At 71.7% G+C, this 112,361-nt stretch carries 106 protein-coding genes, 3 tRNA genes and 2 pseudogenes (2 of these 111 running past the window's edge); 68 read left to right on the top strand and 43 right to left on the bottom strand.

The features are described 5' to 3' along the window. From AC3RKB_RS02200 to AC3RKB_RS02190, 3 genes are all read right to left on the bottom strand, one after another. Window positions 1-605: the 5' end (the start) of a glycosyltransferase family 39 protein gene (locus tag AC3RKB_RS02200; RefSeq protein ID WP_491434340.1), read on the bottom strand. 886 nt of this gene lie to the left of the window's left edge; 605 of the gene's 1,491 nt are visible here — the first part of the coding sequence; the start codon lies at window positions 603-605; the stop codon falls past the left edge of the window. 229 nt (window positions 606-834) lie between these two features. Further along, window positions 835-3,003 (bottom strand): glycosyl hydrolase 53 family protein, encoded by a 2,169-nt coding sequence (locus tag AC3RKB_RS02195; protein ID WP_491434339.1) that lies wholly within the window; start codon window positions 3,001-3,003, stop codon window positions 835-837. 172 nt (window positions 3,004-3,175) lie between these two features. Beyond that, a complete protein-coding gene (locus AC3RKB_RS02190) occupies window positions 3,176-5,254 on the bottom strand; it encodes a beta-galactosidase (RefSeq protein WP_491434338.1) in 2,079 nt (692 codons plus the stop codon). Between the two features lie 207 nt (window positions 5,255-5,461). Here AC3RKB_RS02190 and AC3RKB_RS02185 point away from each other — a divergent pair, with 207 nt between their 5' ends. The 6 genes from AC3RKB_RS02185 to AC3RKB_RS02160 all read left to right on the top strand — a co-directional run bounded on the left by AC3RKB_RS02185 (window position 5,462) and on the right by AC3RKB_RS02160 (window position 12,942). After that, on the top strand, window positions 5,462-6,769 hold the full coding sequence (locus tag AC3RKB_RS02185) for an ABC transporter substrate-binding protein (protein ID WP_491434337.1): 1,308 nt from the start codon (window positions 5,462-5,464) through the stop codon (window positions 6,767-6,769). A 123-nt stretch (window positions 6,770-6,892) separates the two neighbouring features. Next, window positions 6,893-7,837, top strand: coding sequence for a carbohydrate ABC transporter permease (locus AC3RKB_RS02180; RefSeq protein WP_491434336.1), 945 nt, complete (start codon window positions 6,893-6,895; stop codon window positions 7,835-7,837). Window positions 7,838-7,993: 156 nt separating this feature from the next. Beyond that, on the top strand, window positions 7,994-8,821 hold the full coding sequence (locus tag AC3RKB_RS02175; RefSeq protein WP_491436733.1) for a carbohydrate ABC transporter permease: 828 nt from the start codon (window positions 7,994-7,996) through the stop codon (window positions 8,819-8,821). A gap of 29 nt (window positions 8,822-8,850) precedes the next feature. Then, complete coding sequence (locus tag AC3RKB_RS02170; RefSeq protein WP_491434335.1) at window positions 8,851-9,870, top strand: LacI family DNA-binding transcriptional regulator; 1,020 nt, start codon at window positions 8,851-8,853, stop codon at window positions 9,868-9,870. Window positions 9,871-9,949: 79 nt separating this feature from the next. Further along, window positions 9,950-11,443, top strand: coding sequence for a DUF2868 domain-containing protein (locus tag AC3RKB_RS02165; RefSeq protein ID WP_491434334.1), 1,494 nt, complete (start codon window positions 9,950-9,952; stop codon window positions 11,441-11,443). After that, window positions 11,440-12,942: a DUF3482 domain-containing protein gene (locus AC3RKB_RS02160; protein ID WP_491434333.1), complete on the top strand. Its 1,503-nt coding sequence runs from the start codon at window positions 11,440-11,442 to the stop codon at window positions 12,940-12,942. Before AC3RKB_RS02165 ends, AC3RKB_RS02160 begins: the two co-directional genes overlap by 4 nt. Here AC3RKB_RS02160 and AC3RKB_RS02155 read toward each other — a convergent pair. From AC3RKB_RS02155 to AC3RKB_RS02140, 4 genes are all read right to left on the bottom strand, one after another. Beyond that, window positions 12,888-14,075 (bottom strand): amidohydrolase family protein, encoded by a 1,188-nt coding sequence (locus AC3RKB_RS02155; RefSeq protein WP_491434332.1) that lies wholly within the window; start codon window positions 14,073-14,075, stop codon window positions 12,888-12,890. The genes AC3RKB_RS02160 and AC3RKB_RS02155 overlap by 55 nt on opposite strands. A 62-nt stretch (window positions 14,076-14,137) precedes the next feature. Then, window positions 14,138-15,187: a DUF389 domain-containing protein gene (locus AC3RKB_RS02150; protein WP_491434331.1), complete on the bottom strand. Its 1,050-nt coding sequence runs from the start codon at window positions 15,185-15,187 to the stop codon at window positions 14,138-14,140. A 175-nt stretch (window positions 15,188-15,362) separates the two neighbouring features. Then, window positions 15,363-17,693, bottom strand: a complete 2,331-nt coding sequence (locus AC3RKB_RS02145) for an immune inhibitor A domain-containing protein (protein ID WP_491434330.1) — start codon at window positions 17,691-17,693, stop codon at window positions 15,363-15,365. Between the two features lie 213 nt (window positions 17,694-17,906). After that, entirely contained in the window at window positions 17,907-18,782 is an 876-nt protein-coding gene (locus AC3RKB_RS02140) for an SDR family oxidoreductase (protein WP_491434329.1), read from the bottom strand. 110 nt (window positions 18,783-18,892) lie between these two features. On the opposite strand from AC3RKB_RS02140, the gene AC3RKB_RS02135 reads away from it, so the two are divergent. Beyond that, complete coding sequence (locus tag AC3RKB_RS02135; protein WP_491434328.1) at window positions 18,893-19,345, top strand: winged helix-turn-helix transcriptional regulator; 453 nt, start codon at window positions 18,893-18,895, stop codon at window positions 19,343-19,345. Here AC3RKB_RS02135 and AC3RKB_RS02130 read toward each other — a convergent pair. Beyond that, a complete protein-coding gene (locus AC3RKB_RS02130) occupies window positions 19,314-19,922 on the bottom strand; it encodes a DUF4232 domain-containing protein (RefSeq protein WP_491434327.1) in 609 nt (202 codons plus the stop codon). The genes AC3RKB_RS02135 and AC3RKB_RS02130 overlap by 32 nt on opposite strands. A 35-nt stretch (window positions 19,923-19,957) precedes the next feature. Beyond that, window positions 19,958-20,392 carry a hypothetical protein gene (locus AC3RKB_RS02125; RefSeq protein ID WP_491434326.1) on the bottom strand — a complete coding sequence of 145 codons (435 nt, stop codon included), beginning with the start codon at window positions 20,390-20,392 and terminating at the stop codon, window positions 19,958-19,960. Between the two features lie 145 nt (window positions 20,393-20,537). On the opposite strand from AC3RKB_RS02125, the gene AC3RKB_RS02120 reads away from it, so the two are divergent. Then, window positions 20,538-21,233, top strand: a complete 696-nt coding sequence (locus AC3RKB_RS02120; protein ID WP_491434325.1) for a nucleoside/nucleotide kinase family protein — start codon at window positions 20,538-20,540, stop codon at window positions 21,231-21,233. 73 nt (window positions 21,234-21,306) lie between these two features. Here AC3RKB_RS02120 and AC3RKB_RS02115 read toward each other — a convergent pair whose 3' ends face one another. Next, a complete protein-coding gene (locus tag AC3RKB_RS02115; RefSeq protein WP_491434324.1) occupies window positions 21,307-22,125 on the bottom strand; it encodes an MOSC domain-containing protein in 819 nt (272 codons plus the stop codon). A gap of 114 nt (window positions 22,126-22,239) precedes the next feature. On the opposite strand from AC3RKB_RS02115, the gene AC3RKB_RS02110 reads away from it, so the two are divergent. The 5 genes from AC3RKB_RS02110 (at window position 22,240) to AC3RKB_RS02090 (ending at window position 28,714) form a co-directional block, all read left to right on the top strand. Beyond that, window positions 22,240-22,713 (top strand): GyrI-like domain-containing protein, encoded by a 474-nt coding sequence (locus AC3RKB_RS02110; RefSeq protein ID WP_491434323.1) that lies wholly within the window; start codon window positions 22,240-22,242, stop codon window positions 22,711-22,713. A 69-nt stretch (window positions 22,714-22,782) separates the two neighbouring features. Further along, a complete protein-coding gene (locus AC3RKB_RS02105) occupies window positions 22,783-25,857 on the top strand; it encodes a DEAD/DEAH box helicase (RefSeq protein ID WP_491434322.1) in 3,075 nt (1,024 codons plus the stop codon). A 64-nt stretch (window positions 25,858-25,921) separates the two neighbouring features. Further along, entirely contained in the window at window positions 25,922-26,464 is a 543-nt protein-coding gene (locus tag AC3RKB_RS02100; RefSeq protein WP_491434321.1) for a GNAT family N-acetyltransferase, read from the top strand. Between the two features lie 70 nt (window positions 26,465-26,534). Next, the gene (locus tag AC3RKB_RS02095) at window positions 26,535-28,211 is read left to right on the top strand and encodes an acyl-CoA dehydrogenase family protein (protein ID WP_491434320.1); all 1,677 of its coding nucleotides are present in this window, start codon (window positions 26,535-26,537) and stop codon (window positions 28,209-28,211) included. Between the two features lie 35 nt (window positions 28,212-28,246). After that, window positions 28,247-28,714: a methyltransferase family protein gene (locus tag AC3RKB_RS02090; RefSeq protein ID WP_491434319.1), complete on the top strand. Its 468-nt coding sequence runs from the start codon at window positions 28,247-28,249 to the stop codon at window positions 28,712-28,714. A 61-nt stretch (window positions 28,715-28,775) separates the two neighbouring features. Here the strand turns inward: AC3RKB_RS02090 and AC3RKB_RS02085 are convergent, their stop codons facing one another. The 5 genes from AC3RKB_RS02085 to AC3RKB_RS02065 all read right to left on the bottom strand — a co-directional run bounded on the left by AC3RKB_RS02085 (window position 28,776) and on the right by AC3RKB_RS02065 (window position 36,063). Continuing rightward, window positions 28,776-30,173: a maltokinase N-terminal cap-like domain-containing protein gene (locus AC3RKB_RS02085; RefSeq protein WP_491434318.1), complete on the bottom strand. Its 1,398-nt coding sequence runs from the start codon at window positions 30,171-30,173 to the stop codon at window positions 28,776-28,778. A gap of 89 nt (window positions 30,174-30,262) precedes the next feature. Continuing rightward, window positions 30,263-31,615, bottom strand: coding sequence for an MFS transporter (locus AC3RKB_RS02080; RefSeq protein WP_491434317.1), 1,353 nt, complete (start codon window positions 31,613-31,615; stop codon window positions 30,263-30,265). Window positions 31,616-31,760: 145 nt separating this feature from the next. Then, on the bottom strand, window positions 31,761-33,917 hold the full coding sequence (locus AC3RKB_RS02075; protein WP_491434316.1) for an ABC transporter ATP-binding protein: 2,157 nt from the start codon (window positions 33,915-33,917) through the stop codon (window positions 31,761-31,763). Continuing rightward, window positions 33,914-35,647, bottom strand: coding sequence for an ABC transporter ATP-binding protein (locus AC3RKB_RS02070; protein WP_491434315.1), 1,734 nt, complete (start codon window positions 35,645-35,647; stop codon window positions 33,914-33,916). The genes AC3RKB_RS02075 and AC3RKB_RS02070 overlap by 4 nt, the downstream gene beginning before the upstream one ends. 242 nt (window positions 35,648-35,889) lie before the next feature. Next, complete coding sequence (locus AC3RKB_RS02065) at window positions 35,890-36,063, bottom strand: CsbD family protein (protein ID WP_491434314.1); 174 nt, start codon at window positions 36,061-36,063, stop codon at window positions 35,890-35,892. Between the two features lie 224 nt (window positions 36,064-36,287). Between AC3RKB_RS02065 and AC3RKB_RS02060 the strand changes: the two genes are divergently transcribed. After that, window positions 36,288-36,671: a YciI family protein gene (locus tag AC3RKB_RS02060; protein ID WP_491434313.1), complete on the top strand. Its 384-nt coding sequence runs from the start codon at window positions 36,288-36,290 to the stop codon at window positions 36,669-36,671. Continuing rightward, entirely contained in the window at window positions 36,668-37,927 is a 1,260-nt protein-coding gene (locus tag AC3RKB_RS02055) for an RNA polymerase sigma factor (RefSeq protein ID WP_491434312.1), read from the top strand. Before AC3RKB_RS02060 ends, AC3RKB_RS02055 begins: the two co-directional genes overlap by 4 nt. Here the strand turns inward: AC3RKB_RS02055 and AC3RKB_RS02050 are convergent. Further along, window positions 37,897-39,402, bottom strand: coding sequence for a DHA2 family efflux MFS transporter permease subunit (locus tag AC3RKB_RS02050; RefSeq protein ID WP_491434311.1), 1,506 nt, complete (start codon window positions 39,400-39,402; stop codon window positions 37,897-37,899). The genes AC3RKB_RS02055 and AC3RKB_RS02050 overlap by 31 nt on opposite strands. A 69-nt stretch (window positions 39,403-39,471) precedes the next feature. On the opposite strand from AC3RKB_RS02050, the gene AC3RKB_RS02045 reads away from it, so the two are divergent. Continuing rightward, a complete protein-coding gene (locus AC3RKB_RS02045) occupies window positions 39,472-40,083 on the top strand; it encodes a TetR/AcrR family transcriptional regulator (protein WP_491434310.1) in 612 nt (203 codons plus the stop codon). Between the two features lie 93 nt (window positions 40,084-40,176). Here the strand turns inward: AC3RKB_RS02045 and AC3RKB_RS02040 are convergent, their stop codons facing one another. Beyond that, window positions 40,177-40,884, bottom strand: coding sequence for a DUF998 domain-containing protein (locus AC3RKB_RS02040; protein ID WP_491434309.1), 708 nt, complete (start codon window positions 40,882-40,884; stop codon window positions 40,177-40,179). Window positions 40,885-41,068: 184 nt separating this feature from the next. Between AC3RKB_RS02040 and AC3RKB_RS02035 the strand changes: the two genes are divergently transcribed. Together AC3RKB_RS02035 and AC3RKB_RS02030 are read left to right on the top strand one after the other, a co-directional pair. Then, window positions 41,069-41,422 carry a YciI family protein gene (locus tag AC3RKB_RS02035; protein ID WP_491434308.1) on the top strand — a complete coding sequence of 118 codons (354 nt, stop codon included), beginning with the start codon at window positions 41,069-41,071 and terminating at the stop codon, window positions 41,420-41,422. A 43-nt stretch (window positions 41,423-41,465) separates the two neighbouring features. After that, window positions 41,466-42,743, top strand: a complete 1,278-nt coding sequence (locus tag AC3RKB_RS02030) for an RNA polymerase sigma factor (protein ID WP_491434307.1) — start codon at window positions 41,466-41,468, stop codon at window positions 42,741-42,743. A 318-nt stretch (window positions 42,744-43,061) separates the two neighbouring features. On the opposite strand, the gene AC3RKB_RS02025 is transcribed toward AC3RKB_RS02030, so the two are convergent. After that, complete coding sequence (locus AC3RKB_RS02025) at window positions 43,062-44,084, bottom strand: TerC family protein (protein WP_491434306.1); 1,023 nt, start codon at window positions 44,082-44,084, stop codon at window positions 43,062-43,064. 309 nt (window positions 44,085-44,393) lie between these two features. Between AC3RKB_RS02025 and AC3RKB_RS02020 the strand changes: the two genes are divergently transcribed. After that, the gene (locus AC3RKB_RS02020) at window positions 44,394-44,876 is read left to right on the top strand and encodes a hypothetical protein (RefSeq protein WP_491434305.1); all 483 of its coding nucleotides are present in this window, start codon (window positions 44,394-44,396) and stop codon (window positions 44,874-44,876) included. Between the two features lie 31 nt (window positions 44,877-44,907). Here AC3RKB_RS02020 and AC3RKB_RS02015 read toward each other — a convergent pair whose 3' ends face one another. Further along, window positions 44,908-45,441 (bottom strand): GNAT family N-acetyltransferase, encoded by a 534-nt coding sequence (locus tag AC3RKB_RS02015; protein ID WP_491434304.1) that lies wholly within the window; start codon window positions 45,439-45,441, stop codon window positions 44,908-44,910. Between the two features lie 41 nt (window positions 45,442-45,482). Between AC3RKB_RS02015 and AC3RKB_RS02010 the strand changes: the two genes are divergently transcribed. Genes AC3RKB_RS02010 through AC3RKB_RS02000 form a run of 3 tightly spaced genes read left to right on the top strand, consistent with a single transcriptional unit; the run spans window position 45,483 to window position 48,604 of the window. After that, window positions 45,483-46,514, top strand: coding sequence for a permease (locus AC3RKB_RS02010; protein ID WP_491434303.1), 1,032 nt, complete (start codon window positions 45,483-45,485; stop codon window positions 46,512-46,514). Next, window positions 46,507-47,235 carry a TIGR03943 family putative permease subunit gene (locus AC3RKB_RS02005; protein WP_491434302.1) on the top strand — a complete coding sequence of 243 codons (729 nt, stop codon included), beginning with the start codon at window positions 46,507-46,509 and terminating at the stop codon, window positions 47,233-47,235. Before AC3RKB_RS02010 ends, AC3RKB_RS02005 begins: the two co-directional genes overlap by 8 nt. After that, window positions 47,225-48,604, top strand: coding sequence for a hypothetical protein (locus AC3RKB_RS02000; RefSeq protein WP_491434301.1), 1,380 nt, complete (start codon window positions 47,225-47,227; stop codon window positions 48,602-48,604). Before AC3RKB_RS02005 ends, AC3RKB_RS02000 begins: the two co-directional genes overlap by 11 nt. Before the next feature lie 12 nt (window positions 48,605-48,616). Here the strand turns inward: AC3RKB_RS02000 and AC3RKB_RS01995 are convergent, their stop codons facing one another. Further along, on the bottom strand, window positions 48,617-48,973 hold the full coding sequence (locus AC3RKB_RS01995; RefSeq protein WP_491434300.1) for a DUF2510 domain-containing protein: 357 nt from the start codon (window positions 48,971-48,973) through the stop codon (window positions 48,617-48,619). Continuing rightward, window positions 48,970-49,788, bottom strand: a complete 819-nt coding sequence (locus tag AC3RKB_RS01990; RefSeq protein ID WP_491434299.1) for a sulfite exporter TauE/SafE family protein — start codon at window positions 49,786-49,788, stop codon at window positions 48,970-48,972. The genes AC3RKB_RS01995 and AC3RKB_RS01990 overlap by 4 nt, the downstream gene beginning before the upstream one ends. Before the next feature lie 327 nt (window positions 49,789-50,115). Between AC3RKB_RS01990 and AC3RKB_RS01985 the strand changes: the two genes are divergently transcribed. Both AC3RKB_RS01985 and AC3RKB_RS01980 read left to right on the top strand, forming a co-directional pair. After that, a complete protein-coding gene (locus AC3RKB_RS01985) occupies window positions 50,116-50,319 on the top strand; it encodes a cold-shock protein (protein WP_092668238.1) in 204 nt (67 codons plus the stop codon). A gap of 217 nt (window positions 50,320-50,536) precedes the next feature. Next, window positions 50,537-50,926 (top strand): TFIIB-type zinc ribbon-containing protein, encoded by a 390-nt coding sequence (locus tag AC3RKB_RS01980; protein WP_491434298.1) that lies wholly within the window; start codon window positions 50,537-50,539, stop codon window positions 50,924-50,926. 89 nt (window positions 50,927-51,015) lie between these two features. On the opposite strand, the gene AC3RKB_RS01975 is transcribed toward AC3RKB_RS01980, so the two are convergent. Together AC3RKB_RS01975 and AC3RKB_RS01970 are read right to left on the bottom strand one after the other, a co-directional pair. Then, entirely contained in the window at window positions 51,016-51,336 is a 321-nt protein-coding gene (locus tag AC3RKB_RS01975; RefSeq protein WP_491434297.1) for a DUF7882 family protein, read from the bottom strand. A gap of 121 nt (window positions 51,337-51,457) precedes the next feature. Then, the gene (locus AC3RKB_RS01970) at window positions 51,458-51,913 is read right to left on the bottom strand and encodes a VOC family protein (protein ID WP_491434296.1); all 456 of its coding nucleotides are present in this window, start codon (window positions 51,911-51,913) and stop codon (window positions 51,458-51,460) included. A 211-nt stretch (window positions 51,914-52,124) separates the two neighbouring features. On the opposite strand from AC3RKB_RS01970, the gene AC3RKB_RS01965 reads away from it, so the two are divergent. The 8 genes from AC3RKB_RS01965 to AC3RKB_RS01930 all read left to right on the top strand — a co-directional run bounded on the left by AC3RKB_RS01965 (window position 52,125) and on the right by AC3RKB_RS01930 (window position 58,286). After that, on the top strand, window positions 52,125-52,472 hold the full coding sequence (locus AC3RKB_RS01965; RefSeq protein WP_491434295.1) for an ArsR/SmtB family transcription factor: 348 nt from the start codon (window positions 52,125-52,127) through the stop codon (window positions 52,470-52,472). Continuing rightward, window positions 52,469-52,954, top strand: a complete 486-nt coding sequence (locus tag AC3RKB_RS01960) for an SRPBCC family protein (protein WP_491434294.1) — start codon at window positions 52,469-52,471, stop codon at window positions 52,952-52,954. The genes AC3RKB_RS01965 and AC3RKB_RS01960 overlap by 4 nt, the downstream gene beginning before the upstream one ends. 36 nt (window positions 52,955-52,990) lie before the next feature. Further along, window positions 52,991-53,443 carry a VOC family protein gene (locus AC3RKB_RS01955; protein ID WP_491434293.1) on the top strand — a complete coding sequence of 151 codons (453 nt, stop codon included), beginning with the start codon at window positions 52,991-52,993 and terminating at the stop codon, window positions 53,441-53,443. 97 nt (window positions 53,444-53,540) lie between these two features. After that, window positions 53,541-54,062: a metallophosphoesterase family protein gene (locus AC3RKB_RS01950; RefSeq protein WP_491434292.1), complete on the top strand. Its 522-nt coding sequence runs from the start codon at window positions 53,541-53,543 to the stop codon at window positions 54,060-54,062. 66 nt (window positions 54,063-54,128) lie between these two features. Beyond that, complete coding sequence (locus tag AC3RKB_RS01945; RefSeq protein ID WP_491434291.1) at window positions 54,129-55,016, top strand: PhzF family phenazine biosynthesis protein; 888 nt, start codon at window positions 54,129-54,131, stop codon at window positions 55,014-55,016. A 129-nt stretch (window positions 55,017-55,145) separates the two neighbouring features. Continuing rightward, window positions 55,146-56,135, top strand: a complete 990-nt coding sequence (locus AC3RKB_RS01940) for an aldo/keto reductase (protein WP_491434290.1) — start codon at window positions 55,146-55,148, stop codon at window positions 56,133-56,135. Window positions 56,136-56,226: 91 nt separating this feature from the next. Beyond that, window positions 56,227-57,147, top strand: coding sequence for an AEC family transporter (locus AC3RKB_RS01935; RefSeq protein ID WP_491434288.1), 921 nt, complete (start codon window positions 56,227-56,229; stop codon window positions 57,145-57,147). Between the two features lie 365 nt (window positions 57,148-57,512). Then, entirely contained in the window at window positions 57,513-58,286 is a 774-nt protein-coding gene (locus AC3RKB_RS01930) for a DUF1353 domain-containing protein (protein WP_491434287.1), read from the top strand. Window positions 58,287-58,462: 176 nt separating this feature from the next. Here AC3RKB_RS01930 and AC3RKB_RS01925 read toward each other — a convergent pair whose 3' ends face one another. Continuing rightward, a complete protein-coding gene (locus AC3RKB_RS01925) occupies window positions 58,463-58,828 on the bottom strand; it encodes a hypothetical protein (protein WP_491434285.1) in 366 nt (121 codons plus the stop codon). A 117-nt stretch (window positions 58,829-58,945) separates the two neighbouring features. Between AC3RKB_RS01925 and AC3RKB_RS01920 the strand changes: the two genes are divergently transcribed. After that, entirely contained in the window at window positions 58,946-61,585 is a 2,640-nt protein-coding gene (locus AC3RKB_RS01920; protein ID WP_491434284.1) for a DEAD/DEAH box helicase, read from the top strand. A gap of 3 nt (window positions 61,586-61,588) precedes the next feature. Here AC3RKB_RS01920 and AC3RKB_RS01915 read toward each other — a convergent pair whose 3' ends face one another. Next, entirely contained in the window at window positions 61,589-62,536 is a 948-nt protein-coding gene (locus tag AC3RKB_RS01915; RefSeq protein ID WP_491434283.1) for an EamA family transporter, read from the bottom strand. A gap of 240 nt (window positions 62,537-62,776) precedes the next feature. Here AC3RKB_RS01915 and AC3RKB_RS01910 point away from each other — a divergent pair, with 240 nt between their 5' ends. The 4 genes from AC3RKB_RS01910 to AC3RKB_RS01895 all read left to right on the top strand — a co-directional run bounded on the left by AC3RKB_RS01910 (window position 62,777) and on the right by AC3RKB_RS01895 (window position 67,051). Further along, entirely contained in the window at window positions 62,777-64,780 is a 2,004-nt protein-coding gene (locus tag AC3RKB_RS01910; RefSeq protein WP_491434282.1) for a bifunctional metallophosphatase/5'-nucleotidase, read from the top strand. Between the two features lie 81 nt (window positions 64,781-64,861). Beyond that, entirely contained in the window at window positions 64,862-65,482 is a 621-nt protein-coding gene (locus AC3RKB_RS01905) for a hypothetical protein (RefSeq protein ID WP_491434281.1), read from the top strand. Window positions 65,483-65,586: 104 nt separating this feature from the next. Beyond that, window positions 65,587-66,330, top strand: a complete 744-nt coding sequence (locus AC3RKB_RS01900; RefSeq protein WP_491434280.1) for a YcnI family copper-binding membrane protein — start codon at window positions 65,587-65,589, stop codon at window positions 66,328-66,330. 1 nt (window position 66,331) lies between these two features. After that, window positions 66,332-67,051 carry a copper resistance CopC family protein gene (locus AC3RKB_RS01895; RefSeq protein ID WP_491434279.1) on the top strand — a complete coding sequence of 240 codons (720 nt, stop codon included), beginning with the start codon at window positions 66,332-66,334 and terminating at the stop codon, window positions 67,049-67,051. A 30-nt stretch (window positions 67,052-67,081) separates the two neighbouring features. On the opposite strand, the gene AC3RKB_RS01890 is transcribed toward AC3RKB_RS01895, so the two are convergent. Beyond that, window positions 67,082-67,783, bottom strand: a complete 702-nt coding sequence (locus AC3RKB_RS01890) for an SDR family NAD(P)-dependent oxidoreductase (protein ID WP_491434278.1) — start codon at window positions 67,781-67,783, stop codon at window positions 67,082-67,084. Window positions 67,784-67,935: 152 nt separating this feature from the next. Here AC3RKB_RS01890 and recQ point away from each other — a divergent pair, with 152 nt between their 5' ends. The 4 genes from recQ (at window position 67,936) to AC3RKB_RS01870 (ending at window position 73,244) form a co-directional block, all read left to right on the top strand. Beyond that, entirely contained in the window at window positions 67,936-69,954 is a 2,019-nt protein-coding gene (gene recQ, locus AC3RKB_RS01885; protein ID WP_491434277.1) for a DNA helicase RecQ, read from the top strand. A 113-nt stretch (window positions 69,955-70,067) separates the two neighbouring features. Continuing rightward, window positions 70,068-70,478, top strand: a complete 411-nt coding sequence (locus AC3RKB_RS01880; protein ID WP_491434276.1) for a hypothetical protein — start codon at window positions 70,068-70,070, stop codon at window positions 70,476-70,478. Window positions 70,479-70,488: 10 nt separating this feature from the next. Next, complete coding sequence (locus tag AC3RKB_RS01875; protein ID WP_491434275.1) at window positions 70,489-70,920, top strand: DUF7144 family membrane protein; 432 nt, start codon at window positions 70,489-70,491, stop codon at window positions 70,918-70,920. Window positions 70,921-71,114: 194 nt separating this feature from the next. After that, window positions 71,115-73,244 (top strand): acyl-CoA dehydrogenase family protein, encoded by a 2,130-nt coding sequence (locus AC3RKB_RS01870; protein WP_491434274.1) that lies wholly within the window; start codon window positions 71,115-71,117, stop codon window positions 73,242-73,244. Here AC3RKB_RS01870 and AC3RKB_RS01865 read toward each other — a convergent pair. Next, the gene (locus AC3RKB_RS01865; RefSeq protein ID WP_491434273.1) at window positions 73,234-74,250 is read right to left on the bottom strand and encodes a malate dehydrogenase; all 1,017 of its coding nucleotides are present in this window, start codon (window positions 74,248-74,250) and stop codon (window positions 73,234-73,236) included. The two genes, AC3RKB_RS01870 and AC3RKB_RS01865, sit on opposite strands and share 11 nt — an antisense overlap. Window positions 74,251-74,294: 44 nt before the next feature. Continuing rightward, window positions 74,295-74,792, bottom strand: a complete 498-nt coding sequence (locus tag AC3RKB_RS01860) for a DUF427 domain-containing protein (protein ID WP_491434272.1) — start codon at window positions 74,790-74,792, stop codon at window positions 74,295-74,297. Window positions 74,793-74,933: 141 nt separating this feature from the next. Here AC3RKB_RS01860 and pip point away from each other — a divergent pair. Both pip and ypfJ read left to right on the top strand, forming a co-directional pair. Further along, a pseudogene (pip, locus tag AC3RKB_RS01855) lies at window positions 74,934-75,884 on the top strand (prolyl aminopeptidase); the annotation flags it as partial. A gap of 551 nt (window positions 75,885-76,435) precedes the next feature. Beyond that, complete coding sequence (gene ypfJ / locus AC3RKB_RS01850; RefSeq protein WP_491434271.1) at window positions 76,436-77,317, top strand: KPN_02809 family neutral zinc metallopeptidase; 882 nt, start codon at window positions 76,436-76,438, stop codon at window positions 77,315-77,317. A gap of 40 nt (window positions 77,318-77,357) precedes the next feature. On the opposite strand, the gene AC3RKB_RS01845 is transcribed toward ypfJ, so the two are convergent. After that, a complete protein-coding gene (locus AC3RKB_RS01845) occupies window positions 77,358-78,977 on the bottom strand; it encodes a LuxR C-terminal-related transcriptional regulator (RefSeq protein ID WP_491434270.1) in 1,620 nt (539 codons plus the stop codon). A gap of 154 nt (window positions 78,978-79,131) precedes the next feature. Between AC3RKB_RS01845 and AC3RKB_RS01840 the strand changes: the two genes are divergently transcribed. Then, a complete protein-coding gene (locus AC3RKB_RS01840) occupies window positions 79,132-79,527 on the top strand; it encodes a hypothetical protein (RefSeq protein ID WP_491434269.1) in 396 nt (131 codons plus the stop codon). Window positions 79,528-79,541: 14 nt separating this feature from the next. Here the strand turns inward: AC3RKB_RS01840 and AC3RKB_RS01835 are convergent, their stop codons facing one another. The 3 genes from AC3RKB_RS01835 to AC3RKB_RS01825 form a co-directional block, all read right to left on the bottom strand. Continuing rightward, a complete protein-coding gene (locus AC3RKB_RS01835; protein ID WP_491434268.1) occupies window positions 79,542-80,243 on the bottom strand; it encodes an alpha/beta fold hydrolase in 702 nt (233 codons plus the stop codon). 10 nt (window positions 80,244-80,253) lie between these two features. Continuing rightward, window positions 80,254-81,252, bottom strand: a complete 999-nt coding sequence (locus AC3RKB_RS01830; protein ID WP_491434267.1) for an EamA family transporter — start codon at window positions 81,250-81,252, stop codon at window positions 80,254-80,256. 130 nt (window positions 81,253-81,382) lie between these two features. Then, on the bottom strand, window positions 81,383-82,834 hold the full coding sequence (locus tag AC3RKB_RS01825) for an MFS transporter (RefSeq protein ID WP_491434266.1): 1,452 nt from the start codon (window positions 82,832-82,834) through the stop codon (window positions 81,383-81,385). 207 nt (window positions 82,835-83,041) lie between these two features. Here AC3RKB_RS01825 and AC3RKB_RS01820 point away from each other — a divergent pair, with 207 nt between their 5' ends. The 3 genes from AC3RKB_RS01820 (at window position 83,042) to AC3RKB_RS01810 (ending at window position 86,297) form a co-directional block, all read left to right on the top strand. After that, window positions 83,042-84,100 carry an alcohol dehydrogenase catalytic domain-containing protein gene (locus AC3RKB_RS01820; protein ID WP_491434265.1) on the top strand — a complete coding sequence of 353 codons (1,059 nt, stop codon included), beginning with the start codon at window positions 83,042-83,044 and terminating at the stop codon, window positions 84,098-84,100. A gap of 199 nt (window positions 84,101-84,299) precedes the next feature. Then, a complete protein-coding gene (locus tag AC3RKB_RS01815) occupies window positions 84,300-85,262 on the top strand; it encodes a helix-turn-helix transcriptional regulator (RefSeq protein ID WP_491434264.1) in 963 nt (320 codons plus the stop codon). Between the two features lie 72 nt (window positions 85,263-85,334). Further along, a complete protein-coding gene (locus AC3RKB_RS01810; protein WP_491434263.1) occupies window positions 85,335-86,297 on the top strand; it encodes a helix-turn-helix transcriptional regulator in 963 nt (320 codons plus the stop codon). A 21-nt stretch (window positions 86,298-86,318) separates the two neighbouring features. Here AC3RKB_RS01810 and AC3RKB_RS01805 read toward each other — a convergent pair whose 3' ends face one another. Further along, complete coding sequence (locus AC3RKB_RS01805; RefSeq protein WP_491434262.1) at window positions 86,319-86,840, bottom strand: AAA family ATPase; 522 nt, start codon at window positions 86,838-86,840, stop codon at window positions 86,319-86,321. 109 nt (window positions 86,841-86,949) lie between these two features. On the opposite strand from AC3RKB_RS01805, the gene AC3RKB_RS01800 reads away from it, so the two are divergent. Further along, window positions 86,950-88,251, top strand: coding sequence for a serine hydrolase domain-containing protein (locus AC3RKB_RS01800; protein ID WP_491434261.1), 1,302 nt, complete (start codon window positions 86,950-86,952; stop codon window positions 88,249-88,251). 32 nt (window positions 88,252-88,283) lie between these two features. Here the strand turns inward: AC3RKB_RS01800 and AC3RKB_RS01795 are convergent, their stop codons facing one another. Together AC3RKB_RS01795 and AC3RKB_RS01790 are read right to left on the bottom strand one after the other, a co-directional pair. Then, window positions 88,284-89,072, bottom strand: a complete 789-nt coding sequence (locus tag AC3RKB_RS01795; protein ID WP_491434260.1) for a PspA/IM30 family protein — start codon at window positions 89,070-89,072, stop codon at window positions 88,284-88,286. Window positions 89,073-89,109: 37 nt separating this feature from the next. Continuing rightward, the gene (locus tag AC3RKB_RS01790) at window positions 89,110-89,712 is read right to left on the bottom strand and encodes a hypothetical protein (RefSeq protein WP_491434258.1); all 603 of its coding nucleotides are present in this window, start codon (window positions 89,710-89,712) and stop codon (window positions 89,110-89,112) included. A 274-nt stretch (window positions 89,713-89,986) separates the two neighbouring features. Between AC3RKB_RS01790 and AC3RKB_RS01785 the strand changes: the two genes are divergently transcribed. Both AC3RKB_RS01785 and AC3RKB_RS01780 read left to right on the top strand, forming a co-directional pair. Next, the gene (locus tag AC3RKB_RS01785) at window positions 89,987-90,658 is read left to right on the top strand and encodes a hypothetical protein (protein WP_491434257.1); all 672 of its coding nucleotides are present in this window, start codon (window positions 89,987-89,989) and stop codon (window positions 90,656-90,658) included. Beyond that, window positions 90,655-91,269 carry a hypothetical protein gene (locus AC3RKB_RS01780; RefSeq protein ID WP_491434256.1) on the top strand — a complete coding sequence of 205 codons (615 nt, stop codon included), beginning with the start codon at window positions 90,655-90,657 and terminating at the stop codon, window positions 91,267-91,269. Before AC3RKB_RS01785 ends, AC3RKB_RS01780 begins: the two co-directional genes overlap by 4 nt. Here AC3RKB_RS01780 and AC3RKB_RS01775 read toward each other — a convergent pair. Both AC3RKB_RS01775 and AC3RKB_RS01770 read right to left on the bottom strand, forming a co-directional pair. Beyond that, the gene (locus AC3RKB_RS01775) at window positions 91,172-91,651 is read right to left on the bottom strand and encodes a hypothetical protein (protein WP_491436732.1); all 480 of its coding nucleotides are present in this window, start codon (window positions 91,649-91,651) and stop codon (window positions 91,172-91,174) included. The genes AC3RKB_RS01780 and AC3RKB_RS01775 overlap by 98 nt on opposite strands. 393 nt (window positions 91,652-92,044) lie before the next feature. Further along, window positions 92,045-92,395: a hypothetical protein gene (locus AC3RKB_RS01770; RefSeq protein WP_491434254.1), complete on the bottom strand. Its 351-nt coding sequence runs from the start codon at window positions 92,393-92,395 to the stop codon at window positions 92,045-92,047. Window positions 92,396-92,548: 153 nt separating this feature from the next. Here AC3RKB_RS01770 and AC3RKB_RS01765 point away from each other — a divergent pair, with 153 nt between their 5' ends. From AC3RKB_RS01765 to AC3RKB_RS01755, 3 genes are read left to right on the top strand one after another with little or no spacing between them, the layout of a single operon-like run. Continuing rightward, on the top strand, window positions 92,549-94,828 hold the full coding sequence (locus tag AC3RKB_RS01765) for a hypothetical protein (protein WP_491434253.1): 2,280 nt from the start codon (window positions 92,549-92,551) through the stop codon (window positions 94,826-94,828). Next, a complete protein-coding gene (locus tag AC3RKB_RS01760) occupies window positions 94,825-95,886 on the top strand; it encodes a hypothetical protein (protein ID WP_491434252.1) in 1,062 nt (353 codons plus the stop codon). Before AC3RKB_RS01765 ends, AC3RKB_RS01760 begins: the two co-directional genes overlap by 4 nt. 52 nt (window positions 95,887-95,938) lie before the next feature. Continuing rightward, window positions 95,939-97,402 (top strand): NYN domain-containing protein, encoded by a 1,464-nt coding sequence (locus AC3RKB_RS01755; protein WP_491434251.1) that lies wholly within the window; start codon window positions 95,939-95,941, stop codon window positions 97,400-97,402. Between the two features lie 301 nt (window positions 97,403-97,703). On the opposite strand, the gene AC3RKB_RS01750 is transcribed toward AC3RKB_RS01755, so the two are convergent. Further along, entirely contained in the window at window positions 97,704-98,111 is a 408-nt protein-coding gene (locus AC3RKB_RS01750; protein WP_491434250.1) for a hypothetical protein, read from the bottom strand. Between the two features lie 408 nt (window positions 98,112-98,519). Further along, a complete protein-coding gene (locus tag AC3RKB_RS01745; RefSeq protein ID WP_491434248.1) occupies window positions 98,520-98,954 on the bottom strand; it encodes a hypothetical protein in 435 nt (144 codons plus the stop codon). 74 nt (window positions 98,955-99,028) lie between these two features. On the opposite strand from AC3RKB_RS01745, the pseudogene AC3RKB_RS01740 reads away from it, so the two are divergent. The 4 genes and pseudogenes from AC3RKB_RS01740 to AC3RKB_RS01725 all read left to right on the top strand — a co-directional run. Further along, window positions 99,029-99,388, top strand: a pseudogene (locus AC3RKB_RS01740) (DUF2252 family protein); the annotation flags it as partial. A 19-nt stretch (window positions 99,389-99,407) separates the two neighbouring features. Next, window positions 99,408-99,743: a DUF2252 family protein gene (locus AC3RKB_RS01735; protein ID WP_491434246.1), complete on the top strand. Its 336-nt coding sequence runs from the start codon at window positions 99,408-99,410 to the stop codon at window positions 99,741-99,743. A gap of 164 nt (window positions 99,744-99,907) precedes the next feature. Further along, entirely contained in the window at window positions 99,908-100,114 is a 207-nt protein-coding gene (locus tag AC3RKB_RS01730) for a DUF2252 family protein (protein WP_491434245.1), read from the top strand. Further along, window positions 100,071-100,496, top strand: coding sequence for a DUF2252 family protein (locus AC3RKB_RS01725; protein WP_491436731.1), 426 nt, complete (start codon window positions 100,071-100,073; stop codon window positions 100,494-100,496). The genes AC3RKB_RS01730 and AC3RKB_RS01725 overlap by 44 nt, the downstream gene beginning before the upstream one ends. A gap of 242 nt (window positions 100,497-100,738) precedes the next feature. On the opposite strand, the gene AC3RKB_RS01720 is transcribed toward AC3RKB_RS01725, so the two are convergent. The 3 genes from AC3RKB_RS01720 to AC3RKB_RS01710 form a co-directional block, all read right to left on the bottom strand. Continuing rightward, a tRNA-Phe gene (locus tag AC3RKB_RS01720) sits at window positions 100,739-100,811 on the bottom strand. Between the two features lie 86 nt (window positions 100,812-100,897). Then, a tRNA-Asp gene (locus tag AC3RKB_RS01715) sits at window positions 100,898-100,971 on the bottom strand. 38 nt (window positions 100,972-101,009) lie between these two features. After that, window positions 101,010-101,082 (bottom strand) — tRNA-Glu (locus tag AC3RKB_RS01710). Window positions 101,083-101,305: 223 nt separating this feature from the next. On the opposite strand from AC3RKB_RS01710, the gene AC3RKB_RS01705 reads away from it, so the two are divergent. Then, window positions 101,306-102,652 carry a peptidoglycan DD-metalloendopeptidase family protein gene (locus AC3RKB_RS01705; RefSeq protein WP_491434244.1) on the top strand — a complete coding sequence of 449 codons (1,347 nt, stop codon included), beginning with the start codon at window positions 101,306-101,308 and terminating at the stop codon, window positions 102,650-102,652. 73 nt (window positions 102,653-102,725) lie between these two features. On the opposite strand, the gene ppa is transcribed toward AC3RKB_RS01705, so the two are convergent. After that, the gene (gene ppa, locus AC3RKB_RS01700) at window positions 102,726-103,211 is read right to left on the bottom strand and encodes an inorganic diphosphatase (RefSeq protein ID WP_491434243.1); all 486 of its coding nucleotides are present in this window, start codon (window positions 103,209-103,211) and stop codon (window positions 102,726-102,728) included. Between the two features lie 63 nt (window positions 103,212-103,274). On the opposite strand from ppa, the gene tilS reads away from it, so the two are divergent. The 10 genes from tilS to AC3RKB_RS01650 all read left to right on the top strand — a co-directional run. Further along, window positions 103,275-104,321, top strand: a complete 1,047-nt coding sequence (gene tilS / locus AC3RKB_RS01695; protein ID WP_491434242.1) for a tRNA lysidine(34) synthetase TilS — start codon at window positions 103,275-103,277, stop codon at window positions 104,319-104,321. A 296-nt stretch (window positions 104,322-104,617) separates the two neighbouring features. Next, window positions 104,618-105,169 carry a hypoxanthine phosphoribosyltransferase gene (gene hpt, locus AC3RKB_RS01690; protein WP_491434241.1) on the top strand — a complete coding sequence of 184 codons (552 nt, stop codon included), beginning with the start codon at window positions 104,618-104,620 and terminating at the stop codon, window positions 105,167-105,169. Window positions 105,170-105,203: 34 nt separating this feature from the next. Next, a complete protein-coding gene (locus AC3RKB_RS01685) occupies window positions 105,204-106,901 on the top strand; it encodes an MFS transporter (protein WP_491434240.1) in 1,698 nt (565 codons plus the stop codon). Between the two features lie 102 nt (window positions 106,902-107,003). After that, a complete protein-coding gene (ftsH, locus tag AC3RKB_RS01680; RefSeq protein WP_491434239.1) occupies window positions 107,004-109,019 on the top strand; it encodes an ATP-dependent zinc metalloprotease FtsH in 2,016 nt (671 codons plus the stop codon). Between the two features lie 36 nt (window positions 109,020-109,055). Next, entirely contained in the window at window positions 109,056-109,652 is a 597-nt protein-coding gene (gene folE, locus AC3RKB_RS01675; protein WP_491434238.1) for a GTP cyclohydrolase I, read from the top strand. Window positions 109,653-109,698: 46 nt separating this feature from the next. Then, the gene (folP, locus tag AC3RKB_RS01670; RefSeq protein WP_491436730.1) at window positions 109,699-110,499 is read left to right on the top strand and encodes a dihydropteroate synthase; all 801 of its coding nucleotides are present in this window, start codon (window positions 109,699-109,701) and stop codon (window positions 110,497-110,499) included. Continuing rightward, entirely contained in the window at window positions 110,483-110,854 is a 372-nt protein-coding gene (gene folB, locus AC3RKB_RS01665; RefSeq protein WP_491434237.1) for a dihydroneopterin aldolase, read from the top strand. Before folP ends, folB begins: the two co-directional genes overlap by 17 nt. Continuing rightward, window positions 110,851-111,336 carry a 2-amino-4-hydroxy-6-hydroxymethyldihydropteridine diphosphokinase gene (gene folK / locus AC3RKB_RS01660; protein ID WP_491434236.1) on the top strand — a complete coding sequence of 162 codons (486 nt, stop codon included), beginning with the start codon at window positions 110,851-110,853 and terminating at the stop codon, window positions 111,334-111,336. The genes folB and folK overlap by 4 nt, the downstream gene beginning before the upstream one ends. Continuing rightward, a complete protein-coding gene (locus AC3RKB_RS01655; protein ID WP_491434235.1) occupies window positions 111,333-111,803 on the top strand; it encodes a DUF3180 domain-containing protein in 471 nt (156 codons plus the stop codon). The genes folK and AC3RKB_RS01655 overlap by 4 nt, the downstream gene beginning before the upstream one ends. After that, on the top strand, window positions 111,796-112,361 hold the 5' portion of the coding sequence (locus AC3RKB_RS01650) for a PH domain-containing protein (RefSeq protein WP_491434234.1). The gene runs 43 nt beyond the window's last position; 566 of the gene's 609 nt are visible here — the first part of the coding sequence; it begins with the start codon at window positions 111,796-111,798; its stop codon lies beyond the right edge, outside the window. Before AC3RKB_RS01655 ends, AC3RKB_RS01650 begins: the two co-directional genes overlap by 8 nt.

The following is a 112,361-nucleotide window of genomic DNA, read 5'->3' as shown; positions in this document are numbered from 1 at the left end:
CAGCGCGAGCGGAACGCGCGCCACGGGCCGAACACGAGCAGCCCCACGCCGAGCCCCGCGAGCAGCACCGCGATGAGCAGCTTGTTGGTGCTCGCGAGCCCCGCGACGAGTCCGGCGGCGAGCCACCAGCGGCCGTCGGCACGAAGCAGCGCGCGGATCGCGAACAGGCACACGAGCGGCCAGGCCACGAGGTCGAGCGATGCCGTGAGCAGCACGTGCCCGAAGATCATCGGGAACGCCGCCGCGGCGGCGGTCCACGCCGCGAGAGCCTGCGCGCGACGCGCCCCGCCGACCTCGCGCGCGATGAGCGCGGCCACGAGCACTGCGGCGACCGCCGCGAGGATCGCGGGCACCCGGAGGAACCACGGCTCGTCGACGATCGACGCGAGCGCCCGCGCGATCAACGGCGTGAGCGGCGGCTGGTCGACGTACCCCCACGCCGGCTCGAGCATGCGGAAGTACAGCTCGTCGCGGTGGTAGCCGTAGGCGTTGCTCGTGGCCGCGAGCACCACGCCGAGGGCGAGCATCGCGGCCACGACCGGGCCGCGCGCGAGCGGCTCGAGCGAAGCGGGCGCCGACGGCCCGGCGACGTCGCGCGCGGGCACGGCGTGTGCGGGCGCAGAGGACCTCGGCGATGGGCTCGGTGCGGCGGCGGCCGGCGTCATCCGGCCAGAGTAGCGGCGGGCCCCGACCTCGGCGGGGCCGCGCGCTCGGCGAGACGCATCGATGCGCACGCAGCGGGGGAAAGGTATCCGCGGGATACCTTTCCCCCGCCTCGTGAGGAGCAACGGTGTCGCGGCCGCCGGGACCGACCGACCGGGCGCCGCGTGCCCGCTACCTCAGCGGCCTGAGCTTCTGCACCGCCTTCTCGACGAGCTTGGCAGCCTCCTTCACGTCGGCGACGGTCGCGCGCGAACCCGCGAGCACGACCTCGCCGATCGCGACGGCCTCGTCGAGCGCGTCCACCGACGTGGACGTGGAGAGCGAACGATCGATGGATGCCGCGTCCGCGAGCGCCGTAGACAGGCGCACCGTGTCGACCGGTTCGCCTCCGGTCACGGCCACGAGCCGGACGTCGTCGAACACGCCCCACGCGCCCGCCGACAGCACGAACGACGCGGACACCTCCACGACCCCGTCCGCCCCGACGGTCACGGGGACGGTCGTGGTGTGGAACTCGTTCCACGCTGTGAACGACAGCGGAGCGCTGGCCGAGCCGCCGGCCTCGGTGGTCGCGGTGAGAATGCGCGAGTCGCCCGAGGGGGAGCCCGTGCCCTGCGTCGTCGCCCGCAGTTCGTAGGTGCCCACGGGCACGCCGGTCAGGGTCTGCGTCGCCGACGCCTGATAGGCGGTGCCGCTCCAGAACGTGACGGCGTGGTCGCCGTCCGACGCGTCGCCGGTCTGCGTGCGCGCGGCCGGTCCGGTGAGCGTCCAGGCGCTCAGGTCGGGCGACTCGAACGAGCCGTTCCGCACCAGGTTCTCGGCGAGCACCGTCACGGACGCCACGACGTCGAGTCCGGTCGCCGTGCGTCCCGGGATCGAGTACGAGCCGGGTCCGCGGATCCAGTCGACCGCGCCCGACCACGTCACGGCCTGCTGCTCGACCGTCGCGTCGTTCCAGGTGACGGCCACCGTCGCGGGCAGCTCGATCGGCGCGCCATCCGGAACCGACAGCGACGGCTGCTCGACCGACACGACCTCGAGCGGCGCGACCGCTCCCGTGCGCACATACTCGAACGTCCGGAGCGACTCGAGCGGGGTGCCGTCCCACGCGAAGAGCGACTGGTTGTCCCACGCCGAGCCGCCGTACCACTCGCCGACGTGCACCGGGTCGTAGTCGGACGCGGCCGACGTCGCCCAGCCCGAGCCGTCGCGCTCCCACAGCAGGCGGTTGGCGTCGTACTCCGACGGCGGGCCGACGGGCAGCCACGCCGGCTCCCAGTAGTACACGCCGATGCCGGCATCGCCGACCGCCGAGACCGCGGCGATCACGTCGCGGAGCTGCGTCGCCTGGCCCTGCACGCTCGCGGGATACGTGTCGCCGATCGTGCCCGACCCGATCACGTTCGAGTACCCGTCGCCGTCGTCGAGCGTGTGGGCCCACGACGTCTCGGCGACCATGACCTGCTTGCCGTACGTCGTCGCGATCTGCGACAGCACCGACGTCAGGTTCTCGGTCGTGCCGTGCCAGTACGGGTAGTACGAGCTCGCGAACACGTCGTAGTCGACGCCGAACTGCGCGAGGCCCGCGGCGTAGGTCGCATAGCGGCCGGATGTCTCGGGGTTGGTGAAGTGCACCGCGACGAGCGCGTCGGGCAGCACCTCGCGCACGGCCGACGTGCCCGCCTGCAGCAGCGACGCGAACGGCGCGTCGATCTCACGGCCGGCGCGCGTGTAGCCCGCGATGCCGGTGTTCGTCTCGTTGCCGACCTGCACCAGGTCGACGTCGACGCCCGCATCTTCGAACCGCTGCAGCGCGTCGACCGTGAAGTCGTGCAGCGCGGTCGCCGTGTCGGCCGGGGAGAGCCCCGCCCACGCCTTCGGCGCGAGCTGGCGGGCCGGGTCGGCCCAGAAGTCGCTGTAGTGGAAGTCGACCAGCACGCCCAGCCCGGCCGCGGTCGCGCGCTCGCCGATCTCGACCGCGCGGTCGACGTCGACGTTGCCGCCGCCGTACCCCCGGCCGGCCTCGTCGAACGGGTCGTTCCAGACTCGGATGCGCACCGAGTTCACGCCGTGGTCGGCGAGCACCTCGAACAGGTCGGATGCCGCGCCCGACGCGTCGCGGAACACCACGCCGCTCTCCTCGAGCGACAGCACGGTCGAGACATCCACGCCGTTCACGAAGTCGGGGGAGAGCCCCTCGACCCGGTTCACGAAGATGCCTGCGTCGACCGGGCCGTCGCCGGGTTCGGCGGCCGATGCCGCTCCGGCGCCCGCCGGCACCGCGACCGCGAGCGCCGCCGCCAGCGCGGCCGCGCTCGTCATCCTTCGTCGGATCCCCATGATCCACTTCCTCTCGATAGGGCAGCCCGCGGAAGGAGTGGATCCGCGACGCTGCGGTGGGGTGGTGCTGGTCGATCCGGAGAGCGTTCGCAGGATGAGACGAGTCAGGGGCGCGGTAGCGCCGGTCTGGCGCGGCTCGTCCTGCGAACTCGGTCCGGATGGCGCGGGGTGTTCAGCCGTCGGACGGGACCGGCGCGGTCAGGCGGATGACGCGGACGCCGCCCGCCGGCACGCGCGCCGCGCCATCCGTCGGCTCGCCGGTCGCGACATCCGTGCCGGGCGCCTCGATGAGCACGTCGGCGTCGGCGTGGTTGATCGCGACGAGGAACCGAGTCCCATCGGACGCGACGCGGATGACCCGCTCGAGCCCGGTCGGCGGCGGCACGACCTCGAGGCCCGCGTCGGCGAGCACGTCGTCGACGAACGCGCCGAGGTCGGCGCCGTCGAGCTTCGTCGACACGTACCAGGCCGCGCCGTCGCCGAGCGCGTTCCGCGTGATCGCGGGCAGCCCGGCCGCGGGGCCGTCGATGTAGTGCTCGACCGCCTCGGCGCCCTCGAGCACGATCTCGTCGGTCCACACCGTGCCCGATGAGCCGCCCGTCACGGCGACGCGGCCGCCCTCGCGCAGCGGCTGGAACTCCTCGATCGACAGCCCGAGCACGTCGCGAAGCCGCCCCGGGAACGGCCCGGCCGGCACGGCGTCGTGCTCGTCGACGATGCCCGAGAAGTACGACACCGCGAGCGTGCCGCCCCCCTCGACGTACGCGCGCAGGTTCGCGGACGATGCCTCGTCGAGCAGGTAGAGCGACGGCGCGAACACCGCGGCGTACCCCGACAGGTCGTGCGACGGGTGCACGAAGTCGACCGTCACGCCGAGCTTCCACAGCTCGGCGTAGAACGCCTCGAGGCGCTCGCGGTGCGACACGTCGACCGACGGGCGCCACTCGAGATCCTGCGCCCAGAACGACTCGGTGCTCCAGACGACGGCGACGGATGCCTCGACCCGGCTGCCGCGCAGCTCGGACACGCCGCCGACCAGCTCGCCGAGGCCGACCACCTCGCGCCACACGCGCGACGAGCGCCCCGCGTGGGGCAGCATCGCGGAGTGGAACTTCTCCGCGCCGAACCGGCTCGCGCGAAACTGGAAGAACAGGATGCCGTCGGCGCCGCGCGCGAGGTGCGACATCGAGTTGCGCGCCAGCTCGCCCGGGCGCTTGGCGACGTTGCGCGGCTGCCAGTTCACCGCCGAGGTCGAGTGCTCCATGAGCACCCAGGGCTTGCCGCCCGCGAGCGAGCGCGTGAAATCGGCGTCCATCGCGAGCATCACGTGCGCGTCGAGGCGCGATGCCGTGAGGTAGTGGTCGTTCGAGACGAGGTCGACCTCGCGGGCCCACTTCCAGTAGTCGACCGACGGGCAGCTGGTGGCCATGAAGTTCGTCGTGATCGGCTGCGACGCGTGGCGGCGGATCGCGTCGCGCTCGAGGATGAAGCACTCCAGCAGTGCGTCGGAGGAGAAGCGCGCGTAGTCGAGTCGGTGCGCCGGGTTCGAGACGCTCGCCGACGTGCGCGGTGCGTCGACCTCGTCGAACGAGCCGTACACCTGGCCCCAGAAGGTGGTGCCCCAGGCCCGGTTGAGCGCGTCGATCGAGCCGTACCGGGCGGCGAGCCAGCGCCGGAAGTTGAGCACGGATGCCTCGTCGTAGCTGTCGGACACCGGAGCGCCGTACTCGTTGTGCACGTGCCACATCACGACCGCCGGGTGGTGCGCGTACCGCTCGGCGAGCTTCTCCGCGATCGCCGACGCCGCCCGCCGGTACTCGGGCGAGCTCGGCGAGACGATGCCACGCGAGCCGAACCCGAGCGGCAGGCCGTCACGCGTCACGGGCCGCGCGTGCGGATAGGTCACCCAGAACCACGCGGGCGGCACGGTCGTCGGGGTGCCGAGGTCGACGTCGATGCCGGCACCCGCGAGCAGGTCGAGCACCTCGTCGAGCAACGAGAAATCGTACTCGCCCTCGCGCGGCTCGAGCAGCGCCCACGAGAAGATGCCGACCGACACGAGGTTCACGCCAGCCTCGCGCATGAGCTCGATGTCTTCGAGCCAGGTCTCGCGATCCCACTGCTCGGGGTTGTAGTCGCCGCCGAAGCGGATGGCCGAGGTGCCGGGGATCCAGCCGCTGCGGGCGGATGACTCGGGGACGGCGGACGGCGTGGAGACGACCGGGGCGGTCGGCGCGGGGTGCGAGGGCATGGAGCGATCTCCCTTGATGACTGTGTGCGCTCACAGTTCTAGCACACACCGAGCGCGGCGCGACATCCGTCTTCTCATGAGTTGACACGAAAGCTGGCGTGTGTATTACTGGGATCGCTCACAGGCACACCGTCGTCCGCTCCGGTCGCGCGGGAGCCAGGGGCATCCCGCGATCACAGCTTCCACAGCTTTCGACAAGGAGGACGAATGCGTGCAGCATTCCGCACCGGCGCCATCGCGACGGTGACCGCCGCGGCCCTCGTACTGACCGGCTGCGCCGCCGACGGCGCATCGGAGGGTACGGCCGACGACCCGATCGAGCTCACCTACTGGGCCTGGGCGCCCAACCTCGACCAGGTCGTCGACCTCTGGAACGAGGAGCACCCCGAGATCCAGGTGACCGTCAACAAGCAGGACGGCGGCGACCCGGCCATCACCAAGCTGCTCACGGCCATCAAGGCCGGCAGCGGTGCGCCCGACCTGATCCAGGCCGAGTACCAGAAGATCCCCACGCTCGTCGCATCGGACGCGCTCGCCGACCTCGCAGACACGGTCGACGGCGACCTCGCCGGGCAGTTCCCCGCCGGCGTCTGGGACTCGGTCACGCTCGGCGGCGACGCGGTCTACGCGATCCCGCAGGACACCGGCCCCATGATGTTCTACTACCGCGCCGACATCTTCGAGGCCAACGGCCTCACCGTGCCGACCACGTGGGACGAGTACGCCGAGACCGCCCGCGCGCTCCACACCGCCGACCCGTCGAAGTACCTCGGCACGTTCTCGGCCAACGACGCCGGCTGGTTCGCGGGTCTCGCGCAGCAGGCGAACGCCGAGTGGTGGTCGATCGACGGCGAGGCCTGGGGCGTCGGCATCGACGAGGAGCCCACGCAGCAGGTCGCCGAGTACTGGGGCGGCCTCGTCGAGGAGGGCGTCATCGACAACAAGCCCATGTACACGCCCGAGTGGAACGCCGGCCTGAACGACGGCACGCAGGCCGGCTGGCTCGGCGCCGTGTGGGGCCCGGGCGTGCTGAGCGGCAACGCCGCCGACACCGCCGGCCTCTGGGAGGCCGCGCCGCTGCCCACGTGGGACGGCGAGGCGTCGAACGGCAACTGGGGCGGCTCCTCGACCGCGGTCACCACGCAGTCGAAGCACGTCGAGGCCGCGACCGAGTTCGCGACCTGGCTGAACACCGACCCCGAGGCGGTGCAGGCCCTCGTCGAGACCGCCGGCATCTACCCGGCGGCGACGGATGCCGCGGCATCCGCCCTCACCGAGGCGCCCGAGTTCTTCAGCAACCAGCCCGACTTCTACGACGTCGCCGCCGAGGCCGCCGCCGCGGTCGCGCCGTTCCAGTACGGACCGAACGTGAACGTCGCGTTCAGCGCCTACAACGACGAGTTCGCCAAGGCCGCCGAGGCGAAGTCCGCCGCGGCGTTCCTCGAGGCCGTCGCCGCCATGCAGTCGGTCACCGTCGACGACCTGGAGTCGAGCGGCTTCACGGTCGCGAAGTAGTCGCTTGTGAGGGTTGAGGAGCGAGCGAAGCGAGCGTCTCGAAACCCGTCTCCCACGTCGGGGTTTCGAGACGGCCGCGAGCGGCCTCCTCAACCCTCACAGCCGAGAACCGAAGGATCACCAATGACCGCCACCGCCGCCGCCCGCCCCGCGGGATCCGCTCGCCCGAAGGGCCGCCGCAACCTCACCCCGTGGGCGATGCTCACGCCGGCCATCGTGCTGTTCACCCTGTTCATGGCCGCGCCCATCGTCTACACGGTGATCCTCTCCTTCCAGAAGGAGGTCGTGACGGGCCTCGGCCTCGGCTCGGGCTCGCGCAGCCGCGAGTTCGCCGGCCTCGACAACTACGTCGCGTCGCTCACGAGCCCCGAGTTCCTCGCGAGCGTGGGTCGCGTGCTCGTGTACGGGCTCATCCTCGTGCCCACGATGCTCGGCCTCGCGCTGCTGTTCGCGCTGCTGCTCGACGCGCGGCGCACCGGCGCGAAGGGCTTCTCGCGCGTGTCGATCTTCCTGCCCTACGCGGTGCCTGCGGTCATCTCGTCGCTGCTGTGGGGCTTCCTCTACCTGCCCGCGGTCAGCCCGTTCTACTGGATCTTCGAGCAGCTCGGATGGGACGTGCCATCCCTGCTCTCACCGGGCCTCGTGATCTTCGCCATCGCGAACATCGGCCTCTGGGGCGGCGTCGGCTTCAACATGATCGTGATGTACACGTCGTTGAAGGCGGTGCCGCAGGAGATCTACGAGGCCGCCCGCATCGACGGCGCCTCCGAGGCGCAGATCGCGTGGCGCATCAAGATCCCGATCATCATGCCGGCGCTCATCATGACCGCGCTGTTCTCGATGATCGCGACGCTGCAGGTGTTCGCCGAGCCGACCACGCTGCGTCCGCTCACCAACAGCCTGTCGACGACGTGGTCGCCGCTCATGCTCGTGTACCGCGACGCGTTCACGCGCGACGACATCTACTCGGCCGCCGCCACGTCGGTCATCATCGCGGCCGCGACGTTCGCGCTCTCGTTCCTGTTCCTCCGCGTCGTGCAGCGACGCGCCTTCGGTCAGGAGGACTGACCCATGCCCGCCACCGGAGACACCCTCACCATCGAGACCCGGGCGGCCGTGCTGCCCGAGGTCGCGACATCCGCCGACGGCCGTCGCACCGGCCGTGGCCGTGCGCGGCGCGACCGCGACATCCGCCGCGCCCCCGCATCGAAGGGCGACCAGCGGATGCCGCTGGCCCTCGGCTCCACCGCGGTGCTGCTGCTCGGCGCGCTGTACTGCCTGCTCCCGGTCGCCTGGGTGCTCATCGCGTCGACCAAGGACGCGGCCGAGCTGTTCTCGACGTTCACGTTCGCGCCCTCGACCCACCTGTGGGACAACATCGTCGAGCTCACCGCCTACCGCGACGGCCTCTACTGGCGGTGGATGCTGAACACCGCGATCTACGCCGGCGTCGGCGCGGTCGTGTCGACCTACGTGTCGGCGATCTCGGGCTACGCGCTCGCGAAGTACACGTTCGCGGGCAAGGGCGTCGTGTTCAAGATCCTGCTCATGGGCGTGCTCGTCCCGGGCGTCATCCTCGCCATCCCGCAGTACCTGCTGCTCGCGCAGGCCGGACTCACGAACACGTACTGGTCGGTGCTGCTGCCGCAGCTCATCAGCCCGTACGGCATCTACCTCGCGCGGATCTACGCTGCGGCGGCCGTGCCGACCGACGTGGTCGAGTCGGCCCGCACCGAGGGCGCGCGGGAGCTGTACATCTTCCACCGCATCGCGCTGCCGATGATGGGGCCGGGGCTCGTGACGATCTTCCTCTTCCAGTTCGTCGCCGTCTGGAACAACTTCATGCTGCCGTACATCATGCTCGGCAACGACGAGCTGTTCCCGATCACGGTCGGCCTGCACGGCCTGCTCAACCAGGGCGCGTCGCTGCCCGCGATGTACACGCTGGTCATCACGGGCGCGCTGCTGTCGGTCGTGCCGCTCATCGCGCTGTTCCTCGTGCTGCAGCGGTACTGGCGGGTCGACCTCGCCGCGGGCGCCGTGAAGGCGTGAGCCGCGCCCGTCCCTCCTACACTGGCCACGTGACCGAGCACGCCCCGCGCAAGCGGCCCACGATCGAGGATGTCGCCCGCGAGTCGGGCGTCTCCCGGGGGACCGTGTCGCGCGTGCTCAACGGCGGGCACTGGGTGAGCGACGAGGCGCGCGTCGCCGTCGAACGCGCGATCAAGAAGACCGGGTACCGGATCAACCCGCACGCGCGGAACCTCGCGACCGCGCGCGCGAACTCGATCGCGTTCCTGCTCACCGAGTCGCAGGACCGGCTGTTCGAGGACCCGAACTTCTCGACGCTCATGCGCGGCGCCGCCGACGCGCTCGCGGAACGCGACATCCCGCTCGTGCTGCTCATGGCCGGGTCCGACGACGAGCAGCGCCGCGCGACCGACTTCATCATGGCCGGACACGTCGACGGCGCGCTGCTCGTGTCGTCGCACCGCGGACGCGAGGGGTTCCTGAAGACGCTCGTCGAGGCCGAGGTGCCGGTGATCTCGTGCGGGATCCCGCTCGGGTACGAGCGGCGCATCGGCTACGTCGCGGCCGACGACCTCGACGGCGCGCGCGACATCGTGGCGTACCTGCGGGATGTCGCGGGCAGGTCGCGGATCGCGACGATCACCGGTCCGCAGGACACGTCGGGCGGACTCGGGCGGTTCGACGGGTACCGGGCCGAGCTCGGCGACGCGTACGACGAGCGGCTCGTGGAGGCGGGGGACTACTCGCGCGCGTCGGGGGTGCGGGCGATGGAGGAGCTGCTCGCGCGGGCGCCCGACCTCGATGCGGTGTTCGTCGCGAACGACGTGATGGCCGCGGGGGCGCTCGACGTGCTGCGGGCCGCCGGGCGGTCGGTGCCGGCGGAGGTCGCGGTGGCCGGGTTCGACGACGCGCCCATCGCGACACGCGTCGACCCGCCGCTCACCACGATGCGGCAGCCGTTCGAGCGCATCGCGCACGAGATGGTGCGGATGCTGCTCGACGTCATCGAGGGGCGGCCGGCGGCGCGGATGACGCTGCCGACCGAGCTCGTCCGGCGCGCGTCCGCGTAGTTCCGCGGCCCGCTCCGTGGGCTGCGCGCCCACGCACGGCGCGGCCGCGGCGACGGCGGCCCGGCATAGAGTGGCGCACATGGACGAGTCGGCCGCCCTCGACGTCACCGCGGCGCGCGCCGTCGAGACGGGCGACCGCGACCGGCTGCTCTGGACCGACGCCGACCGCGAGTGGGCGAGCCGCGCGGCGGCGACCATCGTGGGGCAGCGCGCGAGCCCCGAGGAGTTCCTTGCCAGGCGGGCCGGGCTCGTGCTCGAGCGCATCGGGACGCGCCAGCCGTCCGTGACGCGGGCGGTGCGCGCCATCCGGTGGCGCCCCTGGGTCGGCGTCGTCGTGATCGTCGCCGCGTTCGCCCTCGGCGTGCTCGTCGACCGCATCGGCGGCGGCTCGAGCATCAACCTGCTCGCGCCGCCCGTGTTCGCACTCGTGGCGTGGAACCTCGTCGCGTACGTGTGGCTGCTCGCGCGCCCGATCGTGCTGCGCGGCGGGCGCCTCGGCCCGATCCGCGGCCTGCTCGTCAGGCTCGCGGCCGTGCGCGGCGGGGTCGGCGAGGGGCGAGCGGATGGCGCGACCGCCGCCCGGCGCACCGTGCTCGCCGCACTGCCCGCCGAATGGGCGCGCACCGCCGCGCCGCTCTACGGTGCGCGCGCCGCGCGCGTGCTGCACCTCGCGGCGGCGGCCACGGCGCTCGGGGTGATCGTCGGCCTCTACACGCGCGGCCTCGCGTTCGAGTACCGCGCCTCGTGGGAGAGCACGTTCCTCGGGGCCGAGCAGGTGCACGCGCTGCTCGCCGTCACGTTCGCGTCCGGCTCCTGGCTCACCGGCATCCCGGTGCCCGATGTCGCGGCGATCGAGGCGATCCGCGCGCCGGCGAGCGAGAACGCCGCGACCTGGCTGCATCTCATGGCCGGCACCGTCGCCGTCGTCGTGATCGTGCCCCGGCTCGTGCTCGCGCTCGCGGCCGGCCTCGTCGAACGGCGCCGGCGGGCCCGCGTCGCGGTGCCGCTCGACGACCCGTACTTCCGTCGCCTCGTGGCCGGATGGGTCGGCGAGGCGACGCGCGTGCGCGTCATCCCGTACAGCTACACCCTCACGATCGAGGCGCGCATCGGGCTCGACGCGCTGCTCGCGCGGGCGTTCGGCAACGCGTCCGTCACGGTCGACGAGCCGGTGCCGTGGGGCGACGACGACGCGCTCGAGTGGTTCGCGGATGGCGCGGGCGCCCGCGGCGCCGCGGGCGCCGGCGCGAGTGGCGAGATCCGCATCCCGCTGTTCGGTCTCGCGGCCACCCCCGAGGAGGACGCGCACGGTGCGCTCCTCCGCGCGCTCGCGCGCACCGCGCCATCCGGGGCCGCGATCGTCGACGAGTCCGCGTTCCTGGCGCGATGGACCGGCGACGAGCCGCGGCGCGCCGACCGACGTGCGTCGTGGCGCGACCTGATCGAGGCGCACGGGCGCGTCGCGGTGTTCGTCGATCTCGGCGCGGCCGAGCAGGCGGAGGCCGCGGCAGAGCTCGCGGACGCGACATCCGCCCTGGATCGGGGCAGGCCGACCGGCGGGAGGGGCCGGTGAGCCACCGCGCCGACGTGGCCGGCCTCGACGCGGGCGCCGTCTCGCTCTCGCTCATCTCGCACACCAACGCGGGCAAGACCACGCTCGCGCGCACGCTGCTCGGCCGCGACGTCGGCGAGGTGCGCGACGCGCCGCACGTCACCGTCGAGGCGACGCCGTACCCGCTCGTGCGCACCCGCGAGGGCGACCTGCTCACCCTGTGGGACACGGCGGGCTTCGGCGACAGCGTTCGCCTCGCGCGGCGGCTTCGGCAGGCGGGAAACCCCATCGGCTGGTTCCTCGGGCAGGTCTGGGACCGATACCAGGACCGCGCGCTCTGGCTCAGCCAGCTCGCGGTGCGCAACGTCGCCGAGCAGGCCGACGTGGTGCTCTACCTCGTGAACGCGGCCGAGCAGCCCGCCGACGCCGGCTACCTCGCGCCCGAGCTCGAGGTGCTCGAGTGGATCGGCACGCCCGTGCTCGTGCTGCTCAACCAGACCGGGCCGCCCCGCGACCGCGCGGCCGAGGAGGCCGACGCCGCGCGCTGGCGTGACGCGCTCGCCGACGCGCCGCACGTGCGCGGCGTGCTCACCCTCGACGCGTTCGCACGCTGCTGGGTGCAGGAGTTCGCACTCTTCCGTGCGGTCGAACCGCTCGTCGCCGTCGACGACCGTCGCGCGTTCGCGCGGCTCGCCGACGAGTGGCGTGCGCGCCGCATGCAGCAGTTCGACGCCGCCGTCACCGCGCTCGCGGGGCCGATCGCACGAGCCGCCTGCGATCGTGCGACACTGCCCGCCGAACCGCTGGCGACCCGCATCGGCGGCTCGCTCGGCCTGCCCAACCCGGCGCGATCGCAGGCGCGGGCGGATGCTGCGGAGCAGATGGCCGCGCGGCTGCAGGGCGACCTCCGCGACAGCACGGACCGGCTCATCGCGATCCACGACCTCGAGGGACGCGCCGCCGACGAGGTGCTCGAACGCGTCGCCGACGACGTGCACGTCGAGGCGCCGCTCGACGAGGGCCGAACGGCCGCCGTGTCGGGCGTGGTCTCCGGCGCGCTCACCGGCCTCGGCGCCGACCTCGCCGCAGGCGGGCTCACGTTCGGCGCGGGCATGGTCGCGGGCGCCATCATCGGCGCCCTCGGCGGCGCGGGCGTCGCCCGCGGCGTCAACGTGGTCCGCGGCCGGAGCGACGCGACCCTGCGCTGGGAGGAGGCGTTCCTCGACGGGCTCGTGACCTCGGCGTTGCTCCGTTACCTCGCGATCGCGCACTACGGCCGGGGGCGCGGCGCATGGACGCAGGGTGAGTACGCCCCGACCTGGCGCCCGATGGTGGTCGACGTGGTGGTCGCGAACCAGGAGCAGCTCGCCGCGATCTGGGCTCGGCGCGCCGAGGGTGAGGAGGCCGTGCAGCGCGACCTCGAGCCGGTACTCGAACGGATGGCGGTGGAGTTGCTCGATCGTCTCTATCCTGGGGCGCTCGGCGCGACATCCGTGCCCGCGACGAACGATCGCCCGTAGAGCGCCTCCGCGTTCCGCCACGCCATCAACTCGGCGCCGCGGATCGCCTCGTCGACCGGCCAGTCGTGTTCGGCGACGTACGTCGAGAGGACGCGCGTCGTGGCATCCCGCCAGGCGCGAGCGCCGACGAGCGCGCGCTCGGGCACGCCCCACGCGTCGGTCGAGAAGAGCACCTTCGAGAAGGGTGCGAGGTCGAGGGTCTCGCGAACGAGGGTGTCGGCGTTCGCGCCGACCTGGCCGATCGCGAGACCCGCATCGAGGTGCACGTGCGGATACAGGTGCGCGAGCACGCCCGCCTCTCGGACGAACGGGTAGCAGTGCAGCAGGGCGATGCGCCCGCCGGTACCGCGGGTCGCCGCGATGAACGGCTGCAGGAGGAAGGGGTCGGCCCGGTCGAAGCGGAGGTCGCCGTCGCCGAAGCCGACGTGCACCTGCAGCACCGAGCCCTGCTCGAGCGCCCACCACGCGAGGTGGCGGATGATCGTCGGGTCGTCCAGGCGCGGGCGATCGTCGCCGCGCCGGGACGCGCCGAACCACGTGTCGGCCGCGCGAGCGAGATCGGCGGCCGACGGCTTGGCGGGGTCGAGCGCGAGACCGGTGCGGTAGGCGGCGACCGTCTTGAACCCGACCGCGCGCCGGGACGCACGCGTGAGCGCCGCGTCGAGGCGGTCGAGGAAGTCGGTGCCGGATGTCGCGTCGGAGATCGCCCGCTCGGCCAGTGTCTCGAGCCGGACGATCGGGAACGACCGGGCGTCGGCGAGTCGCATCATCCGCTCGTCGGGAAGCAGCCGTTCGGGAGCGTGCCCGTCGTCGATCAGGTATGTCGTGATGCCCGACGCACGGAGGAGCCGGCGCGTGGACTCGTCGAACCCGAGCGACGCCCGTGCGGCGAGGTAGGCCGCGCCATCCGCGAAGGGCTCGAGGCCCAGCACCGGTGCGCATTGTCGACGCACCGCGAAGCCGAACTGGCTGTCGAAGACGTCGGCCGGATCGGGCACGTGGTCGGCCTGCACGAAAGCGTTCAGCAGATCGGCGTCGGTGAGCGGCTCGCGCAGCATGCCGTGCACGTGGTGGTCGACGAGCGGCATCCGCTCGATCGCGTCGGCGAGACGCTCGTCGGCGTGCGCGTCCATGCGGTGACCTCCCCGTTCGACTCTGCCGCGGACGACGGCTCCCGTCCACTCGCGCTCGAGGCTCAGTCGCCGGCGTTCACGCGGACCGACGGAATCCACTCGACGTCGACGCTCGCCGGGTCGACCCCGGCCGCCTCGAGCCGATCCGTCAGCAGGGCGACATCCGGTGCCTCGTCGCCGCCGGTCACGCGCACGAGGTACGACAGCGCGGACACGTACTCGACCGAGATCACGTCGAGGTCCTCGCTCGCCGCCCAGTCGCTCGTCGCGCGAGAGATGTTCGATTGGGTCGTGGTCAGGTTCGTCGTGATGAGCGTCGACAGGCCGAGCGGGATCGCCACGAGCACCAGCACGCCCGCGATCGCGAGGTTCGAGCGTCGCCGGTTCACGACCTTCACCCCGGGGGGCGGCGGCGTGGCGCCGATGCGCCCCCACCGCGCCACGCGGTAGACCGCCATGATCACGACGCCCGTGCCGAGGATCGCGGCGACGTTCGCGGTGAACAGAAGCAACGACCCGATCGAGCTGCCCCAGTCGCCCGACTCCGCCGCCAGTCCGACGACGACGAGCGGCGGCACGAGCGAGATCGCGATCGCGACGCCGGGCAGCGTGTCGGAGATGTCCCTCCGGACCAGCGCGATCGAGCCGACCGCGCCGGTGGCGAGCGCCGCGAGCAGGTCGATGAGCCCCGGCGTGGCACGCGCCGCGACCTGCAAGTTCGTCTCCTCGGTGATCGGGCTGACCGCAACCATGCCCACGAGCCACCCGATCGCGATGGCCGCGCTCGCGCCGGCGATCATCAGCAGCAGCGATCGGGAGAGGTTGCGGCGGTCGCCGAGCACGGTCGCCAACATGGTGCCCTGAATGGGCAGCATCATCGGTGCGACGATCATCGCGCCGATCACCGTCGCGGTCGAGTCGCCCACGACGCCGGCCGCGGCGATCACCGACGAGAGGCCGAGCAGGATCCAGAACCGCTGGAGCTTGCGCCGACGGCACGGCTCGTCGAAGAAGACCGACTCGCGCATGTGCTCGATCGAGTTGAGTGCGTCGGACGGCGGCGGCGGATACGACGGCGGCGGATACGACTGCGGTTGCGGCGGCTGCGACATGGGGCGTCTCCTCGGCTCGCGGGTCGACGTGCCGACCCGCTGCCGAGCGTACGACCGTGCCGAGCGGATGCCTCGGCGCGCGCGCACTCGACCTGATCGTGTCGCCGTGCCGCAGACGCGAAGCGGGCCCGCCCCCGAGGGGACGGGCCCGCCGCGACCTCCGCCGATCAGCGCATTACGGCGTGACCTGCGGGTTGGTGACGCTCACCGTCATCGTGCCGCCCGTGTTCTGGTCGAGCACGGTGACGTCGACGCCGTGGCCCGCCACGATCACTCCGCCGAGCGGGTTGCTCGTGTGGAAGAAGGCGTTCGGGTCCGCGTCGGAGAACGTGGCCGTCATCGTGCCGGTCGGCGCCGCGGCGCCGACCCACTCGACCGTCTGGCTCTTGCCCTTGCCGGCCGTGACCTCCTTGTGGAGCACGACCTCGTCGGAGTCCTGCAGGCCGAAGGTCGCGTCGAGCGGCTGGCGGCGGTTGCTCGGCGCCGTGCCGTCGGGGTACGTGAACTTCGCCGGGCGGGCGTCCACCGGGAGCGCGAGGCCGTGGCCCTGGTGCTCGATGGTGTTGTTGTCGCCGTAGGCCTCGTCGATCGCCCAGACGAGCATGCCGTCCTGGAACGGGAAGTGCTCGACCTTGTCGGGGGCGGTCAGGCCGTAGCTGAACTGGTACGGGCCGGTCTCGAGCGTCGCGTCGTAGCCGACGTAGGTGCGGTTCTCGACGAGGTAGTAGCGGTCGCCCTCGCTCGTCTCGGTGCCCGTGCTGCGCTTGAAGCCGCCGGCCGCGGTCCAGCCGTTGTCGCCCTGCTCGACGTCGTCGGTGAACAGCGTGGTGCCGCCGCTCGCGAACTTGAGGTCGTCGAGGAACGCGCCGGCGTAGTGCACGCCGCCGTCGGTCTGGTAGCGGAACCGGAACTCGGTGTTCGCTCCGCCCGGGACGGTGTACCGCAGCGTCGACCAGCGACCGTTCGACGAGCCGTCGAGCGGCGAGCCGATCTGAATCCAGTCGGTCGTGCCGACCGGACGGTACTCGGCGTACAGGTAGTCGTAGCCGGCCTCGATGTCGTACCACGCCTTCGCGGTGACCGTCGCGGAGTTCACCGCGGAGAGGTCGATCGTGCGCGTGAGCGTCGTGTTGAGGTCGTCGGCGCTGCCGGTCCACCACGCGTTGGCGCCCGAGGCGGGCGTCGTGTACTCGCTGGTGATGCCGGCGTCGGGCACGTCGACGACGAGCGCCTGCGACTGGCCCTCGGCCTGCAGCGCGGCCGGGCTCAGCGTGAACTCGCCGGACTCGCCGGGTGAGACGACGTCGTAGTCGAGCCATCCGAGCTGGAGCTTCTCCCACGGGCCCATGTAGTTCGGCGTGGTACCGATGGCGCCGTCGCCGTGGCCGAGCCACGACCCGCTCGACATGAGCGTCCAGAAGCCGGTCGAGTTCTCGCCGCCGGCGGTGTCGTAGAAGTCGGGCAGGCCGAGGTCGTGCGCGTACTCGTGCGCGAAGACGCCGAGGCCGCCGTTCTCGGGCTCGGTGGTGTAGTCGCCGATCCAGATGCCGGTGTCGCCGATCTCGGCGCCGCCGAACTTGACCTGCTCGGCCTCGCCTGCGTCGTTCGTGACCGTCGGGCCGGTCTGACCGTAGTCGGTCGAGTTGACGTACCAGCGGTGCGACCAGATCGCGTCCTCGCCCTGCGCGCCGCCGCCGGCGTCCTCGCCCTCGCCGGCGTGCACGGCCTGGAAGTGGTCGAGGTAGCCGTCGGGCTCGTCGAAGTTCCCGTCGGCGTCGTAGTCGTAGCGGTCCCAGACGTCGTACTCCTCGAGCTCGGCCTGGATCTCGGCGAGGGTCGCGCCATCCGCGACCCGCGACTCGTACCACGCGTTGCCGGAGTCCTCGACGAACTTCCACGCCCCGCCGTAGTCCTCGACGCTGTTGTCGCCGTACGTCGACGCGTTGCCGGGCACCTGCACCCACTCGCTGACCTCGCCGGCGACGGTGTAGGCGCCGTTCGACTGCTTCGTGTAGAAGTCGGCGAACGACTCCTGGCCCTCGGCGAAGAAGAGCTCTTCGTAGTAGTCGGTGCTGAAGTCGTCGGTCCAGAACGTGCTGTTGTTCACGGCCGGGTCGGGCTCGGGGATCTCGTTGTGGAGCGGGCCGGGCTCGGTGCCGAGCTTGCCGCTGCCCTGGTCGCCGAACTCGGCGAGGATCGTGAACAGCTTGCCGGTGCCCGTGACGGCGGCCTGGTAGTACTTGTCCTCGGCGAGCTGGACGACGCCGTCCTCGCCGGGCGAGGCCTGGCCGGAGAGGACCAGGCGCTGGGCGGCCTTGCGGCGCTCGTTCTGCCGCTCGGTGAGGGGACCCGGGCGGTTGTCGGGGCGGGCCTCGGCGGCTGCGGCCGGGCCGGTGTTCGGGTCTTCCGCGGGTGCGGCGAGTGCGGCCGGGCCGAATGCGGCTCCGGCTGCCATCGTCGCGCTCGCTGCAGCCACAGCGAGCATTCCGCGCGTGCGTCGGTTCACGTGCTCTCCTTCATGGGAATCGCCCGGGATCGCCGGGCGAAGGTGAAGGGACGCTAACACGGTCCCCCGTTCGGGGGGAAGGGTTTCAAGGGTCTTGACTTAACCTCAGGGTCTCAGGGAGGATGCGCCCGCCCGAAGGGTCGTGCCACCCAGCGTCGGCGAGAGAGCCGACGGGATGTCGCGACCCCTCGGGCGAGGCCGGCGGCGGCGCGACTACGCTGCGGCGCGCTGCGCCTCGACCACGTCGCGGAGCGCGTCGACCAGCGGGGTCGTCGGCCGGCCGATGAGGCGCGCGAGCGTGCCATCCGAGTCGGCCAGGTCGCCCCGCGCGATGCCCTCGTCGATCCCGGCGACGAACCCGGCCGTGCCCGCGTCGAGCCCGACGGCCAGGAGCGAGGCGACACGCTCGGCCGGCGTCTGCGCGACGAACGCGACCTCGCGCCCGAGCACTTCCGCCGCCGCCGCCGCGAGCTCCTCGAACGTCCACGGCGCGTCGCCGCCGAGCTCGTACACCTCGCCGACGTGCCCGTCCTCGAGGAGCACGACCGCGGCCGCCTCGGCGAAGTCGCGGCGCGGCGCCGAGGCGACCCGGCCCGAGCCCGTCGCGGCGGCGATCACGCCCGTGTTCGCCGCGACCGCGACATCCTGCGCGTAGTTCTCGGTGTACCAGTTGTTGCGGAGGATCACCGCGGGCACGCCCACCTCGGCGATGACCTGCTCGGTGCCGCGATGCTCCGGCATGAGGATGAGCTCGCTCGTGTCGGCCTTGGGGCCGCTCGTGTACGCGAGCTTCGAGACGCCCGCCGCGGCGGCGGCCTCGATCACGTTTCGGTGCTGCGCGACGCGCTCGCCGAAGGCGGTGCCCGAGATGAGCAGCACCGAGTCGACGCCGTCGAGGGCGGGTGCGATGGTCTCGGGGCGGGCGTAGTCGAGCTCGACGACGCGGATGCCGCGGCTCGCGACCTCCGTCAGCTTCGACGTGTCGCGAGCGCCGGCGACGATGTCGGCGGGCGCGGCGCCGCGGTCGAGGAGGGCGTCGATGACGAGGCGGCCGAGCTGGCCGTTGGCGGCGGTGACGAGGATGGTCATGGGGGATCCCTTTCGATCGGTGCCCGCGACGGGCGGTTCACCGGGTCCAACCGCGCGACCGCTCCCCGCCTTCCCTTTCGACGGTACCCACTTCGAAGTAAGGTACCTACATGGTGGTAAGTCTTGCGCAGATCCGGGAGCGCTCCGGCGAAGTCTTCCTCGAGGGTTGCCCCACCCGCGTGGTGCTCGACCACATCATGAGCAAGTGGGGCGTGCTCGTGCTGCTCGCCCTCACCGACGGCACGCTGCGCTGGGGCGAGCTGCGACGCGAGGTCGAAGGCATCAGCGAGAAGATGCTCGCGTCGACGCTGCGCACCCTCGAGGCCGACGGGCTCGTCGACCGGACCAGCTACCCCGAGGTGCCGCCGCGCGTCGAGTACGCGCTCACCGACCTCGGCGGCGAGCTCATGGAGCGCATGCTGCCGCTCGTCGAGTGGGTCGCGGCGCACGGGCCGGCGATGGTCGGCGGGCCGGATGGCGCCGCGCAGGCCGCTTCGCCCGGCGCTCCGGTGCCCGGCGGTCTGGCCCGCGTCAGTTCCGCGCCTGCACCGGCCCGACGGTGAGGAACGAGGTCGAGCTCTCGCAGGCCGGAACCGGCGCACCGGTCGTCACCTCGACGGCCGTGAAGCTGTGCGGCGGGTACACGAGGTAGGCGGATCCCTCGACCACCGGGCAATCGGTGAGCGGTCCGCCGTCGGGTGAGATGTTCACCGCCTGCAGCGACGCCGCCACCGACCCGCCCGGTTCGAGCGTCAGCGTCGGCGGATTCTCGTCGCCCTGCCGTTCGGCCGCCTCGCCGAGCTGGACGCCGGCGTCGTTCACCACCGAGACCCCGGGCGCGCCCCGCAGCTCGCACGACTCGCTCCCGGTGTTCGTGAACACCAGGTCGTAGCCGGTCGAACCGGCACCGCCGCCGAGGTCCTCGATCGTGACCTGCAGCGCGCTGTCGGCGCACTGGCCGGCGGGCGCGTTCGGGTCGACCGATCCCGACGGCGTCGGCGTCGGACTCGCGGTCGGCGTCGGACTCGGCGTCGTCGTGGTCGTCGGCGATGCGGTGGGCGTCGCCCCGCCACCCGCGCATCCGGTCATCAGCAGCGCGGCGGCGAGGACGCAGGCCGCACCGATCGTTCGTCCCCCCATGCGGTCAGGGTACGCGCGGCACCGCGCCGCCGCGATCAGCCGACCGCCGTGGCGACGAGTTCCCTGAACCGCGCCTCGACCGCCGGCGTCCACGTCAGCACCGCGAACGACGTCGGCCACATCGCTCCCTCGTCGAGGGCGGCACGATCCTCGAAGCCGATCGTCGAGTAGCGGGCCTTGAACTTCACCGACGGCTGCATGAAGACGACGACCTTGCCGTCGCCGTTGGCGAACGCCGGCATGCCGTAGTACGTCTTCGGCATCAGCTGCGGCGCGACCTCCGAGACGACCCGGTAGAAGCCCTCGCCGATCTCGCGGTCGCCGCCCTCCATCGCATCGATCGCCTCGCGGATCACCTTCTCGCCGGCGGCGCGGTTCTTGCCGGCCTTCGCTTCGGCGCGCAACTCCTTCGCGCGGTCCTTGACGGCCTCGCGCTCGAACTCCGAAAGCCCCTCGGTCTTCTCGGCCATGATGTCCCTCCTCCACGTCGGTGAGCCCCTGATCGGCTCCTGATCGTCACGGTACGCGGATGGCACGGCGCGCGCTTCTCGATTCCTGCTCGATGCGGCATCCCGTCGGATGCGGCGCCGGGCGACCGTGCGCCATGCTTGACCCATGGACTCGCCCGATCGCGCCACCGCGCGCGCGGCGGCCGCGCTCGCCGCGCTCGCCGGCATGGCGCGTGACGCGCTCGCCGCGTCATCCGCCCCTCGCGTGCTGATCGGCATCACGGGCAGCCCGGGAGCGGGCAAGTCGACGCTCGCACGGGCCGTCGTCGGCGAGCTGACGGCGACGGATGGCGCGGGCACGGCCGTGCACCTGCCGATGGACGGGTTCCACCTGGCCAACGCGACCCTCGATCGGCTCGGGCTGCGCGATCGCAAGGGCGCGATCGAGACCTTCGACGGATGGGGCTTCGCGGGCCTCCTCGACCGGGTGCTGGTCGAGACCGACCACACGGTCTACGCGCCCGGCTTCGAGCGCGCGGTCGACGAGCCCGTCGCCGCCGAGATCGCGATCGAGCCGCACGCCCGGATCATCGTGGTCGAGGGCAACTACCTGCTCGTCGACGAGGGGCCGTGGCAGCGCGTCGGCGACCTGCTCGACGAGGGGTGGTTCATCCAGGCCGCCGAGGAGGATCGCGTGCGCCGGCTCGTGGCCAGGCACACCGAATTCGGCCGCACCCCCGAGGCGGCGCTCGCCTGGGCGCTCGAGGTCGACGGCGCGAACGCGCTGGTGATCGAGCCGACGGTCGCCCGGGCCGACGTCGTCGTCTCCGGCGCGACCTGGGACGTCGAGATCGGCGCCTGACCCGCCCGCCCCGCCGCCCGTCGGCGCGCCGACGGGAATCTCCTTCGACCTGCACGGCGGGGAGCGGGCGTCGTCAGCCGGCCTCGACCTCGACCTCGTCGCCGACCGCGATGCGGTGCCGGGCGTCGTCGCCGAGTTCGGGGATGAGGCGGACGCCGAACCAGGTCGCCCCGTCCCACTTGCGGTGCCTCGCGAGCGTGCGGATCGGCTCCGTGCCCCGCACGAGCGTCGTCGGGTCGATCGTCGTCATGACGCAACGGTCGCAGACCTCCCCGAAGCGGAAGCGGATGCCGCCGATGCGCATGCGCGTCCACGCATCCTCCGCGAACGGCTCGACGCCGTCGACGACGACGTTCGGGCGGAAACGCACGATGTCGAGCGGCGGCACGTCCTCGGGCGTCCAGGCGTTCAACTGTGCGAGCGACGCCTCGCTCGCGAGCAGCAGCGGCCCGGCATCCGCGAGCGTCAGCCCCTCACCGGGCCGTCCGCCGTGTGCGGGGTTCACGGGCCGCTGCAACGGGTCGGGCTGCCACACGAGTCGAAGCGGCATCCGCATGCGCTCGCTCAGCCACGCATCGGCCTCGTCGCCTGCCGGCAGTGCCTCGCGCTGGCGCGAGTGCCCGACGGGGATCGGCACCGCGCCGACGGGCGGATCCACGCGCAGCGGCTCGCCGTCGCCCGGTCCGGCGAGGAGCAGACCGCCGTCGCCGAGCGGTTCGGCGGTGAGCCCGAGGAGCGCATTGCGCTCGCGGGCGGTGACGGGCGTGCCATCCGGCTCGACCACGCCCCAGCGGCGATCGCCTTCGAGCCCCCACGGGCGCACGACCGCCGTTCGGACGTCGAGGCCCGCGAACGACTTGACCGGGTACACGCGGATCCTGGTCACCTGCATCCGCTCACGCTAGCCGACGCGGCGCCGCGGTCCGCTCGAACCCGAAGGACCGAAGCCCCGGACGCCGAGGCCCGCGGGGGCCACGCTTGTCGCGAGCCGATCGGGAGGTGGGCCATGACCTACGACGTGCAGATCACCGAGGTGCCGCGGCGGGATGTCGCGGTCGTCCGCACGCGCACGACGTTCGCGGAGATCCCCGCGTTCATGGGGCAGGCGTTCGGGCGCGTGGCCGAGGTGCTCGGCCCGCGCGGCCTGCTCGGCGACGGTCCCGCGGTGGGGCGGTACACCGAGATGGACCAGGCATCGGGGCGGCTCGTGGTGAGCGCGGGGTTCATCATCCCGGCGCCGATCGAGCCGGTGGGCGACGTCGTGCCCGACGAGCTGCCGGCCGGCGAGGTCGCGACCACCGTGCACGTCGGCCCGTACGCGCGGGTGTCGGAGGCGTACGACGCGATCGCCGCTGCGATGGCGCTGCACGGGCGCGAGCTCGACGAGTCGACCATGTGGGAGGAGTACTGGAGCCCGCCGGGCACGCCCGACGAGCAGACGAGGACCGTGGTGTTCTGCCCGCTCCAGCCGGCCGGCTGACCGCGACGCGGCGGCCGGCGCCGCCGGCGGCCGGCGGGCCTGTCGGCGGCGCGTGCGAGCATGGACGGCATGCCCGCCGATCCCACGCCGCCGCCGCGCGCGGGGGCCGGGGGGCGCGACTGGCGCAGCGCGCTCGCCGGGTTCGGGTCGCCTGCGACGCCGGTTGAGGGGCGAGCGGATGGCGCGGCGCGATCCGCCGCCGACGACGCGCGCGCGCTCGGCCTGCAGTTCGAGCTGCGGCGCCGGGTGCAGCGACGCAGCGGCGAGTGGCGGGGGCCGCGCGACGAGCCCGCGCGCCGCGCGGTGGCGGTCGACCGGCTCGCGGTGCGACCGGTCACCCGGGGTGCACGCGGCGCATGGATCAAGGGCGGCCTGACCTGGCAGAACATCGCCTTCCAGGCATCGGCGGCGGGCGTCGACCCGGCGCAGGCGCGGTGGTTCGCGCAGTTCGCGATGCTCAAGGGCTCGGGGCCGTCGGCCCACCTGTACGGGTCGGAATGGATCACGATCGACGACTTCGAGAGCCCCCTGCTCTGGGCGTTGCTCGACGAGGCGGGCCGGCTCGGCATCGAGCTGGTGGGGTCGGATGCCACGCCCGGCGTGCTGCTGAGGGGGAGCGCGGCGATCGGGCTCGACGCGTCGGATCACGCCGAGCGCGCCGGGGCGGTCGGGCTCACGCTCACGCCGACGCTCACGCTCGACGACGATGCGCACGCCCTCGACCACGCCCGCGCCGTGGGCGAGCACGGCGTCTACCGCTTCGACTTCGACGCCGGGCTGATCGAACTCGCCGCGCTCGCCGGCGGGCGCCTCACCGCGGCCGAGCGCGCGCTGCTCGGCTCACCCGATCCCGTGCACGTGCCCGCGGCCGAGGTCCCCGAGTTCCTCGCAGTCCACTTCCACGCGCTCGCCCGATCGGTCGCCGTGACGAGCCGCGACGCGAGCTTCGCGCCGCCGCCGCTGCCGCCCGCGACGCTCGTGCTCGACGCGCGCTTCGAGCCGGGCGACGTGCTGCGACTCGCGTGGCGGTGGGAGCACGCCGACGGCCGCACGAGCCCGGTCGATCCATCCGCGGCCCTCGACGACCCCGAGCTCGACGACGACCTGCTCGCGCGCGTCGCCGACGAGCTTGGCTGGGTGCCGCTCGAGGCGGTCGTGCTGCGCGGCGTCGACGCGGCGCAGTTCACGGCCGAGCGGATGCCGCGGCTCGAGGCGCTCGCCGAGCGCGGCCCGCTGCGCATCGACGTGCGAGGCGACCGGCCCGACTATCGCGAGGCGACCTCCCGCCCCGAGGTGCGCGTCACCGCCGTCGAGTCCGATCGGGCGGACTGGTTCGACCTCGGCGTCGTGATCACCGTCGGCGGGAAGACGGTGCCGTTCATGCGCCTGTTCCGCGCGCTGGCGCAGGGGCGGAAGCGCATGCTCCTGGTCGACAAGTCGTACCTCTCGCTCACGCAGCCCGTGTTCGCCGAGCTCCGCGAGCTCATCGAGGAGGCCGGCGACCTCGCCGAGTGGGAGACCGGCCGCCTGCCCGTGCATCGCAGCCGCACGAGCCTGTGGGCCGACTTCGAAGACCTGGCGGATGCCGCGGAGCCCGCGGTCTCGTGGCGTGCGACGGTCGCCGCCCTCGAGGACGGGCGGGTCGAGGAGCTGCCGCCGCCCGACGGGCTCGCGCTGCCGCTCCGGCCGTACCAGCTCGCGGGGTTCCGCTGGCTCGCGTACCTCTGGGCGAACCGCCTCGGCGGCGTGCTCGCCGACGACATGGGGCTCGGCAAGACGGTGCAGTGCCTCGCGCTCGTCCAGCACGCGTGTGCGGGCCGAGGAGCGGCCGGCGAAGCCGGTCGCGTCTCGAGACCAGGGGAGGGGCTGCCGTCCCGGCCGTTCCTCGTCGTCGCGCCGACCTCGGTCGCGTCGAACTGGGTGCGCGAGGCGGCCCGGTTCACGCCGGGGCTGCGCGTGGCGTCCGTCACCGGCACGCAGGCGACGCAGCGGCGTTCGCTCGCCGAGGTCGCGGACGGCGCCGACCTCGTCGTGACCACGTACGCCGTGCTCCGGCTCGAGGCCGACGCGTTCGCGGCGCTCGAATGGGGCGGGCTCATCCTCGACGAGGCGCAGTTCGTGAAGAACGCGGCGACGAAGGTGCACGATGCCGCACGCGGCATCCGTGCGCCCTTCCGCCTCGCGGTCACCGGCACGCCGCTCGAGAACCACGTCGGCGAGCTGTGGGCCATCCTGCGCATCGTCGCGCCGGGCCTGTTCCCCTCGCGCCGGGCGTTCGACGAGCGCTACCGGCGCCCCATCGAGGACGACCGCAACGCCGAACGGCTCGGGCGCCTGCGGCGACGCATCCGCCCGCTCATGCTGCGCCGCACGAAAGAGGAGGTCGCGCCCGAGCTGCCGCCCAAGCAGGAGCAGGTGCTCGAAGTCGAGCTCGCGCCCGAGCACCGCCGGCTCTACGACGTCGTGCTGCAGCGCGAGCGCCAGAAGCTGCTCGGCCTCGTCGACGACCTCGATCGGCAGCGGTTCATCGTGTACCGCTCGCTCACCCTTCTGCGGCTGCTCGCGCTCGACGCGTCGCTCGTCGACGCCGAACGGCACGCCGGCATCCCGTCGGCCAAGCTCGATGCGCTGTTCGAGCAGCTCGACGACGTGCTCGCCGAGGGGCACCGCGCGCTCGTGTTCAGCCAGTTCACGTCGTTCCTCGGCCGGGTCGCGGGCCGGCTCGAGGCGGCGGGCGTGCCGTTCGCGTACCTCGACGGGTCGACGCCGGTGCGCCGCCGCGACGAGGAGATCGCCCGGTTCCGGTCGGGCGAGGCGTCCGTGTTCTGCATCAGCCTCAAGGCCGGCGGGTTCGGGCTGAACCTCACCGAGGCCGACTACGTGTTCCTGCTCGACCCTTGGTGGAACCCGACGAGCGAGGCACAGGCCGTCGACCGCGCCCACCGCATCGGGCAGGCGAAGCAGGTCATGGTCTACCGGCTCGTCGCCGCGGGCACGATCGAGGAGAAGGTCATGGCGCTCAAGGCGCGCAAGGGCGTGCTCGCGGCGTCCGTGCTCGACGCCGGAGACCCCGGCGACGCCGGTAAGGCCTGGGCCGATGGCGCGATCAGCGCGGACGACCTGCGGGAGCTGCTCGAGGGCTGACGACCGACCCGGGCGTCACCGCGCGCGCTGGCACCGCCGCGGCCGGCGCCGATAGCCTCGGACGGTGGACCCCGAACCCGCACGCGTCCGACTGGTCGAGCCCGACGACGCCGAGGCGCTTTCCGCCGTGCGCACACGCGAGCAGGAGTTCCTCGCACCGTGGGAGCCCGTGCGCCCCGACGACTTCACGACCGTCGCCGGCCAGGCCGAGATGATCGCCGCGTCGCTGCGGCTCCACCGCGACGGGCAGTCGCTTCCGCTCGTGATCCTCGACGACGAGGGCGAGATCGTCGGCTCGATCGCGCTGAGCGGCATCTTCCGCGGACCGTTCCTCTCGGCGAACCTGGGCTACTGGGTCGCGTCGTCGGCGAACGGGCGCGGCTACGCCACCTCCGCCGTGCGCGCGACACTCGGGATCGCGTTCGGCGAGCTCGGACTGCACCGGGTGCAGGCCGCGACGCTGCCGCACAATGCCGGCTCGCAGCGCGTGCTCGCGAAGAACGGGTTCGAGCGCATCGGCTACGCGCCGCGGTACCTCCAGATCGCCGGTCGCTGGCAGGACCACGTGCTCTTCCAGCGCCTCGACGACGACGCCGACCCCGGCTGAACGGCCGAGGCGCGCACGCGACCCGTGCGTGCACGGGCCCGCGGGTGTGGAATGGACGCGGAGGTCGACGATGATCACGCACGAGGTCGAGAACCAGGCGCCGCCGCGGGTGGGCGTCGACGAGTTCGCCGCGAACGCCCCGCTCGTCGAGGCGGTCCAGCGGTGGGGTCGCGGCGCGGCGGCCGGCAACGGCGGCGGGGCGGATGGCGCGGCGCCGGCGCTGCACGAGGTCGGCGAGCTCGTCGGGTCGGCGGGGTTCCAGCGCGACGCCGATCTCGCGAACACGCGAACGCCCGAGCTGCGCACGCACGACCGATGGGGACGCCGCATCGACGAGGTCGACTACGACGAGTCGTACCACCGCATCATGCGGGCGGCCGTCGGCCGGGGCGCGCACACGTCGGCGTGGGCGTCGCCCGGCCCGGGTGCGAACGTCGACCGCGCAGCGGCGTTCCTCCTCTTCGCACAGGTCGAGCCCGGGCACGCCTGCCCGGTGTCGATGACGCACGCGGCGGTGCCCGTGCTCGAGCAGGCGTCACCCGGGCTCCGCGACGACTGGATGCCGAGGCTCCTCAGCCGCGAGTACAGCCCCGCCCTCGTCGGCGGGCCGGCCAAGTCCTCGGCGCTCGTCGGCATGGCGATGACCGAGAAGCAGGGCGGGTCCGACGTGCGCGCGAACACGACGCGCGCCGAGGCGACGGGCGATGACGACGCCTGGGGGAGCCGGTACCGGCTGACCGGGCACAAGTGGTTCTGCAGTGCGCCCATGAGCGACGCGTTCCTCGTGCTCGCGCAGGCGCCGGGCGGGTTGTCGTGCGTCTTCGTGCCGCGGGTGCGGCCCGACGGATCGCGCAACGTGTTCCGCATCCAGCGGCTGAAGGACAAGCTCGGCAACCGCGCGAACGCGTCGAGCGAGGTCGAATTCGACGGCACCGACGGATGGCTCGTGGGCGAGGAGGGCCGCGGCGTCGCCACGATCGTGCAGATGGTGACGCGAACGCGCCTGGACTGCGTGATCGGCACGGCGGCGGGCATGCGGCAGGCGGTCGCGGAGGCCGCCTGGCACGTCCGGCACCGGCGCGCGTTCGGCGCGCTGCTCGTCGACCAGCCCGCGATGGCGGCGGTCGTGGCCGATCTCGCGCTCGAGTCCGAGGCGGCGACCCTCACCGCGATGCGCCTCGCGCGGGCGTACGACGACGACGCGTCCGACGCCGAGCGCGCCTTCCGTCGCCTCGCGACGGCCGTGGCGAAGTACTGGGTCTGCAAGCGCGGGCCCGGGCACGCCGCCGAAGCGCTCGAGTGCCTCGGCGGCAACGGGTACACCGAGGACTTCCCGCTCGCGCGCCGCTACCGCGAGCAGCCGCTGCTTGGGATCTGGGAGGGCTCGGGCAACGTCGTCGCGCTCGACGTGCTGCGCGTGCTTGCCCGCGAGCCCGAGGCGTTCGACGCGTTCTTCGGAGTGGTGCTCGAGGCCACGGGCGAGCACCCGGCCCTCGACCTGGAAGTGGCGGAGGCGCAGGCCGTCGTCCTCGAATCGGCCAGGGCGGATGCCGCGACGGCGGCGCTGCGCGCCCGCGAGCTCGCTGAGCGACTCGCGCTCGTGCTCCAGGCGTCGCTGCTCGTGCAGCACGCGCCGTCGGCGGTCGCCGATGCCTTCGTGCGCACCCGGATCGAGGGCGACGGCGGCTCGATGTACGGCGCCCTTCCGCCCGGCACCGACCTCGCCGCCATCCTCGCCCGCGCCTGACCGGCCGAAACGGCGGGCCGCGGGAGAATGGAGGCGTGAAGGATCGAGCGGACTGGCTCGTGGTCGCGCAGCTCGCGCTCATCGCGGTGCTGCTCGCGCTGCCGTTCGTCGTGCCGGCCGACCCGCTGTGGGCCGGACAGCAGGCCACGGTCCTCGCCGTCCTGCTCGTGGTCACCGGGCTCGTGCTCTCCGGCGCCGGCGCCGCGGCGCTCGGCCGCGACCTGGTGCCGTGGGTGTCGCCGCGCGAGGGCGCGCCACTGCGCACCTCCGGCGCCTACCGGCTGACTCGCAACCCGATCTACGTCGGGCTGCTCATCGCCGCCGCGGGGTGGGTGGTCTGGCACGCGCGCATCGACGTGCTCGTGGTCTGGGTGCTCCTCGTGGTCGTGCTCGTGGTCAAGGCGCGCGTCGAGGAGCGGCGCCTCGTGGCGCGCTTCGGCGAGGAGTACCGCGAGTACGCCGAGCGCACGCCGCTGCTGCTCTGGCGGCGCGGGGTGCGGTAGGCCTCGGTCTCGAGACGCGACGCTTCGCGGGCTCCTCGACCGCCGATGGGTCTCGCGAGCGCTACTCGACGACCGGGACCGTCGACGCCTGCAGGGGCCCCGCGGCGAGCAGCTGCTCGATCGCGCGCAGCGGGATCGGCGCCCAGTCGGGCCGGTTCCGGGTCTCGTAGATCGCCTCGTACACCGCCTTGTCGAGCTCGAACGCGGCGAGCAGGTCGCGGTACTTGCTGAGGTCGGTGCCGGATGCCTCGATGTACCCGTCGATGAAGGCCTGCCGGGCCGTCGCGGCCCACGCGCGCGCCTCGGACGCCCGCTCGGGGTGCACGATCTCGGTCGCACCCGCGACGTAGTCGAACGATCTGAGCATGCCGGCGACGTCGCGCACGGGCAGGTCGGGTCGCCGCCGCTCCGACATGGGCCGCATCGGCTCGCCCTCGAAGTCGAGCAGCAGCCAGCCGCGGTCGGGCGACAGGATCACCTGGCCGAGGTGGAGGTCGCCGTGGATCCGCTGGAGCTGCGGCCACGCGCCCGCGCGGGCCCGCGCGTAGTACGCCCCGATCTCGGCGCGATGCGGCTCGAGGGCGGGCACCTCGGCGACCGCGATCGTGAGGCGACGCTGCCAGGCCTCGTCGATCGCCGCGATGAGCGCGTCGGATGCGCGCTCGCGCGGGAACGCCGAACCGAGCGAGCGATGCACCTCGGCGACGGCGACCCCGAGCGCCCGCGCGTCGTCGGCGAAGTCCTGCCCGGAGGCCGCCGCGAGCAGCGCCACGCGCCACGCATCCTCGACGCCGGGCAGGAACTCCTGCGCGAACGCGAGATGCCCGCGGGCACGGCCGTCCGGCCGCCCGACGTCGTCCCACTCGCCGACGACGTCGCCGATGCTCGGCGGAACGTGCGGCGAACCCGACGACGCGAGCGCCGTCTGCAGTGTCACGTCGGGGTTGTCGCCGTGATGGAGCTGACGGAACACCTTGCAGATCACGGGCGCGGCGCCCTCGGGCCGGTAGATGATCGACGTGTTCGACTGCTCGCCGCCGAGCACCGTCGCCGGCGCGTGCGCGGCCGACACCGCGGCATCCGTCGCCCCGGTGAAGTGCCCCGCCGCCGACGCGCCGTGCGCGACCGCGCGACCCTGCCGCACGATCAGGCCGAGCAGCGCATCGGTGAACGCGGCATCGTGCGGACCGTCGTAGAGGTGCGTGCCGTCGTCGAGGACGCCGATCAGGTGAGCGGAAGCCTCCGGCACGGCCGTCGCGCGCTCGACGACCGGCACCTGGTAGAGCACGGGCGGGTCGGTTGCATCGTCCATCACCAGCAGCGACAGCACGCGCGCGCCGGGTTCGGCGGTGGGCAGCTCCCACGCACCGATGCGCCGCAGCCGCGGCGCGTGACCCTTGCCGCCGTACCAGCGCTGCGCCGGAATCCACTCGGCGATCGCGGCCACGGCGCTGTCCATGGTTCGAACAGTAGAGCGGGGCGCACCCGAAGTCGAGGAGCGACGCGGACTGTGACGTCCGGGGAACGCCGGGGCGCCGCGCCATCCGCTCAGCCGAGCCGGTCGATGCCCCGATCGCGACGTCGCGTACGCGGCTCGTCGAGGCCGATGTGCACGCGCGTGCGCTTGCGCTCGATGACGATGAACAGGCTGCCGATGAACCAGAGCGGCACCTGGGTGAGGAACGCGAACCGGAAGGCGTCGAGGGTATACGCCTCGGGCGTGCCCGCGCCCTGCGCGTCCATCGCGATGCCGATCAGCAGGATGGCGAGCAGCGCCGCGAGGAACCCGCCCACGTTCGTGATGCCGGTCGCCGTGCTGAGCCGGTGACGCGGGTTGAACGTGCGCGTGTGGTCGAAGCCGATCATCGAGCCCGGACCGCCCGTGCTCATCGCGAACGCGAGCACGAACAGCAGCCACAGCGGCGCGGTGCCCGGCCACAGGATGACGGCGAGCCACGCCGCCGCCTGGATCCCGATCACGGGCAGCACGAGCAGGCGCGATCGCCGCTGCGGGTGCCGGCTCGAGAGCGCACCGATGACGGGGCCCACGACGATGCCGAACACGACGTACACCGTGAACAGCAGTGAGGCCATCGCCGGCGTCAGGCCCTGCCCGATCGTCAGGAACGGGAACCCCCACAGCAGCACGAACGCGGTGCCCGAGAAGGGCGTCGTGAAGTGCGACCAGAACGCGAGCCGCGTGCCGGGGTGACCCCACGACTCTCGGAACCCCTGGCGCAGGTCGGCCGACGAGCGGACGACGTGCATCGTGCCCGTCTGCGTGTCGACCGACACGTCGGCCGTGCGCCCGGGCGGGCGGTTGCGGATCACGGCGAAGGTGAGCACCGTGAACAGCACGCCGAGCCCCGCGAGCGAGCCGAACGCGATCGTCCAGCTCGTCGCGTGCAGCAGCGCGGCGAGCGGCAGCACGGCGAGGATCTGCCCCGACTGGCCGACCAGACCCGTCAGCTGCACCATGAACGGCGCCTGCCGTTCGGGGAACCACACCGCGATCACGCGCAGCACGCTCGGGAAGACCGCCGCGTCGCCCGCGCCGAGCAGCATGCGGGCGGCGATCGCCCACCCCACGTCGGGCGCGAACGCCAGCATCAGCTGGCCGACCGCCATCAGCGCCATGCCGATCGTGATGATCGGGCGCGCGCCGAACCGGTCGAGCAGCAGGCCCACCGGGATCTGCATCGCGCCGTAGACGGCGAGCTGGATGACGGCGAACATCGACAGCGTCGAGGCGTCGGCGTCGAACCGCACCGCCGCGTCGACCCCGACCGCCGACAGCGACGAACGGTTCGTGACCGAGAGGATGTACGCCGCAACCCCGACGCCCCATACCAGCCACAGCCGCCACGTCGGGGCGATGGGGATGGGGGCAGGGGTCGTCACGTCCCTTCGAGGCTACCCTGCGGTGCACCCATAGCAGGTCCATGCGGATCGCACAGGTGGGCTGCCAGGTGCAACGGAGCCTCGTCTTCCGCGGGTCGGGAGCGGCCGATGGCCTCGACCGCCCCCGGCCCGCGCAAGCGTCGGCTCAGGCCAGCGGCGCGTCCGTCGCGGCCGGCTCGCCCGCGATGACCGGACGCGGATTGCGGCCGTCGGCGCCCGCCTCGCCCTCGGCCGCGAGCTCCGCGTCGAGATCGTAGGCCGCCTGCTCGAACTGCGAGTTGTACAGGCGGAAGTAGGCGCCCTTCGTCGCGATCAGCTCGTCGTGCGTGCCCTGCTCGACGATGTCGCCGTGCTCCATCACGAGGATGAGGTCGGCGTCGCGGATGGTCGAGAGCCGGTGCGCGATCACGAACGAGGTGCGCCCCTGGCGGAGCGCGGCCATCGCGTGCTGGAGCAGCAGCTCGGTGCGCGTGTCGACCGAGGAGGTCGCCTCGTCGAGGATGAGCACGCTCGGCTGCGCCACGAACGCGCGGGCGATCGTGATGAGCTGCTTCTCGCCGGCGGAGACGTTCGACGCCTCCTCGTCGAGGACGGTGTCGTAGCCCTCGGGCAGCGAGTGCACGAACCGGTCGACGTAGGTCGCCTTCGCGGCGGCGACGATCTCGTCGTCGGTCGCCGACTCGCGGCCGTAGCGGATGTTCTCGCGGATCGAGCCGCCGAACAGCCACGGGTCCTGCAGCACCATGCCGGTGCGGGCGCGCACGTCATGGCGCGTGAGCTCGGAGACGTCCTGCCCGTCGATGAGGATGCGGCCGCCGTCGAGCTCGTAGAAGCGCATGATGAGGTTCACGAGCGTCGTCTTGCCGGCGCCCGTCGGGCCCACGATCGCGACGGTCTGCCCCGGCTCGACCCGGAACGACAGGTCGCGGATCAGCGGGCGCTCGGGCGTGTACGAGAACGACACATGGTCGAACTCGATGACCCCGCGACCCTCGACGACCTGGGGCGCGTCGGCGGCATCGGCCTCCTGCTCGTCGGCGTCGAGGAGTTCGAACACGCGCTCGGCCGACGCGGTGCCGGACTGCACGACCGCGGCCATGCCGCCGAGCTGCGCGAGCGGCTGCGTGAACTGCTGCGAGTACTGGATGAAGGCCTGCACATCGCCGAGGCGGAGCTGCCCGCTGGCGACCATGAGCCCGCCGAGCACCGCGATGCCGACGTACGTGAGGTTCCCGATGAACATCATGCCCGGCATGATGACGCCGGCGAGGAACTGGGCCTTGAACGCGGCCTCGTAGAGCTCCTCGTTCTCGGCGCGGAACTTCTCGCTCGCATCCCGCTCGCGGCCGAAGACCTTCACGAGCGCGTGACCCGAGAACGACTCCTCGACGCGCGCGTTCAGCCGCCCGACCTTCTTCCACTGGATGCCGAACGCGGCCTGCGACTTCGGGCCGACGACGCCGAAGATCACGGCCATGAGCGGCAGCGCGACGAGGGCGACCAGCGAGAGCTGCCACGAGATCGAGAACATCATCACGAGCACGCCGATCACCGTGAGGATGCTCGTCAGCGCGCTCGAGAGCGACTGCTGCATCGTCTGGGTGATGTTGTCGATGTCGTTGGTGACGCGCGAGATGAGCTCGCCGCGCTGGGTGCGGTCGAAGTAGCTGAGCGGCAGGCGGTGGATCTTCGCCTCGACCCGCTCGCGCAGGTCGTACATCGCGCGCACCATGATCACGTTGATCACGTAGCCCTGGATCCACGACAGGACCGAGGCCACCACGTACAGCAGCAGCACGATGATCACGAGTTGGCTGAGCCGCACGAAGTCGATGCCCTCGCCCGGGGTCAGCGTCGCGGCGCCCACGATGTTCGCGAGGTCGTCCTGGCCGGCGGCGCGCAGCTGCTCGACGACCTGCGCCTGCGTGACGCCCGCGGGCAGCTGCAGCGAGATGAAGCCCTCGAAGATGACGTTCGTCGCCTCGCCGAGCACCTTCGGCGCGATCACGGTGAGGATCACGCCGATCGCGCCGAGCAGCGAGACGAACGCGAACGACCACTTCCACGGCGCGAGCAGGCCGATCATGCGACGGAAGCTGCGGCCGAAGTCCTGCGCCTTGCCGGGAGCGACGGCGTTCCAGTCGCCCGAGTTGACGCGGGCCTGCTCGGCGAGCTGCTGCTCCTCGATCTCGTCGAGGGTCAGTTCGGCGGCCGGAGTCACGCCGGGTGCGGCGGCCGGCACCGCTCCGGTCTGCGGGCCGCCGGCACGCCGGCCGCGCGGGGACTTGGACTCGGCGCTCATGCCTGGGCCTCCACTCCGAGCTGGGATTCGACGATCTCGCGGTAGGTCTGGCACGTCTCGAGGAGCTCCTCGTGACGGCCGAGCCCGACCACGCGGCCGTCGTCGAGCACGACGATGCGGTCGGCATCGGTGATCGTGGAGACGCGCTGCGCGACGACCACCTTGGTGACCTCGGGCAGCTCGCGCCAGAGGGCCTGCCGCAGCCTCGCATCGGTCGTGAGGTCGAGTGCCGAGAACGAGTCGTCGAAGATCAGGATGTCGGGCTGGTGCACGATCGCCCGCGCGATCGCGAGGCGCTGGCGCTGGCCGCCCGACACGTTCGTGCCGCCCTGCGCGATGCGCCCGTCGAGGCCGCCCTCCATCTCGGCGACGAAGTCGCGGCCCTGCGCGATCTCGAGCGCGTGCCAGAGCTCGGCGTCGGTGGCCTCCTCGCGGCCGAACCGCAGGTTGGAGGCGACGGTGCCGGCGAACAGGAACGGCCGCTGCGGGACGAGCCCGATGGTCTTCCAGAGCGCCTCGAGGTCGGCCTCGCGCACGTCGACGCCGCCCACGAGCACCGAGCCGTCGGTCACGTCGAACAGGCGGGGGAGCAGGGAGACGAGCGTGGTCTTGCCCGCGCCGGTGGAACCGACGATGGCGACGGTCTCACCGGGCTCGGCACGGAACGACACGCCCTCGAGCACGGCGTGCTCGGCCCCGGGGTACTGGAAGGCGACGTCGCGGAACTCGACGGTGCCCTTCGACGGGAACTCGCCGATCGGCTGCTCGGGGCGGGGGAGCGTGGTCTCGCTCGCGAGCACCTCGCCGATGCGCTCGGCCGAGACCGCCGCGCGGGGGATCATGATGGTGGTGAACGCGGCCATCAGCACGCCGCCGAGGATCACGCCGACGTACTGCATGAACGCGAACAGCGTGCCGACCTGCACCTGGCCCGCATCGACCTCGATCGCGCCGAACCAGATGACGCCGACCACGGTGACGTTGAGCACGAGCATGAACAGCGGGAACAGCGTGATGAAGAGCGTGCCGACGCGGCGCCCGACGTCCATGATGTCGTGGTTCGCGCCGCGGAAGCGCTCCTCCTCGATGGGCTCGCGCACGAAGGCGCGGACCACTCGGATGCCGGTCAGCTGCTCGCGCAGCACGCGGTTCACGGCGTCGAGCCGAACCTGGTAGGTGCGGAAGAGCGGCACCATCCGGCTGATCACGATGCCCGCCATGACGAGGATGGTGAGCACCGCGGCCCAGATGAGCCAGCTCAGCGCGACATTCTGCCGCAGGGCCATGATGATGCCGCCGACCGCCATGAGCGGCGCGCTGACGAGCATGGTCGCACCCGCCATCGCGAGCATCTGCACCTGCTGCACGTCGTTGGTGTTGCGCGTGATGAGCGAGCCCGGGCCGAAGTGCGAGACCTCGCGCTCGGAGAACGCGCTGACCTTGTCGAAGACGTCGTTGCGGATGTCGCGGCCGACCCGCATCGCGGCCTTGGCGGCGAAGTACGTGGCGATGATCGCGGCGACGATCTGACCGAGCGAGATCGCGAGCATGAACATGCCGGTCGACCAGATGTACTCGGTGTCGCCCTTGGCGACGCCTTCGTCGATGATGTCGGCGTTCAGGCTCGGCAGGTACAGGGTCGCGAGCACCGAGATGAACTGGAAGACGAGGACGCCGACCATGAGCCAGCGGTAGGGCTTCAGGTAGCGGATGAGCAATCGGCCGAGCATGGGATCTCCGCGACGAACGAGGTGGTGGCTGGATGAGGCGCAGCGATGCGCCCGTACAGTCTGCATCCAAGCGGATGCCACCGACATCCGTCCGCAGGCGGATATCGCTCAGGGCGCAATCCGAAACGGAGGAGGACGTCCGGGGTGATCCGACCCTGATCCGACCCGGTCGGAGAGGTCGCCCGGACACGACGATGGGGCGCGCACCCCCGCGGTACGCGCCCCATCCGCCGATCAACCGGCTACGAGTTGAAGGCGTCCTTCACCTTGTCGCCGGCCTGCTTGAGGTTGGCCTCAGCCTGCTCGCCGCGGCCCTCGCGCTCGAGACGCTCGTTGTCGGTCGCGTCGCCGAGTGCCTCCTTGGCCTTGCCGCCGAGCTCTTCGGCCTTGTGCTGAATCTTGTCGGTGTCACCCATACGGATCCCCCTTTCGATCCCTTTCGTCGCACCTGGTCGGATGCGCCGTCGACACCACGGTAGGCGGGCGGGTCGATTCGGCTCCAGCCCTTGCCACGCGGGAACCGCTCTGCTAATCGCGCGAGCGGAATGTCGGCGGAACCTGTCGAGAACGCGCGACCGGCCTCGACATACTGATGGGAGCGCAACCGCCTCCCGACCGCAGCGAAGCAAGGAGCGACGCCGTGAAGTACCTGATCCTCATCCGGTCCAACCCCGAGTGGAGCGCCGCCTGGGCGTCGATGACGCCCGGCCAGCAGGCCGAGGGCTACGCCGTGTACCAGAACCTGTCCGAGGAGCTGCGGGAGGCGGGCGAGTTCGTCGACGCCGAGCAGCTCACCGGCCCCGACACCGTGCGGACGGTCACGGCCGGCGAGCACGGCGCCGTCGCGAGCGACGCACCGCTCGCCGAGACCAAGGAGTTCCTGGGCGGCTACTACCTCGTCGACGTCGCCTCGTTCGAGCGCGCCCTCGAGATCGCCGGTCGCCTGCCCGAGGCGGAGTGGGGCGGCGTGTCCCTCCACCCGATCCTCGCCGAGGACGCACCCGCCGACGCCTCGGTCGCGTGACCGTCGGCGCGCCGGGGGAGCGGTCGCGCGGCATCGAGCGGATGCTGCGCGACTCCGCGCCCTCGGCGCTCGCCGTGCTCGCGCGACGGACCGGCGACTTCGACGCGAGCGAGGACGCCGTCCAGGAGGCGCTCATCGCGGCATCCGTGCAGTGGGAACGCGACGGCGTCCCGGAGCAGCCGCGGGCCTGGCTCGTCGCGGTCGCGCACCGGCGGTACGTCGAGGCGGTGCGTCGGGATGCCGCGCGGCGGGCGCGCGAGCAACGTGACGCGCTGCTCGAACCCGCGGGCGGTGGCGGCGCACCCGACCAGGACGACTCGCTCGCGCTCTTCCTGCTGTGCTGCCACCCGGCGCTGCGGCGTCCGGCGCAGCTCGCGCTCACGCTGCGCGCGGTCGGGGGGCTCACGACCGCCGAGATCGCCCGGGGCCTGCTCGTGCCCGAGGCGACCGTGGCGCAGCGCATCTCGCGCGCGAAGGCGCGCATCCGCGCCGAGGGGGCGCGGTTCCGGATGCCGCGGGCCGACGAGCTGCCCGAGCGGGTCGCCGCCGTCTGCCAGGTGCTGCACCTCATGTACACCGAGGGGCACACCGCGAGTGCGGGCGAGTCGCTCGCCCGCGCCGACCTGTCGGCCGAGGCGATCCGCCTGACACGGCTGCTCGGCTCCGTCGCGCCGCCCGACGCGCGATGGCGCGGCGAGATCGACGGGCTGCTCGCGCTCATGCTGCTCACCGAATCGCGGCGGCCGACGCGGCTCCGCGTCGATGCGCCCGGCGCGCCGGCCGTGCTCGTGCCGCTCGACGAGCAGGACCGGTCGCGGTGGGACGACGAGCTCATCGCGGAGGGGGCGGCGCTCGTGGAACGCGCGCTCGCGACATCCGCCCCCGGGCCGTATCAGCTGCAGGCCGCGATCGCGGCGCTGCACGCCGAGGCGCCCTCGACCGCGGCCACCGACTGGCCGCAGGTGCTCGCGCTGTACGAGCTGCTGCGGCGGGTCGGGCCCGGCCCGATGGTCGAGCTGGGGTGGGTCGTCGCGGTCGCGATGGTGCACGGGCCCGAGGTCGCGCTGCGCGAGCTCGACACGGTCGCGCTCGAGCCGGCGCTGGCGGGCCACTTCCGCGTGCACGCGGTGCGCGCCCACCTGCTCGCGCGGGCCGGGCGCGACGCCGAGGCGCGCGCCGAGTTCGCCGTCGCCGCGCGGCTCGCGCTCAACGCGACCGAGCGCCGCTACCTCGAGGCGAAGGCCGCGGGCGCCTGAGCCGCGGCGATCGCGTCGTCGCGCTCGACCTCGGCGACGCCGGCCGACGCCGTCCGCGGCGCCCGCCCCGCAGGCAGCAGCATGGCGACGAGCGCGGAGGCCACGAGCACGGCCGCCCCGACGAGCACCGCCGGCTGGGCCCCGACCGCGTAGTCGGCGGGCGTGAGCTGGCCGCCCGCGCCCGTGAACACGGCGGTGGACACCGCGATGCCGAGTGCGACGCCGACCTCGCGCAGCATCGAGTTCGTGCCGCTCGCCTTGGCGTGGTCGTCGGGGACCATTGTCGTCAGGACGGCGGTCGACGAGGGCGCGAACACGAGCCCCATGCCGATGCCGGCGATCACGAACGGCGCGATGTAGGCGGAGTACTCGACCGAGGCGTCGAGCAGGCCCGACAGCCAAAACAGGGCGCCGCCGAGCAGCAGCAGGCCCGACACGATGAGTGCCCGCGTACCGACTCGCGGCGCGATGACGCCCGCGAGCGGCGCGACCACCATCGGCGCGAGCGTCCACGGCGAGGTCTGCAGCGCCGCCTCGAACGGCGTCGCACCCTGCACCACCTGCAGGAACTGGATCAGGATGAAGATCGACCCGAACGCCCCGAAGCTGAACCCGAAGCCCGCCATGTTCGCCACCGAGAAGCTGCGATCGCGGAAGAGTCGCAGCGGCAGGAGCGGCGCCGCGGCGCGCGCCTCCCAGGCCACGAACGCGACGAGCAGCACGCCGCCCGCGATCAGGCTGCCGAGCACCTCGAGGCTGTCCCACCCGGCCTCGTTGCCCCGGACGATCCCGTACACGAGGGCGAGCAGGCCGACGCCCGAGAGCGCGAGTCCGACCACGTCGGCCCGCAGGCGGGCGCCGAAGCTGTTCGGCAGTGCCAGCAGCGCGAGCGCGACCGAGACGACGCCGACGGGCACGTTGATCCAGAAGATCGCCTGCCAGGCCCAGCCCTCGAGCACCGCGCCGCCGATGAGCGGACCGGTCGCGACGCCGAGGCCCGCGACGCCGCCCCAGATGCCGATGGCGAGCGGGCGCCGGGCGACCGGCACGTTACCGGCGAGCAGCGTGAGCGAGAGCGGCATGATGGCGGCGGCGCCGAACCCCTGCAGCGCGCGGGCGGCGATGAGCTGGCCCGGGTCGGCGGCGAGGGCGGCGAACGCCGAACTCAGGGTGAAGACGACGATGCCGACGAGGAAGAGCGTGCGCCGCCCGTAGCGGTCGCCGAGCGCGACGGCCATGAGGATCGAGCTCGCGAACGCGAGCGTGTAGGCGTTCATGAACCACTGCAGCTCTTCGACGGATGCCCCGAACTCGGCGTGCAGCACCGGCAGCGCGTTCGTCATCACGAGGTTGTCGAGGGTGGCCATGAACATCGGCAGGGCGGTCGCCACGAGCACGAGCCAGAGCGGGCTCGGCCGGCGGCCGGCGGCGGGCCGCGTACGCGGCCCGGGTGCGGCATCGAGGACGGTGGACACGTCGGCTCCTCAAGGTTGTTATCGAATGATTACTTCGGACTGTAGTAATCGACTGATAACATGTCAAGCATGACGATCGAAGACGTCGCTCCGGCCCCGCGCATGAAGGCGGCCGACCGCCGCGAGCTGATCCTCGACGCGGCGACCGCGGTGTTCGGCGCCAAGACGTACGTCGGCACGACCACCGACGAGGTGGCCCGCGCCGCCGGCGTCAGCCAGCCCTACGTCGTCCGCCTGTTCGGTACGAAGGAGAAGCTGTTCATCGCGGTCATCGAGCGCGCCTACGCCCGCCTCATCGATGCGTTCCGCCGAGCCCTTCCGGGTGACCCCGAGGGTCGCGCCGAGCGCATGGGCGGCGCGTACACGGGCCTCCTCGCCGAGCGCGGCATGCTCCCCGTCATCGCGAACTCCACGGCGCTCGGCGGCGAGCCCGAGATCGGGCGCGTGGCCCGCGGCGGCTTCAGCGACATCTGGCGGTTCCTCCGCGACGAGGCGGGCTTCTCCGAGGAGGAGACGCGCGAGTTCATGGCGACCGGCATGCTCATCAACGCCGTGGTGGGCCTGCGCCTCACGGGGGACTACGGCAACGAGGTCTCGGCCACGGAGGTGCTCGACACGTGCTTCCCCGACGCGGTCGGCAAGGTCCGCGCCCTCCTGCCCGGGGTCGGCGAGCCCTGGTGAGCCTCCCGTGGGTTGAGGAGCGACCGGCGAAGCCGGACGCGTCTCGAAACCCCCTGCGCAGGCGGGTTTCGAGACGCGTGCTCCGCGCGCTCCTCAACCCGCGGACCCGGGCGCCTGCCCCCGCAGCAGCGAGACGCCGTACGCCGTGATCCACGCGAACCCCAGCGCGACGCCCACGAAGAGCCGCACGCTCATCGCCGGCCCGAATGGCAGGCAGAGCAGCAGGCACGCGACGCCGATCACCCGCGACCAGGTCGCCGCCGCGCGGTGGCCCTCCCACGCGAGCCGCCGTGCCACGACCCACGTCACCGCGACGAGCGCGAGGAACGCGAGCGGTGCGGCGAACGCGTGCACGCCGCCGTGGAACGTCCACTCGGTCGGATAGCCGTCGGGCGTGCCGAGCGGGAAGCCCAGCGCCGGGTCGGCGGTGAACGCGCCGCCGAGCACGAGGCCGACGCCGTAGAGCGCGAACAGTACAGGCGTCCAGACCCGGCCGGGCCCGTCGCCGAGGCTCCGGCGCGTGCCGACGGCGAAGGCGAGCATGAGCGCGCCCGCGACGATGAAGTTCGCGATCTGGATCCAGCCGAGGTCGCCGAGCGAGAGCAGGCTGAGCGGATGTCGCGTCAGGTCGAAGCTCTCGCGCGTGAGCACCTGCACGAGGCCCACGGCGACGAAGATCGGCCCCGCGACGACGCCCGCCGTGACGAGCGCGCGGGTCGTCGGGTCGCCGGCGTGGGCCGCACGGCGGCTCGCGGTGATCGGTGCGACTCGGGTGGTCGGTGTGTCGGTTCGCATGTCCATGGCGTCGTTCCTTCAGGTCGAGACCCGGTCGGTCGATCGGGTCGTTCACATGGCGTCGCGGCGCGGCATCCGTTCTCGACATCGACGCCGAACTTCTCTCGGGACCATGTCGAGAACGGGGTCGAGCCGCCGACGCTATCGTGAGGGCGAGCCGACCGAGCACGCCGCACCGAGGAGGAATCCCATGCGATACCTGTGCCTGATGAAGTCCAGCGAGTCGAAAGGCGAGACGCCGCCGGCCGTCTACGAGGCGATGGCGGAGTACGACCGCTGGGGCCGCGCGAACGGCGTGCTGATCGACAGCCAGGGGCTCCTGCCGAGCGAGGCCGGCGCGATCGTCTCGCTCGTCGACGGGAGGATCAAGGCGGTCGACGGGCCGTTCACCGAGGCGAAGGAACTCGTCGGCGGCTACGCCGTCATCGAGGTCCGCTCGTACGAGGAGGCGCTCGAACTCGGCCGCCGGCTGATGCAGATCCACAAGGACAACTGGCCCGGTTTCGAGGGCAGCGTCGAGATCCGGCAGATCGCGGAGTACTGACCGCGCGCTTGCACCCGCGCGGCGCGCGTGGTCTCATGCTCGCGTGGGCGACGAGACGACGCGCGCCGCGATCGAGGCCGCCTGGCGGCTCGAGTCGACGCGGCTCATCGCCGCGCTCGTGCGCATCGTGCGCGACGTGGGCCTCGCCGAGGACGTCGCGCAGGACGCGATCGTCGCGGCCCTTGTGCAGTGGCCGGCCTCGGGCATCCCCGACAACCCCGGAGCGTGGCTCATGACCACGGCGAAGCGTCGCGCCGTCGACGCGTTCCGTGCCCGCGCCAAGCACGACGCAGCCGCCGCGGCGCTCGCGCGCGAGCTCTCGGAGTCGGTCGACGAGGACCCCGGCGCCGGCATCGACCACGTCGAGGACGACGTGCTGCGCCTCATGTTCATCTGCTGCCACCCGGCGCTCACGCCGGAGGCGCAGACCACGCTCACGCTGAAGCTCGTCGCGGGCCTCTCGACGCGCGAGATCGCCCGCGCCTACCTCGCGCCCGAGGCGACCGTCGCCCAGCGCGTCTCGCGGGCCAAGCGCACGCTCGCCGACGCCGGTGCGGCGATCGAGGAGCCGTCGGGGCCCGAGCGGGCCGAGCGGCTCGAGACCGTGCTCGGCGTCGTCTACCTCCTCTTCAACGAGGGCTACTCGGCCACCGAGGGCGACGACTGGATGCGCCCGGCGCTCTGCGACGAGGCCGTCCGGCTCGGCCGCATCCTCACGGCGCTCGTGGCCGACGACCCCGAGGTGCACGGCCTGGCCGCGCTCATGGAGCTGCAGTCGTCGCGCCTCGCCGCGCGCGCCGGTCCCGACGGCGAGCCGATCCTGCTCGACGCCCAGGATCGGGGGCGGTGGGATGCCGCGCGCATCCGCCGCGGTCTCGACGCCCTCGCCCGGGCCGACGCGCTCCTGGCCGCCGCCGGCCGCGACGCCGGCCCGTACGCACTCCAGGCGGCGATCGCCGCGGAGCATGCCCGCGCGGCATCCGTCGACGACACCGACTGGGACCGCGTCGCCGAGCTCTACGAGCGCCTCGGGCGTCGCACGGGCTCGCCCGTCGCCGAACTCAACCGGGCCGTGGCGCTCGGACGGGCGCGCGGACCCGCGGCCGGGCTCGCGCTGCTCGACCAGCTCGACGACGTGCCCGCGCTGCGCGGCTACCACCTCGTGCCGAGCGTGCGCGGCGACCTCTACGAGCGGCAGGGCCGCGGCGCCGAGGCGGCCGCGGAGTTCGAGCGGGCGGCGGCGATGACCGCGAACGCGCGCGAGCGGCAGTTGCTCCAGCGCCGCGCGGACGCCGCGCGGGATGGATCGCCGCCGGCCTGATCGCCCCGCGGCGGCCTCGGGCGCCTCATCGTCGTAACACGCGATCGGCTCTCCGGTCGACGTCGTCGTCGCGCACGGGCGAGCGTGCGCCGAACCTGTTCCACCCGAGCGAATCGGTACCGAGGTACCGAGGTACCGAGGTACCGAGGTGCCGAAGTACCGAAGTACCGAAGTACCGAAGTACCGGCGATCGTGGGAAGAGAAGCCCGCGCCGGCGTCTGCGGCGCGGGCTGTCCGTCCGGCCCCGTCGGAGAAGGGGGCACCACGAACCGGGAGCGACGTCTCGAGCACCGGGTCGAACGGGGGGCGCCGGCGCGCTCAGCTCCGCGTGAGCGCCCGCGACTTCCGGAACACCGGCTCGGCCGACGCGAGCTCCGACGCCGTCGCCACGCGGAACGCCCCCGCGGGCGTCGCCTCGACCACGTGCCGCCCCTCGCCGCGCGTCGCGATGAGCGACGCGCCGATCGACACCGCGATGATCGCCGCGACCACCGCGAGCGAGACCGGCGTCGGGATGTAGAACACGTCGAGCAGCGCCATCTTGACGCCGACCCAGACGAGCACGAGCGCGAGCCCGAGCTTGAGGTAGCGGAATCGGTGGATGAGGTCGGCGAGCAGGAAGTACATCGCGCGGAGGCCGAGGATCGCGAACGCGTTCGCCGTGAACACGAGGAACGGCTCGCTCGTGACCGCGAAGATCGCGGGGATCGAGTCGACCGCGAAGACGACGTCGGTGACCTCGACGAGCACGAGCACCGCGAGCAGCGGCGTCGCGACAACGACTCCCGCGCGACGGATCAGGAACCGCTGCCCGTGGTACGCGTCGGTCATCGGCACGAACCGCCGGAACAGCCGGAGGGTCCGCGACCGCTCGGGATGGACGTGCTCGTTGCGCGTCATCAGCATCCGGATGCCCGTGACGATCAGGAACGCCGCGAACACGTAGAGCACCCAGGAGAAGTTCTCGATGAGCGCGGCGCCGGCGGCGATGAACAGGCCACGGAGCACGAGCGCGCCGAGCACGCCGAGGAACAGCACGCGGTGCTGGTACTCGCGCGGCACCGCGAACGAGGCGAAGATGATCGCCCACACGAACACGTTGTCGACCGCGAGCGACTTCTCGATCAGGTAGCCGGCGAAGTACTGCTGGCCGAACTCGGCGCCCCAGGCGTTCCAGACCACGATGCCGAACGTGATACCGGCGAGCACCCAGACGATCGACCAGCCGAGCGCCTCGCGCACGCCGATGGCGTGGGCCCGGCGGTGGGCGAACAGGTCGATCGCGAGCATCGCGACGATCGCGGCGAGCACCGCGAACCAGGCGTACAGGGGTACGTCCAACGTCTCCTCCAGTTGTCAATCGGTATGGCAACCGGAGGTCTCGTCCGAGCGTCGCGAACCGGCCGGGGCCGGGCCGCGCGGCCCGGATGCGCCGGAGCCCGATGGCGGACCCGGAATGACGACGCATCCTGCGGGGACTACTCCCCTCCACTTCCATGGGAACACATGGACCCGCGGTCGCGCATTTCCGGGCGCTGCCCGCGCGGCATCCTCACAGCGATCTCGAAGGCAGGCGAACGGATGTCGCAGGGCGGCGTTCGCGCGGCGCAAGGGCTCGACTGGCGGGGCCTGGGATGCTGCACTGCACGGATGAGGTTCGAACTGCACGCCGACCAAGACGCTGCGCCGCTTCCACTCGGCTCCGATCGCGAGCGCGCGGAGGCGTGGCTCGCCGGGCTCGGAGAGCCACGCCCGTTCCGGCGCAGCCCGGCCGCGCCCCCGGGCCTGTGCACGACCCGGGAGTCCGGTCTTGCGGTCTTCCTCGAACTCGATGGCGACGGGGCGCTGCGCGCGATCGAGTTCGGCCGGCCGAACGACGACACCGACGAGGTCACGGTCGACGGAGTGGATGTCTTCGCGGACGGGGCCGAGCAGGTGATGGATCGCCTCGGTGAGCGGACCCCGGTTCGCGAGGAGGACGGCGGCCGCACCGCCGTGGTCGACGCCTACACCGTCGCGCTGTGGCGGCCGACGCTGCCGGAGGGTCCGGAGGACGAGGAGGGCCGACGATTCGAGGCCGCCCTCGTCGGCGTCGAGGGATACTTCGAGGACGAACCGGAGGCATCCGCTTGAGGGCCGGTCGCGCCGGCGGTTCGCAAGCGAGTCAGAGCGACCGCGTGAACGCGACCCGGTGCTCGCCCGGTCCGTCGTAGTCGCGCCACGCGAGCACGCCGTCGACCTCGGTGTCGCCCGTCGCCTCGAAGCCCATGGCGCGATGGAACGCCTGGGAGCGCCGGTTCACGGGGCCCGTGATGGCGTCGACGCGGACGCATCCGCTCGCCCGCATCGACGCGAAGAAGCGCTCGTACAGCGTGCGTGCGAGACCCGACTGCCGCAGGTCGGGGCGCACGCCGACGAAGTGGATGTACGCGACATCCGGCTGCGACTGCGACCGGAACCCGACCAGGAAGCCCGCGAGCTCACGGCTGTCGTCCTCGACGATCGTCGAGGTGTCGGCGAAGTGCTGGAAGAACAGGCGGGGCAGCAGCCGGCCGAGGTCGGCGGTGCCGGGCAGGCCCCACCACTCGGCGATCACGGCGACCACACGTGCGTGATCACGCACCTCGGCGCGTCGGAACGTCAGCGACGGATGGCGCGGGTCGGGGTCGACGCTCGGAGGGCCTGGCGCATCGGTCATGGGGACGATCCTGCCAGCATGCCCGGCGTACCCTTGATGCGATGAGCCGGACCGCCCCCACGATCGACTCGCCGCGTCGGCGCGCGCCGTTCGGCGCCCGCGGAACGGGCGTCGCGCTCGGGCTCGGCATCCTGCTGCTCCTGCTCTCGATCCGCGTGCTCGCGCCCGCCGAGACGGGCGAGGCGCTCGGCGACGGCGTGCGCGACGGCATCACGCTCGCGATCAGCGTCGTCATCGAGAGCCTGCCGTTCGTGTTCCTCGGCATCGTGCTCTCGATCGCGGTGCAGCTGCTGCTGCCCGCCGACTTCCTCGTGCGTCGCCTGCCGCGCACGCCGTGGCTGCGCCGGGCGACGCTGTCGCTGCTCGGCGTGCTGCTGCCCGTGTGCGAGTGCGGCAACATGCCGCTCGCGCGCGGCCTGATGCTGCGCGGACTCTCGGTCGGCGAGTCGATGACGTTCCTGCTCGCCGCGCCGATCCTCAACCCCGTGACGATCATCGTGACCTACCAGGCGTTCGGCTGGGAGGACGGCATCCTCGCGTGGCGCATCGTTGCCGGCTTCCTCATCGCGAACCTCGTGGGCTGGATGCTCTCCCGGCACCCCGACCCGCAGCGCATGCTCACGCCCGGCTTCCAGGCTGCGTGCGCGCACGACCACGACCACGACGGCGACCCGAAGCCCCGCCGCGCCGTACGGATGTTCGTCGACGAGACCTCGGCCATGCTGCCCGCGCTGTTCGTCGGATCGGCGATCGCGGGCGCCATCCAGATCGCGGTCTCGCGCGACGTGCTCGTCTCGCTCGGCCAGGACGCGATCTGGTCGGTGTTCGCGCTCATGCTGCTCGCGTTCGTGATCTCGATCTGCTCGAACGTCGACGCGTTCTTCATCCTCGCGTTCGGCTCGACGTTCCTGCCGGGCGCGATCATCGCGTTCCTGCTGTTCGGGCCGATGATCGACATCAAGATGCTCGCGCTCATGCGCACGACCTTCACGGCGCGCACGCTCGTGCAGGTCTCGCTCGTCGTCGCGCTCGCGGCGGCCGCGATCGGACTGGGGGTGAACGCGCTTGCGTGAGTTCCTCGACCGCTGGAAGGGCGTCGCGCTCGCCGCGCTCGGCGTCGTGGCGACGCTGTGGCTGGCGGCGACGGGCCGGCTCGGGCTGTACATCCATCCGCGGTACTTCGTGTTCACGGTGATCATGGCGGTGATCGCGGTGGTGTTCCTGGTCGCGGCGTTCGCCGTGCCGCGCGCGCGCGGCGACGAGCACGCCCGCCCCGCAGCATCCGCTCGCCGACGCCTCGGGACCGCGGCGGGAGCGCTCATCGTCGTCGCCTCCGCCGTCGCCCTGCTCGTGCTGCCGCCCGCGACGCTCACGAGCGCGACGGCGTCGCAGCGCGAGCTCAACGCGGCCTCCGCGGTGGGCGACTCGGTGCCGCAGCTCGTGGGCGGCGACCCGTCGACGTTCTCCGTGAAGGACTGGGCGCTGCTGCTGCGCCAGAATCCCGATCCGGCCGACTTCGCCGACCCGATCGAGGTCACGGGATTCGTGCTGCCGTCGGGCGACGACGAGGACGTCTTCTACGTCGCCCGGTTCACGGTCACGTGCTGCGCGGTCGACGCGCAGCCCGTCGGCGTGCCCGTGCACCTGCCCGGCTGGCAGGACCGGTTCGAACCCGACCAGTGGGTCTCCGCGAGCGGACGGCTCGCCGACGACCCGGCGGGCGGCGCGTCGCCCGTGCTCGTACCCGAGTCGGTCGAGGAGACCGAGCAGCCGGAGCAGCCGTATGTCTTCTGATGCGGCGCGCGATCCGCGCCGCTTCGGCCGGCTCGTGGGCGCCGTGGTCGCGGCGCTCCTCGTGCTCGTCGTCGCGCTCGGCGCGGCGAACGCGTTCCGCGGGCCGCGCGTGCTCGACACGGTCGCGGCGGTGTCCGACGCGACGCACCTCGCGGGCGCGACGGTCGAGTTCCGCCTGAACCAGCCGGTCGGCGACACGGGCTCGCTGCGCGTCGAGCCCGAGGCCGCGGCATCCGTCACCGTCGACGACCGGACCGTGCGCGTCACGTTCGATGCGCCCCTGAGCCCGTCGCGGGAGTACGCCGTCGAGCTCGACGGCGTGACGGCGCCCGGCGGCGGGCCGGCGACGACGCTCCGGCACGCGTTCGCGACGGAGGCCGAGACCCTGTACGTGCTGCAGCGGCGCAGCGTCGACGGCGCCGACGACCGGATCGTGCGCGCCTCGACCGGCGGCGGCGAACCCGAGGTCGTGCTCACCGCGCCGCGCATCCGGTCGTTCGCCCACGCCGGCGACGTGGTCGCGGCGGTCGAGCTCCTGCCCGACGACGCGACGCAGCTGCGATTCGCGACCGCCGGGCAGGCCGACCCGGCTGCACCGCTCGTGCTGCCCGAACCCGGCACGATCACCTCGATCGCGGGCTCCACGACGGATCCGTGGATCGGCTTCGTCGTCGCCGGATCCGGCGAGCCCGCGACGAGCACGCTGTACCTGGTCGACGTGGCGGGCGCGCCCGGCGGAACGCCGCAACCCGTGCTCGGGCTCGACGGGCAGCCGCTGCTCGTGGCCGACTGGATGTTCGTCCCGGGCTCGCCGTCGGTCGTCGTGCACGACCGCGACGGCGCGATGTTCCTCGTCGACCCGCTCGGCGCCGCGCCGCCCGCGCCGCTCGGCTCGCACGCCGAGCTGCGCGGCGCGCTGCCGGGCGAGACCACGCTCGTCGTCGCCGACCCCGACCGCGGTGCGACGCTCGACCTCACGACGGGCGAGACGACGACGCTCGAACTCCCGCCCGCCGACCTGCCCGAGGGCGCCTACCCCGGGCGCGTCACCTCGCTCGACGCGGAGGGTGCGCACCTGGTCGACGTGCTGCTCGTCGACGGCGAGGGCGGGTTCGCGTCGCTGCTGGCGCGGGCGGATGCCGCGGGCACCTCGATCGCGTACGCCCCGCCGGCCGGCAGCCGCATGCTCGAGTACTGCCTCGCGCCCGGCGGCGGGCTCGTCGCCGTCGAGACGGCGGGGCCCGACGGCGTCGAGGACGGCTACCCCGGCGAGCCCTGGACCACCGGCACGCTCACGACGCTCGTCGACCTCGCCGACGGGCGTGTCCTGCTTTCCCAACCGGGCGGGCTCAGCGACTGGTGCCGCTGAGGCGGTCGTCGGTCACCGGCCGAGCGCGACGCCGAGCGCAGCGACCGCGACGACGAGCGATGCAGCGGCGGTGATCGCGCCGACGACCGGGAGCGGCGACATCCGGTTCGGGTCTGCGACCACGCCGGAGGCGGGCGACGGAGCCGGCGCGGTCGGCACGGTCGTGTGATCGGGGGTGGATGACGCGTGGGGGAGTCGCACGGTCGGGCCGAGGTCCGCCTCGAGCGCCCGCGTGCGCTCGCCGGGCGCGGCGGATTCGTCGCGGACGGTCGTGTGCGGCGTCCACCCGGACCCGTCCCAGTAGCGCAGCAGCGCGGCATCCGTCGCGTCGTCGTACCAGCCGGACGGCCGGGGCGGGTGCGCGCTCACGAGCGGGTCGAGCGCTGCGCGCGGATGGCCCGCACCGCGAGCTGCACCGCGGCGGCGACGAGCAGCGCCGCGAACAGCCAGCCGCCGAGCTCGGGCGGGATGAGGAAGGCGAGCGCCACGCCCGGGAAGGCCGCCAGCGTCGCGGCGATGCCCGCGATGAGGGCCGCCCGCAGGTCGACGAGGCCGCTGCGCACGTTCGTGACGGTGCCGCTGACGGCCGTCGGGATCATCGCGACGAGCGAGGTGCCCCGCGCGATGAGGTCGCCGAGGCCGAACAGCGTCATGAACGCGGGCACCATGATCAGCCCGCCGCCGACGCCGAACAGGCCCGACGCGATGCCGACCACGAGGCCGAGCGCGATGAGCCCGAGCGCCGGGCCGATCTCGAGCGGCACGGGGTCGGCGGCGCGGTCGGGCGCGGCGACCGCGAGGCGGATCGCCACGACGACCAGCAGCGCGATGAAGAGCCAGCGCAGCCACTCGAGGGGAAGCCGTGCGAGCAGCTTCGCCCCGATCCATCCGCCCACGATGCCGCCGATCGCGACCAGCGCGGCGGCGACGAGGTCGACCTGGCCGTTGACGAGGTAGGCGATCGAGCCGGCGAGCGCCGTCGGGACGATCGCCGCGAGGGAGGTCGCCGACGCGCGTCGCTGGTCCATGCCCGCGAGGAGGATGAGCAACGGGACCATGACGATCCCGCCGCCGACGCCGAACATGCCCGAGAGCAGTCCGCCGATCGCGCCCACCAGCACGAACCGCCACGCCGCGGCGCGGGGCTGCACGGGCTCGGGCGCGGCGGCGGGGGGCGTGGTCACCCGCTCACCCTACCCATGCGACCGCATGCACCCCATCGGCAGAGGTCCCCATGCCGCAATGCCTGTGGACACACTCTGCCGTTTCCGCCCCGGTGTGGGCTAGAATCGGGGTTCCTCCACTTGCGGGCGCCCGCCCGCTTCACGACTGATTGCCCGGAGGCGGCACGATCCGCATGGCATGACCCGAGACCGAGGGCGACGACGCGCGAGGCGCGGCGACCCTCGGACATCGCCCGAGCGGCATCCGCCGACGGGCTGCGGACGGCCGCCCGGCCGAACGTGAGGGGCCGAACCGTTCGGCCCGGTACGAACGAAGGAAATACCAGCATGGCAACCGGAACCGTCAAGTGGTTCAACGCCGAAAAGGGCTTCGGCTTCATCGCTCCCTCCGACGGGAGCCCCGACGTCTTCGCGCACTTCAGCGCCATCACGGGCAGCGGCTACCGCTCGCTCGAGGAGGGCCAGAACGTGGAGTTCGAGGTCGTCCAGGGCCAGAAGGGCCTCCAGGCCGAGAACATCCGCGCCATCTGAGCGCACGCGGGCCCCGAGCCCGCACCCCGTACGCCGGGTCGGACCGCAGGGTCCGGCCCGGCGTTCGTCGTCTGCGGGCGTCGGTGGGCCCGCGTCCTCGGCGAAGCCCGCCGGGCGCGCGCTTCCGATCGTCGCGTCGTCGGATTCGTGGCCGTTGCCGGGCTCGTACGCAGCTTGCGCCGATAGGCTCGCCGGGCACCCGGATGAAGGAGTCAGCATGCAGTGCCCCACCGACGGCGCCCTGCTCGTGATGAGCGAGCGCAGCGGCATCGAGATCGACTACTGCCCCACGTGCCGCGGAGTGTGGCTCGACCGAGGCGAACTCGACAAGATCATCGATCGCGCGGCGCGCGAGTTCGCGGCGCCGGCCGCCGCCCAGCCCGCACCGCCGGCGCCCGCGGCCGCCGCGGCGCCGCAGGTCGCCCCGCCGCAGCCGACCCCGCCGCAGCAGGGATACCCGGCGAACCCGATGGACGCGCTCCGGCAGGCGACGCGCGGCTACGACGACCGACGCTACGACGACCGCCGGTACGACGACCGGGGCTATGAACAGGGCGGCTACCGCAAGAAGAAGAAGGACAACTGGCTCTCAGAGCTCTTCGACTGAGGCCGACAGCCACCTGACGCGAGAGAGGGGGCACCGGCCGCGCGGCCGGTGCCCCCTCTCTCGTCGGGAAGCCCGTCGTTCGCCGTCGATCAGCTCGCGAGCGCGAGCGTGTGCTCTGCCGGGGCGAGGTCGACGTGCATGCCGCCTGCCGAGTTCGCGGCCATCACGAGGTGCTCGAGCCGCTCGCGATCGAGCGGTCCGGTCTCCTCGGCGTCGAAGACGAACCGCAACGCGATCGCCGGCTGGACCCACAACGTCTCGGCGGCGCCGTCGGTGCTCGGGCCTCGGAGCGTCAATGCGAATGGCTCCTTCCTGCGCAGCTTCGCGATCATGGCGGCGCGCAGGTGGCGGAGCGTGGTGTCGTCGACGTCGTAACGGTGGCCGGCGGTTCCGTAGACGAGTTGTCCCATCGTGTCCCCTCGGTGTGCTCACGGCCGCGAATGGCGGCGTGCGGTGTGAAGTTCGGTGAGGCGAGGCTATCGCGTTACTAGTCTGTCTAGCGAAAAATTGTGGAACAGGTTCCGATTCCGGCTATTCGTCGGCGGTGACGGTCTCGGCAGGTCCACCGGCGGGCACCGGCTGGCCGATGTCGACCATCCACTGCACGCCGAACCGGTCGGTCAGCAGGCCGAACACGTCGCCCCAGGGCGACGGCTCGAGCGGCACGGTCACCTCGCCGTCCTCGGTGAGGGCCTCCCAGTAGCCCCGCAGGGTCGCCTCGTCCTCGGGGCCGCCGGTCAGCGACACGGCGAAGTTCGTGCCCGCCTCGAAGGGCATCTCGTTCGGCGTATCGGCGCCCATGAGCCGCAGGTCGCCGGCGACGAGATGGCCGTGCATGATCTTGTCCGCCTCGACCGGGTTCTCGCTCGCGTTGAAGTCGCCGAACGTGCTGAGCGTGAGCTCGCCGCCGAACACCGAGTGGTAGAACTCCATGGCCTCGCGAGCCTCGTCGCGGAAGCTGAGGTAGGGGCTGAGTCGCACGGGCATGCTGTCTCCTCGGTCGAAGCGCGGTCGCGGGGCTGGACGGGTGCTGCTGGCCCGATTCTGCACCTCCGGGCGGCGCCGGCGCGAGGGGGCCGCGGCCGATGCGGTGTGGTGGTACGGATGTCGCGACATCCGCTCGCTCGTCGGCTCTTGACGCACGGCCATCGTCGGCGTACATTGACAACCAATACGTTGATCAAGTGATTGGTTGAATATGGATCTCGCGGCCGCCGACGAACGGCTCGACCGCGCCTTCATGGCGCTGGCCGACCCCGTCCGCCGCGGCATCGTCGCCCGGCTCAGCCGCGGATCCGCCACGGTCAACGAACTCGCCGAACCGTTCGACATCACCAAACAGGCGGTGTCGAAGCACATCCAGGTGCTCGAGTCCGCAGGGCTCGTCACCCGGACCCGCGACGCGCAGCGCCGCCCCGTGCACCTCGACGCGGCCGCGCTCGAGACGCTCACCGAGTGGATCGACCGCTACCGCCTCATCCACGAGCAGCAGTACCGACGACTCGACGCGCTGCTCGCCGGCACCGACCCGAAGGAATTATCATGACCACCGAAACCGCCAACCCGGTCACCATCACCGCCCCCGAGGGCCTGCCCTTCGTCGACATCGTGCGCGAATTCGACGCGCCCGTCGCCGCGGTCTTCGCAGCGCACCGCGATCCCGAGCTCGTCCGGCAGTGGCTCGGCCCGAACGGCTACGAGATGACGATCGAGCGCTGGGACTTCCGGCCCCAGGGCGGCTACCGCTACGTGCACACCGACCCCGAGGGCAACGCCTACGGCTTCAACGGCACGTTCCACTCGATCCGCGAGAACGAGTTCGCCGTGCAGACGTTCGAGTTCGAGGGAGCGCCCGATGTGGTCAGCCTCGACTCGATGACCTTCGAAGACCTCGGCGACGGCCGGACGCGACTGCACGGCCACTCGGTCTTCCCGAGCCTCGAGGCGCGCGACGCGATGGTCGAGCACGGCATGGCCCGGGGCGTGACCGAGGGCTACGAGCGCCTCGACGCGCTGCTCGCCGGCTGACCGCCGGCGTCGATCCTCCTCGAAAGGAGCACTGACATGGACTGGACCCTCGAGGTCGTCATCGTCCCCGTCGCCGACCTCGACCGCGCGATCGGGTTCTACCGTGACCAGGTCGGCTTCGCGCTCGACCACGACACGCACGCCGGCGAGCACCGGTTCGCCCAGCTCACGCCGCCGGGCTCGGGCTGCTCGATCGTGATCGGCACGCTGCCCACGCAGAACGAGATGGCACCGGGCTCGCTCAAGGGGCTGCAGCTCGTGGTCGCCGACGCGGAGGCCGCGCGCGCCGAGCTCATCGGCCGCGGCGTCGACGCGGGGCCGATCCAGGTGATCGATCCCCGCGACGGCGGCACGTTCTTCGGCTTCGCCGACCCCGACGGCAACACGTGGGCCGTGCAGCAGATCCGGGCACGCGCGGAGCGCCCGCTGATCCCGCACGACGCACGGCAGCGCTTCGGCGCCGAGCAGGAGGCGGCGGTCGCGGAGTGAGGAGCGGCCCTCGCGCGAGATGCCGGTTCCGCCGGGACCTCACGACGGGTTCCCGGCGGAACCGGCATCTCGACCCTGCCCGGCAGAGGATGAGCGGGTGAGCTCGCTCGTCCTCCTCGCCGACACGCACGTGCCGAAGCGGGCGCGCGACCTGCCGCCGGAGTTGTGGGCGGCCGTGGACGCGGCCGACGTCGTCGTTCACGCGGGGGACTGGGTGGATGTCGCGACCCTCGACGCACTCGAGGCTCGCGCCCGGCGGCTCGTCGGGGTGCACGGCAACAATGACGGGTCCGCGCTGCGGGCGCGGCTGCCCGAGATCGCGCGCACCGAGATCGACGGCGTCCGCTTCGCGGTGGTGCACGAGACCGGGCCGGCCGCCGGTCGCGACGCCCGCATGGCCGCCGCGTTCCCCGACGTCGACGTCCTCGTGTTCGGGCACAGCCACATCCCGTGGGACTCCGTCGCTCCGAGCGGACTTCGGCTGCTCAACCCCGGCTCGCCCACCGATCGGCGACGACAGCCCGTCGCGTCGTTCATGACGGCCATCGCGCGCCGCGGCCGGCTCGAGGACGTGCGCCTGGTGCCGATCGACCCCGCGTGGCGCGCTCCGGGACGCTGAGTCGAGCAGGCCACCGACCGCCGACTGGACCGCGACGGCGCGGCGCCGGCGCGCGAGGATGATCGGATGAACCCCGCGCCCGAGATCCTCCGGTACGCCGCCTTCACCTCCGACCCCGCGGGCGGCAATCCCGCCGGCATCGTGCTCGACGCCTCGGCGCTCGACGACGCCGACATGCTGCGCATCGCCGGTGAGGTCGGCTACGCCGAGACCGCCTTCGTCACGGGCGAGTCGGCGGGGGCCCGCGCCATCCGGTACTTCTCGCCCGTCGCCGAGGTGCCGTTCTGCGGACATGCCACCGTCGCGACGGCCGTCGCGATCGCCGAGCGAGAGGGCGCCGGCCGGGTGCGCTTCGCGACCCCGGTCGGCGAGGTGGGGATCGAGACGGCGGAGGTCGACGGCGCACTCCGTGCCGCCTTCACGAGCGTCGAGCCGCACGTCGAGCCGATGCCCGCCGCCGTGCTCGACGCGCTGCTCCAGCTCACCGGCCTCGCCGCCGACGTGCTCGACGAGCGGCACCCGCCGCACGTCGCGTTCGCCGGCAACCGCCACCCGGTGCTCGTCGTCGCCGATGCGGCCGCGTTCGACGGATTCGGGTTCGACCCGGCCCGCGCCCGGGCGCTCATGGACGAGCACGGCTGGCCCGCGACCATCACGGTGCTGCGGCGGCTGCCCGAGGGGGCGGACGGCACGGAGGGCGCCGACGGCGCCGACGGCGCGCTGCGCTTCGAGGCGCGCAACATCTTCCCCGTGGGCGCCATCACCGAGGATCCGGCCACCGGCGCCGCCGCGGCGGCCGTCGGCGGCTACCTCCGCGGGCTCGGCGCCGTCGACGCCCCGGCGCGGGTGGTCATCGAGCAGGGCCGGCACGTGGGCCGGCCGAGCGAGCTCGTCGTCGACATCCCGCCGACCGGGGGCATCGTCGTCAGCGGTGCGGCGGTGCCGATCGGTTGAGCACGGCGGCGCCGGGTGCGGCCGGACGCCTCGCGGAAAACGGATGCCGGAACCGGGTCTAGGCTCGATGGGGCGGCGCGCCGCGACATCCGCCGCGCCGTCACTCGCGACATCCGACGGAGGAGCCCCATGCAGACGCGAACCCTCGGCCGCACCGGCCGCACCGTCTCGGTCATCGGCCTCGGTACCTGGCAGCTCGGCGCAGACTGGGGCGAGGTCGACGAGGGCGACGCGCTCGCCGTGCTCGACGCGTCGCACGAGGCGGGCGTCACGGTATTCGACACCGCCGACGTCTACGGCGACGGCCGGTCGGAGACGCTCATCGGCCGCTGGCTCGCCGCGAACCCCGGTTCGGGCGTCACGGTGGCGACGAAGATGGGCCGGCGGATGCCGCAGGAGCACGACAACTACGTGCTCGAGAACTTCCGCGCCTGGACCGACCGGTCGCGCCGCAACCTCGGCGTCGAAACGCTCGACCTCGTGCAGCTGCACTGCCCGCCCACGTCGGTCTACTCCGACGACGCGGTCTACGACGCGCTCGACACGCTCGTCGCCGAGGGCGCGATCGCCGCGTACGGCGTGAGCGTCGAGAAGGTCGAGGAGGCGCTCGCCGCCATCGCGCGGCCGAACGTCGCGACCGTGCAGATCATCCTCAACGCGTTCCGGCTGAAGCCCGTGGAGGAGGTGCTGCCGGTCGCCGAGCAGTACGGCGTCGGCATCATCGCGCGCGTGCCCCTCGCGAGCGGCCTGCTCTCCGGGAAGTACACGCTCGACACGCAGTTCGCGGCGAACGACCACCGCAGCTACAACCGGCACGGCGAGTCGTTCGACGTCGGTGAGACGTTCTCGGGCGTCGACTACGCGACCGGCGTGCGCGCGGCATCCGAGTTCGCCTCGCTCGCCGCCGACGCGGCACCGGACGCCACGCCCGCGCAGGTCGCGCTCGCCTGGATCGCCCGGCAGTCGGGCGTCTCGACCGTGATCCCCGGTGCACGCAACCCCGAGCAGGCCCGGGCGAACGCGGCCGCCGGCTCGCTCGAGCTGCCCGACTCGTTCGACGCCGCCGTGCGCGACCTCTACGACCGCGAGATCCGCGCGTCGGTGCACCACCGCTGGTGATCCGCCGGGAACCCCGCGCCGGATCGACGGCGATCCCCGCGGGAGCCCCGGACTCCGCCCGCGCCGCCCCCGCGCCGGCCGGCGGTGACGCGTGATCGACATCCTCACCGGGTTCGCGGTCATCGCGCTCGCCGTGTTCGTCGGCTGGCTCGCGGGCCGCACGGGCGTGCTCGGCCCGAACGCGCGGCCCGTGCTGGCACGCCTGAACTTCAACGTGCTCTCGCCGTTCCTGCTGTTCTCGGTGCTCGCCACCGCCGACGTGCACGCGCTGTTCTCGGCGCTGCTGCCGGTCTCCGCGATCGCCGCGGTCACGATGATGCTCGTCTTCTCGGTGGTCTCGCTGCTGCTGCTGCGCCGCGGCATCGCCCGCACGACCATCGGGGCGCTCTCGGCCGGGTACGTCAACGGCAACAACATCGGCATCCCGATCGCGCTCTACCTGCTGGGGGATGCCGCGTTCTCCGCGCCCGTCGTGCTGCTGCAGCTGCTCCTCTTCGCGCCGGTCGCGCTCGCGGTACTCGGCGCCACCGTCGAGGGCCGCACCTCGGTGCGCGGCATCCTGCGCTCGACGTTCACGAACCCCATCATCATCGGCTCGCTGCTCGGAGTGCTCGTGTCGGTCTCGGGGCTCGAGCTGCCCTCGATCGTGCTCGACCCCGTGCAGCTCATCGGCCAGGCCGCGGTGCCGCTCATGCTCATCGCGTACGGGCTGTCGCTGCACGGGCAGCGCATGTTCGAACCCGGCACCGGGCTGCGCGACGTGCTGTTCGCCTCGGTGCTCAAGCTGTTCGCGATGCCCTCGCTCGCGTGGGCCGTCGGGGCGTTCGCGTTCGGACTCGAGGGGCGCGAGCTCTACGCCGTCACGGTGCTCGCGGCCCTGCCGACCGCGCAGAACGTGTTCAACTTCGCGCAGAAGTACGAGACCGCCGAGATCGTCGCGCGCGACACGGTGTTCCTCACGACGGTGGGTTCGGTCCCGGTGCTGTTCGGCATCTCGCTGCTGCTCGGCTGAGCGGGGGGCAGGGCGGGGCGGGGCGGCGAGCGGATGGCGCGTCGCCCCACCGGCGGACGGCGCCCGGGCGCGTCCGCGCGTCTCCCCCCGCGAGTGTGCAGGACGAGCCGCGTCAAGCCCGCGCATTCGCACCCTGGCGCGTCTCATCCTGCGAACTCGGGTCGGCCGTGGCATCCGCCCGCGTCGCCGCCTTCCCCGGCTCCGCGACTGTGCAGGATGAGCCGCGTCAGACGCCGGCAGACGCACCCATGGCGTGCATCATCGTGCGAACGCGCGCGGCCCGCGCCATCCGCCGGCTCGCGCGTATGCGACGCCGTGCGACGGCGGGGCGCGGCAGGATGGTCGACGACCCGAGGAGGCGCCACGTGCCGTTCGAACGCGACGACGGAACCCCGCTCGAGGCGATCGCGCTCGCGCAACGCCCCGCCGCTGCCGACCGCTTCGAGCTCCGCGAGGGCATCGTCTACGTCGATCCGGTGAGCGGTCGCCGCTACCGCGCCCCCGCGGCGGGGGAGCGGCCCATGCCGCACGGCGTGACCGACCTGGCGTCGGTGCCGAGCCCGCTGTGGGGCATGATCGCCAGCTACGGCCGCCAGTCCGCCCCCGCGATCCTCCACGACGCGCGCTCGCGCGACGCCGAGGAGCTCGGCGACCGCCGCGCCGCGCTCGCGCAGCGTCGCGAGGACGACCGCGTGTTCCACAGCGCACTCCGCGAGCAGGGCGTGCCGCGCCTCCGCGCGCGCCTGATGTGGGCCTGGGTCTCGGCCGACCGCGAGCGCGCGTACGGCGGCGCGCTCGGCTGGGTGCTGCTCGCGCAGGTCGGGATCGGCGTGCTCCTGGCGCTGGGAGCAGTGGTGCTCGCCGTGCTCGCCGGCCCGTGGTGGCTCGCGCTCGCGGCCGCGCCCGCGGTGGCGGCACTGGCCTGGGGGCGGATGGCGCCGCTCCTGCTCGTACTCACCTACTCGCTCGCCGCGTTTGGTCCGCTGCTCGTGCTGCAGCTCGCGGCGCTCGTGCCCTTCCGCGTGGTCGAGGCCCTCGTCGAGCTCGTCACGGGTGGTGATCCGGCCGACGTGGTGCGTCCCACGGTCTCGGTGCCGGATGGCGCGCCCCCGCGACCCGAGGAACCGCCGAGTGGCTGAGGATCGCGTGGCTGAGGTTCAGGGTCAGCACTGATCCGCCCCCGAGGCGGCATCCGTATCGTTGATCTCGGTCGAACACCGCGAACACGCAGGGGGAACTGTCACCGCGGTGGCGACCGGAGAGCCGGCCGCGCTTGACGCCCACCCGAATGGGCAGCGCAGGCCGGCTCCCCCCGTTAACGCGCGCGGCGGCGGGCGACGAGTCGCGCGTACGCGCGCATCAACTGCGGCACGACGAGGTAGACCGCGAGCGGGACGACGATGAGCGTCAGCACGAACGCGCGCAGCACCGGATGCCACGAGTCGGTGATCGGCCCCAGGACGAGCATGCTCATCGCAACGAGCGGGAAGATCGCGAGCCAGGTGATCGCGGCGCGCACGTGCACCGACGGGGGCGCGGGTGCGGCAGGTGGCGCGGCAGGTGCGGCAGCCGTGACCGCGGCAGGTGCGGCAGCCGTGGCCGCGGCGGTCGCGGTCGCATCCGCGGGCTGCGTCTCGGGCGCGGGGAGCGGGACGCCGGGTGAGGAGATGCTCGAGGCCATGGGCCGCCCCTTTCGCGATGACGTCCGACCGCTGATCCAACACCGCCGGGCCGTCGCGTATTCCTTCGGCCCGCGCATCGGCGCCGCATCCGCCGCGCATGCGGCAGACTCGAACGGATGACCGCGACCCTCACCCTCCTCGACGCCGCCCCGCGACCGTACGACGCCGACGCGATGTACGACGCGTTCGTGGACTGGGCCGCCGGCCGCGGCTTCGCGCTGTACCCCGCGCAGGACGAGGCGGTCATCGAGATCGTCTCCGGCTCGAACGTGATCCTCTCGACGCCGACGGGCACGGGCAAGTCCCTCGTCGCGGTCGCCGCGCACGCGGCATCCGTCGCCCGCACCGCCGCCGATCGAGCAGCGGGCCGACCTGTCGGGCGCACCTACTACACGGCGCCGATCAAGGCACTCGTGAGCGAGAAGTTCTTCCAGCTCGTCGAGATCTTCGGCGCGCAGAACGTCGGCATGGTCACCGGCGACAGCTCGGTGAACCACGATGCCCCGATCATCTGCTGCACGGCCGAGATCCTCGCGAACCTCGCGCTGCGCCAGGGCGCCGACGCGCCGGTCGACCAAGTCGTGATGGACGAGTTCCACTACTACGGCGACCCCGACCGCGGCTGGGCGTGGCAGGTGCCGCTCATCACGCTGCCGCACGCGCAGTTCGTGCTCATGTCGGCGACGCTGGGGGACGTCACGGCCATCGCCGACGACCTGACCCGGCGCACGGGCCGCGAGACCGCGCGTGTGACGGGCGTCGAGCGCCCGGTTCCGCTGCACTTCTCGTACGCGAAGACGCCCGTGCAGGAGACCGTCGAGGAGCTCATCGAGACGCGTGAGGCGCCCGTCTACATCGTGCACTTCTCGCAGGCCGCCGCGATGGAGCGCGCGCAGGCGCTGTCGTCGATCCGGGTCGTGAGCCGCGAGGGCCGCGACGAGATCGCCGAGGCGATCGGCGGATTCCGCTTCACCACCGGGTTCGGCAAGACCCTCTCGCGGCTCGTGCGCGCGGGCATCGGCGTGCACCACGCGGGCATGCTGCCGCGCTACCGTCGCCTGGTCGAGACGCTCGCGCAGCGGGGCCTGCTGCGGGTCATCTGCGGCACCGACACGCTCGGCGTCGGCATCAACGTGCCGATCCGCACCGTGCTCATCACCGCGCTGTCGAAGTACGACGGGCAGCGCATGCGCCAGCTCTCGGCGCGCGAGTTCCACCAGATCGCGGGGCGCGCAGGCCGGGCCGGCTACGACACTGCGGGCAACGTCGTCGTGCTCGCGCCCGACCACGAGATCGAGAACGAGACCGCGATCCGCAAGGCCGGCGACGACCCGAAGAAGCTCAAGAAGGTCGTGCGCAAGAAGGCGCCCGCCGGGTTCGTCACCTGGGGCGAGGGCTCGTTCGAGCGGCTCGTCGAGGCCGAGCCCGAGCCGCTCGTGCCGCAGCTGACCCTCACGGCGGCGATGCTGATCAACGTGATCGGCCGCGGCGGCGACGTGCCCCGAGGCATCCGCTCGCTCGTCTTCGACAACCACGAACCGCGCGCCCGGCAGTTCGCGCTCGCCCGCCGCGCGCTCGGGATCCTGCGCACGCTGCGCGACGCGGGCGTCGTCGAGATCCTTCCCAGCTCCGACGCCTCGAGTGTTCCCGTTCGTCGCGAGACGGCCCGGTCGGATGGTGCAACTCGCGACGAACGGGAACACTCGGGCGGCGGGCTCGGCGTCGAGCTGCGGCTCACGGTCGACCTGCAGCCGAACTTCGCGCTCAACCAGCCGCTGTCGCCGTTCGCGCTCGCAGCGATCGAGTTGCTCGACCCCCTCACGAGCGAGCAGGGCACCGGCCACTACTCGCTCGACGTCGTGTCGATCATCGAGTCGACGCTCGACGACCCGCGCCCGATCCTGTCGCAGCAGCAGTACAAGGCGCGCGGCGAGGCGGTCGCGGCCATGAAGCGCGACGGCATCGAGTACGACGAGCGGATGGCGCTGCTCGAGGAGGTCACCTGGCCGAAGCCGCTCGACGAGCTGCTCGCCCACGCGTTCGAGACGTTCGCGTCGAGCCAGCCATGGGTGCGCGACTTCGAGCTCAGCCCGAAGTCGGTCGTGCGCGACATGTTCGAGCGGTCGATGTCGTTCGGCGAGTACGTGTCGTTCTACCAGCTGCAGCGCAGCGAGGGGCTCGTGCTGCGGTACCTGTCCGATGCGTTCCGCGCCATCCGCCAGACGGTGCCCGACGAGGCCAAGGACGAGGAGCTGCTCGACCTCATCGAGTGGCTCGGCGAGCTCGTGCGACAGGTCGACTCGAGCCTCGTCGATGAATGGGCCGAGCTCGTCGACCCGGCCTCGCACCTGCCCGAGGACGAGGCGCCCGTGGTGCCGCCGGCGCCGCCGTCCGTCGTCACGAACCGCCGCGCGTTCACGGTACTCGTGCGCAACGAGCTGTTCCGCCGCGTGCAGCTCGCCGCGCTCGAGCGGGACGAGGAGCTCGCCGAGCTCGACCCCGACGTCGACTGGCCGGCCGCGCTCGACGCGTACTACGCCGACCACGATGCCATCGGCACGGGCGGGCCGGCGCGCTCGCCGCGATTGGTCACGATCGACGAGACGGATGCCGCGACCGGCGTGTGGCGCGTCGAGCAGGTCATCGACGACCCCGCGAGCGACCACGACTGGCGCATCCGCGGCGAGGTCGACCTCGAGGCGTCGGCCGAGGAGGGCACGGCGATCGTGCGGGTCACCGAGGTCGTCCGCCTCTAGCCGCTACGCGAGCGCCAGCATCGCGGCCGCCGCGAGCGCGAGCGCGAGGCCCGCCCATTGCACCGGCGCGATGCGCTCGCGCAGCACGATCGCGGCGAGGATGACCGTGCCCGCCGGGTACATCGCGCCGAGCACGGCCGCGACGGCAAGGTCGCCCGCGCGGATTCCGAGCAGGAGCAGGACGTTCGCCATCGCGTCGAGCACGCCGCCCGCGAGCGCGAGCACGATGCCCGTGCGTACGAGGACGGCTCCGGTCGATGGCTCGCGAGGTGCGGCGGCGGGCGCGCCATCCGTCTCACCGCCCGGCCGGCCGCCGGCGACCAGGACCGCGACCACCGGGCGCCGGCGTACCCGCGCCAAGGCCGCGAGCACCGCAACGGCGGCGAACAGCGCGGTCGCGGCGACCGCGCGGTTCGCCACGAGCGGCACGATGCCGGACGCGTCGGAGGTGTGGGAGATGACGATGTAGTACGTGCCGAGGGCGAGCCCCGAGCCGACGGCGAGCGCGAGCCCCTTCAGGCTCGGACGCACGGCGCCGCGCTCGGGAACGAACCCCACCAGCACGACGGCGACGAGGGCGAGCCCGAGCCCCCACATGCCGAGCGCGCCGAAACGCTCCCCGCCGACGATCGTGCCCCACCACAGGGGCGTGACGGCGAACAGGAGGGCCGTGAGCGGCGACAGGATGCTCATCGGCCCGACCGCGAGGCTCGCGTAGAGCAGCCCGATCCCGACGGCGCCGATCACGCCCGACACGGCGCCCCACACCAGGTCGGCGGTCGTCCACTCGCCGCCGAGCAGGGGCAGCGCCGCGACCATGACGACGAGCCCGGCGACGGCGGCGATCGCGGTGACGAGGAGCGCGCTCAGGCGCTTGGCGGCGAGACCGCCGAGGAAGTCGGCTGCGCCGTAGACGAGTGCGCCCGAGAGGGAGAGGAGAGCCGTGAGCATCGCGCACGAGCCTACGAGACCGGTCCGTCATGCGCGCACATGAGCAAGGAGGACTGCTCATATGAGCAAAATCGGCCGATTCGTTGAACCGGAGATGACGACTCGGTCAAGACCCTTCCCCCGGCTCCGGTCGGAACATAGGCTGCGGAACAGCGGCCGCCCCACACCCGATGGGCGACGCGTGCGAAGCCGGGGGAGCAACGCGAGCTCCGGCATCCGTCTTGCAGAGGAGATCACGCAATGCAGCAACGTTCCCCCGGCGCGGAGGCACCCCGCGCCACGGCCCGCTCCCGCGGCCGCGTCGCGACCGGCGCGCTCGCCGCGGCGACCGCCGCAGCACTCACCCTGGGCGGTGTGGCATCCGCTCAGGCAGCCCCGTCGCCGCGGGGCGGAGAGGCGCGGAGCGTCGACATCAACCTCGTCACCGTCAACGACTTCCACGGCCGCATCGAGCAGGCCGGCACCGCCGGCGGCATCGCGCGCCTCGCGAGCGCGGTCGACTCGTTCCGTGCCGACAACCCGAACACGGTGTTCGCCGCCGCAGGCGACATGATCGGCGCATCGACGTTCACGTCGTTCATCCAGCAGGACGTGCCCACGATCGAGACCCTCAACGCCGCGGGACTCGACGTCAGCGCTGTCGGCAACCACGAGTTCGACCAGGGCTTCGCCGACCTCACCGATCGCGTGATGCCGCTCGCCGAGTGGGAGTACCTCGGCGCGAACATCTACCACAAGGACACCGACGACCCGGCGCTGCCCGAGTACTGGACCACGAAGTTCCAGGGCGTGACCATCGGGTTCGTCGGCGCCGTGACCGACGAGCTGCCCTCGCTGGTGAGTCCCGACGGCATCGCCGACATCTCCGTCGGCTCGCCGGTCGAGGCAGCGAACCGCGTCGCCGATCAGCTCAGCGACGGCAAGCAGAACAACGGCGAGGCCGACATCGTCATCATGCTCGTGCACGAGGGCGCCGCCGACACCAGCGTGGCGTCGGCCACCGATCCCGCGTCGCGGTTCGGCCAGATCGTGCTGAACGCGAACGACAACATCGACGCGATCGTCTCCGGCCACACCCACCTTCCGTACAACCACGTGATCGACGGACGCCCCGTCATCTCGAGCGGGCAGTACGGCGAGCGGTTCAGCAACATGGAGATCAGCTACGACCGCGCGACGAAGTCCATCACGAAGATGGAGAACACGCTCTACACGATGGCCACCGCCTTCGATGCGAACAACAACGTGACGGCGTGGCTCTTCGAGCCCGACCCCGAGATCGTCCCGCTGGTCGAGGAGGCCACCGCCGTCGCCAACGAGCTCGGCAACGTGGTGATCGGCCAGGCGACCGGTGCCTTCAACCGCGCGCAGCGCCCCGGCGTCGTGAACGGTCAGCCGGCGCTCGTCGAGAACCGCGGCGGCGAATCGACGCTCGGCAACTTCGTGGCCGACGTGCAGCTCTGGGCGCTGAACAGCGACCAGGACCGGGGCGTGCAGATCACGTTCATGAACCCCGGCGGCCTGCGCGCCGATATCGACGCCGGCGACACGACGTATCGGGAGGCGGCGAACGTGCAGTCCTTCGCGAACACGCTCGTCTCGCTCGACCTCACCGGCGCGCAGATCAAGTCGATCCTCGAGGAGCAGTGGCAGCCGGCCGGTGCGTCGCGTCCGTTCCTGAAGCTCGGGGTCAACGAGGCGCTCACGTACACGTACGACCCGACGGCCGCGCAGGGCTCGCACATCACCGAGATCCGACTCGGCGGCGAGCTGCTCCAACCGGGCACCACGTACAAGGTCGGCGCGAACTCGTTCCTCGCTGCGGGCGGCGACAACTTCGTCACCTTCCGCCAGGGTCTCAACAAGGCCGACAGCGGCAAGATCGACCTCGAGGCGATGGTCGACTACTTCCAGGCGTTCGGCTCCGCGTCGCCCGACTACGCCCAGCGCGCGGTCGGCGTCGACGTGGTGAGCGTCGCCGGAGGCCAGGCGACCGTCAACCTCTCGTCGCTCGACTTCAGCACGCCGCCCGACGAGAAGGCGGGCACCGTCACCGTCTCGCTCGACGGAACCCCGGTCGGCCCTGCCGTGGCAGTCGACGCGTCGTTCCCCAGCCCGGCGACGTTCGACGAGATCGGCCGGGCGACGGTGACGTTCGCGATCCCCGCGGGAGCCACCGCGGCATCGCAGTTCGTCATCTCGACCCCGACCGGCACGACCAGCTCGTTCACGCTTCCGCTGTGAGCTGAGTCCCGATCGACGAGGACGGCCCCGGGCGTGAGCCCGGGGCCGTTCCCGTGCGCGGCCGCCGGTTAGGCTGGTGGGGTGAGTTCCCGAGGTGCGCGCGCGATGCGCGGCGCGGCAGTGGCCGCGTTCGCGACGCTCGTCGCCTCGCTCGCACACACGGTGGGCGGCGGCACCCCGCCGGGTCTGCTCGCACTCGTGCTCTCCCTGGCCTTCTCGGTGCCGCTCGCGATGGTCCTGACGGGCGAGCCGATGTCGCTGCTCCGCGCATCCGCGTCCGCGCTCGCCGCGCAGGCCGCCCTGCACTTGCTGTACGCGCTCGGCACGGGCGGCGCCGCCGCCGCGACCTCCGTCGGCGCGCACGCGGCGCACGCCGGCCCCGTGACGACGTTCGAGCCCACCGCGCTCGCGGTCGATCACGGACACGTCGTCGCGATGCCGATCGCGCACCTCGTCGCCGCAGCCCTGACGGTCGCGATGCTCGCGATGTACGCTCGCGCGGTCGCCGCCGTCGGCCTCGCCTTCGCCGCGCTCGTGCGCGGCGTGCGGTTGCTCGCGGCGGTGCTCCTGGGACTGCCCGTGCCGGCCGCACCGGGGCACGCCCGCCCGGTCAGGCGACGCGAGGCGCCGCCGAACCCGGCCGTCCTCATCCTCTCCTCGTTGCGTCACCGCGGTCCGCCGGCTGCGTCGTCCGCCGCCTGAGCGGCCACGACCACACCAGCACCGCATCCGCACGCCCCGGCGCGCCGAACCACCTGAGCCGAACGCCGGCCCGCGCGCCCGTGCACCCGACGAGAAGAGACCCCATGCGCACCATCACCCGATCCGCCGCCGTCGCCGCGACCGCCCTCGGCGCCGGCACCCTGCTCGCCCTCGCCGCACCCGTCGCCGCGAACGCGCACGTGACCGTCACGCCCGGTTCCACGGCCGCCGGCGGGTACTCCGTGCTCGAGTTCGCCTCCGGCCACGGCTGCGACGGCTCGCCGACGACGTCGTTCACGGTCGACATCCCCGAGCAGATCCTCTCCGTCACGCCGACCCTCGAGGCCGGCTGGACCGTCGAGAAGGTGATGGTCGCCCTCGACGAGCCGGTCGAGGGCGCCCACGGCGACGTCGTCTCGGAGCGCGTCGGGCAGGTCGTGTACACGGCCGAGACGCCGATCCCCGAGGGCTACCGCGGCACCTTCCAGATCCAGGTGCTCGTGCCGGAAGACGGCGAGGGCGAGCGCCTCGAGTTCCCGGTGCTGCAGTCCTGCGTCGAGGGCGAGACCGCCTGGAACGAGTCGCCGGGCGCCGACGGCTCCGAGCCCGAGCACCCCGCCCCGGCGATCGAGGTGACGGCCGCCGCGGGCGACGCGCACGGCCACGACACCGCCGAGGGCGACGACCACGCCGCCGGTGAGACGGCCGAGGCGACCGAGACCGCGGCGACCGAGTCGACGGATGCTGCAGTCGACACGCTCGCCCGAGTCGTCGGCATCGCCGGCTTGGCCGTCGGCGTCGTCGGCATCGTCATCGCCGTCGCCGCGCGCCGCGGATCGAAGGCCTGACGTGCGCGCGTTCCACCGTCGCGCGGCCGCGCTCGGCGCGACCGGCATGCTGGCGATCGCGCTCGGCGTGCTCGCGGCGCCGGCCGTGCCCGCGCTCGCGCACAACAGCGTCATCGCCGAATCGCCCGAGGCGGATTCGACGATCACGGCCCAGCCCGACACGGTCTGGCTCGAGACGAGCGACGCCCTGCTCGACGTCGAGGGCGCGACCGTGATGGACGTGGTCGGACCGGATGGCCTCCACTACGCGACGGACTGCCCCGCGGTCGAGGGCGCCGTGGCGAGCGTTCCGGCCGAGCTCGGGCCGGAGGGCGCGTACACGGTCGCGTGGCGCGTCGTCTCCGCCGACGGGCATCCGATCACCGGCGAATTCGAGTTCACGTGGACGCCGGCCGACGGCGAGATGGTCGCGGTGGGGGCCGACGAGGCCGCGTGCTCGTCGGGCGCCGGCGAGTCGGCCGAACCCGGCGACGCCGTGGGCGAGCCCGGTGACGATGCGACGGATGCCGCGGCATCCGGCGGCGTCGGCGACCTGTTGTGGGTGGTCGGCGGGGCGGTCGTGGTCGGTCTCGCGGGGCTCGCCGCGTTCCTGCTCACCCGACGGCGCCCCGCGCCCGGCGGTGCAGCGGGCGGCGACACTCCGGCCGCCGGCGCCACCGGCGGCGACACTGCGGGCCAGGAGGCGGATCCGGTCGACCCCGACCGTCCGGCGGATCGCTGAACCCGCCCGCCCGGGCGAGGCGCGGCGGGCTCAGGTCCCGGAGAACGCCGCGGGCGGCAGCGTCGTCTCGCCGTCGATGATCGCGCGCACGAGCCGGTCGGCCACTGCGGCCGGCTCGTGCCCGCGCGGGAACCTCGGCGGCGTGCCGAACAGCGGCCGCTCGGCGAGGCCCGTCTCGGTGTGGCCGGGCCGGGCGTCGAGCAGCCGGATGCCGCTGCGCCGCAGTTCGCGTCGGGCCGCGGTGAGATACGCCGCGAGGGCCGCCTTGGACGCCGAGTAGCTCGCCAGGCCCGCCGTGGGCAGCTCGGCGACGATGCCGGTGAGCGCGAGGACCGTGGGCTCGCGCCCCGCCGCTGCGGACTCGCGGAGCGCGGGCAGCGCCGCCGAGACGATGCGCATGGGCGCGAGCGCGTTGACCGTGAACAGCGTCTCGAGGTCCTGCTCCGCCGTCTCCGCGACCGAGTCGAATCCGACGACGCCCGCGGCGAGCACGATGAGGTCGAGGCCGCCGAGCGCACCGACGGCGCGTTCGACGATCGCCTCGGGTCCCGTCTCGTCGGTCAGGTCGACGGCGATCGGCTCGCCGTACGCCGCGCGTTCCGCCAGGCGGGCCTCGTCGCGGCCGTGCACGGCGAGGCGCGCACCGCCGCTCGACAGGCGCTCGGCGAGGAGCCCGCCGAGCGCGCCGGTCGCGCCGACGACGAGGGCGCGGGAGGCGTCGATCTGCGTCATGGCTGGGAGCCTATGCCGGACGGATGCCGCGGCATCCGGGTTCACAGCGATCTCGCACCGCGACCAGTCCTCCCCACCCCGCCGTCGTCCGCGGTTCACGGTTCGTCCCTCGACGAGGGCCGGCTGTCTGCGCCGCCGGGTAGGGTCGTCGGGTGACGTGGAGCCAGAACCCCGAACCGGCCGGCGCCTGGGCCGACGAGGTGCCGTGGGATCCCGACGAGCTCGCCCCGCCCGATGATGAGTGGGTACCCCCTCCGCCGTTCGACGGTGCCCCGCCCGCGGCGCCGGGCGAGCGCCCGGCGCAGGCGCCAGCCGCCCCGTCCGCCGCTCCCGCGCGCTTCGACTCGCCAGTCGACGCCCTCCGCACCGTCTACGGGTACGACGCGTTCCGCGGCGAGCAGGCCGCGATCATCGGGCATGTCGCCGCCGGCGGCGACGCGGTCGTGCTCATGCCCACGGGCGGCGGCAAGAGCCTCTGCTACCAGATCCCGTCGCTGCTGCGCGAGGGCACGGGCGTCGTCGTCTCGCCGCTGATCGCGCTCATGCACGACCAGGTCGACGCCCTCGTGCGCAACGGGGTCCGGGCGGGCTACCTGAACTCGTCGCAGTCGCCCTCCGAGCGCGCGCAGGTCGAGCGCGCCTACGTCGCCGGCGAACTCGACCTGCTCTACGTCGCGCCCGAGCGCCTCGGGTCCGAGCAGACCAAGCGGTTCCTCGAGCGCGGCACGATCGCGCTGTTCGCCATCGACGAGGCGCACTGCGTGGCGCAGTGGGGCCACGACTTCCGGCCCGACTACCTCGCGCTCGCCGAACTCGCCGAGCGCTGGCCCGACGTGCCCCGCATCGCGCTCACCGCGACCGCGACCGAGGCGACGCACCGCGAGATCACCGACCGGCTCTCGCTCGGCCGGGCGCGGCACTTCGTCTCGAGCTTCGATCGTCCCAACATCCAGTACCGCATCGCGCCGAAGCTCGACGTGCGCCGGCAGTTGCTCGACTTCGTCCGCACCGAGGGCCGCGATGCCGACGGGCACCCCGTCGCTGGCATCGTGTACGCGCTCTCGCGCGCGAGCACCGAGAAGTTCGCGTCGTTCCTCGCCGCGAACGGCGTCGACGCGATGCCCTACCACGCGGGCCTCGATGCCGAGACGCGTCGCCGCACGCAGGAGCGCTTCCTCCGCGACGACGGCGTGGTCGTCGTCGCGACGATCGCGTTCGGCATGGGCATCGACAAGCCCGACGTGCGCTTCGTCGCGCACGTCGACCTGCCGAAGTCGGTCGAGGGCTACTACCAGGAGACCGGTCGCGCCGGCCGTGACGGCCTCCCGGCCACCGCGTGGCTCGCCTACGGCCTCCAGGACGTCGTGCAGCAGCGCCGCATGATCGACGAGAGCCAGGGCGACCTCGCGCACCGTCGCCGTTTGGCGTCGCACCTCGATGCGATGCTCGCGCTGTGCGAGACCGTCCAGTGCCGGCGCCAGAACCTGCTCGCGTACTTCGGCGAGCAGAGCGCCGCATGCGGCAACTGCGACACGTGCCTCGAGCCGCCGGCCTCGTGGGACGGCACGGTGCCCGCGCAGAAGGTGATGTCGACCATCGTGCGGCTGCAGCGCGAGCGCAACCAGCGGTTCGGCGCCGGTCACCTGATCGACATCCTGCGCGGCAAGCGCACCGCGCGGGTCGAGCAGTACGGCCACGACCGCCTGGCCACCTGGTCGATCGGCGACGACCTCTCCGAGACGCAGTGGCGCGGGGTCGTGCGGCAGTTGCTCGCGCAGGGCCTGCTGCAGTCGGTCGGCGAGTACGGCGTGCTGGCGCTGACGGATGCCTCGGCCGCCGTGCTTGCGGGCGACCGCTCGGTCGCGTTCCGAACCGAGCTCGAGCGGCCCGTCCGGTCCTCGCGCACCGCGCGCGCGGCGGCCCCGGCCGCGGCCGACCTCGAGCCCGCCGACGCCGAGCTCTTCGAGGCGCTCCGCGCCTGGCGGGCCGGCGAGGCCCGTGAGCAGGGCGTGCCCGCGTACATCGTGTTCGGCGACGCCACCCTGCGCGCCGTCGCCGCACGACGCCCGACGAGTCTCGCCGAGCTCGACGGCATCTCCGGGATCGGGACGAAGAAGCTCGAGGCGTACGGCGATGCCCTCGTGCGCGTCGTCGCGGCGCACGCGGGCTGAGTCGCCGAGCAGCCCGCGCGGCACGGGACCTTCGGACCATGGCCGACTCCCCGGCGCCTCGATAGCATCGGGCCCAGAGGCCGCCTCCGGCGGCCCGATTCGGGGGAGGGCTCATGTCCACGGTTCAGGGGAAGCGTCCGGCCACGGTCACGATCATCGGAGTGTTCGCGTTCATCGCCGGCGCGTTGGACATGGTCTCCGGCGTGATCCTGTTCTTCATGCTGCCGGTGCAGGAGACGGTCGACGCGTTCGGCGGCACCGGGCCGATGATCGCGGCGGCGATCGGCTCGATCATCGTCGGCCTCATCACCGTCGCCGTCGCCGGCGGGCTGCTGCGGGGAAGCGAGGCGGCGCGCCTCGTGATCACGGTCGTGCAGGTCCTCTCGCTGATCGGGTCGCTGTTCCTCGCGATCGCCTACCGCGAGACCCAAACGGCGATCGACGAGTGGATCGGCATCGCAGTCTCGGTGATCGTCCTGATCCTCCTCTGGACGCCCAAGGCCAGCGCGTTCTTCCGGAGCTGAGAGGACGACGATGAGCACGGATCAGGGGCTCGGGGTGCGACGGCCCGTCGCCGTCACCGTCGTCGGAGCGCTGGTGTGGGTGAACGCGGCGCTCGACCTCGTCGCCGGGTTCTTCCTGCTGATCGGCGCGACCATCGGCGGCGACGACGAGGCGACGCGGACGATGTTCGCGATCATGGGCTCGATCTCGCTGCTCGTCGGCGCACTCGCGGCGGTGATCGCGTTCGGACTCATGCGCGGGAACACCGTCGCGCGCATGGCGATCACGGCGATCGAGGTCGTGTCGATTGCGGCGTCGGTCAGCGCCGCGATCGCGAACCCGTCGAGCGCGGCGAACGAGATCGTGAGCGCGCTGGTCGCGCTCGCCATCATCCTGCTGCTCTGGTCGCCGGAGTCCACGCGGTTCTTCCGTGGCCTCGCGCCAGGTCAGCCGACGGGCTGACCGGGCTCCCCCCGGCGACCACCTCGATTGTCGATCCTCCAACGGTCGACGCGGGGTCCATTGTGAGACTTCACAATGCCGGTGGGATGGCGTGAACGACGGTTTGTAGGCCGCTGACGGTCCGTTTCGGCACCGCGACGTGCCGCCATACCGTGGGGTCGAGCCCTGATCCGCGTACGAAGGACGAACCGACGATGGTCGACACGGCATCCCGAACCGATTCCACTCCCGCACCCAAGGTCGAGCGCCCGAGCACCGCCGCTCGCGCGTCCGAGGCGACTCCGGCGAACACCCCGATCGACTCGACCGCGGCACCCGTGGTCGACGTGGCGGCACTCGGCCGCCAGCTGCTCGGCACCTGGCCCGAGGCGCGACTCGCCGCGCGGGCGCGTGCCGCCGACCCCGCGTTCCAGCGCGTCGAGGGCCAGCCGATGCACGAGCACCGCGAGCGCGTGCTCGGCCAGCTGAAGCTGCTCGTCGAATCGGGCGCCGTGCACAAGGCGTTCCCCAAGGAACTCGGCGGTGAGGACGACCACGGCGGCAACATCGCCGCCTTCGAGGAGCTCGTGCTGGCCGACCCCAGCCTGCAGATCAAGTCGGGCGTGCAGTGGGGCCTCTTCGGATCCGCCGTGCTCCACCTGGGCACCACGGCCCACCACGAGAAGTACCTGCCCGGCATCATGTCGCTCGAGGTCCCCGGTGCGTTCGCCATGACCGAGACCGGTCATGGCTCCGACGTCGCCTCGATCGGCACGACCGCCACGTACGACCCCGAGACCGAGGAGTTCGTGCTCCACACGCCGTTCCGCGGCGCGTGGAAGGACTACCTCGGCAATGCGGCAGTGCACGGCATCGCGGCCGTCGTGTTCGCGCAGCTCATCACGAAGGGCGTCAACCACGGCGTGCACGCTTTCTACGTGCCGCTCCGCGACGAGCACGGCGAGTTCCTGCCGGGCATCGGCGGCGAGGACGACGGCCTCAAGGGCGGACTGAACGGCATCGACAACGGGCGCCTGCACTTCACGGAGGTGCGCGTGCCGCGCACCGACCTGCTGAACCGCTACGGCGACGTCGCCGCCGACGGCACGTACTCCAGCCCGATCGCGAGCCCCGGTCGCCGCTTCTTCACGATGCTCGGCACGCTCGTGCAGGGCCGGGTCTCGCTCGACGGCGCCGCGACGATCGCGAGCGCGATGGGCCTCGCGATCGCGATCACGTACGGCACGCAGCGTCGCCAGTTCAACGCGGGGAGCGAGACCGACGAGGAGGTGCTGCTCGACTACCAGCGGCACCAGCGCCGCCTGCTCCCGAAGCTCGCCACCACGTACGCGCAGTACTTCGCGCACGACGAGTTCCTGCGGAAGTTCGACGCGGTGTTCTCCGGCGAGGCCGACACCGACGACGACCGCCAGGATCTCGAGACCATCGCGGCCGCGCTGAAGCCGCTCTCCACGTGGCATGCGCTCGAGACGCTGCAGGAGGCGCGCGAGGCGTGCGGCGGTGCGGGGTTCCTCGCCGAGAATCGCATCGTCGGGCTCCGCCAGGACCTCGACATCTACGTCACGTTCGAGGGCGACAACAACGTGCTGCTGCAGCTGGTCGCCAAGCGACTGCTCACCGACTACTCGAAGCAGTTCGCCAAGGCGGATGCCGGCGCGATGGCGCGCTTCGTCGTCTCCCAGACCGCCGACCGCGCCTACCACGGCACGGGCCTCCGCCGCCTCGCGCAGACCATAGCCGACTTCGGCTCGACGGCCCGCTCGGTGCACGAGCTGCGTGAGGAGGAGACCCAGCGGGAACTGCTCACCGACCGCGTCGAGGCGATGATCGGCGAGATCGCCGGGCGCCTCCGCGACATGCGCAAGCTGTCCAAGGCCGAGGCGGCCGCGCTGTTCAACCGCAACCAGAACGAGCTCATCGAGGCGGCGCGTGCACACGCCGAGCTGCTCCAGTGGGAGGCGTTCACGCGCGCACTCGCCCGCACGGAGGACGCGGGCACGAAGCAGGTCCTCACGTGGGTGCGCGACCTGTTCGGCCTCGGCCTCATCGAGAAGCACCTCGCGTGGTACCTGATCCACGGGCGCCTCTCGCCGCAGCGCGCGCAGGCCGTGTCGGCCTACATCGACCGGCTCGTCGAGCGACTGCGCCCCTACGCGCTCGACCTCGTCGAGGCGTTCGGCTTCGCGCCCGAGCACCTGCGCGCGTCGATCGCGTCGGGCGCCGAGCAGGAGCGCCAGGACGAGGCGCGAGCGTACTTCGCCGCACAGCGCGCGGCGGGCACGCTTCCCGCCCCGGAGAAGGCGTCGGTGAAGGTCAGGCGATGAGGCCCAGCGAGCGCACCGCCTCGCGCTCGTCGACGAGCTCGGCGATCGACCGCTCGATCCGCTGACGCGCGAACGCGTCGACGGCCAGCCCGTCGACGACCTTCCACGCGCCGTCCTCGGCGACGACCGGGAACGACGAGATCACGCCCTCGGCGACCCCGTACTCGCCGTTCGACCAGATCGCGGCGCTCGTCCACCCGCGATCGCCCGTGCCGAGCACCCAGTCGTGCACGTGGTCGATCGTCGCCGACGCGGCCGAGGCCACCGACGACGACCCGCGCACCTCGATGATCTCGGCGCCGCGCTTGGCCACGCGCGGGATGAAGTGGTCCTCGAGCCATGACCGTGCGGCGTCGACGCCGCCCATCCGGGCGGCGAGCAGCGCCGGCACCGCGTCGCCGTCGGCGGTCGCGTGCGCGACATCCGGGAACTGGGTCGCCGAGTGGTTGCCCCAGATCGTGACGCCGCGGATGCCGCCGACCGGAGCCTGCAACGCGGCGGAGAGCTGCCCGACGGCCCGGTTGTGGTCGAGCCGGGTCAGCGCCGTGAAGCGCTCCTTCGGCACGTCGGGCGCGTTCGACGCGGCGATGAGCGCGTTGGTGTTCGCGGGGTTGCCGACCGCGACCACGCGGATGTCGTCGGCAGCGTGCTCGTTGATCGCCCGCCCCTGGGGGCCGAAGATGCCGGCGTTCGCCTCGAGCAGGTCGCCGCGTTCCATGCCCGTCGTGCGCGGGCGCGCTCCGACGAGGAGTGCGAGGTTCGCACCGCGGAACGCGACCGCCGGATCGTCGGTGATCTCGACGTGCGTCAGCAGGGGGAACGCCGAATCCTGCAGCTCGAGCGCGGCACCCTCGGCGGCGCGCAGCCCCTGCGGGATCTCGAGCAGGTGCAGGCGCACCGGGATGTCGGGGCCGAGCATCGCGCCCGAGGCGATCCGGAACAGCAGCGCGTAGCCGATCTGCCCCCCGGCGCCGGTGATCGTGATGGTGACCGGTGTACGGCTCATGGGCCGAGCCTACGCCGGGCGTCGTGCCGAGGCATCCGGCGCCCTCACCACCCCATGGTGCCCGGAGCGCCCTTGAACGGGCCGGCCACGCGCGACGTGATCCAGCCGCCGTAGAACGAACCCGGCTGCGGCACGACGCGCTCGCCGTCGACGGTGCACGCGTCCATCGGGCCGGCGTAGACGGCGACCCGGTCGCGCAGCTCCTCGAACCCGGGCGACGGATTCGGGTAGTTCCACGCCGCCCGCGTCGCGGTCCGTCCGTCCCCGCCGTGCACGCTGAGGTAGCGGGCGGCGCCCTTGAACTCGCAGAACGACGCGCCCGCGGCTGCCGAGAGCGCGCCCTCGGCGAACGCGGCGATCGGCAGGTAGTACACGGGCGGATGGCTCGTCTCGAGCACGCGCACGACATCGCGCGTGTCGACCACGCGTCGGCCGCCGAGGTCGATCGTGACGCGCGCATCGACGCGCTCGAGGCGGGGCGGCCTGGGGTAGTCCCACACGGACTCCTGCCCGGGGCCGATGGGTTCGGGGTCCGGTCGCATGGCCGCACGGTAGGGCGCGCGGCTGAGAGCGCGCCGTACCGGATGGCACGGCCCGCGAGCCGCGGCGGCGCGCCGCCGCCCCGCGACATCCGCCCGTCGATAGCGTGTGCTGGCAGGGGGCGTGGACGCGGAGGGGACACCATGAGGGATCTGTATCCGGAGATCGAGCCGCTCGAGACGGGCATGCTCGATGTCGGGGACGGCCAGCACATCTACTGGGAGGTCTCCGGGAACCGCGAGGGCAAGCCCGTGGTGTTCCTCCACGGCGGCCCGGGCGGCGGCACCACGCCCACGCACCGACGGCTGTTCGACCCGTCGAGGTACCGGATCGTGCTGTTCGACCAGCGCGGCTGCGGCTTCTCGATCCCGCACGCGTCCGAGCCGGGCGCCGACCTCTCGGCGAACACGACCTGGCACCTCGTCGCCGACATGGAGCGGCTGCGCGCCCACCTCGGCATCGATCGCTGGCAGGTCTTCGGCGGCTCGTGGGGAAGCGCACTCGCGCTCGCCTACGCCGAGACCCACCCCGAACGCGTGACGGAGCTCGTGCTGCGGGGCATCTTCACCCTCCGGCGGCAGGAGCTCGACTGGTTCTACGAGGGCGGCGCCTCGGCGATCTTCCCCGACCTGTGGGAGGAGTTCCTCGCGCCGGTGCCGGTGGGCGAGCGCGCGCACCTCATCGACGCGTACCACCGGCTCCTCTCCGACCCCGATCCCGCCGTGCACCAGGCTGCGGCGATCGCGTGGTCGCGCTGGGAGTCCTCGACGATCACGCTGCTGCCGCAGGTCGAGACCATCGCGCGGTTCACGGCACCCGAGTACGCGACCGCGTTCGCGCGCATCGAGAACCACTACTTCCGCCACGGCGGCTGGTGGGACGAGGGGCAGCTCATCCGCGACGCGCACCGGCTGCGCGACATCCCCGCCGTCATCGTGCAGGGCCGCTACGACATGTGCACGCCCGTGATGACCGCGTGGGACCTGCACCGGGCCTGGCCCGAGGCCGAGCTGCGCATCGTCGACGACGCCGGGCACGCGTTCGACGAGCCGGGGATCCTGGACGCCCTGATCGCCGCGACGGACCGATTCGCCTGGCTCGAGGAGGATGCCGCGGCCGCCGCCCCGACGGTCGACGCCGACGAACCCGCCGGCGACGTGGACGACGCGGGCGCGGAGGTCGAGGGCGACGAGGACGGCGATGATCGCGGCGACGAGCGCGACGATGACCAGGAGGCGGACGACGCCGACGACGACGGCGACGGCGACAGCGACAGCGATGACGACCACGACGACGACGACTCCGGCGACGACGACGACTCCGATGACGATGACTACGACGACGACTCCGATGACGATGACTCCGACGACGACGACGACTCCGGCGACGACGACGACTCCGATGACGATGACGACGACGACGACTCCGATGACGATGACTCCGACGACGACGACGACGACTCCGATGACGATGACGAAGACGAAGACGAAGACGAAGACGACGACGATGACGATGACGACGACGACGACGATGACGACGACGACGAGTCGGGTCCGGTGACGCAATCCGGCCGGGAAGCGTAGCGCCCGGCGCGTTCGAACGGAAGGCGGATGTCCGCGTCACCGCTGCGGAGTAACGTCGGGTCATGACGTTCAATCCGAACTCCGACATCAGCGGCGGCAAGACCTCGCGGCGCGGCCGCACGACCGGCATCGCGGTCGGCGGCGGGCTCGGCGTGCTCGCGCTGGTGCTGCTCTCGCAGTTCCTGGGCGTCGACCTGACGGGCCTGGTCGGCGGGGGCGGGCAGTCGGAGCCGGCGGCGCCGGACTCGGCGCTGGAGGAGTGCACGACCGGCCAGGACGCCAATGAGCGCATCGACTGCCGCATGAAGGGCGCCGCCGCATCGCTCGAGGACTACTGGATCGACGCCGGTCCGCAGATCGGCCTGGACTACGTCGGCCCGCAGGACCTCATTCTCTTCAGCCAGTCGGTCGCGACGGGCTGCGGCAACGCGTCGTCGGCCACGGGGCCGTTCTACTGCCCGCCCGATCAGACGATCTACATCGACACCTCCTTCTACGACCAGCTCGAGCAGCAGTTCGGCGCCGAGAGCGGCCCGCTCGCCGAGATGTACGTGGTCGCCCACGAGTGGGGGCACCACGTGCAGAACCTCGCGGGCGTCCTCGAGTCGACGCGCGACGGGCAGACCGGTCCGACCTCGAACGCCGTCCGCGTCGAGCTGCAGGCCGACTGCTTCGCGGGCGCCTGGGCGGGTGCGGCCTCGACGACCGAGGACGCCGAGGGCGTGCCGTTCCTCCAGCCGATCACGCGTGAGCAGTACACCGAGGCCCTGAGCGCGGCGGCGGCCGTCGGCGATGATCGGATCCAGGAGGCCACGCAGGGGCAGGTCACGCCGCACCAGTTCACGCACGGCACGAGCGAGCAGCGGGTCCGCTGGTTCGAGGCCGGCTACGAGCAGGGCGTCGGCGTCTGCGACACGTTCAGCGTGAGCGGGAACGACCTCTGACGCATCGCGACGCCGGTGGGCGTCGCCGAGGCCGACCGCCTCATCCGACGAGGTGGTGCTGGAGCGCGTAGGCTGCGGCCTCGGTGCGGGAGGCGACGCCGAGCTTGCGGAAGGCGTTGGCCACGTCGCTCAGGAAGAGCCGCTCGGCGATGGCGCGGTTGGTCAGACCGCGCACGACCAGGACCAGCACTTCGCGTTCCCGCGCCGAGAGCCCATGCGCATCCTCATCGCCCCCCTCGAGCAGACCCCGGACGAGCGTGAGTTCCTTCGCCGCGCCGAGTCCCGCGAACAGGTCCGCGGCACTGTCCAGTTCGAGCCCGGCGCCCTCCTCATCCCCGAGCGCCCGGCAGGCGCGGGCGATGAGCACGCCCGTACGCGCGACGTCGTACGGCGCTGCGAGGGAACGCCACCTGTCGGATGCCCGCCGCAGGAGTCGCAACGCGGACGCCGCGTCGTCCTGCGAGAGCGCGAGCTCGCCGAGCGCCAGCTCGTGCTCTGCGCGGATCGCCGACGAATTCAGCCTGTCGGCGATGTCTCCGAGCTCGGCTGCGTAGGCCTGCGCATCCTCCAGCGCTTCGGCGGCGAGCATGACCGTGACGCCGGACGGGAGCAGGTGCGCCCGCTCCTGCGCCCGTTCGGCCTCGCTCAGAGCCCTGCGAATGCCCGCTCCGGCCGTGGCGGTGTCACCCTGCCGGAGCCGGAGCAGTGCGAGGCCGGGTTGGACATCCTTCCCGAGTGCGGCCGCGCGCCGGTAGGCCGACTCCGCGGCGTCGTCGTCGCCGAGCAGGCGGTACGTCTCACCCAGTTCGTAGCAGGCATGACCTGCGACCCGTACACCGCTGCCATCCGCAAGGTCACGCGACGCCTCCTCCAACTCCACGAGCGCCCGGCGGACCTCTCCGCGGCGCCGCAGGAGTACGGCGCGGTAGACCCGGCAGTTGTTGAGGAACGCGCCCGGGGGCGACGGCGGCAGGCCGCCCATCCACTTCTCGAGGGAGAGCGCCCACTCGTGTGCACGGGCGAGGTCGAGCGCCTCGTCCTCGCAGGTGCCGATCCCGCTGCAGTAGAGGTTGCTGGTCACCCGAGGCGACGTCTGGCCCGAGGTGACCCGCAGCATCGCCTCGTCCAGCCGGTCGAGTCCGGCGACGACAGCGCCCTCCTTGAGCAGCGCTCGTCCGGTGAGGATCGTCCCGTAGGTCACGAGGTCGACGTCATGCCGTTCCTTCCCCTGTGCGACGGCGTCGATCAGGAGCCCTCGCGCCTCGTCGTACCGCTCCTCGGCGATGCCGCGGTAGGCATCGAGCACCCGGAGCCAGCCCGGCTCGCGTGCGCTCAGCTCGTCGGTCAAGTCCCGCAGGCGGGCGACCCAGCCGCTCGCCCGGGCCATCTCGCCGCCGTACAGGAACTCGGTGAACAACCAGAACGCCGCGGCCGCCGCGCTATCGAGCTCGCGCGCGTTGGCCCGCATCGTGAACCCGCGCTCCAGTGCACTGACCGCGTCCTCATGGCGTCCGCACATCTGCGCGGCCTCGGCGAGCCGCTCGAGGTCCTCGACGGAGAGTGAGGCCTCCCGATCGGCGGCGAGGAACAGCTCACACGCGTCAGGCCAGCGTGCCTGCGAGTGCAAGGCGCGGGCTCGAGACACCGAGGTGCCCTCCACGCGCTCAGTCTGGCACTCCCACGCGGGAGTGGGTAGGTCTACCCACCGTGGGGTGTGGCGAACGGCCCGACCTGCCGATGACGCGGACGCATCCCCGCGTGAGGCTCGCATCGAGCCCGAATCCACGGGCCGCCACATCGGGAGGACGAGAACCATGAACGAGCCGCTCATCTACATCGCGAGTTATCAGGTCAAGCCGGGCCTGCTCGACGCCGCTCGCCGGCGCATGTTGGAGATCGCCGAACTGGTCGAGGAACGGGAACCGCAGCTCAACGCGTTCCACTTCTACCTCGACGAGACGAGGGAGCGGGTGATCACCGTTCAGGTGCATCCCGACGCCGACTCGATGGCGACCCACATGGCGGTGATCGCGGAGCACCTCTCCACCGCATGGGACGAGTTGGAGATCGATGGAGCGCAGCGCATCGCCTGCGGCACGCCACCACGAGTGATGCTCGCGTACGACCTCGAATTCGGTCTCGAGCTCGAGACGTACCCATCGCACCTCGCCGGCTTCACCAGGGGCGTGGCGACCGGCGCTCGTGCCTGACGGTCGACTGCCGCTCAGCGGGCGATCGCGTCGACCAGGATCCGGCCGAGCTCGGCCGGGCGAGTGAACTGCGGCCAGTGCCCGGTCGGGAGGTCGACGTAGTCGAGAACGCGCATCGCGGCGAGTTCGCGCACGAACGGTGCGCCGCCGTCGACCCATTCCGTGAGCTGCGCCGCGGGGTACTCGCACGTGACGATCGTCGTCGGCACATCGCGTCGGCGCTCGTCGCCGAGCCGCAGCGGATCGGTCGCCACTGCCGCGGGCACGGGGATCGAGCGCTCGCGGAACCGCCGCCGGAGCTCGTCGTCGAGGTCGGCGAGCATGCCGTCGCCGAACACCGACCACTCGGGGAGCGGGATCTCGTCGCCGACGACGGGGAGCTGGTCGTTGATGCAGTCACCGTCGTTCATCGGCGCGTCGTCGACGTAGATCACGCGGGCGATGCGGTCGGGCCGGCGGTCGGAGACCGCCTGCGCGACGGTTCCACCGCCCGAGTGCCCGACGAGCACGACCGGTGCGCCGTCGATGCCGTCGACGATGCGGAGCACCGCGTCGACGTGGTCGTCGAGGCCGATGCCGGAGCGTGGCGCATCGACGGACTCGAGCCCTGGGAGGGTCACCGCGTGCACCCGATGCCCCGCGGCCTCCAGTGCCGGCGTCACCCCGTTCCACGAACTCGCGTCGAGCCAGAATCCGGGGATGAGGATGACGTCCATGCCTCTGAGGCTAGGCCATGCCTCCGACATCGGCGGGGGCGGGAACGGTGCGGCCGGACGCCGCCGACGGGACCCGCGAACGGCGCCGCCGCGGCATCCGCCCACTGCTCGCGACCGCGAGGAGCACGATGCCCGACGCGAGCACGCCGAGCCCCGCGACGGCCGTCGGGGGAAGCTGCTCCTGGAGCACGAGCACGCCCAGCAGCGTCGCGGTGAGCGGTTCGGCGAGCGTGAGCGTCGAGACCGTCGCGGGGGCCAGGTGCCGCAGCCCCGCGCCGAAGAGCAGGTACGCCGCCGTCGTGGCGATGAGCCCGAGCCACAGCGCCATCATCAGGCCGTCGGGCGTCGCGAGCCACGCGGCATCCGCCGACAGCAGGACCGGCAGGCTCACGACGGCCGCGGCGCCGAACATCGCGCCCATGCTCGACGACGAGGTCCAGCCGCGGTCGATCAGCGACTTGCCGGCGAGCGTGTAGACCGCGTACGAGGCGCCGGCGCCGATCGACGCGGCGACCCCGAGCGGGTCGACCGCAGCGGGCCCCGTGCCGCTCGCGGCGGCGAGGATCGCGACGCCGGCCGTGGCGAGCACCGTGGCGAGGATCCAGGCCCGGCCGGGGAACCGGCGACGGATCGCCCAGTCGAGCGCGCCGGTCAGCACGGGTGCGGAGCCGAGCGCGATGACCGTGCCGACCGCCACGCCGTTCGCGGCGGTGCCCGCGAAGAACGCGGGCTGGTAGGCCAGCACGCCCGCCGCGCCGGCGAGCACGAGGAGCGCGTTCGCGAGCCGCGGTGCGCGACCACCGGACGTCGGGGCGACGGATGTCCCGGTCGCGTCGTCCCGACGTCCGGCGAGATGGAGGGCGAGGGCCACCGCGGCGAGCGCCCCGCCGCCGATCAGGATGCGCGCCGCGCCGAGCGACAGCGGGTCGGCCTCGGGGCCGAGCGCCTGCGCGGTGCCCGTCGTGCCGAAGCACACGGCCGCGGCGAGGACGAGCAACACGGAACGCATCCGCATATTGTTCCACAATCCTGTGCGGCGGGGCGACACGGTCCGCGCACCCCCGCCGTCGACGACGGAGGGCGGGATGCGACGCACCGTGAGGTGCGCCGGATCCCGCCCGATCGATGGGGTCGTCGACTCAGGCGGCCAGGGACGGCGCCTCCGCGTCCGCCGGCTCGGTCGAGTCGGCGGAGCTCCGGCCTCGCCCTCGGCCCGTGAGCATGGCCGCAGCGGCGACCAGGCCGGCGACGGCGATCACGCCCGCGCCGATGAACGCGGCGCTGTAGCCGTCGGTCAGCGAAGCGGCATCCGACCCGCCCGCGGTGACCGCGGCCGAGACCACGGTGAGCGCGGCGAGGCCGACCGCCGAGCCGATCTGGTAGCTCGTGTTCACGAGGCCGGATGCCACGCCCGTTTCCGCCATCGGCGCGGCGCCGATCGCGGTGCCGAGCGACGGGACGAACGCGAGGGCCATGCCGAGCGCGGCCACGAGCGAGGGGCCGAGCACGTCGATCGAGTACGAGCCGTCGGGGCGCACGAACGCGAGCCAGCCGAGGCCGCCCGCGAGGAGCGCGAACCCGGAGACCACCATCGCCTTCGTGCCGAAGCGGGCGAGGAGGCGCGGCGCGATCACGATCATGCCGATCACGATGAGCCCGGTCATGGGCAGCAGCGCCGCGCCCGCGGCGAACGCGCCCGCACCGAGCACCTGCTGCAGGTAGAGGTTCAGGAAGAACCACATCGGCACCCATGCGGCGCCGAGCAGGAGCTGGGCGAGGTTCGCGGCGCCGAGCTGGGGCTCGCCGAGGATGCCGAGTCGCAGCAGGGGCGTGCGTCGGCGGGCCTGGATCGCGAAGAAGGCGATGAGCAGCACCGCACCCGTGTCGAGCGCGGCGAGCACCTCCATCGAGACCCAGCCGGCCTCGGGGGCGCGGACCACGCCGTAGACGACGGCGGTGAGGCCGAACGTCGCCGTGGCGGCTCCGGCGAGGTCGACCCGCCCGCGGCTGCCGGCGACGCGCGGCAGCGCGACGGGCGTGAGCACGAGCACGAGCGCGGCGATCGGCACGGTCACGTAGAAGACCCAGGGCCAGCTCGCGTACTCGGTGAGGACGCCGCCGAGGAACACGCCTGCCGTGCCGCCGATGGGCGCGGCCGCGCCGTAGACGGCGAACGCCTTGGGCAGCTCGGCGGTGCCGCCGAACAGGGTCATGAGCAGCGTGAGCGCCGCGGGGGCGATGAGCGCGGAGCCGGCGCCCTGCACGACTCGCCCGGCGAGTTCGACGGCGACGCCGTCGGCGGCGCCGGCCATGATCGAGCCGACGAGGAGCGTCGCCCACCCCGTGGCGAACATCCGCCGGGCGCCGAATACGTCGGAGAGCCGGCCGCCGAGCAGCAGCAGGCCGCCGAAGGCGATGACGTAGGCGTTGAACACCCAGGAGAGCGATTCGGGCGTGAACCCGAGCTCGGCCTGGATGTCGGGCAGGGCCACGCCGATGATCGACGTGTCCATGATCACGATGAACTGCGCGGTGGCGATGAGCGCGAGCCCGAGCCACCGGCGGGGCGCGGGGCGCGTTGGGTTCGACACGAGGTCCTCCTTCGATTGATACCAATACCCGGTAGGGGTATTACTCACACCGAACCGTACCTCACGTCCCGCTATTCCCACGACCCCGGTAGGATTTCCGAGGCCCGCGTCGCCGCGGCATCCGTCACGTCATCGCCGAGGGGGCGCGCGACCCGGCGCACGGTGCACCCGCTCGGCGGCACGGCCCCGTCATCCTGAGGAGGATCCGTGCGCGCCGTCATGTACCGCGGCTTCGGCGACCAGCCCGAGCTCGTCGAGGTCGATCCCCCCGCCTGCCCGCCCCGCGGTGCCGTCGTGCGCGTGCGCGCCACGGGCCTGTGCCGCAGCGACTGGCACGGCTGGATGGGCCACGACGACGCGATCGCGCTGCCCCACGTGCCCGGGCACGAGTTCGCCGGCGAGATCGCCGAGCTCGGCACCGAGGTCGACGACACGAGCGGATGGCACGTCGGCGACCGGGTGACCGCGCCCTTCATCTGCGCCTGCGGGCGCTGCGAGGAGTGCCGGTCGGGCAACGAGCAGGTCTGCGACGCGCAGCGCCAGCCCGGCTTCACCCACTGGGGATCCTTCGCCGAGTACGTCGTCGTCGACGAGGCCGAGCTCAACCTCATCCGCCTGCCCGACTCGCTCGGGTTCGTCGAGGCCGCCTCGCTCGGCTGCCGGTTCGCGACCGCCTACCGGGCGATCATCGCGCGCGGCCGGTTGCAGCCCGGCGAGCAGGTCGCGGTGCACGGATGCGGCGGCGTCGGCCTCTCCGCGATCATGATCGCCGTCGCGGCCGGCGTGCCCGTCTACGGCGTGGACGTCTCGGAGGCGGCGCTCGCCGCGGCGGCCGGGCTCGGCGCCATCTCGGTCCAGGGCGGCGAAGGGGCCGCGGAGCGCGTCCGCGAGGCGAGCGGCGGGGGAGTCGATCTCTCGATCGACGCGTTCGGCAGCCCCGAGACTGCGTTCGCGTCGGTTCGGAGCCTCCGCAAGCGCGGGCGGCACGTGCAGGTCGGCCTGATGCTCGCCGACAGCGCGACCGCCGGGATGCCGATGGACGCGGTGATCGCGGGCGAGCTCGAGATCCTCGGCAGCCACGGCATGGCCGCGCACGAGTATCCCGACATGCTCGGCGCGGTGGCATCCGATGCGTTCCGGCCGATCGAGCTCGTGGGTCGCACCATCGCGCTGCACGAGGTGCCGGAGGCGCTCGCCGCGATGGGGCGTGCGGGCGGCGCGGGCTCGGGCATGACCGTCGTCGAGCTCTCTGCGCCCACGGCGTAGCCCTCCGGAAGATCGCGCGGCGGGCCGGCGCCGGTATTCCCCCGATCCCGGCGCGGACCCGCCCGCGGCCTCAACCCTACGGACCGCCGGCGGGGGCGGCGAATCCTACCCGGATCCGTACCGATACCGGATACCGGCCTCCGGCACGTACACTCGTGCTCACTCGGCGCGACCCGCGCGCCGACGTGAGGAAAGCGGAATGTCCGGACTGGAACGGTCCTCGTTCGTCACGAACGATCCCGAGTCGGCTCGGCAGGCGTTCGCGCCGCTCGTGCCCCGACTCGAGTTCGGCCGCATCGATCCAGACACCTTCCGCGTCCGCATGCGATCCGACGTCGTCCCCGGGTTCGCGATCGTCGACTACTCGTTCGCCGCGTCCGCCGCGGTGGAGGCCGGCGCCGACGACGTGCTCGTCGTCTCGGCGCAGGGCCGGGGCATCGACATCCGCCACGGCCGGGAGGAGATCGACGTCGCACTCCCGTACATCAACGCGACCGAGGACGTGTCGGCGCGCTGGGAGGCGTTCGCGGCGCGCGCCACCGTGCTGGACCGGTCGCGGCTCATCGAGGTCGCGCGCATGGCGTCGGGCGAACCCGGCCACGACCTGGAGCCCATCGCGCTCGGCGTGCGATCCGCCGAGCTCGGCCGCCACTGGAACGCCGCGATCGCACGCGTGCAGCGCGCCATCGCCGCCGCCCCCGAGGCCTTCGACGAGCCGATCGTCCAGGAGGCCGCCTTCAATCGCCTCGCGGTCGCCTACCTGCACTCGTTCGACCTCGGCTGGGCCGGCCCCGGCGGGCGCATGGTCCCGGTCGGCGCGCGTTCCGCGGTCGTCCGTGCGGCGCTCGACCACATGCATGCCAACGCGGCGACGCCGTTCACCGTGCAGCACGTCGCGGACGCGGTGCACATCTCCACGCGCGGGCTGCACGCCGCGTTCGTGTCGGAGACGGGTCGCCCGCCGTCGGAGCACCTGCGCGCCATCCGCCTCGCCGGGGTGCGCGATGAGCTGCGCTTCGCCGAACCGGGTGAGAGCATCGCCACGATTGCACGGCGGTGGGGGTTCGTGCACCTCTCGCGGTTCGCCGAAGCCTACGAGCAGGCGTACGGCGAGTTGCCGTCGGCCACGAGGTCCGTCCGCCGGCGGCGATCCGCGACCTGAGCGCGCTCCACGGCATCGGCACGTATGCTGTGCTGACCCGGCGCGGCGTACGTGCCGATGATTGGACGCGCAGTGCCCGGACTCGACCGGTCCTCGTTCGCGACCGCCGATCCGGAGGCGGCGCGCGAGGCCTTCGCCCCCTTGGTGCCCCGCCTGCGGTTCGGGCGCGTCGACCCGGGGGCGTTCCGCGTGCGGATCCGGACGGATTCGGCCGCGTCGTTCGCCGTGTTCAACTACGCCTTCACGGCTCCGTCGGCCGTGGAAGCGGGCGCCGACGAGGTCCTCGTGGTGACGGGGCGGGGTCGCAGCTTCGAGGTGCGGCACGGCCGGAAGGCGATCGACACCTCCCGACCGTACGTCAACGTCGCTGAGGGGGTGTCGGCGACCTGGGAGGACTTCTCCGCGCGAACGGTCAGGCTCGACCGCTCGCGGTTGGAGGAGCTCGCACGGATGGGCTCGGGCGAACCCGACCTGAGGCTCGAGCTCATCGGCCTCGAGGCCCGCAGCGCGGCGCTCGGCCGGCACTGGAACGCCGTCGTCGACCGGGTCGCCATGGCAATCGACGCGGCTCCCGAGGCCTTCGAGGAGCCGATCGTCGCCGAGGCGGCGTTCAACCGGCTCGCCGTGTCGTACCTCAATGCCTTCCATCTCGCCTGGACTCGCACGGACGGGCGACTGGTCCCCATCGGTGCGCGGTCCCGGGTCGTGCGCGCCGCGCTCGAGTACCTGCACGCCAACGCGGCGTCGCCGATCACGGTGCAGCACGTCGCCTCGTCCGTCCACATCTCCAGCCGCGGCCTGCATTCGGCCTTCGTCGCGGAGACCGGCCGGCCGCCGTCCGAGCACCTGCGCGCCATCCGACTGGAGGGCGTCCGCGACGAGTTGCGATTCGCCGCGGCGACGGACACGATCGCCGTCATCGCCCGTCGGTGGGGGTTCGTGCACCTGTCGCGGTTCGCCGAGGCGTACGTGCGCGAGTACGGCGAGCTTCCGTCCGCGACGAGGTCGTCGCTCAGGCGGCGACCGGCGGCGTGAGCGGCCGCGGCGGCCGCAGGCTCACAGTCGCGAGAGGATGAAGTCGGCCCGCTCGTCGGGCCCGACCGCCGGCACCCGCACGAGCGGGATCGGGAGCGCCGAGTACACCTCGAGCAGCAGGTCGTGGATCCGTCGCTGGGCGTCTGGATCCTCGGTGCGCGCGTAGTCGCGGTGCAGGGGCAGCAGGCTCAGGATGAAGACCTTCCGGTACCGCAGCCGGCCGAGCGCCTCCAGGAGCTCGGGCGCCGGATCCAGTCCGAGGAACCGGTAGTACGCGAGCGAGTCGGGCAGGCCGCGGTCGAGGAACACGACCTCGTCGGGATCGAGCTGCGCCTCCTGCTCCAGCTGCATCGCGAGCACGTTCCGCTGGAACTCGACCTGCCGCGACCGGATCTCCTCGACGGACCGCCCGCCGAGCCGCTGCAGGTCGATGTAGTGGCGGGACTGCTCGATCGCCGTCCGGTAGCCCCTCCCGCGCAGCACGTCCACCGTCGTGGTCTTGCCCGAGCTCGGGCCGCCCGTGATGACGTACCAGTTCGACACCGCGCCTCCTTCGGCGGCCGATGGCCGGATGCTACCAGCCGGGCTTGTCGCGGGGGCGCTGAAGGTACACGATGATCGAGAATGCGTCGCTCGCGAGGTTGGGGGCCGGATGGCGCACACGACACGGTCGACGATGGCCGGGCGGATGACGGGACTCGCCGTGATCCTCGCCGCCGCGCTCACTGCCTGCACGGCGCCGGCCGATCCGGGCGGTCCGAGCGCGACCGCGACTCCGACTGCGGCTGCCGAGGCGTCGTGCGTCGCCTCGCCGGACCAGGTCGCGAGCGCGGAGCTGCCCGCCGGTGCCACCGACGACCTCGACGACGGGCTCGCCGACGAGCTGCGCACCGCAGCCGAGGACGGCCTGGCCCTCGCGTCGACGGCCGGCGCGATCGTCGCCGTCCGGACGCCGGAGGGGACGTGGGTCGAGGCGTTCGGCGAAGCCGACCCGCGGAGCGGTACGCCGATGGCGGCCGACCAGTACCTGCGCATCGGCTCGATCACCAAGACGTTCACGGGCTCGCTCATCCTGCAGCTCGCCGAGGAGGGTGCGCTCGGGCTGGACGACCCGATCTCCGACCACGTCGACGGCGTGCCGAACGGCGACGACATCTCGCTGCGTCAGCTGATGGACATGACGAGCGGCATCCCCAGCTACTCGCTCGATCCGGCGACGGCCGACCGGTACCTCGCCGAGCCCGAGACGGTGTGGACGCCCCAGGAACTGCTGGACGCCGCGTTCGGGCTCGACCCGCTCTTCGAGCCCGGTGCGCAGTTCAACTACTCGAACACGAACTTCATCCTGCTCGGCCTCGTCGTGGAGGAGGTCGCGGGACGCCCGTACCCCGAGGTGCTGCGGGAACGGATCCTCGACCCGCTCGGGCTCGACCACACCTCGTTCCCCGAGACCTCCGACATCCCCGACCCGCACCCCACCGGATTCAGCCTGCAGGGCACGCCCGACGACTCGCAGGAACCCATCGAGGCCACGGATTGGAGCCCCACGTTCGCGTGGACCGCCGGTCAGCTGATCTCGACCGCCGACGACCTGCTCGACTACGGGCGCGCGCTGGCCACGGGTCAGGGCCTGCTCGACGAGGCGGCGGCCGTCGATCGGCTCACGTCGTTCCCGGGCGAGGAGGGCTACGGGCTCGCTGTCGGCTGCATCGCGGGCTGGGTCGGGCATACCGGCGAGATCCCCGGCTACAACACCTCGCTGTTCCATGACACCGCGAACGACACGACCGTCGTCGTGATGACCAACAGCGACATCCTCTCGGGCGACTGCTCCGTGTCGAAGACCCTCGCCGACGACCCGCGCACCGCGTCGTGCATGGCGCCGGCGACGCGCATCTTCGTCGAACTCGCCGATGCGCTCGGACACCCGTTCACGCCGCCGCCGGCCCAGTGAGGGTTCCTTCCGGTCGTCCGGCCAGCCGAGGTTCAGGACGTGGGCGGACCCTGCCCGATGCTCAGCCACTCGCCGGCGTCGTCGGCGCCGCCGGCGCCGCTCGACCGACGGCCGGCGGATGCGCCATCCGTGCCCTTCATCTCCTGGATCTGCCGATCGATCTCGGCCTGCGCGCTGAGCGCGGCGAGCTGACGTTCGATGTCGGCGTCGGGCGGCGCGGTGAGGTCCTTGAGCGCGCCGCTCGCGAGCAGCTCGTCGGTGGCCGCCGCGCGGGCCTGCATCTGCGCGACGCGGTCGCGGGCCCGGTCGAGGCTCGTGCCCACGTCGTTGATCGTCGCGCCGATGCCGGCGACCGCCTCGTTCGCACGCACCTGCGCCTCGGACGCCGTGTAGGTCGCCTTGATCGTCTCCTTCTCGATGCGGAAGGCCGCGATCTGCTCGGAGAGCTGGCGCTCGCGCTGCTCCAGTTGGGAGGTCTGGGCCTGCATGCCCGCGTACTGCTGCTGGAGTTGCGCGACCTGGCGCTCGATGAGCGACCTCCGCTCGAGTGCCGCCCGGGCGAGATCCTCGCGCCCCTGGCTCAGCGCCTCCTGCGCCTGTCCGCCGAGGCGCTGGTAGCGGGCACCGAGCTCCTGACCCTGCAGGTCGACGCGCTTCTTCGCCGTCGCGACCTCGGCGAGCGCCTGCCGCACCTGCTGGAGCAGCTTGACTTGCTGGTCGTAGCTGTCGTCGAGCATCTCGCGCGGATCCTCCATCTTGTCGAGCGCGCGCGAGGTCTTGCTGCGGAAGATGGATCGCATCCGCGAGGTGTTGTCGCTCATCGTCGGGTCCCTTCTCCGGGTGGTCTCAGGTCGGGTCTCAGGTCGTCGGTCGGATGGTGCGCTGGCGCACGTGGAGCGCGTCGCGCTGGTTCAGCGTGCGCAGCTCCTGCACGCCGGCGTGCAGTGCGGCGACCTCGCGGTCGACGTCGGCGTGCAGCGCCTCGATCGCGTCGTCGGAGACCTCGCCCAGTCCGGCCGCCACGGCGCCGCGGAGCCGCTTCACGAGGTCGGCGACCTGGTCGACGCGTCGATCGGCGGTCGCGAGTTCGGTCGCGAGCGCCGCGACATCCGTCTCGCTCTCCATCAGCCGCAACTGCAGGTCGAGCGCCTCGCCCTCGTGCTGGATCCGGCGGAAGAGCCGCGCGACGTCGCCGTGGGGCCCGTCGCCGTGCGCGGCGACGTCGACTGCCGCGCGCCCGCTCTCGAGCGCCTCGCGCAGCCGCACCCGCAGCTTCAGGACCCGGCCACGAGGACCGGTCGCGACGCGAGCGCGGGTCTTCAGCACCGCGCCGCCGACGGCGCGACTCCGGCGGATCCGCCGGAAGACCGCCCGCAGCACCAGGATCGTCGTCGTCACCGACAGCGCGACGATCAGGAGGAGGGCGAGCAGCACTCCGAAGATGACGTCCAAGATGACCACCCCCACCTCCGGAGGCGCTTGCCACGTGCCGACGATCGTCGTCGGACGCGGAGCGGCCGCCGGGCCGAAACGCGATATAACGCAAACTTACGCCGGGTTCGCCGGAAGCGTGAGCGTCTGAGGCGAATTCGCAGCCGTACCCGTGCGCCAGACGTCGGCGACCCAGGCGGTACGGCTGCCCGCCATCGGGAGGCAGGGCCCGCCCCGATGCCCACCGGACGCCCCCGCCATAGACTGACCGCACCTGCTCCGTCGAGATCGGGGGTGCGTCGACATGGTCGTCACGCGGGTCGAAGTGCACGGGGGTCGAGCGGATGCCGCGGCACGGCGTTCGCCGACCGCGTCCGTGCTCGTGGGTGCCGCATGCGGCCTCGTCTGGGCGGCGGCCTTCCGCGGGTACATGGCCGAGATCGCCGGCGGTGCCTCCCGGCTCGAGTGGTACGGCACGTTCGTCGGGATCCTCGGCGCCGGCCTGATCGCCGGAGCGCTGCTCGGGCTCGCGGAGTACTTCCGTCGTACCGGCGGACGTCCGCATTGGCGCTGGCTCGCGCTGGCCCCGCTGGCGTTCGCGATGCTGCCGCTGACGATGCCCGGCGCGCTGGTCGCCCTCCTGACGGAGGGGCTCGGCGGCGGCGCCGTCGCGATCGCGCTCGTCGGCGTTGCAGGCGGGTTCGCCGTCTCCGGGCGGGGGCCGCTCTGGGCTCGCATCCTCTGCGGCATTCCCGCCCTCGTGGTCGTGGTGGGCATCGTCGCCAGCGTCCCGGCCGTCGGCGGCATCCGCCTCGCCCTCGACCAACCCAGGGGCGCGTGGGTCGCAGTGCTGGGTGCCGGATGCGTCGTGCTGCTGTGCCTCGCGAACTCGATCCCGTTCCGCCGCATCGAGGGGGTCACCGCTGCGCGGGGCGCGCCACCGGTGCACGCCGAGGCGGACGGCGCGGCGCGATGATGCCGCGCGGGGCGGCGACCGCAGCCGGTGCTCTGCTCGGGCTCACCTGGGCGGCAGGATTCCGCGAGTACATGGCCTCGCTCGTCGGCCCCGAGTCGAAGGTCACGTGGTACGGCACGTTCGGAACCATCCTCGCGCCCGCGGCTGCCACCGGCGCCCTCTTCGGGTGGGCCGAGCACCGTCGTGCGGTCGGCGACGACCTTCCGTACCGTCGTGCGATCGCCGCAGCGCCGCTCGCCATGGGCGTCCTGCCCCTCACCCGCCCCGGTGCGGTGGCGACGCTTCGGAAGACCGGCGAGGGCAGTGCGGCGAGCGGCGTCGCGCTCGCCGCGATCGGCGGCGGCTACGCCATCGCGGGCCGCGGGCCGGCGTGGACCCGGGTGGCCACGGGCGTGGTGGCGACGGCCATCGCGATCGGAGCCGCCGCCAGCGTGCCGTCGATCGGCGGGGAACGGCTCGCGTTGTCGAAGCCGAGCGGGGCCCTGACCGCGGCGCTCGGCGCGGGGTCGGTGCTCACGCTCGCACTCGCGGCATCCGTGCCGTTCCGCGGACGCGGACGCGGACGCGAACGCCCACGCGGATCCGGACGTGAGGCCGGCCCCGAGTCGTGAGGCGAACCGGGACCCATGGCAACGCATGCGGAAACGTGCGGGCGGGACGTCGCATCCAACGAGAAAACCCCCGGTCTCCCGGGGGTTTCACTTGTGGCTCCGACCGGCATCGATCCGGTGACCTTTCGATTTTCAGTCCCCGCGGATGCCGCGGAATCTCGGGGGCCGGGAATGATAGCCCAATGAATCCGGGGTATTCGGCGGCAATGTGATTGTTGCGACTTCCGAGGGTGTCCGGGTGGTCGGTCCGAGGATCCGTTTCCCGGTCGGTGAGGGTCTGCTGGAAGAGGGGAATTGCCCGGCCCAGGTCGCCGGCGGACTCGTACGCGTAGGCGAGGTTGTTGCGGCTGAGGAGGGGGTTGGGGTGATCCGGCCCGAGGATCCGTTCCCGGCCGGTGACGGAGGCGGGTCACCAGTCCAATGTTCGAGGGTCGGTCCGTCGGCCCAGGAGCCCCGGTTGTCGATCAGAGGTTCCCGCTAGAGCCGACCCCGATGGTATGTCGGCGGAGAAGCTCAGTCTGTGAGGAGATCGGTGCTTCGCTCATGGTCTCGAACACTGCCCAATAGGCGCCGGGCGCTCCGGTGAGGGCACACCGCCTAGCTCACCTGTATTGTGTGCCTCATGCATCCGTGGGGGGAAATGCTAGAGCGGGCTCAGCGTCTGAGCCTGTCGGGAGATTTCGACGAAGCAGATTATCTAATCCGACAGACAATAGGCGAGTGTCCCAGTGAAGCGTTGCTTCGCTTGCAGGATCGGATTGGCACCGCTATCAGCTCATTGCCTGATGCCCGCCATGCATCGCTCTGGAAACTCCAGGCAGTTCGGCTGGCGCGGCTCCGTTCGCGAGAGCCAATGCCGGAACCGGAACAGGAAGATCTCGATTCCGGTCGATCGTCCGGCAGCGGTCCCGCGGACCAGCGAGCCTCTCATGAATCGCCCGCGTTCGTCGCCGATTTCGCCCGAGATGTGAATGCTGACTTGGAGGCAGCGCACGTCACGATTGCGGCTTTGGTGCGCCGCGTTCAGATGAACGAAGCTCAGGAAGTTGCGGCCAAGCTCATTGACTCTCTCTCGGACACGCAGACCCTCGAGCTCGGTGAGCGGCTCGATGAGCTCGCAGTGCACTTTCATCCAAAACGGGCCCGTCAGATCGAACTACGGGCTCAGACTCGTCGGAGGTCGGCGGCTCGCGCTCATGTTCAACAGTCCAGCGAACACCCTTCGCGTCCCGCATCTGAGGTGCCCGCCCTAGATTCTCTTCAGCCCGACCGGCCTCCTATGTCCCGGGCAAACCCCGCAGGTACAGGCATCGTCGACGGCGACAATGATGTTCCGCCAGCGTCATCGACGGTGGTGGGCTCGATACCGACACCGCTCGGTGACCCCGTGCTGGAGCCACTCCACTCGGATCGAATTGCCTTTCTGCGCAAGGTCTTCATGAACGACCTTGACGAGCTCAGCAAGTATCACATCTTCCAATGGGCTACGTTCTATCGGAATTCGCTCCTCGCGTACTTTCAGGAGTTTCTCGCCGACATTGCGGCCTACCCTGACGACGCGTCCGAGACCCTTGACATCGTGAGGTCATGCTTGACCAACCATGGTCGCGAGATATTCACCAAGGGATACAATCACTCGATCAGGAATGGAATCGATCACGAGTCCGCCGTGATGAAGGCGCTTGGAGGACTTCAGAGGTTCCTAGACTTGCCGCTCGAGTTCTATCTCGCCGAGTTGCAGGCTGGCGATGGTAGCGCATACCCTCGCTCCGTCCGACAGCTGTGTTCCGCGATGATCAGTGGCATTCTCCGAGGCTATGCTTATGCCGACTTCGGAGGAGCTCGTGGCGGCGCTGACTTGCCTACATATCCGCGTTGGTGGGCATTCTCCGTGCCGCTCATGACCGCGAGCGACCTCGGCGAAGTAGTTCTGGCGCTGGACCCTGGTCCATTCTTGACCGGGGTTGATGACTCCATGCGGCCGCTAGCTGAGGTGCTCGATCGTCTTGTTAATGATGATCCGTTGTCGGCGCCGCTCCCGTCTCGCTCGCTATATGCGCATCAGTCCCGCAGGTTTGATGTCGCGCTACAACTCCCCCTAAGCCTCGAAATGCGGGAAATAGAGGTCCAGTGCTACCTCTCAGAGCAATTCGTGAGTGTGGCTGACATTGAGGATGCTGTTGCGCGAGCGGTAGGTGTCGTAATCGCACCCCTCCGAGCCGACGTCCGTGCACACGTCCGGGTTGTGGATCGGCTCTCCACGATCGTCGTCTCTACCGTTGGGGGCAGTAGCGAAGACGTTGCCGCGAGGCTCCAGACCAGGCTTGCGAATCTTGCACACAAGCACGAAATCAGCAATGCGGACCAACCGATTGCATACAACTACGCCGCTGAGTTCCCCCTTGAGGATCCCGAGATGCTCAAGTACAACCTCGTCTACCGCGGAAGTGTGCGGAGGCTGATGCACACCCACGAGCGACGGAATGGCATTCGACTTTGGTGCAGCGTCCGGAGGAGTGGAAAGACCACCGCCAGCATTAAGGACCTCGGCCCGGACACCGAGCAGTCGGTTCTAATTTCACAGACTTGTGAGGATCTCGGGCATTCCGACCAGCAGCAGGGGCGGGAGAGAGGGGCTCTCTTCCGAGAGATCAAGGACGCTCTTGACGCAGGCGAGCGCCTGCACGACGAGTTTGTGATGCGGGCGATCGAGCGATGCCTACCGAGCGCCGGCGCAATCGATGGTCGAGTGGTACTGGTTCTGGACGAGTACGAGACGCTTTTTCGTGAGATGCGGATCGCGCTAGAGTCTCGGCCGTCTTCGCGATACATGGTGGTGCAACCCTTGCTCAACCAACTCGTGGGTTTCGCGCGCGCCAATCTGCTCATCCTCATGGGTCAACAGCCGGACGCCCACTACATCCTCCTGGATCAGAATCAGCTGAGTCCGCTCGTGCAGCAGGATTCCTTTCCTTTGTTTCCCTATAGCCAGAATGCGCACGAATCCAGCGAGTTCTTCGAACTAATGCGGAAGGTCATGACTCCACATGTCAAGTTGGATCCAGGATTCGTCTCGTTAGTTCACCGGGAAACGGCCGGGCATCCGTATCTGACCGTACAACTCATGCGGGCGTTCTTGGATTGGCTAATCCTCAATAGGAGGCCCATGTCCACGTTGGCCCCACTTCGACCAGAATTGTTCGAAGAGTTTTCTCGCACTCAACTGACGCTCAAGAACATCGCGCTGCGGGAGAAGGACTTTCGGCTCTTTATCAACGCATCCAAGAGCCACCTCTCCAACAGTGGGCGGCGGATGGATCCATGGCTAGCGTCGGTTTACACAGCCCTACGGGCTCTTCGCCTGGAGTCGCCCGAAACACTCAGCCTCGCAGTTGACGACTTTGCGGAAATATTGCCGGGCCCACAGGACGGGAGCACCAACTACAGTCTGCTTTCGACCGGGAGCCATGCAAACTTCTTCACGTACGACGGCGAGTCCGTGAGCCCGAAGATTCCGCTCCTCGCACGTATCGCCGCGTCAATCGTCGTTGGCGCATGACTGATTCGCACTTCTCCGATCCACATCCCGACTTGATCGCCGATCACCTCGCAGGAATGGTTTCGACTCGGCAGCACGAACTGTGCGTCTACTGGATGAAGGTCACTGGCGAGCGTGACGAGTACCGACGCGCTCTAGCCGGCCGGCTACGGTCGATAGACACGGTGGTCGTGGTTGTTCGTGGCGATGGGTTTAGAAATCCAAACTCTTTGATGGTCGATCTCACGAATACCATTAACGCCAATCGCCAGTCATTTATCGATGTGCTTGGCAGTCGCGCGGATCGAGCTCCAAAGGCTGTGGGGGTACTTCTACTCGCGAGGAGCGAACTAGAGATCCCCCAGTCGTCCTCTCCGACGGTCTGGCCTGAATGGGTCCCACACGTCGGCGGGCGAGAAGTCCTATGCCACATCGAGGACATCACGCGTGAGTTGGCCATCTCGCTGGGTGCAGAGCCAATGGAATTGTCGCGGGTGAACCAAGCGCTGCATGGGCTCGAGCGGGCGCTGATCCGACGACTGATGAATGTCGCAGCCGTGTTTCCGCGGTCACAGGACGATCTTCAGCAGTGCCTAGGCAGAGGAACGGACTCCGCTGGTTGGAGTGGGTTCCTCGAGAAGGCGAACACAAGTTCTCGCTCCGCGGATCCGGATGTGTTTAGACCGGCGGTGAGGGATGGAACCTACGTGACTGCCCGGATTTGGGGCGTGGCGACGGATGACCGTCGGCGGGGAGTGCTAGAGCTAGAAAAGAGTCTGGGGAGTGCGCTGGTTGTTCGCGATATCGATGTGCCTGAGTTCTGGCGGCCCACGATCTTTACCGTGCTGGCGCGAAAGAGCGATGGGAAAGCGAATGAGGGTTCACGCTCGCAGTTCCTTAGGGACATGATCTTGACCATCTCGACTTCTTGCCAACTCATTACCGCGGCGCATCATGCAGTCGAATATCCGAAGTATCCGCTCCACCTCGCCCGCGCGCTCTCCGACGAACTCCGCGGCGGTCTGGGGCGCACTGAAGCCGCGATAAATCAGTTGCACGAGGCATCGCCTCCTACTTAGCCCTGCGATCGACCATACGCACGACCTGGGACCACCGAGGATTGGAGAATCTGTGAGCGCTGTTGCGGCCCTGCTGATCGACTGGGAAAACCTCTCCGGTGCAGTACTAGCACGAGGGATGGTCGTGGAGCGGTCCCTCGTAGATGACCTATGGAGGTTTGCCTCCGACAAGTTTCCCGGGGGGCTCAAATCCCACCTAGCGGCGACGAAATTCGATCCGACAATTCGTGTCGCAACGAACGAACGATTGATTGACAGGCTTGAGGTGCGCAGTACCAAGGAGCAAGCAGACATCGCGCTCACCGTGCTCGCGATGGACTACTTGCACCGCGGTATACGAGACTTTTACCTAGTAACTGGCGATCAGGACTTCGTCCATCTTATTGAGAGGCTATTGGACGATCAGGCCCGTGTCACCGTCATCTACGGGGATCGCAGCCGCTTGAGTAGCATTCTCCGACATACACTTGAAATGCCTGGCGTGGTCTCGCTCGACGTTGACGAGATCTCCAATCTGAGTAAGCGACGCCAGGACACGTCCGCGCGGTCGTTGGTTGCGCTTCTTGAGTTGCAACGTCGTGGCTTTATCTTGGGCGGGCGAGCGCGGTCCGATGCCCTCAATCTTCTAAGCGGCTGGGGAATCACGCGCACCGAGGACGAGGCGGAGTACTACGCCCTCGTCAAAGACAAGGACTTGAGTGAACAAATCATCCGGATCGACGCGGCAGCTCCGGGGCCCGAGCGGGGGACGTGGGCGCCTCGCAATGCGCCGCGAACCTACATCAAGATAACCCCAGCAAGATTCGCGGAAATTCAAGCTGTCGACTACCTCGTTCGCGCTCTGTCATCTCGTCCGCGTGGTCTAGCGCCGCGTGAACTACGCACCGGGCCATTTCGGAGCGATGGCGGCGAGCTCCTCGACAAGTCGCTCGACGCGCTCGTCGGCCTAGGGATCGCGAGACGTGGCGCTGATGACGCATACGCAATCACGACTGCAAGCATGCCGCTCGGATACTTCGAGCCCCTCTGGCGCGTGTACGCCGCGGTCTCGGCGGAGTGCTACAAGAAGGGGCTTGCTAGTTTCCCGTTTGGGAGGCTCGAGGGCCTCCTCCAACGCGGTGGGGTCGGTCAAGGTACAGATGCGCGAGCAGCCAGTCGCGTCTCGGAGGCGATTCGTTACTCGAGTGCTGCTGGCGTGATTGACCGTATCGCGGTCGATAAGAAGGCTCATGTCGTTGCACTGAGCACAGCGTTGAGCCGACCGCTTGAGCAGGCTTACGCCGCCATCTACGCGGGGCTTTCATCGTCTCTTGGCCGGTCGGTTCCCAGGCGCGATGTGCTGGCCTTCATGGAGGAGCACGACGAAACACGGTCGACACCGATCTTCGGCTACGACTCGCGGGATCGCGACCGATTCCTGCGCGTGCTGCGCCAAAGTGGCTTGCTGCAGGCCGACGGGGAAGCAATCACAATCCTCGGCACCAAGTGGGGCGAGTCGCTCGCCGCCGTTAGGTGAACGAGTGTCTGCGAACGAGGGGCCTCGCTGGTTCAGGCGTCCGTGGGTAATCACCCTTGTGGGGGCGCTGGCGGTTGCGGCGCTCGCGGGAGCACTTTCTCTCGCATTGTGGGGACCGGTTGATCGAGCCGGCGCAATCGCCGGCGTGCTCACGGCAACGGCTTCTACCGCGGCTGCGCTATGTGCCTTGGCGCTGACGGGTGCGGCACTGGCACGCACTGACCGACAGTTACTCGCCAGCCGAACGGCGCTGACGCTGAGTCAGTATCCCTTTCTGACGCCCGTCCATGAGTCATCGACCTCAGCGCCGGCCGAAGTGCTTGCGCATCATCCGCCGACGGAGGGCCGCTTCAGCTTGCGAGAAGATGGAAGCCGGGACAGTCTGTTCCTTGCGATCGCCAATGATCGCTACACGGTTGGCGTAGTGAACGTTGGCGTTGGCCCCGCCCTCGACGTCGAGGGGCTTCTCGTCCGGACGGATGGCAAGTGGGGTGCGACCAGTGGCCCATCGGTTGTAGCAGCCAAGCAACGAGCCATCTTCATGGTCGTTCTCGACCGCGCTTCGCCGCCACCGGATGTCGGACTCGAGCCCTTTGAGGGCGTTGATGGAATCGCTTTCGCTCTGGAGTTGCGCTACGTCGACGTATTTGGAGTCGCTCGTCGATCGCTCTCCGTCTTCCGGCCGCAGGGCCTCGGACGATGGAGTCAAGTGTCTCGCGGACTCTCAGACGATCGAGGTGACGGCTGACGGGCTTTCGATTGCTCGCTTCCGGAAGAGGTGCTACGCTAGGAACCCTAAGGGGAGCAGTGGAACGCTTATCGACGAACACATGTAGTCTCTAAGCGCGATCTGTCTCAAGACCCGGCCTCAATCTTCGGATTGAGGCTTTCTTTTTTTGCGCAGGTGATGTTCGCCAATCCCCGCTGGTTCGTCAAGACAGAGGCTCGGCTTGGCAACAAGATGTCAGAAGATGTCGCTCAGAGCCAGGGTGAGCCGGGCCCAGAGGGGACAGTGAGAGCTGAAGGGACCGCTCAACCCTTCTCGGGCCAATATCTTGGTCCGTCGATCGGCGCTGCACGGTGACGCGAACTTGGGCGGATCGGCGCTCTCCGGCATCTATCGCCCGGCCGACTCCTCTAGGCCGCTTAGAACCGTGCGCCAATCTTCATCCGACATCGTGAGCCACATGTCGCCCAACGGGTCGCTGTCCCGCCACTCGATGCCGCTCATCGCCGCACCTGCCCGTGTAGCCCATAGCCAAACGGTTGAAGGCATTGCCGCGCCTGGATTCTGCATCATCCAGTCCCGGGCGCCCTGCGGCACATCGTGCCACCACTCTGACTTCGCAACGGGATCCACGTCGATCCATGAGTCGTGGTAATCCCAGACTGCGACTACAGTTCCGCCTGCTGGCGTCTCGCCTTCATAGATTGCGGCCGCCCGTGGCATCTCGGCATACTCCAGAATTGACCACTTGGCCTCGTCGACGGTGGAGTAGACGCCGGTTCGCATGGTCCGATCTGGAGACTGTGTCTCAATGCTGTAAACCATCTGGTCCTCCGTTGGAGCGAGCCTAGCGAACTGGCCATCCCCAGGCGTGATCGCCGACGTGCGCGACCGCAGAGGTGAGGAGGGCATGCGGCTCTGGCGGCCGATGCGCGCCGAGTCAGCATCGAGTCCGCGAAACCCGAACCCCAACACCCGCGGAATCACGCGCCAAGACGGCTCATCTGCAACTCCGCTCTGCGGACTCTTGCGGACACGCCGCAGGCGCCGGGCGACGTGCCGCGGTCGCGTTCGCACGACACTCCGAACTCCCGCGGCCGGGCTACCGGCCCGACCCGGTGGACTTGCTGATCGCGCAGGACACGAGGCGGATCCCCGTGCTCGTCTCGATCCGGCACGGCCGGATGAGCGTGAGCGCGTTCACCTTCTACCGCGGTGCGCCGGCCGTGATGGCGTCCGACCTGTCACACGTGCCGGACTCGGGCTGCAGGTCCCGCTGTGTGCGGAGATGCCCACCTGGCGAACCTCGGACTCTTCAACGGGGCCTACCGACGCCTGGTGTTCGACGTCAACGACTTCGACGAGACGCACCCGGGGCCGTTCGAACGGGACCTGAAGCGGCTCGCGCCAAGCGTGACCGTCGCCGGACGCGACAACGGGCTCGGTGCGGCGAAGACCACGGCGGCCACGCGCTCCGCGATCTCGTCGTATCGCCGCGTGCTCGGCCAGCTCGCCGAGCGGGACCCGTTCGTGGTCCACTACTTCCGTCTCGAACTCGACGCGCTGCTCGAGGCGACGCGGGGGAAGGATGCCGAGCGGCTCGAAAAGGCCTGACGCCGAGCGTCCGCCCGGACGAGCGTCCGGTCGTTCGATCGATTGACGGAACGGGCAGGGGCACCTAACGGATCGTGGACGATCCGCCGCTCGTCTTCCACTTCGACATGGACTCCAACGAGAGCGAGCAGGTCACCGCGTTCTTCGAGGCGTAACGGTAGACCTTGCCGCTCAGCCTGCGGCGCCTACTCGAGCGCTACGACATCGTGGATCTGGCGGTCAAGGTCGTCGGCGTGGGCAGCGTCGGGACGAGTGCCTCATCGCCCTGCTGTCGACGGCCGATGGTGAGCCGCTCGTGCTGCAGTTCAAGGAGGCGACCGCCTCGGTCTGGAGCCGTACCTCGGACGGAGCGGCTTCGGAGAGGCAGGTGAGCGAGTCGTCCAAGGACAGCGCCTCATGCAGGCGAGCGGCGACGTCCTCCTCGGGTGGCCCCGATACGACTCTCCCCGCAGTCACCGTCCGCTCGACTTCTACGCCAGGCAGCTGTGGGACGGGAAGCGCTCGCTCGTCGTGGAGGAGATGGGTGGCAATCTCCTGTCACGCTACGCCGGCCTGTGCGCGGCGACGCTCGCCCTCGCCCATGCTCGCCGCGGCGACGCCGCGGCGATCCGCGGCTACCTCGGCGACGACGACACGTTCGATCAGGCGGTGGTCGGGTTCGCCTCCGCAAACGCCGACCTGACCGAGCTGGACCACGCCGCACATCTGGCCGCGATCGCCGAAGGCCGAGTCGATGCTGTTCGGGAGCTCTGAGGTGAGAGCGTCACCCCTGATTCTTCGCGCAGCCGTCGGCCAGCGTTCGGAGCGTCGGAGTTGGCCGCGCGTCCACGATCATTGCCCACGGTCATGTCGATGAAGATGCGTCCTCGCTGGCCATAAGAGCCGAGTGCGATCACGTAGGTCGTGGGGAATTGTGGGCAGGTGGGCACGGCTTCGGCTGCTTGAGCCACTCGCGAAAACGAGAAAGCCCCCGGCGAACCGGGGGCTTTCGTCTGTGGCTCCGACCGGCATCGATCCGGTGACCTTTCGATTTTCAGTCGAACGCTCTACCAACTGAGCTACAGAGCCTCGCGACATCGGCCCGACGAATCGGAAACGGTGCCTCGATAAGGAGAAAGCCCTCTCTCGAATAGGGAAAGGGCTTGTCGCCTGAGCGACCCTGACGGGACTTGAACCCGCGACCTCCGCCGTGACAGGGCGGCACGCTAACCAACTGCGCCACAGGGCCTCGTAAAGAAGCTGTTCAATTGTAAACCCATCGCTGGGTGACCCCAACGGGATTCGAACCCGTGCTGCCGCCGTGAAAGGGCGGTGTCCTAGGCCGCTAAACGATGGGGCCGGATGTGATCCGTGGTGGCTCTGCCGGGGCAGAACCGCCGAGTAGAGAGCATACGCGGTCCGTGACGAGATTCCAAAACGAGCCGGCCGAGACACGCCACGCGGGGCGGAAATGCCCGGATGGGGCCCGGATCGAACCTAGTGTGACAGGGCTACTGCCCATACGAGAGACGCACGAGGAGCACGAGCGCGGCGCCGGAGCGGGCCTGCGCGGATGGGGAATCATGTCGCGAACCGCAGAGCGCCGAGCGATCGGACGCATGGGCTCTCGCCTGCGCGCCCTCGCCGCGCTGCTCGTGCTCGTGTTCGCGGCGACGAGCGGCGTCACGGCGAACCCGGCCCCGGCGAGCGCGCTCGAGTACCCCAGCTGGCCCGACGTGCAGAAGGCCAAGGCCGACACCGCCGCGGCAGCGAAGGCCGTCGAGCAGATCATCGGCCTGATCGCCCAGCTCGAGGAGAACGTCGAGGTCGCTCGCGCCGAGGCGGAGCGCCGCACCGACGAGCTCATCGTCGCGCAGCAGCAGTACGACGACGCCGTGCGTCGCGCCGACGAGATCCAGGCCCAGGCCGACGCGGCCGCCGCCGAGGCCGCGAACGCCGAGCGCAACGCCGGTCAGCTCGCGGCGCAGCTGTACCGCACGGGCGGCTCCGACATCGGCGTCAACCTGCTCCTCGACGCGGGCGAGGCCGAGCGCACCGACGAGCTGCTCGCCAAGCTCGGGTCGATGGAGAAGATGGTCGAGCGCACGGCCGACATCTACGCCCAGGCCAAGGAGTCGACGAACACCGCGCAGTCCCTCGCCGACCAGGCCGAGGTCGCGCGCGCCGAGCGGGAGCGGCTGCGGATCGCTGCGGAGCAGGCGCTCGCCGCCGCGCAGGCCGCGCAGGCCGCGGCCGAGGCGGCGCTGGCGGAGTCGGAGGAGAAGAAGATCCTGCTCGACCAGCAGCTCCAGTTCCTGCGCGACGCCGAGGCGAAGACGACCGCGGCGTACGAGGAGGGCGAGCGCAAGCGCCGCGAGGAGGAGGAGCGCAAGCGCCGCGAGGAGGAGGCGGCGCGACGCGCAGCGGCGGCAGCAGCGGCGGCCGCTGCGGCGGCGGCGGGCGGCGGCGGAGGAGGCGGGGGCCCGAGCGCAGGCGCCGGCCCCGCGGCATCCGGCTGGGCCAAGCCCGCGTACGGGCGCATCTCCGGCAGCTACGGCCCGCGGCAGGTGATCTGCGGCGGCGGGTATTGCTCGAGCCCGTTCCACTACGCGACCGACATCGCGACCGGCTGCTCGGCCCCCATCTACGCGGCGGCCGCCGGCACGGTCGTGTTCGCCGGATGGTCGGGCAGCTACGGGAACTTCATCAAGATCTCGCACGGCGGCGGCATCTACACCGGCTACGCGCACATCCGGCCCGGCGGCCTGTTCGTCGGGTACGGCGAGGGCGTCGGCGCCGGCCAGAACATCGCCTCGAGCGGCACCACCGGCGCGTCCACCGGATGCCACCTGCACTTCGAGGTCTACAGCGGCGCGAGCCGCATCGACCCCGTGCCGTTCATGGGGGCGCGCGGCATCTACCTCGGCTGAGACGCGGAACGGGGCGAGCCGTTCGGCTCGCCCCGTTCATGCGTGCAGCGGATGTCGCGACATCCGCCCGGTCTCAGTGACCGGGATACGCCTCGATCGCCTTGGCGATGAGCGCCTCGGCCTCGGCCGCGTTCGCCCAGCCCTCGGTCTTGACCCACTTGCCCGGTTCGAGGTCCTTGTAGTGCTCGAAGAAGTGCTCGATCTCCTTGCGCGTGAACTCGGGGATCGAGTCGACGTCCTGGATGTGGTTCCAGCGCGGGTCGCCCGCGGGCACCGCGATGACCTTCGCGTCGCCGCCGCCGTCGTCGGTCATGTGGAACACGCCGACGGGGCGCACCTTCACGCCCACGCCCGGGAACAGCGGGTACTGGGTGAGCACGAGCACGTCCAGCGGGTCGCCGTCGTCGCCGAGGGTGTTCTCGAAGAAGCCGTAGTCGGTCGGGTAGACGAAGTTCGTGTAGAGCACGCGGTCGAGGAAGACCCGGCCGGTCTCGTGGTCGACCTCGTACTTGTTGCGGCTCCCCTTGGGGATCTCGATGACGGCGGCGTACTCGCCCATGCTGTTCTCCTCGTGTGGCGGATGGCGCGCTCGCGCCCCGGATGGCCGGAATAAGGTTACGTGATGCCCTCCGAGCGCCGTCCACGCCTGACGCCGCCGATCGCCGACGTGCGACGCGCGGTGCGCGCCGTGCTGGCGGGTCCGCAGGTCGAGGAGCGACCGCAGGCCGCGTCTCGGAACCCGTCCGACGTGCCACTCCTGCTCGTGGCGCTGTCGGGCGGGCCCGACTCGCTCGCGCTCGCGGCGGCGGCCGCGTTCGAGGGGCCGCGGGCCGGATGGCGCGCGGGCGCGGTCGTCGTCGACCACGGGCTGCAGGCGGGGTCGTCCGAGCAGGCGGATGCCGCGGCATCCGTCGCCCGCGACCTGGGGCTCGATCCGGTGCTGGTGCGGAGGGTCGACGCGGCGGCCGCGCCAGGCGGAGCCGGACCCGAGGGTGCGGCGCGCGCGGCCCGGTACGCCGCGCTCGATGCCGCGGCCGCCGAGACGGGCGCCGAGCTCGTGCTCCTCGGCCACACGCTCGACGACCAGGCCGAGACCGTGCTGCTCGGCCTCGCGCGCGGATCGGGTGGGGCGAGCCTCGCCGGGATGGCGCCCCGCACGGGACGCTACGCGCGGCCGCTGCTCGGCATCCGGCGTGCGACGACGCGGCAGGCGTGCCTCGACGCCGGGCTCGCGCCGTGGGACGACCCGCACAACACCGACCCCGCGTACGCGCGCGTGCGCGTCCGCGAACGGGTGCTGCCCCTGCTCGAGGCCGAGCTCGGCCCGGGCGTCGCCGAGGCGCTCGCGCGCACCGCCGAGCAGCTCCGCGAGGACGAGCAGGCGTTCGACGACCAGATCGACGAGTTCATCGAGGAGATCTGCGAGCCCGCCGAGGCCGGCATCGCCGTGTCGGTCGGCGCGCTCGCCGCCAACCCGGCCGCGCTCCGGCAGCGCATCATCCGGCACGTCGTCGCGAGCGAGTTCGGCGTCGCGCTGAGCCGCCGGCAGACGCTCGAGGTCGCCCGGCTCGTCACCGACTGGCGCGGCCAGGGTCCCATCGACCTGCCCGGCTGCCGCGCCACCCGCGTCGGCCCTCTCCTCCTCATCCAGAATTCAGGAGCCCCCTGAGCGGAATTCAGGAACGCCCCGAGCGGAATTCAGGAACGCTCTGAGCAGTATTCAGGAACGGTGCGACGCTTCCGGTCCCTGCCGCGCGGGACTCGGGCGCTGATCAGGCCGAAGGCGCGGAGCGCTCCTGAATTCTGGACGGGGACGCCGCCGCTGCTCCTGAATTCCGCATGGGGGTGAGGCCGGCGCTCCTGAATACTGCACGGGGGTGACGGCGGCGCTCCTGAATTCTGGACAGCGACCGGGGATAGGCTCGTGCCATCCGTTTCGCCCACGACCAGCAGGAGGAGCCCGGGATGGATTCGCGCGAGATCGAGGCCGACCTCACCGAGGTGCTCGTGACCGAGCAGCAGATCCGCGACAAGCTCGCCGAGCTCGCCCGGCGCATCGAGGCCGACTACGCCGGCCGCGACCTGCTGCTCGTCGGCGTGCTCAAGGGCGCCGTCATGGTCATGGCCGACCTCGCGCGCGAGCTGAAGCCGCACGTGACGATGGACTGGATGGCGGTCTCGTCGTACGGGCTCGGCACCGAGTCATCCGGTGTCGTGAAGATCCTGAAGGACCTCGACACCGACCTGTCGGGCCGCGACGTGCTGATCGTCGAGGACATCATCGACTCCGGCCTCACGCTCAGCTGGCTGCTCGGCAACCTGCGCTCGCGCGGCGCCGCGTCGATCGAGATCTGCGCGCTGCTGCGCAAGCCCGACGCCGCGAAGGTCGAGGTCGACGTCAAGTACCTCGGGTTCGACATCCCCAACCAGTTCGTCGTCGGCTACGGGCTCGACTACGCCGAGAGGTACCGCAACCTGCGGGATGTCGCCATCCTGGCGCCGCACGTCTACAGCTGACCGATCCGGGGCTGCAGGCCCTAGAGTCGTCCCCATGGGCGATGGGGGGCGCCGGGGCCGGTTGCGCGAGGCCGGCGCGGCCTTCGCGAGCAACTGGGTGAACCCCAGCCTGCGCCGCGCCCAGCTCAGCTTCCTCGGCGCCTGGACCGCCGAGTGGGCGTTCACCGTGGCGCTCGGGATCGTCGCCTACCGCGACGGCGGTGCGGTCGCCGTCGGGCTGGTGGGCCTGCTGCGGATGGTGCCGTCCGCGATCTTCGCCCCGCTGCTCTCGCCGATCGCCGATCGCGGACGGCGCGAGCGCGTGCTCATCCTGGTGTCGGTGGTCCGCGGACTCGCGACGGCGGCCGCCGCCCTGGTCGTCGCGGTGGCGGGCCCGGCCGCGATCGTCTACGCGCTCGCGGTGGTCTCGACGATCGCGGCGACGCTCTACCGACCGGCGCACTCCGCGCTGCTGCCGTCGCTGTGCCGGACCGGGTACGAACTCGCCAGCGCCAACATGGTCCGCGGTCTGCTCGACTCCGCGGCCACGCTCGCGGGGCCGCTGCTTGCGGCGGTGCTGCTCCAGTTCACCGGCGTCGACGTGGTGTTCGCCGTCGCCGCCGCGGCCTCGTTCGCCGCCGCCGCCCTGCTGGTGCGACTCAAGTACGAGGCGCCCCCTCGACCTCCCGCCCCGAGCCGACCCAACCTGGCGAAGGAGGCCGCCGAGGGCCTGCGCGCGGCCACCGGGAACCGCGACCTGCTGCTCATCCTCGGGCTCGCGGCCGCGCAGGCGCTGACCCGGGGTGCGTTGACCGTGCTCTCCGTGGTGGTCGCGATCGAGCTGCTGGGCACGGGCGAACCCGGGGTCGGGGCCCTCATGACCGCCGTGGGGGTGGGCGCGGTGCTCGGCTCGCTCGGGGCGTCGCTGCTCGTCGGCACGGGGCGGCTGGGCGGATGGTTCGCGGTCGGCGTCGCACTGTGGGGACTGCCGATCGCCCTTGTCGGCGTGTTCCCCCAGCAGGCGGCCGCGTTGGTCCTGCTCTCGTTCGTCGGCGTCGGCAACGCGCTGATCGACATCGCCGGGTTCACGCTGATCGCCAGGATGGCGCCCGACGAGGTCCTGGCCCGCATCTTCGGCGTGCTCGAGAGCCTCGTGGCGGTCTTCGTCGGGATCGGCGCCGTGGTCGCGTCGGCGGCGATCGGATGGCTCGGCGTCCAGGGCGCGCTCATCGCGATCGGGCTGGTCTGCCCGGTGCTCGCCCTCGTCTCGTGGCGACGCCTGCGCGGCCTCGACCGCGTCGTGGACGACCTCGACCACAGTGTCGGCCTGCTCCGGCAGGTGCCCATGCTGCAGGTGCTGCCGCTTCCCTCCATCGAACAGCTGGCGCGCGGCCTCGAGCCGGTCGCCGTGCCGGCCGGCGCGGCGGTGTTCACGCAGGGCGAGCGCGGCGACCGGTTCTACGTGATCGAGTCGGGCGACGCCGACGTGATCGGCGACGGGCGGGTCGTCGCCGCGCTCGGACCGGGGGAGGGCTTCGGCGAGATCGCGCTGCTCCGGCGCACGCGCCGGACGGCCACGGTGCGGGCCACGAGCGACCTGCGGCTGCAGGCGCTGACGTGCGACCGCTTCCTCCCCGTCGTGCTCGGATACACGCCGAGCGCGCGACAGGCCGCCGCCGACATGGACGACCGGCTGGGCCAGTGGCAGCAGCCGGAGCCGAGGGAGCCGTCCGGCGAGCCGCCGGCGCCGTAGCATCACGGTGGCGCGGCGATTCAGCCTGCCACGGCACCGCCGCACCGCTTTCAGCGAACAGGGAGCCGGTCCCCAGCGGCGCCGCTGTAGCCTTGCAGGACCATGAACGTGAAGAAGATCCTGCGCGGGCCGATCCTGTACATCCTGCTCGCGATCGTCGCCGTGTGGATCGGATCGAGCCTCATCAGCCAGTCGGGGTTCCGCGAGGTCTCCACGCAGAAGGGCCTCGAGCTCCTCGACGACGGCAAGGTCTCGGCCGTGAAGATCGTCGACGTCGAGAACCGCGTCGACCTCACCCTGACCGAGGCCGAGGAGGATCTCGGCACCCAGGTGCAGTTCTACTACGTCACGCCGCGCGGCGTCGACGTGATCGAGGCGGTCGACGCCGCGAACCCGGCCGACGGCTACGACGACGAGGTGCCCCAGCCGAACTGGTTCCTCTCGATGCTCGGCATCCTGCTCCCGCTCGTGCTCATCGGCCTGTTCTTCTGGATCATGCTCTCGGGCATGCAGGGCGGCGGCAACCGCGTCATGCAGTTCGGCAAGTCGAAGGCCAAGCTCGTCTCGAAGGAGAGCCCGAAGGTCACCTTCGACGATGTCGCGGGCGCCGACGAGGCCATCGAGGAGCTCCACGAGATCAAGGACTTCCTGAAGGACCCGGCGAAGTTCCAGGCCGTCGGCGCGCGGATCCCGAAGGGCGTGCTGCTGTACGGCCCTCCCGGCACCGGCAAGACGCTCCTCGCGCGCGCCGTCGCGGGCGAGGCGGGCGTGCCCTTCTACTCGATCTCCGGATCCGACTTCGTCGAGATGTTCGTCGGCGTGGGCGCCAGCCGCGTGCGCGACCTCTTCGACCAGGCCAAGCAGAACGCGCCGGCCATCATCTTCGTCGACGAGATCGACGCCGTCGGCCGGCACCGCGGCGCGGGTCTCGGCGGCGGCCACGACGAGCGCGAGCAGACGCTCAACCAGCTGCTCGTCGAGATGGACGGCTTCGACCCGAAGACCAACGTCATCCTCATCGCGGCGACCAACCGCCCCGACATCCTCGACCCGGCGCTGCTCCGCCCGGGCCGCTTCGACCGCCAGATCGGCGTCGACGCGCCCGACCTCAAGGGCCGCCAGAAGATCCTCGAGGTGCACTCGAAGGGCAAGCCGCTCGCCAACGGCGTCGACCTCGAGGTGCTCGCGCGCAAGACGCCCGGCTTCACGGGCGCCGACCTCGCGAACGTGCTGAACGAGGCCGCGCTGCTCACCGCCCGCTCGAACGCGCAGCTCATCGACAACCGCGCGCTCGACGAGGCCGTCGACCGCGTCATCGCCGGACCGCAGCGTCGCTCGCGTGTGATGAAGGACAAGGAGAAGCTCATCACCGCCTACCACGAGGGCGGACACGCGCTCGCGGCGGCGGCGATGAACTACACCGACCCCGTCACGAAGATCACGATCCTCCCGCGCGGCCGTGCGCTCGGCTACACCATGGTGCTGCCGCTGGAGGACAAGTACTCGGTCACCCGCAACGAGCTGCTCGACCAGCTCACCTACGCGATGGGCGGCCGCGTCGCAGAAGAGATCGTGTTCCACGACCCGTCCACGGGCGCGTCGAACGACATCGAGAAGGCCACGTCGACGGCCCGCAAGATGGTCACCGAGTACGGCATGAGCGCGAACGTCGGCGCCGTGAAGCTCGGGCAGTCCCAGGGCGAGGTGTTCCTCGGCCGTGACATGGGCCACCAGCGCGACTACTCCGAGGAGATCGCCGAGACGGTCGACGTCGAGGTGCGCACGCTCATCGAGCAGGCGCACGACGAGGCGTGGCAGGTGCTCAACGACAACCGCGACATCCTCGACACGCTCGCGGCCGAGCTGCTCGAGCACGAGACGCTCGACCAGCATCAGATCGCCGCGATCTTCAAGGACGTCCGCAAGCTCCCGCCGCGGCCGCTCTGGCTCTCGAGCGACAAGCGCCCGGTCTCGGACCGCCCGCCCATCCAGTTCCCGCACCAGAAGGCGCCGATCGACCAGGGTGCCGTCGACGGCGGCGTCGACTCGGGCAAGCCCGTCGAGGAGGCGAAGGCGTCGCGCGCGCCGAGCACGAAGCCGCGTCCCGCCACGGCGTGAGCCGATGCGTCGGTCGCGGGCGATGAGGAGGGTGCCATGACGGGGGTCGACACGGCCCGCATCGAGCGCGCCGTCCGCGAGCTGCTGCTCGCCATCGGCGAGGACCCCGACCGCGCCGGGCTCGCGAGGACCCCGGCCCGCGTCGCCGAGGCGTACGCCGAGTACTTCAGCGGCATCGGCGCCGATCCGCAGGCGCCGCTGGCCGACTCGGTCGAGATCGGCGCGGCCGACGACGGCGAGCCGGCGACCGGCGACGCGGTCGTGCTCCGCGACCTCCACTTCCGCTCCGTGTGCGAGCACCACCTGCTGCCCTTCATCGGCACGGCCCACGTGGCCTACCTGCCCGGGGCGAGGATCGTCGGCCTCGGCCGCATCCCCGCGGTCGTCGACACGCTCGCGAACCGTCCGCAGCTGCAGGAACGGCTCGCCGAGGAGATCGCCGACGCGCTCGAGGCCGGCCTCGACCCGCGCGGCGTGCTCGTCGTGCTCGACGCGACCCACGGATGCGTGACCACGCGCGGCGCGCGCCAGGAGCACAGCTCGACGATCACGATCGCGAGCCGCGGCGCACTCGCCGAGCCGGCCGCGCGTGCCGAGATCATCGCCCTCATCGGAGCGGGTCGCGGTGCCTGACCTCGCCGACGCCTTCACGCCGGTCGGCGCCGCGGGCACGCTCGTGATGGGCGTCGTCAACGTCACGCCCGACTCGTTCAGCGACGGCGGGCGCTGGTTCGACGCCGACGCGGCGGTGGCGCACGCGCTCGAACTCGCCGAGGCCGGCGCCGACCTGCTCGACGTCGGCGGCGAGTCGACCCGGCCCGGCGCGGCGCGCGTCGACCCCGACGAGGAACTGCGGCGCGTGATCCCCGTCATCCGCGCGCTGACCGGCCGCGGGCTCCGCGTGAGCGTCGACACCATGCGCGCCACGACCGCCGAGGAGGCGGTGGCGGCCGGCGCCGAGATCATCAACGACGTCTCCGCCGGGCTGGCCGACGAGTCGATGGCGCGGATCGCCGCCGAGTCGGGCGCTCGCTACGTGGCGATGCACTGGCGCGGCCACTCCGACCGGATGGATCAGCTCGCCGAGTACGCCGACGTCGCGCGCGACGTGCGTGACGAGCTCGCGCGCCGCGTCGACGCGCTGCTGGGCGCCGGAGTCGCGCCCGAGCGGCTCATCCTCGACCCCGGTCTCGGATTCTCCAAGCGCGGCGAGCAGAACTGGGAACTGCTGGCCAATCTCGACGTGCTCGCCGAGCTCGGCTACCCGATCCTCGTGGGCGCCTCGCGCAAGCGGTTCCTCGGCGCGCTGCTGCCCGACGGCGCAGCGGTCGAGCAGCGCGACCTGCCGACCGCGGTCGTCAGCGCGCTCGCCGCCCAGGCCGGCGCGTGGGCCGTGCGCGTGCACGACGTCGCGTCCACGCGGGTCGCGCTCGACGTCGCCGGTGCATGGCAGAGTGGACGACGTGGCCAGCACTCCTGATCGGATCTCCGTGACCGGGATCCGGGTGCGCGCGCACCACGGCGTGTTCGACTTCGAGCGCGAGCAGGGGCAGGAGTTCGTGATCGACGTCACCGTCGCGGTCGACCTCCGCGCCGCGGCATCCGGCGACGACCTCGGCCGCACCGTGCACTACGGCGAGCTCGCCGAGGCGGTCGCCCGAGCGGTCGAGCGCGACCCCGTCGACCTCATCGAGACCGTCGCCGAGCGCGTCGCCGCGGTGGCCCTCGGCTTCGGGGGCGTCGAGGAGGCGACGGTCACGGTGCACAAGCCGCAGGCGCCGATCGCGGTGCCGTTCGACGACGTGTCGGTGACCGTCGTGCGAGGGCGCGCATGAGCCGCGCCGTCGTCGCCTTCGGCGCCAACCTCGGCGACCGCGAGGCCACGATCGCCGCGGCGACGCGCGAGCTCGCCGACGCACCCGGCATGCGGCTCGTGGCGGTCTCGCCCGTCTACGAGACCCCTGCGATCAAGGTCGACGGGGTCGACGGCGCCGCCCCGCGCTACCTGAACGGCGTGGTCATCGTCGAGACCGACCTCGAACCGCACGCGCTCCTCGACCTGCTGCAGCGCATCGAGCTCGAGCACGGCCGCACGCGCGAGACGCGCTGGGGCGACCGCACGCTCGACCTCGATCTCATCGACGTCGACGGCATGGTGCTGGTCGACGATCGCCTCGAGCTGCCGCATCCTCGGGCGTGGGAGCGTGCGTTCGTGCTGCAGCCGTGGCTCGACGTCGAGCCCGATGCCGAGATCCGCGGCCGCGGGCGCATCGCCGAGCTGCGCGCGTCCGCGACCGACGAGGTGGTGCGCCGGTGAAGCGCACGCACGCCTCGACCCTCATCGCGTTCACGGTCGGCGGGCTCGCCTTCGGCTACCTCGGCGAGCTGGCGCTGGTCAGCGGCGGCTCCTCCGCGCTCGTGCCCCCGATCTCGCTCGCCGTCACGCTCGTCGGCGTCGCCGCGATCGTCGTCGCCATGGCCTGGCCGATCCGGCAGGCGGTCCGCGGCTCCGCGAAGGGGCGGATCGACCCGTTCCGTGCGGCGCGCGTCGCCGTGCTGGCCAAGGCGAGCAGCGTCACCGGCGCGCTCGTGCTCGGCGTCGGGCTCGGCATCACCCTGTTCCTGCTGACGCGAAGCGTGCTTCCCCCTGCCTCGACCACATGGATGGCGGTGGCCACCGCGATCGGCGCGGCGCTGCTGCTCGCCGGCGGGCTCGTGGCCGAGCACTTCTGCACGCTGCCGCCCGACGAACCCGACGACGAGGAGGAGACGGCGAATGCCTGAGCCCGAGCAGGTGCCGGCGACCGGCGAGCGGCGGGCCGCGGGTCCCGAGACCGGGGTCGAAGCGGCGGGAGGGCTCGAGGCGTCGGCCGGGGCCCAGCCGGCTCCCGCGACGGCCGCAGCCGGGGCCGGTCCCGTGGCGGCGGCCGAGTGGCGCGGCGTCTCGCCGAAGCACGTCGTCGTCGAGGTGGTCGGCTCGGTGATCGGCGCGGGCATCGCCGTGGCCGCGCTGCTCGTCGCGAGCACGTGGCTCGACCTGCCGTTCCTCGGGTGGATCGCGGCCGGCGTCGGGCTGCTCGCGCTCGTCTCCATCGCGTTCGAGCCGCGGCGCGTCCGCTCCATCCGTTACCTGCTGCGCGCCGACGACCTCGTGTTCCGCCGCGGCATCATGTACCAGCGCCAGGTCGCCGTGCCCTACGGTCGCATGCAGCTCGTCGACATCACCCGGGGGCCGGTCTCCCGCGCGCTCGGCCTCGCCGACCTGAAGTTCGTCACGGCCGCCGCCGCCACCGCGGTGACGCTGCCCGGGCTGCCGCTGGAGGAGGCGGAGCGGCTGCGCGA

The organism is Agromyces capsici (genome assembly GCF_058349965.1).
This window is presented reverse-complemented; position numbering and strand designations above follow the sequence as displayed.

Bases quoted from the DNA above. Each gene is read 5' to 3' on its own strand.
- AC3RKB_RS02130 (WP_491434327.1), bottom strand. From the start codon at position 19,922: ATGGGGGGACGAACGATCGGTGCGGCCTGCGTCCTCGCCGCCGCGCTG.
- AC3RKB_RS02015 (WP_491434304.1), bottom strand. From the start codon at position 45,441: ATGACCGATGCGCCAGGCCCTCCGAGCGTCGACCCCGACCCGCGCCAT.
- AC3RKB_RS01965 (WP_491434295.1), top strand. From the start codon at position 52,125: ATGGATCTCGCGGCCGCCGACGAACGGCTCGACCGCGCCTTCATGGCG.
- AC3RKB_RS01800 (WP_491434261.1), top strand. From the start codon at position 86,950: ATGGCGCACACGACACGGTCGACGATGGCCGGGCGGATGACGGGACTC.
- AC3RKB_RS02185 (WP_491434337.1), top strand. From the start codon at position 5,462: ATGCGTGCAGCATTCCGCACCGGCGCCATCGCGACGGTGACCGCCGCG.
- AC3RKB_RS02105 (WP_491434322.1), top strand. From the start codon at position 22,783: ATGCCCGCCGATCCCACGCCGCCGCCGCGCGCGGGGGCCGGGGGGCGC.
- AC3RKB_RS01765 (WP_491434253.1), top strand. From the start codon at position 92,549: ATGTCCCGGGCAAACCCCGCAGGTACAGGCATCGTCGACGGCGACAAT.
- AC3RKB_RS02150 (WP_491434331.1), bottom strand. From the start codon at position 15,187: ATGTCGCAGCCGCCGCAACCGCAGTCGTATCCGCCGCCGTCGTATCCG.
- folE (WP_491434238.1), top strand. From the start codon at position 109,056: ATGACGGGGGTCGACACGGCCCGCATCGAGCGCGCCGTCCGCGAGCTG.
- AC3RKB_RS02020 (WP_491434305.1), top strand. From the start codon at position 44,394: ATGAGGTTCGAACTGCACGCCGACCAAGACGCTGCGCCGCTTCCACTC.
- AC3RKB_RS01865 (WP_491434273.1), bottom strand. From the start codon at position 74,250: ATGAGCCGTACACCGGTCACCATCACGATCACCGGCGCCGGGGGGCAG.
- AC3RKB_RS01915 (WP_491434283.1), bottom strand. From the start codon at position 62,536: ATGCTCACGGCTCTCCTCTCCCTCTCGGGCGCACTCGTCTACGGCGCA.
- AC3RKB_RS02195 (WP_491434339.1), bottom strand. From the start codon at position 3,003: ATGGGGATCCGACGAAGGATGACGAGCGCGGCCGCGCTGGCGGCGGCG.
- AC3RKB_RS01840 (WP_491434269.1), top strand. From the start codon at position 79,132: ATGAACGAGCCGCTCATCTACATCGCGAGTTATCAGGTCAAGCCGGGC.
- AC3RKB_RS01900 (WP_491434280.1), top strand. From the start codon at position 65,587: ATGCGCACCATCACCCGATCCGCCGCCGTCGCCGCGACCGCCCTCGGC.
- AC3RKB_RS02075 (WP_491434316.1), bottom strand. From the start codon at position 33,917: ATGAGCGCCGAGTCCAAGTCCCCGCGCGGCCGGCGTGCCGGCGGCCCG.
- AC3RKB_RS01980 (WP_491434298.1), top strand. From the start codon at position 50,537: ATGCAGTGCCCCACCGACGGCGCCCTGCTCGTGATGAGCGAGCGCAGC.
- AC3RKB_RS02010 (WP_491434303.1), top strand. From the start codon at position 45,483: ATGAGCCGGACCGCCCCCACGATCGACTCGCCGCGTCGGCGCGCGCCG.
- AC3RKB_RS01815 (WP_491434264.1), top strand. From the start codon at position 84,300: ATGTCCGGACTGGAACGGTCCTCGTTCGTCACGAACGATCCCGAGTCG.
- AC3RKB_RS02045 (WP_491434310.1), top strand. From the start codon at position 39,472: ATGACGATCGAAGACGTCGCTCCGGCCCCGCGCATGAAGGCGGCCGAC.
- AC3RKB_RS01890 (WP_491434278.1), bottom strand. From the start codon at position 67,783: ATGACGCAGATCGACGCCTCCCGCGCCCTCGTCGTCGGCGCGACCGGC.
- folK (WP_491434236.1), top strand. From the start codon at position 110,851: ATGAGCCGCGCCGTCGTCGCCTTCGGCGCCAACCTCGGCGACCGCGAG.
- AC3RKB_RS02120 (WP_491434325.1), top strand. From the start codon at position 20,538: ATGGACTCGCCCGATCGCGCCACCGCGCGCGCGGCGGCCGCGCTCGCC.
- ppa (WP_491434243.1), bottom strand. From the start codon at position 103,211: ATGGGCGAGTACGCCGCCGTCATCGAGATCCCCAAGGGGAGCCGCAAC.
- AC3RKB_RS02085 (WP_491434318.1), bottom strand. From the start codon at position 30,173: ATGGACAGCGCCGTGGCCGCGATCGCCGAGTGGATTCCGGCGCAGCGC.
- AC3RKB_RS01985 (WP_092668238.1), top strand. From the start codon at position 50,116: ATGGCAACCGGAACCGTCAAGTGGTTCAACGCCGAAAAGGGCTTCGGC.
- AC3RKB_RS01705 (WP_491434244.1), top strand. From the start codon at position 101,306: ATGTCGCGAACCGCAGAGCGCCGAGCGATCGGACGCATGGGCTCTCGC.
- AC3RKB_RS02000 (WP_491434301.1), top strand. From the start codon at position 47,225: ATGTCTTCTGATGCGGCGCGCGATCCGCGCCGCTTCGGCCGGCTCGTG.
- tilS (WP_491434242.1), top strand. From the start codon at position 103,275: ATGCCCTCCGAGCGCCGTCCACGCCTGACGCCGCCGATCGCCGACGTG.
- AC3RKB_RS01785 (WP_491434257.1), top strand. From the start codon at position 89,987: ATGGTCGTCACGCGGGTCGAAGTGCACGGGGGTCGAGCGGATGCCGCG.
- AC3RKB_RS01970 (WP_491434296.1), bottom strand. From the start codon at position 51,913: ATGCCCGTGCGACTCAGCCCCTACCTCAGCTTCCGCGACGAGGCTCGC.
- AC3RKB_RS02175 (WP_491436733.1), top strand. From the start codon at position 7,994: ATGCCGCTGGCCCTCGGCTCCACCGCGGTGCTGCTGCTCGGCGCGCTG.
- AC3RKB_RS01920 (WP_491434284.1), top strand. From the start codon at position 58,946: ATGACCGCGACCCTCACCCTCCTCGACGCCGCCCCGCGACCGTACGAC.
- AC3RKB_RS01975 (WP_491434297.1), bottom strand. From the start codon at position 51,336: ATGGGACAACTCGTCTACGGAACCGCCGGCCACCGTTACGACGTCGAC.
- AC3RKB_RS02190 (WP_491434338.1), bottom strand. From the start codon at position 5,254: ATGCCCTCGCACCCCGCGCCGACCGCCCCGGTCGTCTCCACGCCGTCC.
- AC3RKB_RS02040 (WP_491434309.1), bottom strand. From the start codon at position 40,884: ATGGACATGCGAACCGACACACCGACCACCCGAGTCGCACCGATCACC.
- AC3RKB_RS02095 (WP_491434320.1), top strand. From the start codon at position 26,535: ATGATCACGCACGAGGTCGAGAACCAGGCGCCGCCGCGGGTGGGCGTC.
- AC3RKB_RS02140 (WP_491434329.1), bottom strand. From the start codon at position 18,782: ATGACCATCCTCGTCACCGCCGCCAACGGCCAGCTCGGCCGCCTCGTC.
- AC3RKB_RS02155 (WP_491434332.1), bottom strand. From the start codon at position 14,075: ATGGACGCGCACGCCGACGAGCGTCTCGCCGACGCGATCGAGCGGATG.
- AC3RKB_RS01795 (WP_491434260.1), bottom strand. From the start codon at position 89,072: ATGAGCGACAACACCTCGCGGATGCGATCCATCTTCCGCAGCAAGACC.
- AC3RKB_RS02065 (WP_491434314.1), bottom strand. From the start codon at position 36,063: ATGGGTGACACCGACAAGATTCAGCACAAGGCCGAAGAGCTCGGCGGC.
- AC3RKB_RS01910 (WP_491434282.1), top strand. From the start codon at position 62,777: ATGCAGCAACGTTCCCCCGGCGCGGAGGCACCCCGCGCCACGGCCCGC.
- AC3RKB_RS02125 (WP_491434326.1), bottom strand. From the start codon at position 20,392: ATGGCCGAGAAGACCGAGGGGCTTTCGGAGTTCGAGCGCGAGGCCGTC.
- AC3RKB_RS02135 (WP_491434328.1), top strand. From the start codon at position 18,893: ATGGTGGTAAGTCTTGCGCAGATCCGGGAGCGCTCCGGCGAAGTCTTC.
- AC3RKB_RS02180 (WP_491434336.1), top strand. From the start codon at position 6,893: ATGACCGCCACCGCCGCCGCCCGCCCCGCGGGATCCGCTCGCCCGAAG.
- ftsH (WP_491434239.1), top strand. From the start codon at position 107,004: ATGAACGTGAAGAAGATCCTGCGCGGGCCGATCCTGTACATCCTGCTC.
- folP (WP_491436730.1), top strand. From the start codon at position 109,699: ATGGGCGTCGTCAACGTCACGCCCGACTCGTTCAGCGACGGCGGGCGC.
- AC3RKB_RS01760 (WP_491434252.1), top strand. From the start codon at position 94,825: ATGACTGATTCGCACTTCTCCGATCCACATCCCGACTTGATCGCCGAT.
- ypfJ (WP_491434271.1), top strand. From the start codon at position 76,436: ATGACGTTCAATCCGAACTCCGACATCAGCGGCGGCAAGACCTCGCGG.
- AC3RKB_RS01830 (WP_491434267.1), bottom strand. From the start codon at position 81,252: ATGCGTTCCGTGTTGCTCGTCCTCGCCGCGGCCGTGTGCTTCGGCACG.
- AC3RKB_RS02070 (WP_491434315.1), bottom strand. From the start codon at position 35,647: ATGCTCGGCCGATTGCTCATCCGCTACCTGAAGCCCTACCGCTGGCTC.
- hpt (WP_491434241.1), top strand. From the start codon at position 104,618: ATGGATTCGCGCGAGATCGAGGCCGACCTCACCGAGGTGCTCGTGACC.
- AC3RKB_RS01925 (WP_491434285.1), bottom strand. From the start codon at position 58,828: ATGGCCTCGAGCATCTCCTCACCCGGCGTCCCGCTCCCCGCGCCCGAG.
- AC3RKB_RS01945 (WP_491434291.1), top strand. From the start codon at position 54,129: ATGAACCCCGCGCCCGAGATCCTCCGGTACGCCGCCTTCACCTCCGAC.
- AC3RKB_RS02035 (WP_491434308.1), top strand. From the start codon at position 41,069: ATGCGATACCTGTGCCTGATGAAGTCCAGCGAGTCGAAAGGCGAGACG.
- AC3RKB_RS01835 (WP_491434268.1), bottom strand. From the start codon at position 80,243: ATGGACGTCATCCTCATCCCCGGATTCTGGCTCGACGCGAGTTCGTGG.
- AC3RKB_RS01780 (WP_491434256.1), top strand. From the start codon at position 90,655: ATGATGCCGCGCGGGGCGGCGACCGCAGCCGGTGCTCTGCTCGGGCTC.
- AC3RKB_RS01860 (WP_491434272.1), bottom strand. From the start codon at position 74,792: ATGCGACCGGACCCCGAACCCATCGGCCCCGGGCAGGAGTCCGTGTGG.
- AC3RKB_RS02115 (WP_491434324.1), bottom strand. From the start codon at position 22,125: ATGCAGGTGACCAGGATCCGCGTGTACCCGGTCAAGTCGTTCGCGGGC.
- AC3RKB_RS02110 (WP_491434323.1), top strand. From the start codon at position 22,240: ATGACCTACGACGTGCAGATCACCGAGGTGCCGCGGCGGGATGTCGCG.
- AC3RKB_RS01880 (WP_491434276.1), top strand. From the start codon at position 70,068: ATGTCCACGGTTCAGGGGAAGCGTCCGGCCACGGTCACGATCATCGGA.
- AC3RKB_RS01940 (WP_491434290.1), top strand. From the start codon at position 55,146: ATGCAGACGCGAACCCTCGGCCGCACCGGCCGCACCGTCTCGGTCATC.
- AC3RKB_RS01960 (WP_491434294.1), top strand. From the start codon at position 52,469: ATGACCACCGAAACCGCCAACCCGGTCACCATCACCGCCCCCGAGGGC.
- AC3RKB_RS01955 (WP_491434293.1), top strand. From the start codon at position 52,991: ATGGACTGGACCCTCGAGGTCGTCATCGTCCCCGTCGCCGACCTCGAC.
- AC3RKB_RS01685 (WP_491434240.1), top strand. From the start codon at position 105,204: ATGGGCGATGGGGGGCGCCGGGGCCGGTTGCGCGAGGCCGGCGCGGCC.
- AC3RKB_RS02165 (WP_491434334.1), top strand. From the start codon at position 9,950: ATGGACGAGTCGGCCGCCCTCGACGTCACCGCGGCGCGCGCCGTCGAG.
- AC3RKB_RS01745 (WP_491434248.1), bottom strand. From the start codon at position 98,954: ATGGTTTACAGCATTGAGACACAGTCTCCAGATCGGACCATGCGAACC.
- AC3RKB_RS01875 (WP_491434275.1), top strand. From the start codon at position 70,489: ATGAGCACGGATCAGGGGCTCGGGGTGCGACGGCCCGTCGCCGTCACC.
- AC3RKB_RS01870 (WP_491434274.1), top strand. From the start codon at position 71,115: ATGGTCGACACGGCATCCCGAACCGATTCCACTCCCGCACCCAAGGTC.